Source organism: Curtobacterium sp. MMLR14_002, assembly GCF_001864975.1.
In the GTDB taxonomy this organism is placed as follows: Bacteria; Actinomycetota; Actinomycetes; order Actinomycetales; family Microbacteriaceae; genus Curtobacterium; species Curtobacterium flaccumfaciens.
In genome coordinates this window covers 24,487-120,501 of record NZ_MJGT01000058.1, presented here as the reverse complement: position 1 = coordinate 120,501, position 96,015 = coordinate 24,487, and the positions used below count along the sequence as shown (strand labels likewise).

At 71.6% G+C, this 96,015-nt stretch carries 99 protein-coding genes and 3 tRNA genes; 49 read left to right on the top strand and 53 right to left on the bottom strand.

Translation table 11 applies throughout. The features are described 5' to 3' along the window. The first annotated feature begins 542 nt into the window (after positions 1 to 542). From BIU91_RS10265 to BIU91_RS10235, 7 genes are all read left to right on the top strand, one after another. Positions 543 to 2,159 carry an ABC transporter substrate-binding protein gene (locus BIU91_RS10265; protein ID WP_071405356.1) on the top strand — a complete coding sequence of 539 codons (1,617 nt, stop codon included), beginning with the start codon at positions 543 to 545 and terminating at the stop codon, positions 2,157 to 2,159. 117 nt (positions 2,160 to 2,276) lie between these two features. Beyond that, positions 2,277 to 3,353 carry an ABC transporter permease gene (locus BIU91_RS10260; RefSeq protein ID WP_084741053.1) on the top strand — a complete coding sequence of 359 codons (1,077 nt, stop codon included), beginning with the start codon at positions 2,277 to 2,279 and terminating at the stop codon, positions 3,351 to 3,353. Between the two features lie 2 nt (positions 3,354 to 3,355). Next, the gene (locus tag BIU91_RS10255) at positions 3,356 to 4,417 is read left to right on the top strand and encodes an ABC transporter permease (RefSeq protein WP_071405354.1); all 1,062 of its coding nucleotides are present in this window, start codon (positions 3,356 to 3,358) and stop codon (positions 4,415 to 4,417) included. Then, the gene (locus tag BIU91_RS10250; RefSeq protein ID WP_071405353.1) at positions 4,414 to 6,111 is read left to right on the top strand and encodes an ABC transporter ATP-binding protein; all 1,698 of its coding nucleotides are present in this window, start codon (positions 4,414 to 4,416) and stop codon (positions 6,109 to 6,111) included. Before BIU91_RS10255 ends, BIU91_RS10250 begins: the two co-directional genes overlap by 4 nt. Before the next feature lie 148 nt (positions 6,112 to 6,259). Next, entirely contained in the window at positions 6,260 to 7,189 is a 930-nt protein-coding gene (locus BIU91_RS10245; protein WP_071405352.1) for an ATP-binding cassette domain-containing protein, read from the top strand. Then, positions 7,186 to 8,196: a D-isomer specific 2-hydroxyacid dehydrogenase family protein gene (locus tag BIU91_RS10240; protein WP_084741043.1), complete on the top strand. Its 1,011-nt coding sequence runs from the start codon at positions 7,186 to 7,188 to the stop codon at positions 8,194 to 8,196. The genes BIU91_RS10245 and BIU91_RS10240 overlap by 4 nt, the downstream gene beginning before the upstream one ends. A gap of 115 nt (positions 8,197 to 8,311) precedes the next feature. Next, positions 8,312 to 8,384, top strand: a tRNA-Asn gene (locus tag BIU91_RS10235). Positions 8,385 to 8,604: 220 nt separating this feature from the next. Here BIU91_RS10235 and BIU91_RS10230 read toward each other — a convergent pair. Then, a complete protein-coding gene (locus BIU91_RS10230; protein ID WP_071405351.1) occupies positions 8,605 to 10,116 on the bottom strand; it encodes a phospholipid carrier-dependent glycosyltransferase in 1,512 nt (503 codons plus the stop codon). Positions 10,117 to 10,168: 52 nt separating this feature from the next. On the opposite strand from BIU91_RS10230, the gene BIU91_RS10225 reads away from it, so the two are divergent. Beyond that, positions 10,169 to 10,657 (top strand): hypothetical protein, encoded by a 489-nt coding sequence (locus BIU91_RS10225; protein ID WP_071405350.1) that lies wholly within the window; start codon positions 10,169 to 10,171, stop codon positions 10,655 to 10,657. Positions 10,658 to 10,727: 70 nt separating this feature from the next. Here the strand turns inward: BIU91_RS10225 and def are convergent, their stop codons facing one another. Continuing rightward, positions 10,728 to 11,303 (bottom strand): peptide deformylase, encoded by a 576-nt coding sequence (def, locus tag BIU91_RS10220; RefSeq protein WP_071405349.1) that lies wholly within the window; start codon positions 11,301 to 11,303, stop codon positions 10,728 to 10,730. A 39-nt stretch (positions 11,304 to 11,342) separates the two neighbouring features. Between def and BIU91_RS10215 the strand changes: the two genes are divergently transcribed. From BIU91_RS10215 to BIU91_RS10190, 6 genes are all read left to right on the top strand, one after another. Further along, on the top strand, positions 11,343 to 12,257 hold the full coding sequence (locus tag BIU91_RS10215; RefSeq protein ID WP_171907811.1) for a DMT family transporter: 915 nt from the start codon (positions 11,343 to 11,345) through the stop codon (positions 12,255 to 12,257). A gap of 155 nt (positions 12,258 to 12,412) precedes the next feature. Further along, positions 12,413 to 13,624 carry a glycosyltransferase gene (locus tag BIU91_RS10210; RefSeq protein WP_071405348.1) on the top strand — a complete coding sequence of 404 codons (1,212 nt, stop codon included), beginning with the start codon at positions 12,413 to 12,415 and terminating at the stop codon, positions 13,622 to 13,624. A gap of 13 nt (positions 13,625 to 13,637) precedes the next feature. After that, positions 13,638 to 13,712, top strand: a tRNA-Ile gene (locus BIU91_RS10205). A gap of 7 nt (positions 13,713 to 13,719) precedes the next feature. Beyond that, on the top strand, positions 13,720 to 14,844 hold the full coding sequence (locus BIU91_RS10200) for an AI-2E family transporter (RefSeq protein WP_171907810.1): 1,125 nt from the start codon (positions 13,720 to 13,722) through the stop codon (positions 14,842 to 14,844). Then, entirely contained in the window at positions 14,841 to 15,686 is an 846-nt protein-coding gene (locus BIU91_RS10195) for a DUF1684 domain-containing protein (RefSeq protein WP_071405347.1), read from the top strand. Before BIU91_RS10200 ends, BIU91_RS10195 begins: the two co-directional genes overlap by 4 nt. Before the next feature lie 158 nt (positions 15,687 to 15,844). Then, entirely contained in the window at positions 15,845 to 16,345 is a 501-nt protein-coding gene (locus BIU91_RS10190) for a DUF3145 domain-containing protein (protein ID WP_071405346.1), read from the top strand. 240 nt (positions 16,346 to 16,585) lie between these two features. Here the strand turns inward: BIU91_RS10190 and BIU91_RS10185 are convergent, their stop codons facing one another. The 6 genes from BIU91_RS10185 to aceE form a co-directional block, all read right to left on the bottom strand. After that, on the bottom strand, positions 16,586 to 17,830 hold the full coding sequence (locus BIU91_RS10185; protein WP_027465338.1) for a beta-ketoacyl-ACP synthase II: 1,245 nt from the start codon (positions 17,828 to 17,830) through the stop codon (positions 16,586 to 16,588). Between the two features lie 87 nt (positions 17,831 to 17,917). Beyond that, positions 17,918 to 18,166 (bottom strand): acyl carrier protein, encoded by a 249-nt coding sequence (locus BIU91_RS10180; protein ID WP_017886710.1) that lies wholly within the window; start codon positions 18,164 to 18,166, stop codon positions 17,918 to 17,920. Positions 18,167 to 18,288: 122 nt separating this feature from the next. Further along, positions 18,289 to 19,341, bottom strand: coding sequence for a beta-ketoacyl-ACP synthase III (locus BIU91_RS10175; RefSeq protein ID WP_071405345.1), 1,053 nt, complete (start codon positions 19,339 to 19,341; stop codon positions 18,289 to 18,291). Continuing rightward, on the bottom strand, positions 19,338 to 20,279 hold the full coding sequence (locus BIU91_RS10170) for an ACP S-malonyltransferase (protein ID WP_071405344.1): 942 nt from the start codon (positions 20,277 to 20,279) through the stop codon (positions 19,338 to 19,340). Before BIU91_RS10170 ends, BIU91_RS10175 begins: the two co-directional genes overlap by 4 nt. A gap of 112 nt (positions 20,280 to 20,391) precedes the next feature. Next, on the bottom strand, positions 20,392 to 21,618 hold the full coding sequence (locus BIU91_RS10165; protein ID WP_027465341.1) for a helix-turn-helix domain-containing protein: 1,227 nt from the start codon (positions 21,616 to 21,618) through the stop codon (positions 20,392 to 20,394). Positions 21,619 to 21,625: 7 nt separating this feature from the next. Beyond that, on the bottom strand, positions 21,626 to 24,370 hold the full coding sequence (gene aceE, locus BIU91_RS10160) for a pyruvate dehydrogenase (acetyl-transferring), homodimeric type (protein WP_071405343.1): 2,745 nt from the start codon (positions 24,368 to 24,370) through the stop codon (positions 21,626 to 21,628). A gap of 241 nt (positions 24,371 to 24,611) precedes the next feature. Here aceE and BIU91_RS10155 point away from each other — a divergent pair, with 241 nt between their 5' ends. Both BIU91_RS10155 and BIU91_RS10150 read left to right on the top strand, forming a co-directional pair. Further along, entirely contained in the window at positions 24,612 to 25,100 is a 489-nt protein-coding gene (locus BIU91_RS10155) for a peroxiredoxin (RefSeq protein ID WP_071405342.1), read from the top strand. Positions 25,101 to 25,156: 56 nt separating this feature from the next. Next, the gene (locus BIU91_RS10150) at positions 25,157 to 26,083 is read left to right on the top strand and encodes an alpha/beta hydrolase (protein WP_071405341.1); all 927 of its coding nucleotides are present in this window, start codon (positions 25,157 to 25,159) and stop codon (positions 26,081 to 26,083) included. A gap of 173 nt (positions 26,084 to 26,256) precedes the next feature. Here BIU91_RS10150 and BIU91_RS10145 read toward each other — a convergent pair whose 3' ends face one another. The 5 genes from BIU91_RS10145 to BIU91_RS10125 all read right to left on the bottom strand — a co-directional run bounded on the left by BIU91_RS10145 (position 26,257) and on the right by BIU91_RS10125 (position 30,744). Continuing rightward, positions 26,257 to 27,843 carry an alpha/beta fold hydrolase gene (locus tag BIU91_RS10145; RefSeq protein WP_071405340.1) on the bottom strand — a complete coding sequence of 529 codons (1,587 nt, stop codon included), beginning with the start codon at positions 27,841 to 27,843 and terminating at the stop codon, positions 26,257 to 26,259. Beyond that, positions 27,840 to 28,832, bottom strand: a complete 993-nt coding sequence (locus BIU91_RS10140) for an amino acid--[acyl-carrier-protein] ligase (RefSeq protein ID WP_216099664.1) — start codon at positions 28,830 to 28,832, stop codon at positions 27,840 to 27,842. Before BIU91_RS10140 ends, BIU91_RS10145 begins: the two co-directional genes overlap by 4 nt. Further along, on the bottom strand, positions 28,829 to 30,004 hold the full coding sequence (locus BIU91_RS10135; RefSeq protein WP_071405339.1) for an acyl-CoA dehydrogenase family protein: 1,176 nt from the start codon (positions 30,002 to 30,004) through the stop codon (positions 28,829 to 28,831). The genes BIU91_RS10140 and BIU91_RS10135 overlap by 4 nt, the downstream gene beginning before the upstream one ends. Continuing rightward, positions 30,001 to 30,288 (bottom strand): acyl carrier protein, encoded by a 288-nt coding sequence (locus BIU91_RS10130; RefSeq protein WP_071405338.1) that lies wholly within the window; start codon positions 30,286 to 30,288, stop codon positions 30,001 to 30,003. Before BIU91_RS10130 ends, BIU91_RS10135 begins: the two co-directional genes overlap by 4 nt. 81 nt (positions 30,289 to 30,369) lie before the next feature. Continuing rightward, a complete protein-coding gene (locus BIU91_RS10125; RefSeq protein ID WP_171907809.1) occupies positions 30,370 to 30,744 on the bottom strand; it encodes a holo-ACP synthase in 375 nt (124 codons plus the stop codon). A 106-nt stretch (positions 30,745 to 30,850) separates the two neighbouring features. Between BIU91_RS10125 and BIU91_RS10120 the strand changes: the two genes are divergently transcribed. Further along, entirely contained in the window at positions 30,851 to 31,888 is a 1,038-nt protein-coding gene (locus BIU91_RS10120; RefSeq protein ID WP_071405336.1) for a hypothetical protein, read from the top strand. After that, the gene (locus BIU91_RS10115; RefSeq protein ID WP_253183726.1) at positions 31,885 to 33,459 is read left to right on the top strand and encodes a CoF synthetase; all 1,575 of its coding nucleotides are present in this window, start codon (positions 31,885 to 31,887) and stop codon (positions 33,457 to 33,459) included. Before BIU91_RS10120 ends, BIU91_RS10115 begins: the two co-directional genes overlap by 4 nt. 19 nt (positions 33,460 to 33,478) lie before the next feature. Here BIU91_RS10115 and BIU91_RS10110 read toward each other — a convergent pair whose 3' ends face one another. From BIU91_RS10110 to BIU91_RS10090, 5 genes are read right to left on the bottom strand one after another with little or no spacing between them, the layout of a single operon-like run. After that, entirely contained in the window at positions 33,479 to 34,030 is a 552-nt protein-coding gene (locus tag BIU91_RS10110) for a hypothetical protein (RefSeq protein WP_071405335.1), read from the bottom strand. Beyond that, positions 34,027 to 35,007, bottom strand: coding sequence for an aldo/keto reductase (locus tag BIU91_RS10105; RefSeq protein ID WP_071405334.1), 981 nt, complete (start codon positions 35,005 to 35,007; stop codon positions 34,027 to 34,029). Before BIU91_RS10105 ends, BIU91_RS10110 begins: the two co-directional genes overlap by 4 nt. Positions 35,008 to 35,042: 35 nt before the next feature. Further along, complete coding sequence (locus BIU91_RS10100) at positions 35,043 to 35,576, bottom strand: hypothetical protein (RefSeq protein WP_071405333.1); 534 nt, start codon at positions 35,574 to 35,576, stop codon at positions 35,043 to 35,045. A gap of 42 nt (positions 35,577 to 35,618) precedes the next feature. Further along, on the bottom strand, positions 35,619 to 36,479 hold the full coding sequence (locus BIU91_RS10095; RefSeq protein ID WP_071405332.1) for a hypothetical protein: 861 nt from the start codon (positions 36,477 to 36,479) through the stop codon (positions 35,619 to 35,621). Beyond that, positions 36,479 to 37,123, bottom strand: coding sequence for a SatD family protein (locus tag BIU91_RS10090; protein ID WP_071405331.1), 645 nt, complete (start codon positions 37,121 to 37,123; stop codon positions 36,479 to 36,481). The genes BIU91_RS10095 and BIU91_RS10090 overlap by 1 nt, the downstream gene beginning before the upstream one ends. Positions 37,124 to 37,208: 85 nt before the next feature. On the opposite strand from BIU91_RS10090, the gene BIU91_RS10085 reads away from it, so the two are divergent. The 5 genes from BIU91_RS10085 (at position 37,209) to BIU91_RS10065 (ending at position 39,580) form a co-directional block, all read left to right on the top strand. After that, positions 37,209 to 37,281: transfer RNA gene (locus BIU91_RS10085), tRNA-Val, on the top strand. Positions 37,282 to 37,351: 70 nt separating this feature from the next. Continuing rightward, on the top strand, positions 37,352 to 37,708 hold the full coding sequence (locus tag BIU91_RS19460) for an SDR family NAD(P)-dependent oxidoreductase (RefSeq protein WP_084741038.1): 357 nt from the start codon (positions 37,352 to 37,354) through the stop codon (positions 37,706 to 37,708). A gap of 203 nt (positions 37,709 to 37,911) precedes the next feature. Then, entirely contained in the window at positions 37,912 to 38,154 is a 243-nt protein-coding gene (locus BIU91_RS10075) for a hypothetical protein (protein WP_071405330.1), read from the top strand. A gap of 119 nt (positions 38,155 to 38,273) precedes the next feature. After that, the gene (locus BIU91_RS10070; protein ID WP_071405329.1) at positions 38,274 to 38,813 is read left to right on the top strand and encodes a GNAT family N-acetyltransferase; all 540 of its coding nucleotides are present in this window, start codon (positions 38,274 to 38,276) and stop codon (positions 38,811 to 38,813) included. An 89-nt stretch (positions 38,814 to 38,902) separates the two neighbouring features. After that, entirely contained in the window at positions 38,903 to 39,580 is a 678-nt protein-coding gene (locus BIU91_RS10065; RefSeq protein WP_139196603.1) for a hypothetical protein, read from the top strand. 160 nt (positions 39,581 to 39,740) lie between these two features. Here BIU91_RS10065 and BIU91_RS10060 read toward each other — a convergent pair whose 3' ends face one another. Next, positions 39,741 to 41,912 carry a phosphocholine-specific phospholipase C gene (locus tag BIU91_RS10060; protein WP_071405327.1) on the bottom strand — a complete coding sequence of 724 codons (2,172 nt, stop codon included), beginning with the start codon at positions 41,910 to 41,912 and terminating at the stop codon, positions 39,741 to 39,743. Positions 41,913 to 42,151: 239 nt separating this feature from the next. On the opposite strand from BIU91_RS10060, the gene BIU91_RS10055 reads away from it, so the two are divergent. After that, entirely contained in the window at positions 42,152 to 42,907 is a 756-nt protein-coding gene (locus BIU91_RS10055) for a GntR family transcriptional regulator (RefSeq protein ID WP_071405326.1), read from the top strand. 144 nt (positions 42,908 to 43,051) lie between these two features. Here the strand turns inward: BIU91_RS10055 and BIU91_RS10050 are convergent, their stop codons facing one another. The 4 genes from BIU91_RS10050 to BIU91_RS10035 are packed head-to-tail and all read right to left on the bottom strand — an operon-like array spanning position 43,052 to position 46,132. Continuing rightward, positions 43,052 to 43,804 (bottom strand): ABC transporter permease, encoded by a 753-nt coding sequence (locus tag BIU91_RS10050; RefSeq protein WP_071405325.1) that lies wholly within the window; start codon positions 43,802 to 43,804, stop codon positions 43,052 to 43,054. A gap of 44 nt (positions 43,805 to 43,848) precedes the next feature. Beyond that, entirely contained in the window at positions 43,849 to 44,619 is a 771-nt protein-coding gene (locus BIU91_RS10045; RefSeq protein ID WP_071405324.1) for a hypothetical protein, read from the bottom strand. After that, complete coding sequence (locus tag BIU91_RS10040; RefSeq protein ID WP_071405323.1) at positions 44,616 to 45,281, bottom strand: DedA family protein; 666 nt, start codon at positions 45,279 to 45,281, stop codon at positions 44,616 to 44,618. Before BIU91_RS10040 ends, BIU91_RS10045 begins: the two co-directional genes overlap by 4 nt. A 56-nt stretch (positions 45,282 to 45,337) precedes the next feature. Next, complete coding sequence (locus BIU91_RS10035) at positions 45,338 to 46,132, bottom strand: hypothetical protein (protein WP_071405322.1); 795 nt, start codon at positions 46,130 to 46,132, stop codon at positions 45,338 to 45,340. Between the two features lie 135 nt (positions 46,133 to 46,267). Here BIU91_RS10035 and BIU91_RS18525 point away from each other — a divergent pair, with 135 nt between their 5' ends. From BIU91_RS18525 to BIU91_RS10010, 5 genes are all read left to right on the top strand, one after another. Beyond that, positions 46,268 to 47,350, top strand: a complete 1,083-nt coding sequence (locus tag BIU91_RS18525; RefSeq protein WP_071405321.1) for a HAMP domain-containing sensor histidine kinase — start codon at positions 46,268 to 46,270, stop codon at positions 47,348 to 47,350. Positions 47,351 to 47,355: 5 nt separating this feature from the next. Beyond that, the gene (locus BIU91_RS10025) at positions 47,356 to 48,015 is read left to right on the top strand and encodes a response regulator transcription factor (RefSeq protein ID WP_231495656.1); all 660 of its coding nucleotides are present in this window, start codon (positions 47,356 to 47,358) and stop codon (positions 48,013 to 48,015) included. Between the two features lie 29 nt (positions 48,016 to 48,044). After that, positions 48,045 to 48,287, top strand: a complete 243-nt coding sequence (locus tag BIU91_RS10020; RefSeq protein WP_071405320.1) for a hypothetical protein — start codon at positions 48,045 to 48,047, stop codon at positions 48,285 to 48,287. 179 nt (positions 48,288 to 48,466) lie between these two features. Further along, positions 48,467 to 49,468: an endonuclease/exonuclease/phosphatase family protein gene (locus BIU91_RS10015; protein ID WP_071405319.1), complete on the top strand. Its 1,002-nt coding sequence runs from the start codon at positions 48,467 to 48,469 to the stop codon at positions 49,466 to 49,468. 140 nt (positions 49,469 to 49,608) lie between these two features. Next, positions 49,609 to 50,967 carry a cation:dicarboxylase symporter family transporter gene (locus BIU91_RS10010; RefSeq protein WP_071405318.1) on the top strand — a complete coding sequence of 453 codons (1,359 nt, stop codon included), beginning with the start codon at positions 49,609 to 49,611 and terminating at the stop codon, positions 50,965 to 50,967. Between the two features lie 15 nt (positions 50,968 to 50,982). Here BIU91_RS10010 and BIU91_RS10005 read toward each other — a convergent pair whose 3' ends face one another. Continuing rightward, a complete protein-coding gene (locus tag BIU91_RS10005; protein WP_139196497.1) occupies positions 50,983 to 51,495 on the bottom strand; it encodes a hypothetical protein in 513 nt (170 codons plus the stop codon). Between the two features lie 131 nt (positions 51,496 to 51,626). Here BIU91_RS10005 and BIU91_RS10000 point away from each other — a divergent pair, with 131 nt between their 5' ends. Both BIU91_RS10000 and BIU91_RS09995 read left to right on the top strand, forming a co-directional pair. Then, positions 51,627 to 52,469: a hypothetical protein gene (locus BIU91_RS10000; protein WP_071405316.1), complete on the top strand. Its 843-nt coding sequence runs from the start codon at positions 51,627 to 51,629 to the stop codon at positions 52,467 to 52,469. Between the two features lie 780 nt (positions 52,470 to 53,249). After that, positions 53,250 to 54,248 carry a trypsin-like serine protease gene (locus tag BIU91_RS09995; RefSeq protein ID WP_139196496.1) on the top strand — a complete coding sequence of 333 codons (999 nt, stop codon included), beginning with the start codon at positions 53,250 to 53,252 and terminating at the stop codon, positions 54,246 to 54,248. A 91-nt stretch (positions 54,249 to 54,339) separates the two neighbouring features. Here the strand turns inward: BIU91_RS09995 and BIU91_RS09990 are convergent, their stop codons facing one another. From BIU91_RS09990 to BIU91_RS09975, 4 genes are all read right to left on the bottom strand, one after another. After that, positions 54,340 to 55,494 (bottom strand): glycosyltransferase, encoded by a 1,155-nt coding sequence (locus BIU91_RS09990; RefSeq protein ID WP_253183728.1) that lies wholly within the window; start codon positions 55,492 to 55,494, stop codon positions 54,340 to 54,342. A gap of 174 nt (positions 55,495 to 55,668) precedes the next feature. Then, complete coding sequence (locus BIU91_RS09985; RefSeq protein WP_071405313.1) at positions 55,669 to 57,006, bottom strand: ABC transporter substrate-binding protein; 1,338 nt, start codon at positions 57,004 to 57,006, stop codon at positions 55,669 to 55,671. Between the two features lie 56 nt (positions 57,007 to 57,062). Beyond that, positions 57,063 to 57,893, bottom strand: coding sequence for a carbohydrate ABC transporter permease (locus BIU91_RS09980; protein ID WP_071405312.1), 831 nt, complete (start codon positions 57,891 to 57,893; stop codon positions 57,063 to 57,065). Beyond that, on the bottom strand, positions 57,893 to 58,738 hold the full coding sequence (locus BIU91_RS09975; RefSeq protein ID WP_231495659.1) for a sugar ABC transporter permease: 846 nt from the start codon (positions 58,736 to 58,738) through the stop codon (positions 57,893 to 57,895). Before BIU91_RS09975 ends, BIU91_RS09980 begins: the two co-directional genes overlap by 1 nt. Positions 58,739 to 59,120: 382 nt before the next feature. Here BIU91_RS09975 and BIU91_RS09970 point away from each other — a divergent pair, with 382 nt between their 5' ends. Further along, positions 59,121 to 60,032 (top strand): inositol monophosphatase, encoded by a 912-nt coding sequence (locus BIU91_RS09970; RefSeq protein ID WP_071405310.1) that lies wholly within the window; start codon positions 59,121 to 59,123, stop codon positions 60,030 to 60,032. 119 nt (positions 60,033 to 60,151) lie between these two features. Here the strand turns inward: BIU91_RS09970 and BIU91_RS09965 are convergent, their stop codons facing one another. From BIU91_RS09965 to BIU91_RS09940, 6 genes are all read right to left on the bottom strand, one after another. Then, on the bottom strand, positions 60,152 to 61,171 hold the full coding sequence (locus BIU91_RS09965; RefSeq protein ID WP_071405309.1) for a LacI family DNA-binding transcriptional regulator: 1,020 nt from the start codon (positions 61,169 to 61,171) through the stop codon (positions 60,152 to 60,154). A gap of 2 nt (positions 61,172 to 61,173) precedes the next feature. After that, positions 61,174 to 61,824: a heme utilization protein gene (locus BIU91_RS09960; protein WP_071405308.1), complete on the bottom strand. Its 651-nt coding sequence runs from the start codon at positions 61,822 to 61,824 to the stop codon at positions 61,174 to 61,176. 168 nt (positions 61,825 to 61,992) lie between these two features. Then, positions 61,993 to 63,012 (bottom strand): LacI family DNA-binding transcriptional regulator, encoded by a 1,020-nt coding sequence (locus tag BIU91_RS09955; RefSeq protein WP_071405307.1) that lies wholly within the window; start codon positions 63,010 to 63,012, stop codon positions 61,993 to 61,995. A 138-nt stretch (positions 63,013 to 63,150) separates the two neighbouring features. Next, on the bottom strand, positions 63,151 to 64,257 hold the full coding sequence (locus BIU91_RS09950) for a tyrosine-protein phosphatase (RefSeq protein WP_071405306.1): 1,107 nt from the start codon (positions 64,255 to 64,257) through the stop codon (positions 63,151 to 63,153). 169 nt (positions 64,258 to 64,426) lie between these two features. Further along, a complete protein-coding gene (locus tag BIU91_RS09945; RefSeq protein WP_071405305.1) occupies positions 64,427 to 65,260 on the bottom strand; it encodes a trypsin-like serine protease in 834 nt (277 codons plus the stop codon). 3 nt (positions 65,261 to 65,263) lie between these two features. Then, the gene (locus tag BIU91_RS09940) at positions 65,264 to 65,725 is read right to left on the bottom strand and encodes a hypothetical protein (RefSeq protein WP_071405304.1); all 462 of its coding nucleotides are present in this window, start codon (positions 65,723 to 65,725) and stop codon (positions 65,264 to 65,266) included. 234 nt (positions 65,726 to 65,959) lie between these two features. Between BIU91_RS09940 and BIU91_RS09935 the strand changes: the two genes are divergently transcribed. Further along, positions 65,960 to 66,613 (top strand): TetR family transcriptional regulator, encoded by a 654-nt coding sequence (locus BIU91_RS09935; protein ID WP_071405303.1) that lies wholly within the window; start codon positions 65,960 to 65,962, stop codon positions 66,611 to 66,613. A 46-nt stretch (positions 66,614 to 66,659) separates the two neighbouring features. Here BIU91_RS09935 and BIU91_RS09930 read toward each other — a convergent pair whose 3' ends face one another. Both BIU91_RS09930 and BIU91_RS09925 read right to left on the bottom strand, forming a co-directional pair. Next, on the bottom strand, positions 66,660 to 67,187 hold the full coding sequence (locus BIU91_RS09930) for a hypothetical protein (RefSeq protein ID WP_071405302.1): 528 nt from the start codon (positions 67,185 to 67,187) through the stop codon (positions 66,660 to 66,662). 131 nt (positions 67,188 to 67,318) lie between these two features. Then, on the bottom strand, positions 67,319 to 67,831 hold the full coding sequence (locus BIU91_RS09925) for a hypothetical protein (RefSeq protein WP_071405301.1): 513 nt from the start codon (positions 67,829 to 67,831) through the stop codon (positions 67,319 to 67,321). Positions 67,832 to 67,964: 133 nt separating this feature from the next. Here BIU91_RS09925 and BIU91_RS09920 point away from each other — a divergent pair, with 133 nt between their 5' ends. Both BIU91_RS09920 and BIU91_RS09915 read left to right on the top strand, forming a co-directional pair. Further along, positions 67,965 to 68,336 (top strand): tRNA-dihydrouridine synthase, encoded by a 372-nt coding sequence (locus tag BIU91_RS09920; RefSeq protein ID WP_152377983.1) that lies wholly within the window; start codon positions 67,965 to 67,967, stop codon positions 68,334 to 68,336. Continuing rightward, positions 68,336 to 69,640, top strand: a complete 1,305-nt coding sequence (locus BIU91_RS09915) for a glutathionylspermidine synthase family protein (RefSeq protein ID WP_071405300.1) — start codon at positions 68,336 to 68,338, stop codon at positions 69,638 to 69,640. The genes BIU91_RS09920 and BIU91_RS09915 overlap by 1 nt, the downstream gene beginning before the upstream one ends. 6 nt (positions 69,641 to 69,646) lie before the next feature. Here the strand turns inward: BIU91_RS09915 and arr are convergent, their stop codons facing one another. The 5 genes from arr to BIU91_RS09890 form a co-directional block, all read right to left on the bottom strand. Then, entirely contained in the window at positions 69,647 to 70,069 is a 423-nt protein-coding gene (arr, locus tag BIU91_RS09910) for an NAD(+)--rifampin ADP-ribosyltransferase (protein ID WP_071244431.1), read from the bottom strand. A 20-nt stretch (positions 70,070 to 70,089) separates the two neighbouring features. Next, the gene (locus BIU91_RS09905; RefSeq protein ID WP_084741034.1) at positions 70,090 to 70,482 is read right to left on the bottom strand and encodes a hypothetical protein; all 393 of its coding nucleotides are present in this window, start codon (positions 70,480 to 70,482) and stop codon (positions 70,090 to 70,092) included. Beyond that, a complete protein-coding gene (locus BIU91_RS09900; protein ID WP_071405299.1) occupies positions 70,479 to 71,051 on the bottom strand; it encodes a TetR-like C-terminal domain-containing protein in 573 nt (190 codons plus the stop codon). Before BIU91_RS09900 ends, BIU91_RS09905 begins: the two co-directional genes overlap by 4 nt. Continuing rightward, positions 71,044 to 71,892: an alpha/beta hydrolase gene (locus tag BIU91_RS09895; RefSeq protein WP_071405298.1), complete on the bottom strand. Its 849-nt coding sequence runs from the start codon at positions 71,890 to 71,892 to the stop codon at positions 71,044 to 71,046. Before BIU91_RS09895 ends, BIU91_RS09900 begins: the two co-directional genes overlap by 8 nt. Positions 71,893 to 71,965: 73 nt before the next feature. Continuing rightward, entirely contained in the window at positions 71,966 to 72,808 is an 843-nt protein-coding gene (locus BIU91_RS09890) for an SDR family NAD(P)-dependent oxidoreductase (protein WP_071405371.1), read from the bottom strand. A gap of 124 nt (positions 72,809 to 72,932) precedes the next feature. Between BIU91_RS09890 and BIU91_RS09885 the strand changes: the two genes are divergently transcribed. Together BIU91_RS09885 and BIU91_RS09880 are read left to right on the top strand one after the other, a co-directional pair. Further along, positions 72,933 to 74,132 (top strand): MFS transporter, encoded by a 1,200-nt coding sequence (locus BIU91_RS09885; RefSeq protein ID WP_071405297.1) that lies wholly within the window; start codon positions 72,933 to 72,935, stop codon positions 74,130 to 74,132. Between the two features lie 40 nt (positions 74,133 to 74,172). After that, the gene (locus BIU91_RS09880; protein ID WP_071405296.1) at positions 74,173 to 74,748 is read left to right on the top strand and encodes a GrpB family protein; all 576 of its coding nucleotides are present in this window, start codon (positions 74,173 to 74,175) and stop codon (positions 74,746 to 74,748) included. A gap of 24 nt (positions 74,749 to 74,772) precedes the next feature. On the opposite strand, the gene BIU91_RS09875 is transcribed toward BIU91_RS09880, so the two are convergent. From BIU91_RS09875 to chrA, 3 genes are all read right to left on the bottom strand, one after another. Then, positions 74,773 to 75,723 (bottom strand): nuclear transport factor 2 family protein, encoded by a 951-nt coding sequence (locus BIU91_RS09875; protein WP_071405295.1) that lies wholly within the window; start codon positions 75,721 to 75,723, stop codon positions 74,773 to 74,775. Positions 75,724 to 75,952: 229 nt separating this feature from the next. After that, a complete protein-coding gene (locus BIU91_RS09870) occupies positions 75,953 to 76,348 on the bottom strand; it encodes an arsenate reductase ArsC (protein ID WP_071405294.1) in 396 nt (131 codons plus the stop codon). A gap of 14 nt (positions 76,349 to 76,362) precedes the next feature. Continuing rightward, on the bottom strand, positions 76,363 to 77,583 hold the full coding sequence (gene chrA / locus BIU91_RS09865; RefSeq protein WP_071405293.1) for a chromate efflux transporter: 1,221 nt from the start codon (positions 77,581 to 77,583) through the stop codon (positions 76,363 to 76,365). A gap of 45 nt (positions 77,584 to 77,628) precedes the next feature. Between chrA and BIU91_RS09860 the strand changes: the two genes are divergently transcribed. The 4 genes from BIU91_RS09860 (at position 77,629) to BIU91_RS09845 (ending at position 83,734) form a co-directional block, all read left to right on the top strand. Beyond that, positions 77,629 to 78,297, top strand: a complete 669-nt coding sequence (locus BIU91_RS09860) for an ArsR family transcriptional regulator (RefSeq protein WP_071405292.1) — start codon at positions 77,629 to 77,631, stop codon at positions 78,295 to 78,297. Positions 78,298 to 78,528: 231 nt separating this feature from the next. Beyond that, on the top strand, positions 78,529 to 80,235 hold the full coding sequence (locus BIU91_RS09855) for a TrkA C-terminal domain-containing protein (protein WP_071405291.1): 1,707 nt from the start codon (positions 78,529 to 78,531) through the stop codon (positions 80,233 to 80,235). Between the two features lie 20 nt (positions 80,236 to 80,255). Further along, entirely contained in the window at positions 80,256 to 81,932 is a 1,677-nt protein-coding gene (locus BIU91_RS09850) for a bifunctional aspartate transaminase/aspartate 4-decarboxylase (RefSeq protein ID WP_071405290.1), read from the top strand. Then, on the top strand, positions 81,929 to 83,734 hold the full coding sequence (locus BIU91_RS09845; protein ID WP_071405289.1) for a collagen-binding domain-containing protein: 1,806 nt from the start codon (positions 81,929 to 81,931) through the stop codon (positions 83,732 to 83,734). Before BIU91_RS09850 ends, BIU91_RS09845 begins: the two co-directional genes overlap by 4 nt. Here the strand turns inward: BIU91_RS09845 and BIU91_RS09840 are convergent. Continuing rightward, positions 83,695 to 84,852, bottom strand: coding sequence for a glycosyltransferase family 4 protein (locus BIU91_RS09840; protein WP_139196493.1), 1,158 nt, complete (start codon positions 84,850 to 84,852; stop codon positions 83,695 to 83,697). The genes BIU91_RS09845 and BIU91_RS09840 overlap by 40 nt on opposite strands. A 504-nt stretch (positions 84,853 to 85,356) precedes the next feature. On the opposite strand from BIU91_RS09840, the gene BIU91_RS09835 reads away from it, so the two are divergent. Further along, positions 85,357 to 85,698, top strand: coding sequence for a DUF4333 domain-containing protein (locus BIU91_RS09835; RefSeq protein ID WP_139196492.1), 342 nt, complete (start codon positions 85,357 to 85,359; stop codon positions 85,696 to 85,698). A 25-nt stretch (positions 85,699 to 85,723) separates the two neighbouring features. On the opposite strand, the gene BIU91_RS09830 is transcribed toward BIU91_RS09835, so the two are convergent. Then, on the bottom strand, positions 85,724 to 86,221 hold the full coding sequence (locus BIU91_RS09830) for a hypothetical protein (RefSeq protein ID WP_071405287.1): 498 nt from the start codon (positions 86,219 to 86,221) through the stop codon (positions 85,724 to 85,726). Positions 86,222 to 86,358: 137 nt separating this feature from the next. Next, entirely contained in the window at positions 86,359 to 87,192 is an 834-nt protein-coding gene (locus BIU91_RS09825) for an SDR family oxidoreductase (RefSeq protein WP_071405286.1), read from the bottom strand. Between the two features lie 189 nt (positions 87,193 to 87,381). Here BIU91_RS09825 and BIU91_RS09820 point away from each other — a divergent pair, with 189 nt between their 5' ends. Beyond that, entirely contained in the window at positions 87,382 to 87,696 is a 315-nt protein-coding gene (locus BIU91_RS09820) for a hypothetical protein (RefSeq protein ID WP_071244494.1), read from the top strand. Between the two features lie 24 nt (positions 87,697 to 87,720). Here BIU91_RS09820 and BIU91_RS09815 read toward each other — a convergent pair whose 3' ends face one another. Continuing rightward, the gene (locus tag BIU91_RS09815) at positions 87,721 to 88,050 is read right to left on the bottom strand and encodes a hypothetical protein (protein ID WP_071405284.1); all 330 of its coding nucleotides are present in this window, start codon (positions 88,048 to 88,050) and stop codon (positions 87,721 to 87,723) included. A 106-nt stretch (positions 88,051 to 88,156) separates the two neighbouring features. On the opposite strand from BIU91_RS09815, the gene BIU91_RS09810 reads away from it, so the two are divergent. The 3 genes from BIU91_RS09810 to BIU91_RS09800 all read left to right on the top strand — a co-directional run bounded on the left by BIU91_RS09810 (position 88,157) and on the right by BIU91_RS09800 (position 90,505). Continuing rightward, a complete protein-coding gene (locus BIU91_RS09810) occupies positions 88,157 to 89,113 on the top strand; it encodes an AraC family transcriptional regulator (protein ID WP_071405283.1) in 957 nt (318 codons plus the stop codon). Positions 89,114 to 89,231: 118 nt separating this feature from the next. Next, complete coding sequence (locus tag BIU91_RS09805) at positions 89,232 to 89,846, top strand: DapH/DapD/GlmU-related protein (RefSeq protein WP_084741016.1); 615 nt, start codon at positions 89,232 to 89,234, stop codon at positions 89,844 to 89,846. Between the two features lie 242 nt (positions 89,847 to 90,088). After that, positions 90,089 to 90,505, top strand: a complete 417-nt coding sequence (locus BIU91_RS09800) for a VOC family protein (protein ID WP_027465416.1) — start codon at positions 90,089 to 90,091, stop codon at positions 90,503 to 90,505. Here the strand turns inward: BIU91_RS09800 and BIU91_RS09795 are convergent. From BIU91_RS09795 to BIU91_RS09785, 3 genes are all read right to left on the bottom strand, one after another. After that, entirely contained in the window at positions 90,486 to 91,433 is a 948-nt protein-coding gene (locus tag BIU91_RS09795; protein ID WP_071405282.1) for an isoprenylcysteine carboxylmethyltransferase family protein, read from the bottom strand. The genes BIU91_RS09800 and BIU91_RS09795 overlap by 20 nt on opposite strands. A gap of 64 nt (positions 91,434 to 91,497) precedes the next feature. Beyond that, a complete protein-coding gene (locus BIU91_RS18910; protein ID WP_164941096.1) occupies positions 91,498 to 91,644 on the bottom strand; it encodes a hypothetical protein in 147 nt (48 codons plus the stop codon). Between the two features lie 125 nt (positions 91,645 to 91,769). After that, positions 91,770 to 92,990 (bottom strand): alcohol dehydrogenase catalytic domain-containing protein, encoded by a 1,221-nt coding sequence (locus BIU91_RS09785; protein WP_071405280.1) that lies wholly within the window; start codon positions 92,988 to 92,990, stop codon positions 91,770 to 91,772. A gap of 123 nt (positions 92,991 to 93,113) precedes the next feature. Here BIU91_RS09785 and BIU91_RS09780 point away from each other — a divergent pair, with 123 nt between their 5' ends. Next, complete coding sequence (locus tag BIU91_RS09780; RefSeq protein ID WP_071405279.1) at positions 93,114 to 93,452, top strand: DUF3140 domain-containing protein; 339 nt, start codon at positions 93,114 to 93,116, stop codon at positions 93,450 to 93,452. A gap of 23 nt (positions 93,453 to 93,475) precedes the next feature. Further along, complete coding sequence (locus tag BIU91_RS09775) at positions 93,476 to 93,691, top strand: hypothetical protein (RefSeq protein ID WP_138803199.1); 216 nt, start codon at positions 93,476 to 93,478, stop codon at positions 93,689 to 93,691. A gap of 25 nt (positions 93,692 to 93,716) precedes the next feature. Here BIU91_RS09775 and BIU91_RS09770 read toward each other — a convergent pair whose 3' ends face one another. Together BIU91_RS09770 and BIU91_RS18905 are read right to left on the bottom strand one after the other, a co-directional pair. Continuing rightward, the gene (locus tag BIU91_RS09770; protein ID WP_071405278.1) at positions 93,717 to 94,571 is read right to left on the bottom strand and encodes a glycoside hydrolase family 16 protein; all 855 of its coding nucleotides are present in this window, start codon (positions 94,569 to 94,571) and stop codon (positions 93,717 to 93,719) included. 103 nt (positions 94,572 to 94,674) lie between these two features. Further along, positions 94,675 to 94,935: a hypothetical protein gene (locus tag BIU91_RS18905; RefSeq protein WP_071405277.1), complete on the bottom strand. Its 261-nt coding sequence runs from the start codon at positions 94,933 to 94,935 to the stop codon at positions 94,675 to 94,677. Between the two features lie 75 nt (positions 94,936 to 95,010). On the opposite strand from BIU91_RS18905, the gene BIU91_RS18160 reads away from it, so the two are divergent. After that, positions 95,011 to 95,973, top strand: a complete 963-nt coding sequence (locus BIU91_RS18160) for an SDR family NAD(P)-dependent oxidoreductase (protein ID WP_071405276.1) — start codon at positions 95,011 to 95,013, stop codon at positions 95,971 to 95,973. Positions 95,974 to 96,015: the final 42 nt, after the last annotated feature.

Below are 96,015 nucleotides of genomic sequence, written 5' to 3'. Positions count from 1 at the left end.
GTGCGTGTCGCCGAGGTCGCGCGAACTGTCGTGCGGCGGGGCTGCGAGCGCCAGTTCGTACGTGGGGGTGCGTGGGTGGTCAGGACGTGCCGTCTGTCGGGCCTCGAATGGTCGCGGGTCGTCGGTTGGCAGGGGTTCGGCCGACGGGACGTGACCGCTCGGGGTGGGGCGGGCGGGGAGTCGTGACCGGTCGGCGGGGTGCGTGGGGCGCGGCAGACGCGGGGCGGGCCTCCAGGCCAGGCGGGGGGAGGCGAGGTCGCACGAACCGTTGCGTGGCGTCACCTGGGACGGCAGTTCGGGCGCTCTCGACCGCCGGACCGCCCCGGTTGCACCACGCAACTTTCGTGCGTGACGCGCCGCTCGACTCCGGCGGAATCATGCATCACGCGGCGGGCCCGTGCATTACAGCGGTGTAAACAAATCGCCCCCGGTTCGTTCTGTTCCGTGACAGGGTGATACCAATGAGCGTTCCTGGCCGGGCACACAGACGTTCCACCCTCCGGCTCAGGACTCTTGCAATCATGACCAGAGAGGCAGCGGACATGGCATCCGTGACCAAGTGGGGCAAGCGCGGCATCGCGCTCGGCGCCGGTGCAGCAGCGACGGCGCTGGTGCTGACCGGCTGCGCGAGCAGCAGCGTGAGTGACACCGAACTGAACGGCCTGAGCATCGGGACGACGGACAAGATCACGTCCCTCGACCCGGCCGGTTCCTACGACAACGGCTCCTTCGCCGTGCAGAACCAGGTGTTCCCGTTCCTGATGAACACGCCCGTTGGGAGCCCGGACGTCGAGCCGGACATCGCCACGAAGGCGGAGTTCACGAACCCGACCACCTACGAGGTCACCCTCAAGGACGGGCTCGAGTTCGCGAACGGCAACAAGCTCACGTCGAGCGACGTGAAGTTCTCGTTCGACCGCGAGCTGAAGATCAACAACGAGAACGGTCCGCAGTCGCTGCTGGCCAACCTCAAGAGCATCGACACCCCGGACGACACCACCGTGGTGTTCAACCTCGACCACGCCGACCAGACCTGGCCGCAGGTGCTCTCGAGCCCCGCCGGTCCGATCGTCGACGAGGACGTCTTCAGCGCGACGAAGCTCACCAGCGCCGACGACATCGTCAAGGGCAAGGCCTTCGCCGGGCAGTACCAGATCAGCTCCTACAAGGAGAACGACACGATCCAGTACAAGACGAACCCGAAGTACGACGGCCTGCTCGGCAAGGCGAAGACCGACGAGGTCACCGCCAGCTACTACACCAAGGAGACCGACCTCAAGCTCGCCGTGCAGAAGGGCGACGTCGACGTGGCGTACCGCTCCCTGACGCCGACCGACATCTCGGACCTGCGCAAGGACGACTCCCTCAAGGTCACCGACGGCCCCGGCGGCGAGATCCGCTACGTGGTCTTCAACTTCAAGACGCAGCCGTTCGGCACCGGGCAGGACGACGCCGACGAGGCGAAGGCCCTGGCTGTGCGTCAGGCCGCCGCCGACGTGGTCGACCGTGCCCAGCTCGCGAAGGAGGTCTACAACGACACCTTCACCCCGCTGTACTCGATGGTCCCGGACGGCCTGACCGGCGCGGTCCAGCCGTTCAAGGAGATGTACGGCGACGGCGACGGCGGCGCGGACGTGTCCAAGGCGAAGAAGACGCTGTCGGACGCCGGCGTCAAGGGCAAGGTGCAGCTCGACATCCAGTACGCGCCCGACCACTACGGTTCGGCATCGGACGACGAGTACGCCCTGCTCAAGCAGCAGCTCGAGGACTCCGGTCTGTTCACCGTCAACATCCAGTCGACGGTCTACACGACCTACGCCCAGGAGCGCACCAAGGACGCCTACCCCGTGTACCAGCTCGGCTGGTTCCCGGACTTCTCCGACGCCGACAACTACCTGTCGCCGTTCTTCACCAAGGAGAACTTCGTCCAGAACCACTACGACGACCCGGAGATCCAGGACCTCATCGCGAAGGAGCAGGCCGAGTCCGACCCGGACAAGCGTGCTGACCTGATCGAGCAGGCCCAGGAGCGCGAGGCCACCCAGATCTCGACGCTGCCGCTGCTGCAGGGCAAGTCCGTCGCGGTCGCCGGCAAGGACGTCAAGGGCCTGACCCTCGACGCCTCGTTCAAGTTCCGGTACGCCACCCTGAGCAAGTAGCACCAAGCCCCACGTGCAGGCCGCGGGCGTTCCCACGAGGAGCGCCCGCGTGCCTGTGCAACGGCGACGAAAGGCACACACCCCGTGACCCTCAGCACTCCCGAGGCGACGCAGGACGTGAACGGCACCGATCCCACCAAGCCACAGGCACAACGCAGTGCCAAGAACAGTGGCGGCGGACTCGGCCGGTACATCCTCGTCAGGTTCCTCCTCATCATCCCGACCGTCTTCATCCTGGTGACGCTCGTGTTCTTCCTGATGCGCGTCATCGGGAACCCGATCACCGCGTCGGTCGGCGGTCGACTCACGCCGAGCCAGCTGCAGGAACGCCTGCACGCAGCCGGGTACGACCGGCCGGTGCTCGTGCAGTACTTCGAGTACCTCGGCAACATCCTGCGCGGTGACTTCGGCACCTCGTCGACGGACAACCGTCCGATCACCGACATCATCGTCACGTACGGCGGTGCGACCGCGGAGCTCGTGTTCTACGCGCTCGTCGTCGCGCTGGTGCTCGGCATCCCGCTCGGCATGCTCGCCGCGTACACGCGTGACAAGTGGCCGGACGTGCTGCTCCGCGCGCTGGCGATCCTGACGTACGCCACGCCGGTGTTCTTCGGTGGTCTGCTGCTCAAGCTCGTCTTCTCGGTGTGGCTCGGCTGGCTGCCCCTCGGCGACCGTGCCTCGACCCGGGTGTCGCTCATCCTCGACGGCATCCCCGGCGCGAGCGGCATCTACATCATCGACGCGCTCCGCACCGGCAACGCCCAGGTCATCGGCGACGTGCTCCAGCACGCCGTCCTGCCCGCGCTGACGCTCGGCCTGCTCACCGCCGGCATCTTCCTGCGCCTGGTGCGCGCGAACATGATCGGGTCGCTCGGCTCCGAGTACGTCGACGCCGCCCGGTCCCGCGGTGTGCGCGAGTCGCGCTTGGTGCGTACCCACGCGTTCCGTCCGGCCCTCGTGCCGATCATCACCGTGATGGGGCTGCAGATCGCGATGCTGCTGGGCGGCTCGGTGCTCACCGAGACGACCTTCGGGTGGCGCGGTCTGGGCTTCGAGCTCAACCAGTACCTGTCGGCCCGTGACTTCGTCGCGGTGCAGGGCATCGTCGCGATGCTGGCGGTGATCGTCGCGGTGACCAACTTCATCGTCGACGTCGTCGCCGCCCTGATCGACCCGAGAGTGAGGTTCTGACGATGGCCGACACCACCCTCGTCGACCGCCACGAGCCGCTCTGGAAGCGGCTCCCCGTGGTGGTCCAGCTGCGCCGGAGCACCGGCTGGCAGCGCGCCATGCTCATCGTCGGCGTGGTCATCTGCGCCCTCTACCTGCTCGTCGCGGTGTTCGCCCCGCTCCTCGCCCCGTACGGCTTCGGCCAGCTGCAGGGCGCGGACGGCCAGAGCTTCCCGCGCACCGGCGCCCCGAGTGCCGAGCACATCTGGGGCACCACGGTCGGCGGCTTCGACGTGTTCAGCCGCGTGCTCTACGGCGCCCGCACGGCCGTGCTCGTCGTCATCGTCGCCGTGATCGTCTCGATCATCGTCGGTGTCCTGCTCGGCATGGTCTCCGGGTACCTGGGCGGCTGGCTCGACCGCGTCCTGGTGGTCGTGGCCGACGCCATCTACGCGTTCCCGTCGCTGCTGCTCGCGATCATCGTGTCCATCGTCATCTCCGGCGGCAACTCGAGCTACTCGGGCGGCATCATCGCGGCGGCGATCTCGATCACCGTCGTCTACGTGCCGCAGTACTTCCGCGTGGTGCGTGCCGAGGCCGTCCGGCTGAAGAACGACGCGTTCGTCGAGTCGGCGCGCGTGATGGGCACGAACCCGTGGCGCATCATGACGCGGCACGTCCTGCGGAACTCGACCCGTTCGCTGCCGCTCATCCTGACGCTCAACGCGAGCGACGCGATCCTGACCCTGGCCGGCCTCGGCTTCCTCGGGTTCGGCATCGGCCCGACGTCCGGCGCCGAGTGGGGCTACGACCTGAGCCGCGCGCTCTCGGACGTCGCGAGCGGCGTCTGGTGGACCGGTGTCTACCCGGGTGTCGCGATCGTGGTGCTCGTGCTCGGTGTGACCTTCATCGGCGAGAGCCTGAACGACATCTCCGACCCCCGCCTGCGTGCACGCCGACGCCTGAAGCAGCTCGTGTCCACGCGCGAGACGCGCGAGACGCGCGACGCCGCGGCACCCCGCGACACGCGCGACGCCGAGGCACCGCGCACCGCCGGGAACGACACGGAAGGGACGGGCGCATGACCCCGACCACCCGCCTGCAACCGGGCGACACCACCACCGAGCCGGTCGTCGTCGTCGACGACCTGACCGTCACCTTCGCGACCGACGGCGGCGCCGTCGACGCGGTCAAGGGCGTCAGCCTCGACGTCCGTCCCGGCGAGGTCCTCGCCCTGGTCGGCGAGTCCGGCTCCGGCAAGTCCGTCACGGCCCGCAGCATGCTGCGGCTCATGCCGGAGACGGCGACACTCGGCGGCGCGGTGCTGCTCGACGGCACCGACGTCGTGTCGGTCGGCTCGCAGAAGCTCCGCGAGCTCCGCGGGACGGCCGGCGCGATGGTGTTCCAGGAGCCGTCGACCGCGCTCAACCCGGTCTTCACCGTCGGGTGGCAGATCGCCGAGGGGCTCCGTGCCCACGGCGGCGTGTCCAAGAAGGAAGCACGGGCGAAGGCCATCGACTACCTCGGTCGCGTCGGCATCCCGGACCCCGAGACCCGCGTCGACCACTACCCGCACCAGTTCTCGGGTGGGCAGAAGCAGCGCGTGGTCATCGCGAGCGCACTGGCCCTCGAGCCGAGCGTCATCATCGCGGACGAGCCCACCACGGCACTCGACGTGACGGTGCAGGCCGAGATCCTCGACCTGCTGCGCCGCTGCCGCGACGAGTTCGGCACCGCGATCGTCGTCATCACGCACAACATGGGCGTGGTCGCCGACCTGGCCGACCGCGTCGCCGTGATGTACCAGGGCGAGATCGTCGAAGAGGCCACGGCGACGGCACTGTTCGCGACGCCGCAGGCCGACTACACCAAGCGGCTGCTCGCGGCGGTGCCCCGGCTCGAGGCGTCCACCGGGGTGGCCCGGCGCGCCGCGATCTCCGAGGACGTCACCCCGCTGGTGGAGGCGAAGGGGCTCGAGATCGAGTACCCCGGGCGGCTCGGTTCGCCGGCGTTCAAGGCCGTCAAGGGCGTCGACCTGGCGATCCGTCCGGGCGAGGTCCTCGGCCTGGTGGGGGAGTCCGGCTCGGGCAAGACCACCATCGGCCGGGCCATGGCGGGCCTGACGAAGGTCACCGGCGGCTCGCTCACGGTGCTCGGCGCCGAGATGCTCGGGTACCGCGAACGCGACTTCAAGCACCTGCGCAAGGACATCGGGTTCGTGTTCCAGGACCCGGCGACCTCGTTCAACCCGCTGCTGACGATCGCCGAGTGCGTCGCCGAGCCGCTGGTCGTGCACAAGGAGGTCTCGAGCCCCCGTGCCGCGCGCAAGCGGGTGGACGAGCTGCTCGAGGCCGTGCAGCTGCCGGCCGCGTACGGCGACCGCTACCCGCACGAGCTCTCCGGCGGGCAGCGCCAGCGCGCATCGCTCGCCCGGTCGCTCGCGCTCCGGCCGAAGCTGCTCATCGCCGACGAGCCGACGAGTGCGCTCGACGTCTCCGTGCAGGCCCGTGTGCTCGAGCTCTTCCTCGAGCTCCAGCAGGACCTCGGCTTCGCCTCGCTGTTCATCAGCCACGACCTCGCGGTCGTCGGCGCGCTGTCCGACCGGATCGCGGTGCTGTACCGCGGTGACCTGGTCGAGACGGGCACGACGGCGCAGGTCCTCGGCGCGCCGCAGCACCCCTACACGCAGCGGCTCCTCGCGTCGCTGCCGGTGCCGGACCCAGCCGAGCAGGCGGAGCGACGGCGTACGCTGGAGCGACTGGAGAACGTCGGGTCCTGACCCGACGTGACCCGCTCTGGAGGCCCGGCCAGCGTCGTCGACGCACGCCGGGCCTCCAGGGCGGTCGTCTCCACTGCTGCACGCACGACGGACCTGCCAGGGCGGCCCGTCGCGAACCGCCGCCAGGGGGCGGCGTGGAAGGGGACCCATGATCGCGGTCAACGGACCGGCGGTCGTCGCGGACGACGTGTCGATCGAGTACCGGGGCGGACGCGGGGGTGAGTCCATCCGGGCCGTCGACGGCGTGAGCCTCACGGTCCGGCAGGGGGAGATCCTCGCCCTGCTCGGTGAGTCGGGATCGGGCAAGTCGACCTTCGCCGCCGCCATCGCCGGCCAGCTCGGATCCCACGGTGAGGGCGAGGGCGCCCTCCGTCGGCACATCGTCGGCGGCGAGCTGACCGTGCTCGGCCAGAAGACCCGGGGCCTCCGCCCTTCGTCGCGCAAGCTCGAACGGCTGAGCGGCCGGATCGGGTACCTGCCGCAGGACGGCGCCGACCGGCTCAGCCCGGACCTGACCGTCGGCGAGGCCGTCGCCGAACCGATCTACGCCCGCGACCGCCGTTTCGACCGGCGCGAGGCCGGGCTCATCGTGGCCCGGCTGCTCGACGCGGTGCACCTGCCGCTCGGGGCGATGCGCCTGAACACCTGGGAGCTCTCGAGCGGGCAGCGTCAGCGTGTCGCCCTGGCGAAGGCGCTCGTGCTCGAGCCCCAGCTCCTGGTCGCGGACGAACCGGCGCGTGGCGTCGACGTACTCGTGCGGCAGTCCGTGCTCGAGGCCCTGGCGACCCTGCAGCGCGGCCGGCAGTTCTCCGCCGTCGTCGTGTCCAGCGACCTGCGCGAGGCCCGCGCCCTCGCCGACCGCGTCGCCGTGATGGCCGATGCCCGGCTCGTCGGGCTCGGCACCTTCGACGAGGTCCTCGACAACCCCGTCGACCCCTACGTCAAGACCCTCGCCTCGACCGCGGCCCGCGGCGTGAAGCGTCGTCCGGCACCGACCGCGGCCCGCCGTTCGTCGGCGCCGCGCCGTCCGCTCGCCGCCGGCACCGGCCCGCGCACCGACCGTCAGGAGAACGCGTGAGTGCCACTTCCCAGGGCCCTCGCGGCCACCGCGCCGTCGTCCCCACGTCGGGTGCACCGCTGCCGATCGACGCCCCGCAGCCCGGGCCGGTCGCCGTGCTGCCGGAACCGACGGACCTGCACGTGGACGCCGTGACCGAGGCCGGCGGCACCGTCGCGCCGCTCGACGCCGACACCCGCGGGGTCGTCTGGCTCGACCCCCGCGACCCGGCCGGCCTCGCCGACGCGCTGTCCTCGGCGCCGGGGGTGGGCTGGGTGCAGCTGCCGTTCGCCGGCGTCGACGCCTTCGCGCACCTGATCCAGGAGCACGGCGACCGCGTGCTGTTCACCTCGGCCAAGGGCGCCTACGCGGAGCCGGTCGCCGAGCACGCGCTCGCGTTGACCCTCGGCACGCTCCGGGTCCTGCAGAAGCGCGCTCGTGCGTCGTCGTGGGCGACCGAGCCCGAGGGCGTCTCGCTGTACGGGCGGAACGTCGTCGTGATCGGTGCCGGCGGGATCGCCCTCGAGTACCTCCGGCTGCTCGCGCCGTTCGACGTCGACGTCACGGTCGTGCGCCGCTCGCCCGAGCCCGTGCCCGGAGCCGCGCGCACCGTCACCACCGACGAGCTCGACCGGGTCCTGCCCGACGCCGACGTCGTGATGATCGCGGCGGCGATGACCTCGGGCACCGCGAAGCTCTTCGGCGAGCAGCAGTTCCGCATCATGAAGCCGTCCGCCCGGCTCGTGAACATCGCCCGCGGCGGACTCGTGGACACCGATGCTCTGGTCGCCGCCCTGCGCGCGGGGGAGATCGCCGCGGTCGGCCTCGACGTCACCGACCCCGAGCCGCTGCCCGACGGGCACCCGCTCTGGTCGGAGCCCGGCGCGGTCATCACCCCGCACCAGGCCGACACCCCGGAGATGGTCGCACCGCTGCTCGCCGAGCGCGTCCGGCTCAACGCCGCGGCGTTCCTCGGGGGCGACGGCGAGGGCTTCGTCGGCGTCGTCGACCCGGTCGCCGGGTACTGACACGGGGACCTCGAAGCGCGGCGCGCCCGGGCGGCGTGTCCGATGCGGTGGAGGGCCTCAGCGTCCTGCTATGCTGTTACCCGTTGTTCGCACGTCATTCGCCAGCGGACAGTGATCCTCGATAGCTCAATTGGCAGAGCAGCCGGCTGTTAACCGGCAGGTTGTTGGTTCGAGTCCAACTCGGGGAGCGACAGGTCCTCATCCCCTCGGGGGTGGGGACCGTTTGCGTTGCGGGCGGTTGGGAAGACGCCGGCGTCTTCGATGCACGCCGCCCCGTGCTCGAGACGCCTCCGGATTCGGCGGTGTCTCGCCCGTTCGGGTGCGTCCTAGCGGGACACCGGCGTCTGCGCGAGACACCGGCGTCTGCGCGGGACACCGGCGTCTGCGCGGGACGCCGGCGTGTGCGGGTCAGCGGTCGTCGGGCTCTTCGGGCTCGATGCTGAGGGTGCCGTCCCGGTTGTTGTCGTTGATCACGCCGGTCTTCGTGACGTAGACGTCGAGGTAGTCGAGCCGGAAGTGCTCGAGCTGGTCGTCGTACTCCGCCAGGAACGTGCGGACCTGCTTCGGCATGGGGCGCCGGTCGTCGTGGCCGACCACCACCGCGTCGAACGGTCCGAGCTGCGGCTTCTGCGTGCCACGGTCGCCGAAGTAGATGCGCCAGGTGTTCGCGCTGAACCGGGCGAACAGGACGTTCTCGTCGTCCTTGCCACGGACCTCGAGCGCCTCCGTCAACATCGCGATGCCGCTCGGACGGGTCTGCACGACGGCGACGCCCAGCCGTGCGACGGGGATGAGCAGCGCGGCGACGAGCACTGCCGCCGCAATGCGTCCGACGGGCGGCCGGACGGTCGCCAGTCGCCCGTACCCGATCGCCGCCAACGCGATGATGAACGGCATCCACGCGTCGTAGTAGTACGGCAGCGAGACGTTCGCGACGATGACGTAGAAGACGAGGAAGACACCGAGGGCGATGCCGAGGTACGCGACCAGGCGGTCCGGTCGGACGACGAGCGCGGCGACCACACCGATGGTCAGGACGGTGAGCAGCAACCAGCCCGTGCCGTCGGCGAGGAACGCGAAGTTCGCCCACCACGGTGCCGCCGGGTAGATCGTCCCGAGGATGGTCGTCGGGTGCCCGTGGGCGTTCTGCTGCGCCTGGAACCGGAGCATCTGCCCGATGGCCTCGAAGAGCCCGACCGGCAGGTAGACGACCACGAACACGACCACGAACGCGACGCCGCCGTACAGCGCACCGACCCCCAGGTCGCGCCACCGACGGAACAGCAAGGGGAGTGCTCCCACGGCGAGGACGAGCACTGCCGTCGACACCTTCGAGGTGACGGACAGTGCGAGCAGCGCACCCGCTGCGGCCACCCACCACCGGTTGCCGGTCCGCATCCAGCGCCAGGCCGCGGCGAGCGAGGCGACGGCGAAGAAGACCATGAGGGGTTCGAGCATCGCGAACCGGTCGATACGGACACCGATGACCGACCCGGCTTCCGCCCAGGACGAGCCCGAGCCACGCGGCGTCAGCCACCACATCGCCGCCGCGGTCAGGCCGGTCCAGAAGCCGACCTCGCGTCGCAGCCAGAGGAACAGGACGACACCCGTGCCGAGCATCGCGGTCGCAGCCACCAGCCTCGGTCCGAGCGGCCCCTGTCCCACCAGGAGCTGCGCCACGCCGTACACGTACTTCGCGAGCGGCGGGTGCTCGAGGTTGAGCGAGAAGTTCCCGTGCACGTAGGCCCAGCTCGCGCGGAGGTACACGAACTCGTCGTTCACGATGGTCGGACGGCCGAGGTGCCAGTAGGCGACGAACACAGCAGCCAGGGCGACGACCACGAGGGCCGTCGCACGGACGGGGCGGGAGTGCAGGCGGGGGATGAGGACCTCCAGGACAGGGCGATGCCGGACCATCATCGCAGGAGCCGCCGTGCGGGTCGTCCGCAGCGCTTGCTGTTAGCGTTCACAGGTGCACCGTTCCCGTTCGCCTCGACTCACGCTCCTGGGCGTCGTCGTCGCCGTGACGGCGGTACTCACCGGCTGCAGCAGCGTCGGCCCGGACACCGACGCGTCCGAGGACCCGACGAGCTCGGACACCGGCCTGGGCTCGGGCGCGTCGCCCGTGGTCTTCGCGTTCGTCTGCGCCGCCGACGGATCGGACAGCGAGACCTACACCACCTACTCGGCGGTGTGGGAGGCCGAGCGCGCCGACTGCTCGGCGAAGCGCCTGACCGGGTCGGTGCCGTCGAGCCAGCAGCAGGCCGCGGTGGCGGCGGCGCGCGGCGACGCGACCCTCGTCGAGCTCGCGAGCACGTGCGCGGTCCGCGGCTCGGCGCCGTGGACGTCGGCGGTCGCCGACGCGCGCGGTGCGCACGTGGCCGCCGGGCTCCTGCGGTACTGCCCAGGGCACCCTGAAACCGACCGCCTGCGGGACGCACTGGCTGCCTACCGGGGCTGAGCCGGGCCTCCAGGCCGCCCGCCGGACCAGCGACGGGCTGGACGGCACCGGGTGCCGACGTCGACGGGCGTCAGCCCTCGGGGTGGTCGCGACCCGGCAACCAGGACTGGCCGGGGCCGCCCCAGCTGCTCTTGCGGATCGCCTTGGCGACCTGCTTGCCGTAGGGGTGCACCAGGCGGTCGGCGTAGAGCCAGCCGTCCAGGTGGTCGTACTCGTGCTGGAAGATCCGGGCCAGCCAGCCGTGCGCCTCGACCTCGAACGGGGTGCCGTGCTCGTCGAAGGCCCGCAGCAGGGCGCCCTCGGAGCGGCGGAGCGGGAACCGCTCGCCCGGGATCGACAGGCAGCCCTCGGACTCCTCGTCCTCGTCGAGCTCCTCGACGGACTCGGGGACCGGGGGCGTGATCCACAGGACGGGGTTCACGGCGGCGCCCCGGTGCAGGACGTCGTCGTCGTCGGTGTAGGAGTACACGAACAGGCGCTTGCCGACGCCCACCTGCGGTCCGGCCAGGCCGACGCCCGGTGCCAGGTCCATGGTCTCGAGCATGTCGGCGACGAGGGTGCGGAGGTCGTCATCGAACGCGGTGACCTCGGCTGCACGCTCGTGCAGGACGGGTTCGCCGGTGATGCGGATCGGGAGAACGGCCATTCACCCAGGTTATCCGGCGGGGGACGGTAGCCTCGACGCGTGACGACGGACCTCCAGCTGCCCGACGCCGTGAGCAACCTCACGCCGTTCCAGGCGCTGATGATCCCGGTGGCGCTGATCGGTGCGGTGTTCCTGTCGCTCGGGGCGCAGTTCCAGAGCCGCGGGGTCCAGCGGGTCGAGGCGCGTCTCGGTCGGCAGTCGAAGGGGCTGAGCGTCCGGCACGTCGTCGGGCTCGTCTCGAGCGGCTACTGGGTGCTCGGCACGCTCATGCTCGGCATCGCGGTGGTGCTCCAGCTCATCAGCATCACGTTCGCGCCCCTGATCGTCGTGCAGCCCCTGGGTGCCGTCGCCCTCGTCATCACGACGTGGTTCTCGTCGCGGTCGTCCGGTGTGCCACTCGGTCGCCGTGCCCGGCGGGCCGTGTGGACGTGCATCATCGGTGTCGGCATCTTCGTCGGGATCGCCGCGTTCGTCGGGCACGAGAGCGCGATCACCCGTCAGCAGCTCGTCACCGTGCTGGTGATCCTGGCCGTCGTGCTGGTGCTCGTGCTGGTGTCCTTCCGCCTGGTCGCCAAGCACCGCAGTGCGCTGTACTACATCGTCGGGGCGGGGGTGCTCTACGGGTTCGTGGCGACGCTGGCCAAGGTGGTGCTGAACCGGTTCGTGAACGGCACCTTCGACTGGCTGACCGTGCTCGCCATCGTCGGGGTGGTCGTGGCGGCGTCGCTGGGTGGGTACTTCGTGCAGAACGCGTACTCGAGCGGCTCGGCCGACCTCGTGATCGCGGGGTTGACGGTGATCGACCCGATCGTCGCGGTCGGCATCGGCGTGATCGTGCTCGGCGAGGCCTCGGGGGCGCCGTGGTTCGCGGTCGCGGGGTTCGTGGTGGCCGCGGGCATCGCCATCACCGGGGTGTTCCTGCTCGCCAAGCACCACCCGCAGACCCGGGCCTGACGCCGGCCGGAGCGTGCACCGGCGCGCACGCGGCGGTGCACGCGCCGCGCACCCGGTGGTCGCCGCCCTCATCCGCGCGGCTGACGCGACCGTCGATCCTGGTGCGATAGCGTCACTGCCGACCAGCCATCGCCCACGAGAGGACGAACTCAGCCGTGTCAGGAGACGCCACCACCGCCACCGCCGGACCGACGGAAGCGACGGGCGGTCACCGACCGTTGCGCGTGCTGATCGCAGCGGACACCTTCGCCCCCGACGTCAACGGCGCCGCCACCTTCGCTGAGCAGCTCGCCGTCGGCCTGGCCGAGCGCGGGCACGAGGTGCACGTCGTGGCCCCGGCCTCGAGCCGCCACTACGGCACCTTCGACGAGGAGCACCACGGCGTCACGCTCGTCGTGCACCGCCTGAAGTCGTACAAGTGGCCGCTGCACCCGTGGCTGCGCTTCGTCTGGCCGTGGAGCGTCCGGAAGTGGACCGGCCCGATCCTCGACGCCGTCAAGCCCGACGTGCTCCACATCCAGTCACACGTGGTCATCGGCCGCGGCATCGTGCACGAGGCGAACGACCGCGGCATCCGGGTCATCGCGACGAACCACTTCATGCCGGAGAACCTGCTCGAGTACACACCGTTCGGCAAGTGGACGCTGCCCCTCGCGCTGAAGATCGCGTGGAGCGACGCCGCCAAGACCTACCGGCTGGCCGACACCATCACGACGCCGACGAACCTGGCCGCCGACTACCTGCGGAAGGCCATCGCCGGCCAGCAGGTCCTCGCGATCTCGTGCGGCATCGACGCGTCCCGGTACGTGGCGCGCGAGGGACGCCCGGTCAACAACGACATCGTGTTCGTGGGTCGTGTGGCCCCCGAGAAGAACCTCGACGTGCTCGTCCGCGCGGTGGCGCTGCTGCCCGCCGAGCTGTCCGCGACGCTGACCATCGTCGGCGACGGCGAGATGATCCCGAAGCTCACCGCGTTGGCGAAGGAGCTCGGGCTCGAGGACCGCGTGCGGTTCCTGGGCTTCGTCTCCGACGAGCGCAAGCAGGAGGCCCTGACCAACGCGACGGTGTTCGCGATGCCGTCGACGGCGGAACTGCAGAGCATCTCGTCACTCGAGGGGATGGCCTCGGGGCTGCCCGTCGTCGCCGCCGACTCGATGGCGCTCCCGCACCTGATCGACGGCAACGGGTACCTGTTCACCCCGGGCGACGTGGACGACCTGGCGGCGAAGCTCACGACGGTGCTCACCGCGCCCGAGTCGGAGTACGTCGCGATGCGGGAACGAAGCCTGGCCATGATCGAGGCACACGACATCAACCGCACGCTGTCGACGTTCGAGTCGCTGTATCGTGGTGAGCCGGTGGCCTGAGGGTCTCCGGCGAGGGGCGGTAGCCAAGCTGGTCAAGGCAGTCGGCTCATAACCGAACGATCCGCGGGTTCGAGTCCCGCCCGCCCTACGTGCACATGCCAAGGAAGCGCGACACGTCGCAGGACGACCACGCACCGACACCGAACGTCACCTTCGAGGTGACCCGTGGCGGTACCGGCGTGCGCGTGAACGCCTTCCGCCTCGGGTTCATGGGCGCCATCGGGGTGCTCGTCGCGCTGCTCGCCGGTGCGATCATCAACGAGCTCAGCACGGTGCTGGTCTACATCGGGGTCGCGCTGTTCCTGGCACTCGGCATCGACCCGCTCGTGTCGTTCCTGGAGCGGATCATCCCGCGCTGGTCCGCCATCACGATCGTCGTGGTCGCGGTCCTCGGGGCCTTCGCCGGCATCGTGTTCGCCGTGGTGCCGATCCTGGTGGAGCAGGCGTCCAACCTGATCCAGAACTTCCCCGACATCGTGCAGGACATCTCGCAGCAGCAGTGGGTGCAGGACCTGTCGAAGCAGTTCGCCGGGTCGTTCGACATCGACCACGCCCTGCAGTCGCTGCAGTCCTTCGTCGAGAAGCCGGGCAACCTGCTCAGCGTCGGCGGCGGGATCCTGGCGGTCGGCAGCGGCATCCTGTCCGGCGTCACCGGGGCGCTCATCGTCATCATCCTGATGCTCTACTTCCTCGCGTCGATGCGGGGCATGAAGCGTGCGACCTACCGGTTCGTGCCGGCGTCGCGCCGCCAGAACTTCATCGACGTGAGCGAGCAGATCACGCAGGCCGTCGGCCGCTACGTCGTCGGGCAGGTGTCGCAGGCGCTGATCAACGGCATCCTGAGCTTCATCTTCCTGCTCATCATCGGGGCCCCGCTGCCCGTGCTGCTCGCGTCGTTCGCGTTCCTCGGCTCGCTCATCCCGCTCGTCGGCACGCTCGCCGCCGCGATCGTCATCTCGCTGCTCTGCTTCTTCGCGTCGCCGGCCACCGCCCTCGCCGCCGCCATCTACTACCTCGTCTACATGCAGGTCGAGGCCTACCTGATCTCCCCGCGCATCATGTCGCGTGCGGTCCAGGTGCCCGGCGCGCTCGTGGTCATCGCGGCGGTCGCGGGCGGCACGATCGGCGGCGTGCTCGGCGCACTCGTGGCGCTGCCCGTCGCGGCGTCGGTCATCATCATCGTGCAGAAGGTCATCTACCCCCGCCAGGAGCAGGCGTGACGAGCGGCACCGGCGCACCCGACGACGCGGTAATCGCCGCCTTCGCCGAGCACGTCCACGACCGTGACCGCTGGGCGCGCAGTGCCCGTGGGCCGCTCGCCCTCGTGAACGCCCAGCACGTCGACCACCCGCAGCCGGTCTGGCCGGTCCCCGGGACGTGGGCCCCGGCCGTCGGCGGACTCACCGTGACGGCCGAGGCCTCCGACGGTGTCGTCGTCGACGGCGTCCCGGTCGACGGCACGGTCCTGGTGGCCGGGGACACCGCCGTCGTGCCGTCGACCGTCGCGCTGCCGGACGGCTTCGCCGGCACCGTCAGCGGTGACACCCTGCGCGTCTGGGACCCGTCGTCCGAGGCGATCGCCCGCTTCGCACAGATCGCCCGCTTCGCGTGGTCCGGCGACTGGGTGACGTCCGGCACGTACGTCCCGCTGGTGGGAGACGACCTGGAGGCCCGTGGCAGCGTCCGCGACGCCGCCGGCGACGCCCTGCCGGTCGCCGGACACGTCGAGACCGTCGTGGGTGGTGCCACGGTGCGGTTCGTCGCCGTCCGGTCCGCTGCCCACCGCGGAGCCCCGCGGCTGCAGCTCATCGTGCAGGACGCCACGAGCGCCCTACCGGAGGACGACCCGGGCAGCACCTACTCGATGGGTCGGTTCCTGTACCTCGACGACCCCGGCACGGAGGCCACGGTCGCGCTCGACTGGAACCGGCTGGTCCTGCCGCCGTGCGCGTTCTCGTACCAGTACGCGTGCCCGATCCCACCGGAGGACAACCGCGTCCCGGTGCCGATCACGGCGGGGGAGCGACACCCGGTCGACGCGGACGGTGCCGTCCTGCACTGATCGGGGTCGGTTCCTTGCCGTTCCCAGCCGCAGCGCTGCATAATGGGCGTGTCCCCTCGGGACATCACAATCGCATACCGATGGTTCCGTGGCCCCTCGGGTCAGGATCCTCCGCACCAGGTCGATGGGGAAGTCGCACCTGACGTATCGGAGGAACCGTGAACGGAACGACGACAGGAGTGCTCTACGTGCACTCCTCACCCCGCGCGCTCTGCCCGCACGTCGAATGGGCAGCAGGTCGCGCGATGAAGCGCGCCGTGAACTTCTCGTGGCTCGACCAGCCCGCACAGGACGGTGCGCGCCGGACCGAGTACACGTGGACCGGTGCGGTGGGCGCCGGTGCCGCGATTGCGTCGGCCCTGCGCGGCTGGGAACACCTGCGGTACGAGGTCACCGAGGAGCCGACGAGCGCCTCGGACGGCGGTCGCTGGATGCACACGCCCGACCTCGGGGTGTTCTACGCGCAGACCGACGTCACGGGCAACATGGTCATCCCCGAGGACCGGGTGCGCTACGCGATGGAGGTCGCCGGCAGCAACGCCCTCGAGCTGCACCGTGAGCTCCGACTCGCCCTCGGGCAGGCCTGGGACGACGAGCTGGAGCCCTTCCGCCACGCGGCCGAGGGCAACCCGGTCGTCTGGCTGCACCGCGTCGGCTGACCCAACTCGCAACACGCCGGCGTCTCGGGTGCGCCGGACGCCGACGTCGGGTGCGCAACACGCCGGCGTGCTGTCCTGACGCCGCCGAAGACTCGGGACGCCGCCGAATACGGCGGCGTCTCGTCGTTTCCGGGGCGCCGCAGCGACACGACGGCGTGTTGCCGGGACTCCAACCGGCACCGGAACGACGGAAGCCCGCCCCGACGACGCGGGACGGGCCTCCTGGCAGGGTGGGACGGATCAGACGCTGCGGAACGCGACCACGGCGTTGTGGCCGCCGAAGCCGAACGAGTTGCTGACCGCGAGCAGGTCACCCTCGGGCAGTGCGCGCGGCTCGCGGGCCACGTCCATGACGATCTCCGGGTCCTGGTCGTGCAGGTTGATCGTCGGCGGGGCGACGCGGTTGTGCAGCGCGAGGACGGTGAAGACCGCCTCGATCGCACCGGCACCACCGAGCAGGTGGCCCGTCGAGGCCTTGGTCGCGGACACCACGACGTCGTCCAGGTGGTCGCCGAAGACCCGACGCATCGCGTGGTACTCGGCGACGTCACCGACGGGGGTCGAGGTGGCGTGCGCGTTGACGTGCACGACGTCCTCGATGCTCGCGTCGGCGTGCTCGAGGGCCTGCAGGACCGCACGGGCGGCGGCGCTGCCCTCGGGGTCCGGCGCCGTGATGTGGAAGGCATCCGAGGTGATGCCGGAGCCGGCGACCTCGGCGTAGATCGTCGCGCCGCGGGCCTCCGCGTGCTCCTTCGACTCGAGGATGAGCGCCGCTGCGCCGTCACCGAGCACGAAGCCGTCACGCGTCACGTCGTACGGACGCGACGCGGTCTCGGGGGAGTCGTTCCGGCGCGACAGGGCCTGCATGGCGGCGAACGCGGCCAGCGGGAGCGGGTGCAGCGCGGCCTCGGCGCCACCGGTGATGACGATGTCGGCGTCGCCGTCGGCGATGTGCCGGTACGCCTCGGCCAGCGACTCGGTCGACGACGCGCAGGCGGACAGGTAGGTGCGGGCACCACCACGGGCGCCGAACTCCATCTCGATGGCGGCCGCGGGTCCGTTCGCCATGAGCATCGGGACCGTCATCGGCAGGACGCGACGCGGACCCTTCTCGCGCAGGGTGTCCCAGGCGTCGAGCAGCGTGTTCACGCCGCCGATGCCGGTCGCCCAGTCGACGATGAGGCGCTCGGGCACGACCGATTCGTCGTCGATGCCGGCGTCGGCCCAGGCCTCGCGCGCCGCGACGAGCGACAGCTGCGACGAGGGGTCGAGGCGCTTCGACTCGGGGCGGGTGAGCTGGTCGGTGAGGAACCGGCGCGCCTGGCCGGCGAACTCCACGGGGAGCTCGAGCTCGGCGTAGCGGGGGTCCTCGATGCGGGTGATGCCGGACTTGCCGGCGAGCAGCGCGTCCCAGGTGTCCGGGGCGGTCGCGGCGAGGGGTGAGATCGCACCGATCCCGGTGACGACGACGGTCTTCTTGGTCATGGGACGACGTGTTCTTTCGTTGGGGTGAACAAGATGAGCGCCACGGCCCGCAGGGGTCCGCGGGCCGCGGCGCTCAGGAAGCTCGTGTCAGGCCTGGGCCTTGACGATGTAGTCGACCGCGTTGCCCACGGTCTTGAGGTTCTTGACCTCTTCGTCCGGGATCTTCACGTCGAACTTCTCCTCGGCGTTGACCACGATGGTCATCATCGAGATGGAGTCGATGTCGAGGTCGTCCGTGAAGGACTTGTCGGCGGCGACGGTGTCGGTGGCGATACCGGTCTCGTCGTTGATCAGCTCGGCCAGGCCGGCGAGGACTTCTTCGTTGGACAGGGCCATGAGTGTTCTCCTTGAAGGGGGGTGTCGTTTGACCGTTGACCAGCCTAGGGCACGCGGGGTCCGGGTGCGCGGAGGCTCGTCGGGATGGGGACCGGGCGTGCGGTTGCGCGACCGGACGGGGATCAGGGGAGGACGACCACCTGGGCACCGAACACGAGTCCGGCGCCGAAGCCGATCTGCAGGGCGAGGCCGCCCGACAGGTCCGGGTGCTCCTCGAGCAGGCGGTGCGTGGCGAGCGGGATGCTCGCGGCGGAGGTGTTGCCGGTGGTGGTGATGTCGCGGGCGATCGTCACCGTCTCGGGCAGGCCGAGCTGCTTGGCGAACTCGTCGATGATGCGGATGTTCGCCTGGTGCGGCACGAACGCGGCGAGGTCCTCGGGGCGGACGCCGGCGGTCTCGAGCGCCTGGCGGGCGACCTTGACCATCTCCCAGACGGCCCAGCGGAACACCGTCTGCCCGGCCTGGCGCATGGTCGGACGCGGTGCGCCGGCCTCCCACTCGTTGTAGGTCGCGGTCATGCCGATGGCGTCCCACTTCGAGCCGTCGGAACCCCAGATGGTGGGGGCGATGCCCGGGAAGTCGCTCGGGCCGATCACGGCGGCGCCGGCACCGTCCCCGAGCAGGAACGAGATCGAGCGGTCGGTCGGGTCGACGACGTCGCTGAGCTTCTCGGCCCCGACGACCAGCACGTGGTCGGCGAGTCCGGACTTGATGAACGAGTCGGCCTGGGCGATGCCGTAGGCGTACCCGGCACAGGCGGCGCTGATGTCGTACGCGGCGGCCGGGGTGGCGCCGATGCGCTCGGCGAGCAGCGACGCCATCGACGGGGTCGCCACGGTGTGCGTGACGGTGCTCACGAGCACGACGCCGATCTGGGACGGCTCGATGCCGGCCTTCTCGATTGCCTCGCGTGCGGCGGCCTCGGCGAGGTCGACGGCCTCGACGTCCTTGCCCGCGCGCTTGCGGGTGATGATGCCGGTGCGCTGGCGGATCCACTCGTCGGACGAGTCGATCGGGCCGACGAGGTCGTCGTTCGGCACGACGTTCTCGCCGCGGGCGGCGCCGAACGCCAGGATCCGGGTGAACTCGTGGCCGCGGCGCTGCTGGAGCAGCGGGCGCGCGGATCCGGTCGGGAGGCCCGTGGGGGCGTCCGTCGGGGTGGTCGGGTCGGTCATGCGGTTGCGTCTGCTTCCTGGCCCGCGCGCTGCAGCAGGTCGATCGCTGCAGGCAGGTCGTCGGGGGTCTTGATGGCGACGGTCGGCGTGCCGCGGAGGCCGCGCTTCGCCAGGCCGACGAGGGCACCGGCGGGTGCGAGCTCGATGATGCCGGTCACGCCGGCGGCGGAGAAGGACTCCATGACCGCGTCCCAGTGCACGGGGCTCGCGATCTGCTGGACCATGAGGTCGACGAAGCGGCGCCCGTCGTCGACGCGGGAGCCGTCGGCGTTGGTCCAGATCGGCAGGGTCGGGTCCTGCACGGTGGCGGCGGCCGCGACCGGGGCGACCCGCTCGACGGCGGGGGCCATGTAGCGGGTGTGGAACGCACCGGCCACGGCGAGCGGGATCACCCGGGCCTTGGCGGGCGGGTCGGCGGCGAGGGCCGCGATGGCGTCTGCGGCACCGGCGACGACGGTCTGGCCGCCACCGTTGTGGTTCGCGGGCACGAGGCCGTGCTCGGCGAGGGCTGCGGCGACCGCGTCGGCGTCACCACCGAGGACGGCGGCCATCGAGGTCGGCTCGAGCGCTGCGGCGTCCGCCATGGCTCGGCCGCGCTCGGCGACCAGGGCGACGGCGTCGGTCGGCTCGAGGATCCCGGCAACCGCGGCGGCGGTGAACTCGCCCACCGAGTGTCCGGCGACCCCGCCCACCAGGGCACGACGGCCCTCGGCGAGCAGTGCGTCGGCGGTCACCAGGCCGGCGGCGACGATGAGGGGCTGTGCGAGCGCGGTGTCCTTGATGGTGTCCGCGTCGGAGTTCGTGCCGTGCTCGGCGAGGTCGACGCCGATCGACTCCGACCACTGCCCGACTCGTTCACGAACGGTGGCGTCCTCGAGCCAGGGGGCGAGGAAGCCGGGGGTCTGGGAGCCCTGTCCGGGCGCGACGACGACGATCACCGGACAATCCTCGCGTTCTCGCCCCGCGGGGCCCGTGTGGACTTCCCACACGAATCCCCGCGGGACATTGTCGGTTCTCTACCGTCCGGAGCGCTCTAGCGTCCGGAGCGCTCTAGCGCCGGGGCGTGATGCGGCGGCGGCCGGTCGCGGACTCGGACATCGCGCCGAGGATGAGCGCCGACTGCACGATCAGGGCGTCCCGGGCGTGCGTGGCGTCCCACCCGATGATGTCGGCGACCCGGCGCAGGCGGTAGCGCACGGTGTTCGGGTGCACGAAGAGCTCACGCGCCGTGGCCTCGAGCGAACGCCCGGTGTCCAGGTAGCACCACAGCGTCTGCAGGAGCTCGGTGGACTGGTCCTTGAGCGGGACGTAGATGCGCTGCACCAGGGCCGACCGGGCGAGCGGGTCGCCGGCCAGGGCACGTTCGGGCAGCAGGTCGTCGGCCAGGGCCGGGCGGGGCACGCCGCGCCAGGCACGTGCGACGGCGAACCCGGCGAGGGCGGCCTTCGCGCTGGTCGACGCGTCGACGACCCCGGGGACCTCGTTGCCGAGCACCAGGTGCCCCTCGCCGAACAGCGGTTCGAGGGCCTGCGCGATGGTCGTGAAGGAGACGGGCTCCTCGCCCTCGGGGACGTCGTCGCGCGGGGTGGCGCGGCCGATCACCACGACGAGCCGCGATCCCTGGACCCCGACGAGCACGTCGGCGTCCATGTGCCGTGCGGTGCGCCGGACCTGGTCGACCTCGAGCTGCTTCGGTGCGGTGCCGACGAGCACCGCGACCTCGCCGTGGCCGTGCCACCCGAGGGCGGCGATGCGGGACGGCAGTTCGTCGTCGTACTCGCCGGAGAGGATCGAGTCGACCACGAGCGCTTCGAGCCGGGCATCCCACAGACCGCGGGCCTCGGCCGCGCGAGCGTAGACGTCGGCGGCGGCGAACGCGATGTCGCGGGAGTACTTGAGGATCGCCTCCTGCAGCATCTCGTCGTCGGCGGCGCGTTCCTCGACCACGGTCACCACGACGCGGATGAGCTGCAGGGTCTGCTGCAGGCTCACCGAGCGCAGGAGTTCCCGCGGGGCGGACCCGAAGACGTCGGCCGCAGCGATCCACGGCGTCGACGCGGTGCCCTCGAGCCAGCTGATGAACGAGGTGATGCCGGCCTGGGCGACGAGGCCCACGGCGGAGCGGCGCCCCGGTGGCATCTCGCTGTACCAGGGGAGCGTGTCCTCGAGCCGCTTGATCGTGGCGGTGGAGAGTTCTCCGGACACCTGACGGAGCCAGGAGAGCGCACGCTCGCGCGCGCTCTCCTGGCTCTCGTGGTCCGGGCGGACCGTCGTCACGGGTTGATCAGCTCTCGCCGCCCGCGCTGCCGGTGGTGCCGGCGGTCACGTCGTGCAGGCGGTACTTGTCGATCGCCTGCTGGACGAGCGCGCCGTCGACCTTGCCCTGGCGGGCGAGCTGCTGCAGCGTCCGCACGACGACCGACGGGCCGTCGATGTGGAAGAAGCGGCGAGCGGCCGGACGGGTGTCCGAGAAGCCGAAGCCGTCGGCGCCGAGGGTGGCGTAGTCGGTCGGCACGAACGGGCGGATCTGCTCCTGCACCAGGTGCATGAAGTCGCTCACGGCGACGACCGGGCCCTCGGTGCCGAGCAGACGCTCGGTGACGAACGGCGTGCGGGCCGGCTCGTTCGGGTTGAGGAACGCCTGCTGCTCGGCGGCCACACCGTCGCGGTACAGCTCACCCCAGCTCGTGACGCTCCACACGTCGGCCGACACGCCCCAGTCCTCGGCGAGGAGCTGCTGCGCCTCGAGGATCCACGGCACGGCGACACCGGACGCGAGCAGCTGGGCCTTCGGGCCGTCGTGCTCGCTCGCCTTGAGCAGGTACATCCCCTTGAGGATGCCCTCGACGTCGACGCCCTCGGGCTCGGCCGGCTGCACCAGCGGCTCGTTGTAGACCGTCAGGTAGTACATGACGTTCGGGTCGGCGTGCTTCGGCGAGCCGTCCTCGTTCGTGCCGTACATGCGGTCGAGGCCGGCCTTGACGATGTGGCCGATCTCGTAGCCGTACGCCGGGTCGTACGAGACGACGGCCGGGTTCGTCGTGGCGAGGAGCGGCGAGTGACCGTCCGCGTGCTGCAGGCCTTCGCCCGTCAGCGTGGTGCGGCCGGCGGTCGCGCCGATCATGAAGCCACGGGTCATCTGGTCGCCGGCGGCCCAGATGGCGTCGCCGGTGCGCTGGAACCCGAACATCGAGTAGAAGACGTAGACCGGGATGAGCGGCTCGCCCTGCGTCGAGTACGAGGTGCCGACCGCGGTGAACGCCGCGAGGGCACCCGCCTCGTTGATGCCGACGTGGATGATCTGGCCCTGCGGGCTCTCCTTGTAGGCCAAGAGGAGCTCGCGGTCGACCGACGTGTAGTGCTGGCCGTTCGGGTTGTAGATCTTCGCCGACGGGAAGTAGGCGTCCATGCCGAACGTGCGTGCTTCGTCCGGGATGATCGGGACCACGCGGTCGCCGAAGTCGGGCGAGCGCAGCAGATCCTTCAGCAGGCGTGCGAACGCCATGGTGGTGGCGACCTCCTGCTTGCCGGAACCCTTCTTGACGACCTGGTACTTCGAGTCGTCCGGCAGCGTGAACTGCGTGTACTTCGTGCGACGTTCCGGCACGTAGCCACCGAGCGCGCGACGACGCTCGTGCATGTACTGGATCGCCTCGTCGTCGTTGCCCGGGTGGTAGTACGGCGGTGTGTAGGGGTTCTCTTCCAGCTGCGCGTCGGAGATCGGGATGCGCATCTCGTCGCGGAACTGCTTGAGGTTGTCGAGCGTGAGCTTCTTCATCTGGTGGGTCGCGTTGCGCCCCTCGAAGCTCGGGCCGAGGCCGTAGCCCTTGACCGTCTTCGCCAGGATGACGGTCGGCTGGCCCTTGTGCTCGGTCGCGGCCTTGAACGCGGCGTAGACCTTGCGGTAGTCGTGGCCACCGCGCTTGAGGTTCCAGATCTGGTCGTCGGTGTAGTCCTTGACGAGCTCGAGCGCCTTCGGGTCGCGCCCGAAGAAGTTCTCGCGCACGTAGGCACCGTTCTCGGCCTTGTACGTCTGGTAGTCGCCGTCCGGCGTCTGGTTCATCAGGTTGAGGAGCGCGCCCTCGGTGTCGCGGGCGAGCAGGTCGTCCCACTCGCGGCCCCAGACGACCTTGATGACGTTCCAGCCGGCACCGCGGAAGAACGCCTCGAGCTCCTGGATGATCTTGCCGTTGCCACGGACCGGACCGTCGAGTCGCTGCAGGTTGCAGTTGATGACGAAGTTCAGGTTGTCGAGGCCGTCGTTCGCGGCGACCTGGAGCTGCCCGCGGGACTCGACCTCGTCCATCTCGCCGTCGCCCAGGAACGCCCAGACCTGCTGGTCCATGGCGTCCTTGATGCCGCGGTTCGACAGGTACTTGGCCTGCTGCGCCTGGTAGATCGCGTTGATCGGGCCGATGCCCATCGACACGGTCGGGAACTGCCAGAAGTGCGGCATGAGGCGCGGGTGCGGGTACGACGACAGGCCGCCGCCGGCGTGCGACTTCTCCTGCCGGAACCCGTCGAGCTGGTCCTCGGAGAGGCGACCTTCCATGTACGCGCGGGCGTACATGCCGGGGGAGGCGTGGCCCTGGAAGAAGACCTGGTCGCCACCGGAGGGGTGGTCCTGCGCGCGGAAGAAGTGGTTGTAGCCGACCTCGTACATCGCGGCGCTCGACGCGTACGTCGAGATGTGCCCGCCGACCCCGATGCCGGGACGCTGTGCGCGGTGCACCGTGATGGCCGCGTTCCAGCGGATCCAGCGGCGGTACCGGCGCTCCAGCTCTTCGTCGCCGGGGAACTCCGGCTCGTTCTCCGGCGCGATGGTGTTCACGTAGTCCGTCGTCGGGACCATCGGCACACCGAGGTGCAGTTCCTTGGACCGCTTGAGCAGGCTCAGCATGATCTCGCGACCGCGCTGGTGTCCGTGGGTCTGGACCAGCCCGTCGAGGGACTCACGCCATTCGGCGGTCTCCTGCGGATCCTGGTCGTTCGCCCCGGCGCTGTACGGGTCCTGGTCGTTCACCGTCACCCTTGACCTCGTTCGTTCTCGTGGTGGTGGACATGGTGGCTCCGGTGGTCGGGTCGCGACCGGCTGGGGCCCCGTCCACTCTAGGCCCCAGGACCGACGCTGATGCTGATGGTGACGTGCAGGTGGACGGGTGCTTGCATTCGCGTGTCGTCGGCGTAGCATGGCCGATCGTGCACACGCGATCCGCGGCGCACGGACCCGACGGGCACACCCCACGCCCGAGGAAGAAGCACACGTAGCGATGGCACTGGAGATCGGCTCACTCGCGCCGGACTTCGAGCTCCCGAACCAGTTCGGTGAGCACGTCCGACTCAGCGACTTCCGCGGCAACCGCCCGGTCGCACTCGTCTTCTTCCCGCTGGCGTTCTCGTCCGGGTGCACGAACGAGCTCTGCACCCTGCAGGACAACATCACGATGTTCCAGGACCAGCGCATCGAGCTGCTCGGCGTCTCGGTCGACTCGAAGGCCACGCTCCGCTCGTTCGCCGAGACCAACGGCTACGACTTCGAGCTGCTCGCCGACTTCTGGCCGCACGGCGCGGTCTCGAAGGAGTACGGCGTGTTCCTCGAGAACAAGGGCTTCGCCACCCGCGCGACCTTCGTCATCGACGTGCAGGGCCGCATCAAGGCCTCGATCATCACCGAGCCCGGCCTGCAGCGGGACGTCGCCGAGTACAAGGCGGCCCTCGACCGGCTCGCCGCCTGCTCGGCACCCGTCCCTGTCGGCTAGCGTTCCGAATCCCTCCTGACGGACGCGTCGGCGTCGACGGTCGGACAGGAGGCCCGGTGCACGCGATCGACACCGACCCACGTGGTCGCGGGGTCACCGCTGATGCGTACGCCCCGTACCCGGTGCGCGTCACGCCCGGCGCCTGGGGGCTGACCCGCACGGTCGTGGAGGCCCCGACCGGGCCCGTCGTGGTGCACCACCGCGCCGGCCCGGACCCGCTCCTGCTGCTGCACGGCGTCGCCGGCTCCTGGTCGACGTGGACGCCGTTGCTGCGCGCCGCGGACGGGATCGGGGACCGCGGGCTGGTGCTCGTCGACCTGCCCGGCTGGGGGTCCTCGCCGGCTCCCGACGGTCCGCTCGGGCTCGACGCCGTCACGGGTGCCGTGTCGGCGGTCCTCGTTGCGCTGGGCCTCGGCGCGGTCGACGTGGTCGGGCACTCCATGGGCGCGTTCGTCGGGTTGCACCTGGCGGTGGTGGCGCCCGAGCGGGTGCGGTCGCTCGCCCTGGTGTCCGGCACCACGGTCGCGACCGCCGGTGCGGCTCGGCACCCGGTGCGGGCGCTCGGCACCCTGCCGGCGTTCACCCTGCTGCGTGCGGGCCTCACGGTGACCGGTGGGGTCGCTCGTCCGCTGCTCCGGGGGATCGCCCGGATCGGTCTGTTGCCGCTCGTCGCGGCGCCGGTGTTCACGTACGTGCGACGCCTGGACCGGAGCGTGCTCGAGGCCTTCGTCGAGGAGCTCCGGCCGGAGCAGTTCACCGAGGCGGCACGGTCGGCGGCGGCGTACGACGTCGACCGGTGGCGTGCGATCACCTGCCCGGTGACGGCGATCGCCGGGCGCGACGACGTGTTCGCCCGCGTCTCGGACCTCGAGGCGCTGCGGGCGCTCGTGCCGCAGGTCCGGACGGTGCTGCTCGACGACTGCGGGCACTTCGCCCACGTCGAGCGTCCCGACGCCGTCGCGCGGGAGCTCGGCCTCGTCTGACCCGAAGTGGATGCGCGTGCATCGGGCGACACCCCACGAGTCGTTCGACACGTGGATCGTCGGAACATGCACCCGCATCGGATGCGCGTGCATCGGGCGACACTCCACGAGTCGTTCGACACGTGGATCGTCGGAACATGCACCCGCACGGACTGTCCGCCTGGGCGGGCGCGTCAGGTGTGGACGGGGAACGTCGCCGCGACGCGGGAGCGCACCTCGGCGACGACGGCCTCGCGCATCGTCGGGGAGAACAGCGCGTGGTCGCCGTCCTCGACGCGGACGACGGACACCGAGCCGCGACGGTCGTCACCGGGCCAGCGCCGGACGGCCTTCTGCCCACCGAGCCGGTCGAACAGGGCGGCGTCCTCGGGAGCGACGATCACGACGACGTCGGTGCCGTGCTCGACGAGCGGGCGGACGTGGCCGACGACGCCGCCCATCCGGTCGCGGCGGGCGATGCGGTCGCGGACGGCCTTCGGCACGAAGCGGTTGTACCGCTCGCGTACCCACATCCGCGCGGGCGACGGGGCGTCGATCGCCCGGACCCCGTCGGCGTACGAGCCGGGCTCGGCCGGGACACGCCGGTAGTCGTTCGGGCTGATCTCGACGACCAGGCGCGGGGCCTCCTCGACGGCGCGGCCCGCGACCCAGGCGCCGGCGCACATGCCGACGAGCACGAGCCGGTCCGAGGGTGTGGCGAGTGCGGTGACGACGGCGGACTGGTCCTCCACCCACTCCTGCGCGAACAGGAAGCTCCGCTCGTCCTCGTGCACGCCGGTGCTCTCGCCGGTGGCACGACGGTCGACCCGGACGACCCGGGCGCCGTCGCGGGCGAGGGCGCGGGCGAGTTCGACCTGGTAGTCGGTGGCCCCCACGCGGTGCTCGGCGCCGCCGCTGTGGAGCACGACGACGGGGGCGTCGTGGTGCTGGGCGGACGAGACGGTCTCGATCCCGAACAGGCCCTGATCGCCGAGGTGGACGATCCGCTCCGACACGCGGCCGTCGACGTCGAGGACCTCGTCGAGGACGGGCGTGCGGACGGGCACCGCCGTCTCGGGCGCCCAGGTGTCGAGCCAGGCCACGACGGTGTCGACGGCGGCTCCGGGGATGCGGGCGTGGATGCTCGTGCCGTCGAGGAGCTCGGCGCTGCCGGTGACCTCGGTCACCTCGACGCCACCGAGGGGCTTCGGCGACCGGGCACCCGGACGGACGAGCGCGACGGTGGGCCCGGTGCGCGGGGCGAAGGCGAGGTCCGCGAGTGCGGCGGCCTCGTCGGGCTCGACGTCGAACCCGATCAGGCTCTCGACGCCGTCGACCACGCGGTCGGCGCCGATCGTGATGGTCGCGAGGGCGCGCTGCCGGCGGAGCCAGCCCTTGCCCGATGCCGGGGCGTCCCAGACGACGAGGCCGTCGGTGTCCGCGGCCGCGTTCGCCGCGACGAGGGCCGCCGAGGCCAGCCCGACGAAGGCGACGTGCTGCACCCCCGTCGTGCGGAGCACGGCGGCGGCGTGGCGTGCGGACCGGACCTGCGCGTCGGGCGCGGTGTCGGGTGCGCCGTCACCACGTCCGGACGGGTCGTAGCGCACCGAGGCGATGCCACGGGCCTCCAGGCGGTCGGCCAGCAGACGGAGCGTGCGGTACGCGATGACGCCCTCCTGCCCGAGCGGCGGGCAGATCACGACGCCGGCGCGCGCGGCGGCGGGGAGCTGGACCGCGGCGCGGATCGCCGGCGATCCGGACCAGCCGTGCAGCGTGGTCACAGGGCGAGGGCGGCGCGGGCGGACGCCGGCCAGGCGTCGAGGTCCGTGCCGTGGGCGGCGAACAGGGCGATGGTGATGCGCTCCAGGCCGAACGCGATGCAGGCGCTGTGCGCGACCTGTCCGTCGTCGGTGCGGAGGCCGAACGAGGTGCCGAAGTGGTCCTCGTGCAGGTTCGCGGAGCTGATCGCGGTGGCGTCGTGGTCGGGGCCGTAGACCTTCGTCACGAACTCGAACTTGAGCGCCTGCTCGACCTGGTTGCGGGCGAGCATCTGCCCGACGCGGCCGAAGAAGGGGTCGTTGGCGGGGACGACGTCGATCTCGAGCCCGAACGACTCGAGCAGCGCGCGCATCACTGGGATGCTGCCGTCCCGGTGGGCCGCTGCGGACGCGGGGGTGCCGACGTGCACGAACTCGTGCATGTGGAAGGCCTGCAGACGCATCGGGTCGAGCGAGGGCTCGCGGCGGAAGGAGTCGCCGAGGACGTCGAAGAACCGGCCCTGCTGTGGCACGGTGTCGCCGATCAGGCCGTAGACCGGGTGGCAGACCGCGGGGGTGAGCATGAGGTCGGCCGGCTCGAGGAACCCCTCCCAGCGCTCACCGCGCTCGCGGGCGGCGAGCAGTGCGCGGTGGGTGCGGTCGTCGCCGGTGAACCCGGAGATCGACGCGGCGAGGTCCGGGAACGACGCGATGTAGTCGGTGCGCTCGAAGGACGCGAGCGGCTCGACCGGCGGGAAGCGCAGGACCTCGGCGCCGAGGTGCTGCTGGCTGCGGACCGCTGCGGCGTCGACTGCGGCGTACACGCGCTCGAAGACCCCGGTGCGGCCGTAGAGCCCGGGCGTGCCGAGGTCGAGGAGGACGCCGTCGGTGAGCAGGCGGGCGCGGAGGGCTGCGCGGGCGGCGTCGAGCGCGGCGGCGTCGGCGGCGGTGTCCGCGGTGGTGGTGTCGGTGGTGTGCGTGGTGGTGTGCGTGGTGGTGTCCGTGATCGTCACAGGATCACTCCCGTCATGATGGCCAGGTCGGCGTCGTTCTTGAGGAGACGGTCGTTGCTCACCATGACGGCGGCCCCGTGGGCGTCTCGGAGGTGTCGGGCGATGCTCATCGGACCCGAGGCGGCGTAGCCCGCGATCCCGACGATGCGCAGCGCCTTCGTGACGATGTCGGTGACGCGTTCGGACGCACCGATCTTCAGGGCGTTCGCGGCGAGGGCGTACGCGCTCGAGGCCAGCACGTCCGGGTCGTCGGCGGCGGCGTCGAACCGTTCGGCGGCGTGGCGCACCGAGTCGGCGAGGGCCTGCAGGTCGACCAGGAGCTCGGCGAGCCGGAGGGCACCGGGCGGGGTCGTCCCGACGGCGGCGCGGGCCTGCTTCCGGACGGCGCTGCGGGCACGTTCGGCGGACGAGACCGCGATGCCGAGCCAGACCGAGGCCCAGAGCACGTGCGACACCGGCAGGACGGTCTGGGCGGAGATCGCGGCGTAGTCGTCGCGGAACACCCGGTCGGTCGTCGTCTCGGTGTCGAGGATCCACCCGTTGCTGCACGTCCCGCGGAGCCCCATGGTGTCCCAGGTGGACGTCTGCGACAGGACCATCGTGTCGGTGCGGCAGATGAGCAGCCGCTGGTCCGACGCGGGGGCGTCGGGGTCGCGGCGTGCGGTGACGAACACCGCGTCGGCCTCGGTGGCGTACGAGATCACCGGCGCGTCCTTGCGCAGGCGGATCCGGCCGTCGTCGGTCGGCTCGATGGAGCAGGTGGACCGCCGGGCGTCGCCGCCGACGCCACGCTCGGTGGTGGCCGACGCGACGAGTGCCCCGCCCCGGACGGCCTCGATCGTCTCGAGCACGCCGGCACCGTCGCCGCCGTGCCGCCAGAGCGCCATGACCTGGCCCTGGTGCATCGCGAACACCATGCCGGTCGCGGCACAGGCCCGGCCGAGTTCGGTCGCGATCGCGGAGAGCTCCGCCACGGAGGCACCCTCGCCACCGTGCTCGGTCGGCACCGCTGCCGCGAGCAGGCCGTACTCCCGCATCGCGGCGATGGCCTCGCGCGGGGGTCGGGCGTCGCGGTCGACCTCGTCGGCGAACTGTGCGGCGACCTCGGCCACCGCGCTCGCACGCTCGGCGAAGCGGTCGACGACCGACGGTGCCGGCAGGACCAGGGTCACGAGGCGAGCTCCGCCGCGGCGACGATCGACTCGACGCTCGCGAAGGTGGACCGGTTCAGCACCGAGTCGGGGAACTCGACGTCGAGGTCCGACTCCACCGCGAGCATCACGTTGACGGTGGCGTGCGAGGTCAGGCCGAGAGCGTAGAGGTCGGCGATCGACGCGACGTCCCACGCGTCGACCGTCAGCCGGCCGTGCTCGGCGAGGGCGCGACGGACGGCCCGGTCGGTGGCCGGGTCGGCGATCGTCGCGGTGGTGCTGGAGGGGTTCGGGTCCTGTTCCATGACTGCAACCGTAAAGAGGAACGGCCCTCGGGAAACCGCCGTGCGGGTGCGGGAAACCGCACCCCTGTCCGGAGCGCCGGGTCAGCGCTCAGAGAGGGCCACCGCCGTCGCCACCGCGAGCCCCCGTTCGTGTGCCAACGAGACCGCGATCGGACCGCACCCGATCGACTCCGCCAGGGCCGCGGCCGCCCCGGACAGCTCGACCGTGGGGGCGCCGCCGGCGTCGAGCACGACGGCGACGTCACGCAGCGGGATCGCCTGGTCCGGAGCCGGCCGGAGCAGTTTCACCACGGCCTCCTTGCCCGCGAACCGGGCAGCGAGGCGCTCCGGGTCGTCGCCGGTGTCGGTGCGCTCCCGCAGGGTGAACACCCGGTCCAGGTACCGCTCGCCGTGCGCCGTCACGGCGTCGACGACGTCCTCGACCGCTGCGAGGTCGGTGCCGGTGCGGATGGTCATCACGAGGAGCAGGCTACGCACCGGTTGTCCACAGTGCATGCCCTGACCGGCATGGGGCACGCCGGGGGTTCGTATGATCGTCGCCAGGGACCACCGAGGGGGAACGATGGCATCACCGTGGACGGGCATGATCGAGGACGCGCGGCACTACCCGTCGCCGCACAACTCGCAACCGATCGTCGTGCGCGTCGAGGACGACCGCACCGCGACCGTGTTCTACGACCTGCGACGGGGGTTGCCGGCGGAGTCGTTCGGCATCCCGTTCGGGCACGTCTGCGCCGGGGTGTTCCTGGCCGGGCTCGACGTGGTGGCACGAGCGCACGGGTTCACCGTGCAGGAACGGCTCGACCACGCCGAGATGGACTTCGGTCGGCTCGACGCTGGTGCGGACGACCGCCTGCACCGGCTGGGCACGGTGACGTTGCGTCCGCACGTGGTCACCGCGGACGACCGGGAGGCCCTGGCCGGCTTCCTCGCACGGCGCACCTCACGCAGGCCCTACGACGCAACGCTCGTCGACGCCTCCGCGATCGAGGCCGCGTCCACCATCGCGTCGGCGGCCGGGCAGCGCTTCCGCACCACCGACGACCGGGCCACGGTCGACGAGATCGTGCGCGTCAACCAGGAGACCCTGTTCGACGACCTGCAGCACGACGCCGTGCACGACGAGATCCTGCACTGGCTGCGGTTCTCGAAGCGACAGGCAGCGGCCACCGGCGACGGGCTGTCCGCGGAGACGATGCTCATGCCCGGCCCGGTGCTCCGGTTCGCCATGGAGCACCGCGGACTCTGGCAGGCCCCGGGCATCGGCGGGGTCTTCCGCAAGGTGTACCTGTCCACCATGCGGGGCGTCCGACAGCTCGCCTGGCTCGAGGGACCGTTCAGCACCCCTGCCGAGTACGGCGAGGCCGGACGGGTCTTCATGCGCATCTGGCTCGAGTTCTCCGCACGCGGCATCGCCATGCACCCCTTCGGCACCGTGATCACCAACCCGCGGTCACACGCCGCGTTCGTGGAACGTGCGGGCGTCGACGAGTCCGACGGGCGGATGGCCTGGATGCTGTTCCGCTTCGGACACAGCGACCCACCACCCCTGGCACACCGCCGACCCGCAGCAGCGATGACCGTCGGCGGTGCCCGGTGAAGCGCGCAGCGGTGTTCTCGGTGGTGTGGGTGGTCGAGACCTTCGTCGCACTGTTCATGCCCCGCGTCGGCACCCACAAGCTCCTGCTCACGCCCGGCATCGAGCCGCTCCGCTGGACCCTCGGACGCTGGCGCGCCTGGCGGACCGCGGAACGGGCTGCGAAGCGGGTCCCCGCGTACCGGGCGTTCCTGGCGGAGTCGGGACAGGCCTCCAGGCTCGACACCCGTGGTGGGATCGCCGCAGCGATCTCGGGACTGCCCGAGATGGACAAGGACTCCTACGTCAAGCGCTGGAGCATCCCCGAGCGCTGCATCGACGGACGCCTGCCCCGACGCGGCGTCGTCGTCGACGAGTCCAGCGGATCGAGCGGCACCCCGACCAGCTGGGTGCGCGGCCCCGACGAACGCCAGGCCACCCGACAGCTGCTGCAGCTCGGGTTCTCCCGCACCGCGAAGGACCTGTCGAAGCAGCCCTTCGTGCTCAACGCCTTCTCGCTCGGGGCCTGGGCCACCGGGATGAACGTGACCGCCTCGCTCACCGAGTCGTCCATGATCAAGTCGATCGGCCCGGACCGCGACAAGATCGTGCAGACGATGCGCGAGTTCGGCACCGACTTCACCTACATCATCTGCAGCTACCCACCGTTTCTGAAGGCCCTGTTCGAGGACGACCGGCTCGACTGGAGCCAGTACACGATCGTCGCCGCGTTCGGGGGCGAGGGCATCAGCGAGAACATGCGCGCCCACATCGAGCAGTACGCGCAGGCCGTGCTCGGCTCCTACGGGGCGAGCGACCTCGAGATCAACCTCGGCATCGAGACCCCGTTCAGCGTGCAGCTCCGCCGGGCGATCGCCGCCTCACCGGAACTCTCCGCCGCCCTCACCAAGCAGGGCGAGTACGGGGTGCTGCCGATGGTGTTCCAGTTCAACCCGTTCGGCTACCTGATCGAGACGAACGACCTCGGCGAACTCGTCGTGACCATCGCCCGCTCCGAGAACATCAGCCCCCGCATCCGGTACAACATCCACGACCGCGGACACGTGGTGCGGATGAAGGAACTCCGCTCCGTACTGCGGGCGACGGGGCACGCGGCGCTCGCCGCGGAGGCCGAGCTCGACCTGCCCCTGCTGTTCCACTACGGCCGGTCCGACCTGTCCGTCGACTACAACGGGGCGGTCGTCGCACCGGACGTGGTGCGGGACGTCGTGTACGGCGACCCGGAGCTGCTCGAGGCCGTCGAGAACCACCGGCTGATCAGCTACGAGGACGACCAGGGTGACCGGCAGCTGCACATCGCGTTCCAGCTCGCCTCGGGTGCCGGCGGGTTCGACGCGGACGCCGCCCGGGGCGACGTGATCGCCGAGCTGCGGCGGTTGAACAAGGACTTCTCGAACGCGATCCGTACGGCGCCGCCGGGCACGCTGCCGACGGTCGCGTTCTACCCGTACCGGACGGGGCCGTTCCGCGAGGACGGCAAGAAGCTCAAGAACGAGTACGTGTGGCAGCTGCCGGCCGGGTCGGTCGAGCAGTGGGACCTCGACCTGTCGTGGGTCGCGGCGAAGGAGGCCTGAGCGCGAGCCGATTCCGGCGCTAGTCGTACTGCGGCGGCCAGTCGAAGGGCGCCGGCAGGTGCGGGACCTCGCCGACGGTCGTGACGACGAGGACGATCTGGCGCAGGTCCGTGAGCTCGATCGAGCGCGGGTTCCCGATCCGCCGGTGCCCGTCGACCCACACCGTCAGTTCCCCGCGCAGGCCGCCGACGTGCTCCGGACCGAGCGAGACGCCCCACTCGTCGAAGAACTGCCCGAGCGTGAACGTCTGCTTCGTCGGCGACTCGACGTGCACGATGCCCGACGTGTCGTGCGTGTGGATCTCCGCGGCGAACTTCCGCTCGTCGGAGTGCCCGATGTTCGCCGGGACGGTCACCGGCTCGTCGCCGTCCAGGATCGTCAGGTGCGTGTGCACGTGCTCGGCCAGCCGTTCGCCCCAGACGTTCCGGAGCCCGGCGGACTCGGCGCGGGCCGTCAGGTCCGTCGGCCGTGGCCAGGGCGGAGCGTCGCGGGCGGTGGCCGGTCCGGATGCGGCGCACCCGGACAGCAGCAGGAGTGCGGCCACCGCGACCGCGACGCTCCGCAGGTTCACCAGCGGTCGTGGACGCTCGCGCGGAACCACGTGTCGTACAGGTCGTGCACGGTGGCGTCGAGGCCCTCGATCGGCGGCAGGTCGCCGGCCGCGGCGTTCGAGCGCGCCTGCTCCGGGTTGCGCGCGCCCGGGATCGCCGCGGTGACGCCGTCCTGCGCGAGGATCCACGCGAGCGCCGCCTGCGGGACCGAGACGGCGTCCGGCAGGGACGCCGCGAAGGTCTGCGCGGCACGCACGCCGTCGTCGTAGTCGACGCCGCTGAAGGTCTCGCCCTGGTCGAAGGCCTCGCCGTGGCGGTTGTAGTTGCGGTGGTCGCCCTCGGCGAACGACGTGTCGGTCGTGTACTTGCCCGAGAGCAGCCCCGAGGCCAACGGGACGCGCGCCAGGATGCCGACCCCTGCCTCCCGGGCCGCCGGCAGCACGCGGTCGAGCGGCTTGAGACGGAACGCGTTGAGGATGATCTGGACGCTCGCGACGCCGGGCCGGGCGATCGCGGTGAGGGCCTGGTCGGCGGTCTCGACGCTGACGCCGTAGGCGGCGATCGAGCCGTCGGCGACCAGCGCGTCGAGGGCGTCGTAGACGGCGTCGTCCTCGTAGACCGGGGTCGGCGGGCAGTGCAGCTGCACGAGGTCGAGGGTGTCCTGCCCGAGGTTCTTCCGCGAGCGGTCCACCCACTCGCGGAAGTTCGCGGCGACGTAGTTCTCGGGGACCTGGTCGGCGCGACGGCCCATCTTCGTGGTGATCGTCAGCGGCACGTCGGGGTTCGCGGCACGCCACGCGCCGATGAGCTGCTCGCTCCGGCCGTCGCCGTAGACGTCGGCGGTGTCGAACAGGGTGACACCCGACTCGACGGAGGCGTCCATGACGGCGTTGGCGTCGGCTTCGGAGACGGGGCCCCAGTCACCGCCGAACTGCCAGGTGCCGAGGCCGATGGGGGAGACGGAGCGGCCGGTGCGGCCGAGGGTGCGACTCTGCATGGGTCCGAGCGTAGTCAGACGTGCGCGGGCGGGGTTCAGCCGATCGTCGAGACGCCGCGGCGCAGGAGCGCTCGCGCTGCCCGCGCGCGGGGGATGACCCAGACGGCTGCCCACAGGGCCATCGCGCTCCAGAGCAGGATGAGCATCGTCGTGATGAGCGTGCCGTGCTGGTCGCGCATCGACCACGTCATCGCGATCCACAGCACGCCCAGGACGACCTTGCCCCAGCCGGCGCCCTCGCGGTCGGCCTGCGCCTGGACGAGCGGGATCCACTGGTCCGCCGGCACACCCGCGGGCACCTGACCGTCGGCGATCCACTCGCGCACGACGATCGACCGCTCGTAGCCGCCCTCGGCGCGCCAGGCGCGGCGCTGCAGGACGACGGCGATCGCGGCACCAGCCACCGCGGTCGGGATGCCGGCCGAGACCAAGACGGTGGTGGTCGCCTCGGTCCACGACGACAGGACCAGCATGACTAGGACGACGGCGAAGGCCGCACCCGTCACACCCGCACCGAGCAGGCGGAGCCGCCCGGCTTCGTCGAGGACACCGACTCCGACACCGTTCACGGGGGAGAGCGTACCTGCGGTGATCGGGGGCGGGGCTGTTCGTCAGCCCAGTGCCAGCAACCAGCACATGCCGGCGGCGGCGAAGGCCATCGCCCAGCTCACCAGGCTGCCGATCAGGAAGTACTCGGCCTGGTACCCGGTCGTCTCGCGGCGGATCTCGGGGAACCGGACGATCCCCTTCGCGGCGATCAGTGCGGCGACGACGGGGAAGGCGCCGGCCAACGAGAACCCGGCCAGCAGGAGGCGCTCGATCGGGCCGATCATGCGGCCGCCCTTGAGGGTGACCGTGCGGTCTCCGGGTTTGTCGTCGTCTTCGTCCGACGCCCTGCCGGTGCGTCGTCGGCCGAAGCGTTTCGGTCGGCCGGCTGCTGCCGCCGCCGTTGTGCGCTGGGCATCCGGGGAGAGTTCTGCTGGCAGCGCCTGGGCGACGACCACGTTGGCCGAGTCGACCAGGAACAGTGCCGATCCGATCCCGGCGACGATCGCGGCGAGCGGCACCGCGCCGACGAAGGACGGGCCGACGTCCCGGTGCCAGTCCACCACGAAGCCGGAGGCGTCGGCAGCCGGTACCCAGAGCAGCAGCACGGCGACGGCGACCGCGAGCAGGACGGCCGGCCAGGACCCGGAGCGTCGGAGCCAGGGGAGTGCCCGATCGCGACCGCCTGGCGCGCCACCGGACCGCACCGGCATCGTCGTCGCGACCCACAGGGCTGCGAGGACGACCGCGACCAGCACCGACCAGACGGCGAGGCCGAGGCCGAGCACCGCCACAGCCGTCACGGCGGCCCACAGCAGGGCGATCACCGTGGTGGTCAGCACGCGCCGAGGTGCCACGGCGGTCCCGGTCCGTGCGCGGACGACGTCGGCGAGCCCGACGAGGGTCAGGAGGACTCCGGCGAGCATCAGCGGCCCCCGTCCCCGAGGACACGCAGGCCCTCGACCAGGGCGGCGACGCCCGACTTCTGCACGGACTGGGACACCGCCGACGGGGTGATCCCCTCGTCCGCGGCGATCTGCGCCTGCGTCCGGCCCTGCACCAGACCGAGTGCGATCCGGCGGGCGCGGGGTGCGAGTCGCGAGACGACGTGGTCGCGGCTGAGGAAGTAGGCGTTCACGAGTCGCTCCGTCGTTCCGTGGCGGTCGTCGGCGTCGTGGTACCAGGACCGCAGGAACGCGGTCCGGCCGTCCTCGCGCCGGTGGGTCTCGTTGATGGCGTCCCGCGCCGACCACCAGCCCGGGCCGTCCTGCAGCGGGCCGGCGCCGCCGGTGCCGATCGTCCGGACCTGCCCGCGGCCGATGCCGAGGCGGATCTGCACGGTCGGGGGGAGTGCGAGGGTGGCGGCCGTCGTGGCCAGCAGCGCGTCGGTGAGCGTGGCGTAGATGACCTGGAACTCGTCGCCGACGGTGCCGCGGAGGGGGTCGAGTGCGCTGACGTCCGGGGTACTGTCGAAGGCGTGCTCGACGTTCTGCTGGGCTGCGGAGCGGTCCTCGAGCGTGCGGGAGTCGACCAGGTCGACGATCACGGCGATCACGGGCTCGGACTGCATGGGTTAAGCGTAGAGCTTCATATCGTAGAAAGTAAGTCTGGGGCTAAACTTCACCGGCTGCCGTGACGCTCTAGGATCGTCGTGAGGGCCTTTAGCTCAGCTGGTAGAGCGCCACGTTTACACCGTGGATGTCGTCGGTTCGATCCCGGCAGGGCCCACCGAGCCACCGCTGGCCGGTCTCCCACCGGGACCGGCCAGCGATCCGTCAGTCGCCGAGGGGCCACAGCCATTCGGCTTCGAGGTCGCCTTCGACGAGTTCCGCGAGCTTGCCGAAGTAGTTGCGCCTACGACGTCTCGCCCACGGCGGCCGTCTACTGCGGCACGAAGTTCGCAGCACGGGCGATCACCGAGGGGCTTCGCCAGGAGTCACCGCGCGGGATCCGTGTCACCACCGTGTCGCCTGGAGTCACCGAGTCCGAGCTCGCCCCAACGATCACCGACGCCTCCGCCGCCGCCGCGATGGTCATCTACCGTGCCGAGTCGGTCTCTGCCGACGCGATCGCCCGCGCCGTTTCCTACGCGGTGGCCGAGCGACCCGACGTCGACGTGAACGAGATCGTCGTGCGGCCTGCGGCCCAGCGTTGAGTTGCTCCGCAGTGTCGCAGCGAGCCGCCGGGCGAGGCGTAGCGGGTGGCCGTCACCCCGGATGGGCTACGCCACAGGTCACGAGCGCAACAGCGCTCCGGGCGATGAGGGCGATCGCCCACCGGCGTGAGGCTGTTCGACGTCTCACCGGATCACGGTGGCGGTCCTCGGCGATCATCCTGGCGTCCGGTAGCGTCAGCGCCATGACCGACATGCAGCGACGCAGTCTGCTCGAACGGCTGATCGGCAAGCCCCTGCCGTGGCTCGTCTGGGTGTGGGCGGTCATCGCGCTGGTCTGGCTCGTCCTGGCCGTCGTCGAACCGTCCCGGTTCCACACGCAGATGGCGGTCCTCTGGATCATCCTCACCGCCGTGCAGATCGGCTCGGTGTCCTACGCCCGTGCGCAGGCGCGGAAGCGTGCTCGGAACGCCGGCGACGACTCGTAACCGGCCCGACGCAGGCGCCCAGAGCGCGCCCGCGCCCGGAGCCCGCCCACGCCCGCCCAGTGCATGAGCGTGCGCAGAGCTCGGCGAGATGCCTGTGCGCTGCGTGAGAGCATGCGGTCGTGACAGACGAACCCCTGCTCGAGATCCGGTCGGCGTCCGAGACGGACGCGGCGTCCGTTGCTGCGGTCGTCGTCCGTGCGTACGCCAACCAACAGGGCTGGGTGAGCGACGCCGAGCTGGTGACCGGGGAGCGGACGAGCCCGGACCAGGTGCGTGCGATGATCCGTGCCCCGCGGTCGGTGGTGCTCGTCGCGGCCCACGACGCCACCATCGTCGCGACCTGTCACCTGCGGGCCTCCGACCGGGCGACGGCGCACCTCGGCATGCTCGCTGTGGACCCGGCGTGGCAGTCCCGAGGTGTCTCCCGGCGGCTCCGGACCGCGGCGATCGCGTACGCCGAGGAAGCCTTGGCGTGCGATTCCGTCGAGCTCGAGGTGCTCAGCGTGCACGAGGGACTGCGACGCGTGTACGAGCGAAGCGGGTTCATCGCGACGGGGGAGACCCGACCGTTCCCGGCACACGTCGCTCGCGTCGCGGGGCTGCACTTCGTCGTGCTCCGGAGATCGCTCGGCGGGTCTGGACAGACCGCGGACGTGTGACCCGAGCGGCGCGCCGCCGCCGGGACCCGTAGGCTCCAGGCGGACCCACCGGTGCACGGGGCGCACGGCGGGATCCGAGGGGGAACCACATGTCCATCACATCCAGGATCACCACCGCGGGGACGGCAACCGTGATCGTCGTGCTCGCACTCTCCGGCTGCGCCGGGACCGGCACAACGGCACCGGGAGTGGAGCGGGCCACACCGCGGTCGTCGGCACCGACACAAGCGCCGACCCTGGCACCGACGGAGACGCCGACGGAGACGCCGACGGCGCCGGCCACCGCCGACTCGGCCACGAAGGACCTCACGTTCGAGGACGGCGACGCGCTCTCGGCGAGCACGCTGCCCGCGTTCGGGCTCCAGGTCTCGGCGCTCGACGGCTGGGAGCAGACCGGCGAGGACCCGACGACCGGGTCGCGGGAGTACACGAACGCCGACGGCTCCGTGGCGACGATCACGCAGCAGCGGCTCACCGACCTCGACCCGACGATCGGGGACCGTGCCGCCACCGAGCAGCTGTTCACGGCCGCGGGGCTGCCGGCCGACCGGCTCGAGGAGCAGCTGCTGCCGACGATCACCGGCGGCACCGCACAGTTCCTGTCGATCGCCGGGCACAACACCGACGGGTCGTGGTCGGCGACCGTGGCGCGGGCATTCGCGAAGCCGGGAGCGGCACTCATCGTGAAGGTCCGGACGACCTCGCAGGATGCGCTCCGTCCCGACCTGCACGACATCCTGGTCAACGCGCAGGTGGTCGTCGCCTAGCGCGACCAGCGCGACCAGCGCGACCAGCGCGACCAGCGCGACCCGCGCGGGCGACGGGACGCGAGACCGACGGGAGGCCCGGTGCCAGCTGGCACCGGGCCTCCCGTCCGTCGTGGACGCGGCCTGACCGCCCCTGCCGACCCACGCGGATCGGCCCGCGTCAGCGCTCCGCGCGCCCGGCGAAGCGGTACCGGAACCCGGGCACACCGTCCGCGGTGACGACCACGTCGTAGTACCCCCACTCGTCGAGCGGCCAGTGCATCGTCTTGCGCCCGGAGCCGCGGACGTGCGCGGTCTCGCGGTGCTCCACGAAGTCGTTGGCCACGAGCACGAAGCGCACCTCGGCCCGGCCGGTGTTCTCGAGCAGGAGCTGCAGGGTGCGCCGACCGCGGGTGTCCCGGACGACCGAGACGTGCGGGACGCCGCCGGTCGCCGGACCACCGACGGCGACGGTGCCGGCGAAGCGCCGGAGGAACCGGTCGGGTCCGTAGACGCTCACGTCGTAGGCGCCGTCGGTCGTCGTGGTGTCCCATGCCCAGTCGGCGGTGGCGCCCACCGGGACGGTCTTCGGGTGGGCGGCGAACGGCATCGCGGTGTTCGGGTAGACCAGGAAGTTGACCCCCTGGCGACCGTCGTTCGCGAGGGTCACGGTGACGCGACCGGTCCGGTGGTCGACGCTCGCGTCCGCGTGCTGCCGGTAGGGCAGGCTCCGGCGGCGGACGGTGCCGGGCTCCTGGACGGGCACGGTCTGCGCGCCGATCGCGGGTTCCTCGATGGGCGGCTTCGCCTGGTCGGCGTCGGCGGCCGCGACCAGCGCGCGGGTCTGCTCGATGCCGGGGACGACGTCGGCGCCGGGGATGCTCGCGTCGGGGGCGCTGAAGTCGAAGCAGCTCGTCAGGTCTCCGGAGACGGTCCGTCGCCAGTCGGAGATGTTCGGCTCGCGGACGCCCGTGACGTGCTCGAGGAACTGGATCACGGACGTGTGGTCCGCCACCTGCGAGTTGACCCACCCGCCACGGCTCCACGGGGACACCACGGTCATCGGCACGCGGGCGCCCATGCCGATGGGCAGACCGTCGACGTACTCGTCGGGCGTGCCGGGCTCGGCGAACGGGGGGACGACGTGGTCGAAGTACCCGTCGTTCTCGTCGTAGTTGACGAGCAGGACGGTCGAGGCAAAGGTGTCCGGGTTGCTGAAGAGCGCCTGCACGACGGCGTTCGTGTAGTGGGCGCCGTAGTCCGGGCTGGCCGCCGGGTGCTCGCTCCAGCCGTAGGGGGCGACGACGTACGACACGGTCGGCAGGTTGTTGGTCGCGCAGTCCTGCCCGAACTGGCTGAGCAGGTGGGTGACGTCGAGGCCCTTGCCCGAGTTCGGCTTCCACCCGTCGTGCAGCCCGGCACGCGCGGCGAGCTCCTGCTGGGCGGGGTCGGAGGACGCGAGCGCGCGGTGGTACTGCTCGAACAGCCAGAGCGGGTTGTCGCCGTAGTCGCCGACGTACGGGTCGGCGGAGCTGTCGCCGACCTCGTCGTTGGCGTAGGTCTTCCAGGTGACGCCGGCCGCCTGCAGTCGTTCCGCGTAGGTGGTCCAGGCGAACACCGGCTCGTAGTCCGCCGGGTTGTCGGTCGCCGGTCCGCCCTGGGTGCCGCGGGGGTCGATGGTGCCGGACCACTGGTACAGGCGGTTCGGCGTCGTCGGACCGTTGAGCGAGCAGTGGTAGTCGTCACAGACCGTGAAGGCCCCGGCGAGTGCGCGCTGGTAGGGGATGTCCTCGCTGGTGAAGTAGCCCATCGTCTGGGCGCTCTTCGCGTCGACCCACCGGTTCCAGGCCCCGCCGTTCCACGCGGTGTGCCCACCGCCCCAGGAGTGGTCGAGGCCGTCGGCGTTCTGCGCGTTGAACCGGGTGGTGTCGAGCCGGAACGGCAGCATGGCGCCACCGTCGGTGCGGGCCGCCGCCGGCTGGTGGAAGACGTCGTGTCCGGTCGGCAGCTCGAGCGCCTGCTTGTCCGAGAACCCGCGGACCCCGGGCATCGTGCCGTAGTAGTGGTCGAACGACCGGTTCTCCTGCATGAGCACGACGACGTGCTTGACATCGGCGATCGTGCCGGTGGGGACGGCACGGGCGGTCGCGGCGCTGGCGCGGTCGGCCGCGCCCGGTCCGAACGCAGACCCTGCCGCGACGCCGGCCATGATCGCTGCTGCGCCGCCGACCAGGACCGTCCGGCGGCTCAGGCCGGGGCGGACCGCTGCGGTGTACGCCGCGTCCGGGGTCAGCGGTGGTGCGGCGTCCAGGCTGACGTCGGGTGCGCCGTGTTCGGGCTTCCTCGTGCTCATCGCGGGCCTTCCAGGTCGTGGGAGTGCGGGCGCTGCGGGGGAGGCGCGCCCGTCAGCATGACAACGAGGTGCGCTGAACCGTGCCTTGCCCGACCGTGGCGGCGGGGTGAACGCGTCCGGTGGAGTCGGGATCGACCTGTCCAGGTGCGCCGCGTCTCAGCGCTGTGGTTCTGTGGTCGCTGCTCCGTGGACTCCGACGCATCTGGACAGCTCGTACCGCGGCGGGGGAGGATCGCCGGGTGCGACCACTGTTCCGGGACATCGCCGAGGATCTCGCCGACCGGCTGCTCCGCGGTGAGTTCGACGCCACGGGTGTCCTGCCAGCCGAGCACGACCTGGCGGCCGACTACGCCGTCGCGCGCGGCACCGTGCGGAACGCCCTCGAGCTCCTCCGCCACCGGCAGGTCCTGACGGCACGTGCCGGCTCCCGCTGGCGCGTCCGCACCACGACGCTCGGCCACGACGCCGGCGCGCTCGAGTCCTTCGGCCAACTGGCCAGGGCCCGGGGGCACGAGCCCGGCGGGCGGGTCGTGGCGGTCGAGGAACGGCCGGCCACCGTGCGTGAGCGGCGGCTTTTCCGCGCTGCGCACGACGAGCCCGTCCTGCACGTCGTGCGGGTCCGCTCCCTCGACGGTGTGGACGTCATGCTCGAGCGCACCGCCTACGCGCCGTGGGTCGCCGCCGTCATCCGGACGATCCCGGGCGGGCAGACGTCGGTGTCGGCGACCCTGGAGGACCGGTTCGGCATCCGGGTCGGTGCCGCCGTCACCACCGTGGACGCGCTGCTGGCGGACGACGCCGACGCCGCGCTCCTCGGGGTCCGGCCCGGTGCGGCCCTCCTGCAGGTGCGCCGGTCCAGCACCGCCGAGGACGGACGCCCGCTCGAGGCGGGCGACGACCGGTACGTCGCCGGGACCGTGCCGCTCCGGATCCGGACGGCGTCCGCAACGGCACCGGCACCGCGGACCGGCACCGGGCACGACGACGCGGGATGAGCCGGACGGGAGGCCCGGTGCCAGCTGGCACCGGGCCTCCCGTCCGTCTCCACGCGACCCCACGACGTGGGCCGGCAGGCGGGATCAGCGTCGCTGTGCGCCGTCCGCGGCGACGGCCGCCGCCAACCCGGACTCGCGAGGCGGTCAGCGGGTCATCTCGACGGCCGGCCTGGTCCGTACCGGGGCGAGCCAACGGGTCAGGAGCACGGCGGTGATGCTGCCGGTCGCCATGATCGCGGCGAGCACCACGATCTGGAAGCGCCCGGCCTCGAGCGGGGACACGCCACCGAACACGGCCCCCACGAATGCGCCGGGCAGGGTGACGAGCCCGGTCGTCCTCGTCTGGTCGACCGTCGGCACCAGGGCGGCACTCACGGCGCGTCGGACCAGGTCCGCGGTGGCGCGGCCGGGTGTCGCTCCGAGCGCGAGCCACCCCTCGACCTCGTCCCACCGATCGTCGACGAGTTCGCGGAAGCGACGACCGGCGATGGTCGCGATCGACATCGCGTTGCCGATGACGATGCCGCCGAGCGCGAGTGCGTAGCGGGGCGAGAGCGCGATGGCTCCGCTCCCGAAGACGACGACCGCGCTGACCAGGATGCCGGACGCCATCGCTCCGGCGACCGGCAGCACCATCGTCCGGAGGTCCCCGAGCCGACGGGCCGACGTGCACGTCGCCACGATGAACATCACCCCGAGCGCAAGGCCGATCAGGACGGGCGATCGGATGACACCGGTGAGCACGAGGCTGACGGCAGCGAGCTGCAGGACACCTCGCGCGATCGCCGCTGCCGGAGCCCAGGGTGCCGACGCGCGAGCAGCGAGCAGGACGACGGTCGCCGTCGCGACGAGCGCAAGGACGCCGAGCACCGTGCGCACCAGGACGTCTTCGGTCATGTCAGCTGCTCGGTCATCTGGTGCACTGTACGGCCGGAACGGTGTCAGCCGTCAGTTGCCGTGCGTGGGCCGGAGCGTCGGCGGTCGCTCGTGATCGCGATGAGGACGAGGATCGCGAGCATCGCGATCACGCTGACCATGCCGGTGCCGTAGCCGAGTCCACCTCGGAGCGGGGAGACGGCCAGCCAGTCCGCGACCGATGCGCCGAGCGGTCTGGTCAGGACGTACGCGGTCCAGAACGCCGCGACCGGGCCGAGGGTCCTCGTCCGCCGCAGCGCGACGACCACCGCCATCCCGCCCAGGAAGACGCCGGCACCGAGCAGGTACCCGAGGTGCAGCGTCGAGGCGATGAGGTCACCCGCCGCCGTGCCCATGGCGAACGTCACGATCACGGTCGCCCAGTAGAACCCCTGACGTCGGGTGGTGGTGACGGTGTGCACGTCGAGGGTCCCCTCGGTACGTCGCCACGCGGCGAACACGATGACGAGGACTGCGAGGAACACCGGTGTGGAGACGAGGTAGGGAATCCCTGCCACCACGTGCGCGACATCGGCGACCATGGTGCCGAAGACTGCGACCATCGCCACCGCCGACCAGTACTTCCACGGCGAGAACCGGCGAGACCGGAACTGGACAGCGAGCACCACGACGAACACGACCCCGGTGATCAGGACCGTGGGGGCCGGGGCGAAGCGGGTCACGAGCCGATCCGACAGCGCCTCACCCATCCCCGTGGTGAGGATCTTGATCACCCAGAACGACCCGGACGGTTCGGCGACCCGGTTCGGGAGTGTCCGGGTGCCGGTCACGCTCATCGGTCGCTCGCCACGGGCTGCTCGTCCGGGCGGCTCCGGTCGGTCCGGCTGCTCGCTCGCTTCCTGACCACCCCGATCAGGATGGGCAGGATCGAGACGATGACGACGACGATCATGAGGACGTCGATGTTGTGCGCCACGAACGGGATCCCGCCGAGCAGCACCCCGACCACCGTGAGTCCGCAGGCCCAGCCCACCGCACCGACGACGTTCCACAGGATGAACCTGCGGTAGTGCATGTCCGCTGTTCCCGCCGCGAGCGGGACGTAGGTCCGGACCACCGGAACGAACCGACCGAGGACCAGGGAGAGCCCGCCCCACCTGGTGAAGAACGCTTCGGCCTCGTCCAACCGAGCGGTCGTGAGTACCCGTGCACCCGCACGGAAGAGCCGGCGGCCGAAGCGTCGACCGATCCAGTAGCCGACCTGGTCCCCGGCGACGGCAGCGATCGACGCGACGACCGTGACCTGCCATGGTGCGATGCCCAGTGCAGCGCTCGTGATCGCTGCGGTGACCAGGAGCGAATCACCGGGCAGGAACGGGAACAGCACCCCGGACTCGATGAAGATGAGGACTGCGATCCCCGCAAGGACGGAGGGGCCGAACGCGTGCAGGACGGATCCGGCGTCGAACAGGTGGACGGCGAGCGGGACGGTGAGCATTGTTGCCTTTCTGGCTCGGTGCGGGCGAAGTGGCCTCGGTCAGCGGGACCGGGCGATCACGACGACAGCTGCCCGGGGGTGCCGGTCCGCACGCGTTCGTGGCGGCCGACGGAGATCCATGCGATGAGCGCTGCGATGACGGCGAGGAAGACGATGCTCGTGGTGATGGTCCCGATGCCGAGCCCGCCGTCGTGTGTCGGCTGGGAGAGCAGGTCCCCGGTCGACGCACCGAGCGGACGGGTGAGGATGTACGCGATCCAGAAGCAGGTGACGGCACCGCGACGGCCGATGAACCAGACGGCAGTGACCGCGGCGATCCCTGCGGCGAACAACAGCAGGGACGGCAGGTAGCCGAGGCCGGTCTGCTCGGCGATGAGGTCACCGGCCGCGGTGCCGAGCGCGAAGGTGAACAGGATCGCCAGCCAGTAGAACGCTTCCCGCCTGGTGGTGTCGATCTCGTGGATCGAGAGGGTGCGCTCGGTCCGGTACCAGGCGATGAACACCACGGCGAGAGCGACCGCGAACACGGTCGTGCTCACACCCAGCGGAACGCCGAGCCCGTCGGTGAGGTTGTCGGTGATGCAGGTCCCGACGATGCTGATCAGCACGACCGTGACCCAGTAGGTGACCGGCCGGTAGGCCCGCGTCCGGAACTGCAGCACCAGGAACACGACGAGCACTGCGGCCATCACGGCCGTCGTCAGCGGGAGACCGAACCCGAGGGTGTCGCTGAGCAGATCGGCTGCGGTTTCTCCGACGGTCGTGGCGAGGACCTTGATGATCCAGAACGACGGGGTCGGGTCGGGGACCTTGTTGCCCAGCGGGCGGGGCCTGGCGGTCAGATGGGTCATGGCGTGCTCCTCGTCGTGCCGTGGGCCTGCTGCCCGGTTCGGTTTGACGACGGTACGAAGGGGCCTGCAAGACTTCACCAAGAAATCCCGGTGGACCGATCTGGTCGGCTTCGCGGGAAGGGATGGAGCGACCGCATGATCAGCACCACATGGCATCGACTCGTCGATGCCGCTGCACGTTGGTCGCTCCGTCGCGAGCCGGACCAGGACGCGGATCGCCTCGCCTCTCGACGCTCGGTCATCGGGATCGCCGTGCGCGTCGCGGCAGTGTCAGCCGCGTTGGTCGTCGGGATCATCGCCCTGGTCGTCGCGTACGTGGTCTGGCAGCTCACCCCCGGCCAGCAGCGGGAGCAGGCCGGTCCGTTCGACGTGCACATCACCCTGGACACCGTCGATCTCACGGTCGCGATCGCGGGGGTCGGCGGGCTCGCGATCGTCTTCGCGGGAGTCGCGTCCTGGTTGATCGCGCGCCGCGCGGTCCGCCCGCTGACCGAGGCGCTGCGTGTGCAGCGGACCTTCGTCGCGGACGCCAGTCACGAACTGCGCACACCGCTCGCCGTCCTCCACGCCCGCGTGCAACGACTCCGCATGCAGACACCCGCCGACGATCCGCGCCGCGGCATCGTGGACGAGGTCACCAGCGACACGCGGATCCTGATCGACATCGTCGACGACCTCCTCGGAGCCGCGGCCGGGACGCCCACCGAACCGGGCGTCACACGTCTGGAGGACGGGTTGGCGGTACTCCGCCGCGACATGAGCGTGCTGGCCGCCGAACGGCAGGTGCGCCTCCGCGTGGCCGACCACAGCGCCACCGTGGCCCTGACGCCGACACAGCTGCACCGGTGTCTCGTCGCCCTCACCGACAACGCCATCGGCCACACCCCACCGGGCGGCAGCGTCACCGTGACCACCACATCGGAGCCCGACCGAGTGTGCGTCCGCGTGCAGGACGACGGCGCGGGCATCACCGGGATCGCCCCGGCGCGGGTGTTCGAACGTTTCGCGCACGGCACCGGGCCCGGCCCGGAACTCGCCGCGACGCGCACGGGGTACGGCATCGGGCTCGCGCTGGTCCGGGAGATCGCGGTCCGCGCCGGAGGAGCCGTCACCGTCGAGTCCACCGGCGATCAGGGAACCGTCTTCGCCCTCCGGATCCCGACACGCCACGCACCGACGGACATCCCGACCACGACACGGACGATCGGGGAAGGATGAACGCCATGGGACAGCGGCTGCTCCTCGTCGAGGACGACCCCAGGCTCGGGCCGCTCGTCGCCGAGGTGCTCCGCGACGACTGGGACGTGGTCCTCGCGCCGGACGGTGAGCAGGCGCTCGTCGCGGCGGTGGAGCAGTACTTCGACGTCATGGTCGTCGATCGCCGGCTCCCCGGCATGGACGGCACCGAGTTCGTCGGCGCGATCCGGAGCCGACGGATCAGTACCCCGGTCCTCATGCTCACCGCACTCGGCGAACTCCGCGACCGCGTTTCCGGTCTGGACGCCGGAGCGAACGACTACCTCGTGAAGCCGTTCGAGTTCGACGAACTCGCTGCCAGACTCCGAGCCCTCACCCGGGACTACACCGGCACCGGGACCGGGGTGGAGATCGGAGGCTGGACCTTCTACCCCGACGACCACAGCATCCACTCGCCGTACTCCGGGCGGATCCTGCTCACCGAGAAGGAGAGCGCCCTCCTCCGGTTCCTCGCGGCGGAGCCAGCGCGCGCGTTCTCGCGGAAGCACCTGCTCTCCGCCGTGTTCGAGAACGGCGAGCAGGAGAACACGGTCGACACGTACGTGCACTACATCCGGCGGAAGACCGACCGGGACCTCATCACGACGATCCGCGGCACCGGCTACCAGCTCGGCACTCCGACCTGATCCTCCTGCCTCCGCTCCTGGCGTGGGGCATGAGCGAGTCGACGAACGATCGGCTCGCGGCGGGTCCTCGAGCGAACCGGCTCGGGATCGCCCTGCTCGCGGTGGTCGCGATCGTGCGGCCCGGTCGCGGACGCCGGCTCGGCGTCGTCGCGGCGATCGTCTCGGTGCTCGGCACCCTCGTGACGGTCGGCGTGCTCGTGTGGCGCGTGGTCGCGGCGAACGGCAGCGAGCTGCCCGCGGTCGCGCGTGCGGCCCGCGACGTGGGCGGGTGACGGACTGGAGGCCCGGTGCCAGCTGGCACCGGGCCTCCAGTCCGGTGTCGTGACGCCCCACGGCATGGGCTGGTGCCCCGCGCCGCTGCGGTGCGGCGGGTGCTGGGATCCAGCAGGATCCTCAGCGCGAGGTCGTCGTTCACCGGCGGCTGCAGGCTGCCGTCCACGATGATCCGAGGGTGCCTCGTCGTCGCGCTGCCGTCCGGACCGCCGTGGTGGTGGTGATCGTGCTGCTGGTCGGTGCCGTCCTCGGTGCCGTCTTCGTCGCCGCTCCGTGGCTCGGTGTCGGGCGGGCTCCGGTGCTCGCCGCCGTGTTGCCGGCCCGGTCCCTCGTGACCGCGGGACTGGTCGCTGCCGGTCTCGCCCTGGTGCTCGTCGCCGTCGTCCTGCGACGCACGCGAGCCGTGCGGCTGGTCGCTGCGTCGCTCGGTGCGCTCCTGCTCGTCGTCGCCGTGGCGAACACGGCGGTGCTCGGCGTGCGGGGATGGGACGTGCGGCCGGTCGACGATGCCCGGGGCGCGCTCCGGGTGTTCGAGTGGAACACCAACGGCGGACTCGTCAGTCCGCAGGGAATCGCCCGCGCGGCGCTGACCGCACGGGCGGACGTCGTCGTGCTCCCCGACGCGGGCGACCGCCGGGCCGCTACCGCGGTGGCGCGGGCGATGGGGCAGCACGGTGGGCCGGTGCGGCTCTTCATGGGTGGTGCCGGCACGCAGGTGGCGGTGCTCGTCGGGGCCGATCGCGCGTCCGGCGCCTCGATGTCGCCCGGCGTCGATCCGGTGAAGACGATGGCGGTGTCCGGGCCGTCGATCCCGACGATCGTCGCCGTGCACGCTGCGCAACCGATCGGGCGGGGCCTGGCGGGCTGGCGGACCGATCTGCGGTGGGTCGGCGAACAGTGCGGCCGCGGCGCTGACGTGGTCGTGTCGGGGGACTTCAACGGATCGGTCGACAGCTTCGACGGCGGGAGTCTCGGTTCGTGCCGGGACGCCGCGTCGACCGTGCACGCCGCGGCGCTCGGCACGTGGCCGACGTGGCTCGATCCGCGGCTGGCGATGCCGATCGACCACACCCTGGTCGGTCGGTCGGCCGGTGTCGTCCGGTCGTGGAGTGTGCTGACGAGCCAGGACGACTCCGGCGCTCGGCACCGGCCGACCCTGACGGTGGTCGGCGGCAGCTGACCTGGACGGCGGCCCCTGTTTCCGGTGGGCGAGCGGCCCAGTTTCGGTGGGCGTGCGGCGCTGTTTCGGTGGGCGTGCGGTGCGGGAGGTGGGAACAGACTCGCAACGTCGACGAAACACGCGCCCTGTGGGGTGGATGCATGGACGTCACCACCACGGATCGTGCTCCCGCTCGCTGGTACCACTCGCTGTTCGTGCAGATCGCGATCGGGGTGGCCCTCGGCATCGCCGTCGGGGTCTGCTTCCCCGCGGCGGCGCCGGTGCTCAACGTGGTGGGGCAGGGGTTCATCCGGCTGATCGAGATGGTCATCGCGCCGCTGGTGTTCATCGTCGTGGTGACGGGCATCGTGCACGTCGGCGACCTGCGGTCCGTGGGACGGATCGCCGGCAAGGCGATGATCTACTTCCTGCTCGCGTCGTCGTGCGCGCTCGTGTTCGGGCTGCTGGTGGGCAACCTCGTGCGCCCCGGGGCAGGCCTGCGGATCGACCCGTCGTCGCTCGACGCCTCGGCCGTGGCGGCGAAGACCGCCGGCGGCACGGCTCCGGACGCGGGGACGTTCATCCTCGACCTCATCCCGTCGAGCGTCGTGAACGCGTTCGCGACCAACGACATCCTGCAGGTGCTCGTCTTCGCGGTGTTCGTCGGCGCGGCGATCGCCGCCATCGGCAGTGACCGTACGCGGCCGCTCGTGCGGGGCCTCGACCTGTGCCTCGAGGTCGTCTACCGGATCCTGGGCTGGGTGATGCGTCTGTCGCCGCTCGGTGCGTTCGGGGCGATGGCGTACGTCGTGGGGCAGTACGGCATCGACACCCTGGGTTCGTATGGGCTGCTGATCGCCGCCTGCTACGGCGCGGCGGCGGTGTTCATCGTGGCGCTGCTCGTGGGCGGACGGCTGCTGTCCGGGGTGCCGATCTGGCGGTTCGTCTGGCACACCCGCGCCGAGTTCGGGCTTGCCCTGGGCACCGCGTCGACCGAGGCCGTGCTGCCGCGGATGATCACCCGGCTCACCGAGGTCGGCGTCTCACGGAGCGTCGCCGGGCTCGTCGTGCCGACGGGGTACTCGTTCAACCTGGACGGGGCGGCGATCTACCTGTCGATCTCGCTGCTGTTCCTGACCCAGGCGTTCGGGGTGCCGCTGACGCTCGAGCAGCAGGTGGCCGCACTCGGGGTGCTGCTGCTGACGTCGAAGGGCATGGCCGGGGTGCCGGGCTCGTCGTTCCTGGCGCTGTCCGCGACGGCGACGAGCCTCGGGCTGTTCCCGGTCGCGGGCGTCGCGCTGCTGCTCGGTGCCGACCGGATCATGGACGCGATGCGGGTGAGCGTCAACCTGCTCGGCAACTGCGTCGCGACGCTCGTGGTGGCGCGGTGGCAGGGCGAGCTCGACCGTGAGCGGGTGGACGCGGTGCTGTGGCCCGGGCGCGGGGTGCGGCCGTCGTCGGAGCCGGAACCTGCTGCGGGTGCTGCGGGTGCAGCCGCGGTGTCGGCACCGGTTCGGTGAGGGCTCTCGGCGCGGTCAGTGTTCGAGGACGGCGCGCTGCTGGTCGTACTGCTGGCGGGTCCGGTGTCCGCCCATCTTGCGGACTACTGCGCCCGAGGGGTCACGGGTGATGCGCCACCAGATCGCGGTGCAGAGCGCGTCGACCGGCAGGGCCGTGCCGAGTCCGACCAGGAGCTGCCTGCCGAGGTCCGTCCGCCACGGCAGACCCGAGACCTCGAGCGCGGTGAAGACGAGCAGACAAACCACGATGGTGATCGGGCTGAGCCAGAGCTTGCGCACGGTGCGTTGACGTGCCACGTCGATCTCCGCCAGCTGCGCCAACGGCAGCGTCGAACCGACGTGCTCGCGCGGCTCGCCACCGACGATGACGGCGGCAGGGCCGGGGGCGGTCGCTGTGTCGTCCGCGTCCGTGGCGAGTCGCCACACCACGTCGTCCAGGTGCTCCAGGTCGTCGTCGATGCGGAACCAGCCGCCTTCGAAGCCGTCGGCAGCGGCGTCGGGATCGGCGCGAGGCGTGGTCGTGGTCACGTCGGTCATCTTCGCAGCAACAGGCGCCGCTGGGGCACCACCGCTTCGGGGGTGGGGCGGAGGCGTCGCTCGCGGCCCGGGGCGCGTTCTGCTGACAGGATGGTCCGGACACCACGGGGGCGGGGGCCGGCATGGGCACGGAACAGCAGGACTGGCGAGACCAGCGGACGGGCCCGACGACGGGGCGGGGCAACGCGATCGCCATCGCGCTCGTGCTGCCGGTGCTGCTCGTCGTGAGCTGGGCGGTCCAGATCGGGGCGTACCTGGCGCGCGACTTCGGGTCGATGGACGACCGGCTCGGAGCAGGGGGCGTGCTGACGCGGCTGGTCATCGGCGCCGTGCTCGCCGTGGGGATCCCCGTGGTCGTGCTCGTCGTGCAGGTCCGGGCTCGTCGGCGCGAACCGCGGCACTCGCTGGCCGCCGTGGTCGCGGCGATCGTCGTGCTGGTCATCGCCGTGCCGTGGAACGGCCTGGTCCTGACGTCGCAGGTGCGGAGCATGGCCGCCGACGCCCGGCAGTGGGCGCAGCCGGCGACCGCCGCCGAGCGGCACTTCGCCGACGGCGACGCACGGGCCACACTCGAGCGGATCGGGGACCGCACCGTGCGGATCCTCGGCGGCGACCGGAAGTCCGCCTACCGCGATGGTGAGCGAGCCGGTGGCGCGTACAGCGAGGAGTGCCAGCTGTCGAACGCCCACCAGGGGGTGCGGTGGATGTACTGGTACGACCCGGGGGAGTACACCGACGAGCAGGGCAACGAGTTGCTGCCCGAGGACCACACCGTGATCGAGGGTGCGAACCGCGACGTGGACGGAGTCCGGGAGTACTGGGCGTCGGAGGGCATCGACGCGCGGTCGGAAGGGGACATGGTGCCCGACCAGATCGCGCCGACCGCCGACTGGCTCGAGAGCGGCTCGTCGTACACACGGCCCGGTCCGGACGTCGACTTCCGCACGATCTGCCTGGTGCGCTGACAGCACGAGCCATGGTCGGGCCGCCTGGCAGGTGGGCGGTTGGGTCCGTTGCCTGCGCCCGTCGGCGACGATGGCCGACCAGGCGCTCGACGGCGGCGAGGATGACGCCCGGGGGCTCTCGCCGCGATCTCGGTCCTGAACCGGCTCGCTCCGACGCGGAACGACGACCCTTTCGGACCAACTCGCGATACACGGTCCGCGCGTGCGAACCCGTGGGAGCGGCGCAGCTCGTCGAGCCTCCGGCAGCGATCGGTTGTCAAGACACTGCACCACGCTCTCCGAATGCGCCCGGAGAGAGCGGTGGCGGGAACCCGGTTCCTCGGACTCTCGCCAGGTCGAGGTCGACCGCGGCGTCGGCTGCGTGCGGGAGCGGAGCTCGCAGGGGCGCCCGCCGACACTGACACCCGTTCTGGCTCGGCTCGGCCGGGCCACACGCGGGTTCGGCAGCTTCCCCGCCAGCCCTTTCCGTTGCTGTGACTAGTTTCACTAGACGGTCGTATAGGAACCTGCCTAGCCTTGCATGACCAGTCACCAGGCCGTTGCGCGTGCAGGCCCCTGACTCTGGACCGCGAACAAGATCGCCGGCAGCCGCAGTCGGTCTCAGCACCCACCGCTCGGAATTCGAGCTGAGGGTCGTCAACACGAAGAGCCTGCACCGAGTCGGTTGCTGCGAGCTCGGCGGCGCCGAGGCGGCCTGAGTCAGCTGGTCGTGATTTCTCCGACGGTCACCGTGTTGATGATCGTCGCCAGGCCCACACCCACAAGAGGACGTAATCGTTGATGGAACCGCACAAGAGCCCCACGCCGTCGGACGTGAAGCGTTCTTCCGGGTCGAAAGCACTGACCGAGGATCGCGAGCGGACCAGCTCGCAGCGGTCGAGACGCCGGCGCCGCGTTCTCCCGGTTGCCGTCGTGGTCCTGGCCGCGCTGCTACCCCCGTTGCTCGGCAGTGAGGTCGCTTCAGCGGTCGTCCCACCCCGGAACCCAGATCGCGCGTCGTTGCCGATCATCTCGGGGACGAAGGTCAGCGTTCCGGGAGGGTCGTGCACGGCGGGTGCCGTCCTCACCCCGAAGAGTCTCTTCTCGCGCCTCACCGCCTATCAGAGGGCGACGAGGTGGGTGGTCCTGGCGAAGCACTGCGCTCCTCTGTACGCGTCCATCCACATGGGCACCAGATCTGTAGGGAACGTCGTCTGGCAGTCCGCCACGTCCGACATCGAGCTGGTGCGCGTTTCACCGCAACCGGACAACATGACGTTGATCTGCGCAGCTCATCACAGCCAGCCCGCCTTCTGCAGCCCCTTCCAGACCTACACTCCGCTGGCCAACAACCGGGTGTTCTTCCTCGCGAACGGTCGTGAGGCGCGGGTGCCTGTGAGTGGTTGGGCCGATGCGCCTGATGACCAGTTCTGCACAAGCGGGTGGGCTTCTGGTGTCAAGTGCGTCTGGCACGGGTTCGACCTCGTTCCCGGAATCTCCCGGCCCCCGTACGAGCACATCAGCGCGGCGGACGGCTCGGAGCTCGAGAGCATCGCCAACGGGGACTCGGGCGGGCCGGTGGTGAGCTACGACCGACACCTCCTCGGGATCATCTCGTCGGGCGAGGCGGTCGGACGTACCGGGGGGCGATCGGTCGTGTACTACACGCCGATGAGGCAGGTCCTGCATGAGCTGTTCAGCTATGAGCTCGGCCCGGCGGACATACCGACGGCCGCGGGGGAGGACAATGCGCTGCCGGACAGCGGTGGCGATGCAGGCTGGGAACTCGCGCCGAACTAGTCCACCGCCGCAGGCACCGACAGACCCTCGCTGACCAACGAGCTGACCGTCGGACAGCCGCGCCGCCGTGGTGTGGCGGGATCTGCGCTCCTCACCGCGGGGCGGGCGTCCAGCCGACCAAACGTTCGACGGCTGCGAGGACGACGGCCGGGGGCTCGCCCGTCGCGATCTCGGTCCGGATCCGTCCGGCCGCGACGCGGAACGACGGCTCGGTCAGGAGTCGCGACGCAGTGGTGCGGATGTCCGCCGGGGTCGCCGTCGCGGCGTCGAGGACGAGTCCGGCGCCCAGGTCCTCGACGCAGCCGCCGTTCGGCAACTGGTCCGCACCGAGCGGCAGGACCAGCAGGGGCACCCCGTGCGCGAGTGCCCCGGTCACCGATCCCGACCCGCCGTGGTTCACCACGAGGTCCACGAGCCCGAGCACCGAGTCCTGCGGGACGTACTGCTCGATCCGGATCGCTCCCGGCCCCGCCGGCACCGGGAAGGTCGTCGGGTCGACCCAGGGTCCGGTCGTCACGAGGATCCGTGCCGGCAGGGCGGCGAGGGCGTCGATGAGCCGAGCGAACAGGTCGCCTGACTTCGTGTTGAACTCGGTGCCGAGCGTGACGTAGACGCGCGGTCCGTTGCCGGCGGCCAACCACGCGGCGGCGTCCGACGGTGATGACGACCAGGTGTCCGGTCGCATCCGGATGACCGGACCATGCAGCTCCTGCCCGGATCGCATCGACGCCGGGAACGGGATGACGGTGAGCGCGCCGCCGAGCATGTGTTGCTGCGGGTCGGGTCCGAGTCCCGCGCGTCGGCGGAGCGCCTCGAGCGGCGCTCGCACCGCGTCGCGCCAGGTCCCACCGGCCGAGGCGAAGGCCAGGACCACCACGCACGGCACCCCGGCTCGTTCGGCGGCGGTCATCGCGCCGAAGTCGAACTCCCCGCAGACCACGAGGTCGGCCGTCCACCGAGTGACCAGCCGCCCGACGTCGACGACGGCCCCGGCGGCCGCGTCCCCCAGGAACACCTGGGGAACGCGGGTGAGCACCGTGCTCGGGTCGATCGGGGTCAGGGTCCCGGTGCCCGGCCTGCTCGCCGGCAGCTCCACGTCCCGCGGCTGCCGGTGCGAGAACCCGGTCTGTTCGAGGACGGCCTCGCGCGCGCCGCTCAGTGCGGTCCGGTGTCCGGCAGCACTGGCCGCGCGGGCGAGCGGCAGCATCGGCGCGAGGTGTCCCCGCCCCCGTGGGAACGAGAACACGATGCGCAAGGGTTCCGAATCCCCGTAGCCGGGCCGGCCGTTCGCAGCAGACACCACAGGGCTCCGATCGTCGCGCGGGCTGCCCGCCCGCTTCGTCAGACAACCGTATGGCGAACGACGGTCGTGCTCAATGAACCCTTGGTCAGCCTCGACGGGGCGTGCACCCGGAGTGGGTCACTTGCCAGCGGCCTCGTTGTAGGACTCGATCTGCTTGCCGGCCTGCTGCTCCGCATCCGTCATGGTCGACTCGACGTCGGCACCCTCGACGATCCGGTTGAAGGCGCCGATGACGGTGGCGCGCACCGTCGGGAACGCGCCGGTGATGCAGCCAGCAGCGGCGACGCTCGTGGGGTCGTCGGCGAGCTGCTGGTACATCGTGGCGATGTTCGGGTCGGACAGGGAGCGCTTGCCCACGGTGGTGTCCTGGGCGTCGGTGTTCATCGCGACGTAGCCGGTCGCCTTCGCCCACTCGGCCTGCACGTCCGGCGTCTGGAGCCACTTGGCGAACGTGTACGACGCCTGCTGCTCGGCGGACGAGTGGCCCTTGCCGGAGATCCACAGCGCGTTGCCGCCGATGACCTGCCCGGCGTCGTCGGAGGTCGACGTGGTGGGGAACCGGGCGACGACGGACTTCGAGCCGTCCGGGTCGACCGTCGTGTAGGCACCGGACGAGGTCAGCAGCATCCCGACCTTGTTGCTCGAGAACGCCGAGTTCTGCACGGTCGAGTCGGTGCCGGGGTTCAGGGCGGCGCCGTCCTGGTAGAGCTTCTGCAGCGTGGTCATGAACTGCACCTGGGTGTCCGAGGTGAGCGAGACACCGGTGACCGGCTTGCCCTTCCGCCCGTTGTCCGGGGTGCAGAAGGGCTGGCCGCCCGAGGCGCTGAGCTCCTCGAGCATCCACGAGTCGCCCATGTTCATGCTCATGCCGTAGCCACCGGTCGCGGCGTGGATCTTCTCGGCCCAGGTCGCGACCTGCGCCAGCGTCTTCGGCGGCTTGGCGGCGTCGAGGCCGGCCTTCGCGACGAGTGCCTTGTTCAGGTAGAGCACGGGCATCGAGACCGAGAACGGCATCGCCGCGAGTGACTTGCCGTCGCTGTAGTACGTGGCGGCGGCCGGGGCGATCGTGTCGGTGCCCGACGTCGATCCACTGATCTTCGCGGGGGACACCGTCTGGCCGGAGTCGATCATGAAACCGGTCGACACGTCGTTCATCATGAGCAAGTCTGGTGTCGAGCCGGACTGCACCGCCGCCGTGTACTTCGTCTGGACGGCCGCGTAGTCGCCCTGGAACGACGACTTCACGGTGATGTGCTGGTCGTTCTCCTTGTTGAAGCGGGCGACGAGCGCGTCGAGCTCGGTCGCGGGCGGCCCGGACATGGCGTGCCAGAAGTCGACGGTGACGGGGCCGGAGCTGTCCGATGCGGAGCTCGACGTGGAGCACCCGGTCAGGGCGAGGACCGCGACGGCCCCGGTGGCGAGTGCGGTGAGGGCGGTGGAACGACGTGCGGGCATGGTGCGTCCTTCGGGTGTGGGGCGGGCGGGGGTCGGGGAGGGGATCGAACGTGTCGTCACTTGAGCGCCCCGGCGGTGAGGCCGCCGGCGAGGAACCGCTGGGCGACGAGGACGAGGACCAGGACGGGGAGGGTCACCATGGCGGCGCCGGCGAGGACCACGCCGATGTCGGCGGCCTCGGCGTCGGACAGCTGGGCGATGCCGACCTGCACGGTGCGGTGTTCCGGCGAGTTGGTGACGAGGAGCGGCCAGAAGAACCCGTTCCAGGCGGCCGTCGCGCTCACCAGGGTGACCGAGACGAGCGTCGGGCGGGTGAGCGGCAGGAGCATGGACCGGATGAACCGGAAGTGTCCGGCGCCGTCGAGCACCGCGGCTTCGCGCAGCTCGTCCGGGAAGCTCAGGAACGCCTGGCGGAACAGGAAGATCGTCAGCGCCGAGGCCACGAACGGCAGGAAGACGACCAGGAGCGTGTCGATGAGGTGCCACGACGAGACGGTCAGGTAGTTCGCGATCAAGGTCGTCTCGCCGGGGATCATCATGCTGGCGAGCAGGACGAGGAACAGGGCACGGGTGCCCCGGAGCCGACAGAACACCAAGGCGTAGGCGGTGATGATGCCGATGACGACCTGCAGCACCGTCTGGGCGAGGGTGACGACGACGCTGTTCAGGAACTGCTGCCCGAGCGGGACGACCTGCGTGGCTCGGACGATGTTGTCGAGTGTCAGGTGGATCGGCACGAGACCGGCGAGGCCCTGGTCCAGGTACCGGGTCGGGGTGAGCGCGCCCTCGAACACGTAGTAGAGCGGGAAGCAGACGACGACGACCGCGATGACGAGCCAGGCGTGGACGAAGACGCTCCGGAGCCGGCGTGCGGTGACGGGGCGCATCAGTAGTTCACCCGCTTCTCGAGCACGCCGAACTGCACGAGCGACAGCCCGAGGACCAGCAGGAACAGCACGACCCCGAGCGCGGCCGCGAGGCCGAAGTTCGCGCTGCCGGACCCGAAGGCCTGCTGGTAGATCGCGTAGACGAGGGTCTTCGAGGAGTCGGCCGGACCGCCGCCCGTGAGGATCTGGATCTGCCCGAAGGTCGTGAGTGCCTCGACGGTTCCGGTCACGACGACGAAGAAGAGCGTCGGCGTGACGAGTGGCAACGAGATCGACCAGAGCGTCCGCACGGGCCCGGCACCGTCGAGGTGCGCCGCCTCGATGACGTCCTGGTCGATGGCGCCGAACGCTCCGAGCAGGAGCAGCACGGTGAACCCGAGCGACCCCCAGATCGTCACGACGATGACGCTCGCCAGGGCCCACTGTGTACTCGTCAGGAACGGCACGGGCGCGCCGCCGAACTGGGTGATCACCGTGTTCAGCAGCCCGTTGCCGGGTGCGAGCATCGCCGCGAACGCGACGGACCCCGCTGACACGGACACGACCATGGGCGCCGTCAGGAGTGCGCGGAAGACCGGCAGGCCGCGGAGCTTCACGGTCAGGGGGATCACGACGAGCAGACCGAACACGATGCGGCCGACGACCACGCCGACGCAGAAGACCGCGGTGGTCAGCATCGTTCGTCCGAACGCGGGGTCGGTGAACGTGCGGACGTAGTTCTGCAGCCCCACCGAGCCCGCCGGCTGACCGAAGATGTCGGTGCCCTGGGTGCTGAGGACCAGGACGCGGCCGAGCGGGTAGAAGACGAAGACCGCGAACGCGAGCAGCGCCGGTGCGAGGAGCACCAGACCGAGCCGGCGGTCCGAGCGCAACGAGGACCGCGTCGTCCGGGTCGCCCGGGGTGGACGCGGCGACTGCGGGGACCGCGGCGACCCTGCGGTACGCGGGGGACCGGCGACCAGGCCGGACCTGACGGGGACCGTCATGGGGCGGACTCCTCCGAGTAGGGAACGTTCCCTAACCGGGAACGACTCCACTGTGCGGCGGGGGTCGGAGACCGGTCAAGGCACGTCGACCACCCGCCGTCACCCGTTCACGCCGCGTTCAACCCCTCCGCCGATCGGGTGCCGACGTTCACCGCCGCACGCCGCGCGTTCACCTCGGGTTCGGCCCGTCGACCGGCGTGGTTCGCCGTCCAGGGGCCTCGACGTCGTAGAACCGGGGACCATGCGAACCGTTCCTGCTCCCCAGACACTCCGGGCGATCGCCGAGGAGGCCGCGCGCACCGTCGCGCCCGACCTGCTCGCCGTGTTCCGCGCCCCGATGACGATCAGCACGAAGCGCGATGCGCACGACGTGGTGACCCTGCACGACCGCGCGGCGGAGGAGGCGATCACGACGGTGCTCACCGCGGCCGTGCCGGGCTCGGTCGTGCTCGGCGAAGAAGGCGGCACCACCGGCGGCACCGGCACCGGCACCGGCACCACCGGCACCACCGGCGGCACCGACACCACCGGCACCGCCGGGGGCGTCGGCAGCACCGATGGCCCCGTGGTCCGGTGGATCGTGGACCCGATCGACGGCACCGCGAACTTCGCCCGCGGACTCGCGTACTGGTGCATCTCGATCGCGGCCGAGGTCGACGGCGAGGTCGTCGCCGGGGTGGTCTTCGACCCGGTCGCCGACCACGTGTTCGCGGCGGACGACGTCGGCGCCTGGCTCGACGGTGCGCCGATGCACTCGTCGTCGGGGCCCGCCGACGCCGCGACGGTGCTGACGAGCTTCCCCGTGCAGCAGGACCTCGACCTGCTCGGCGAAGCAGCCGCGTTCGATCTACTCCGGGACCTGACGCTCCGGTACCGCCACCACCACAGCCTCGGCAGCGGTGCCCTCAACCTGGTGCACGTCGCCGCCGGGTGGTCGGACGTCACGATGGGCTTCGCCACGCACCCGTGGGACGTCGCCGCCGGGGCACTGGTGCTCGAGCGCGCCGGCGGGTGGTTCCGGGGCTTCCGTCGAGGCGAAGCCGTCGACCGCGCCCACCTGGCCGACGACTACGTCGCCGCCGGCGCCGGGGGATCGCACGCCGAGCTGGTGCGCCGGGTGCAGGAGCTGTCGGCCACGACCGCCACCGACTGAGCCGCCGACCGGGCCGCCAGCCGGCCCGCCGACTGAGGCACAGGCCGGGCCCCCAGCCGGCCCGCCGACTGAGGCACGGACCGGGCCGCCGACCGGTTCGACGCGGGCGTCGCGAGCGGTCAGCCGAGCGCGTGCCGGGCGACCGCCCTGGCGGTGGACCCACGCGGCAGCAGGTGCGTCGGGAGCACCTCGTGCCGGTCGCCGCGGCGACCCCTGAGCCGCTCGACCACGAGTTCGACCGCCCGCGCGCCCATCCGGACGCGCGGCTGGTCGACACTCGTCAGGTCGAGCCGATCGCCGAGACCGGTGCCGTCGAACCCGGTCACCGCCGCCATCCGGGGGAGCGCGAGCCCCGCGCCGTCGGCGATCGCCACGAGCCGAGCCGCGGTCGCGTCGTTCGTCGCGACGAACGCCGTCACCCCGTCACCCAGGTGCCGGGCGATCCGCGCCGGGTCCGCCTCCAGGGCCTCGACGTCGTCGACGCGGTGGTCGCCGGGCTTGCCGAGCTGCGCAGCGACCGCGGCGTGCGCGACCGCACGACGGGTCGTCGAGGGGTGGTCGGACTCCGCCACGAAGCACGTGCGCCGGTGCCCGAGTGCAGCGAGGTGGAGCACCAGCGCGCGCATGCCCGCCTCCTCGTCGGCGCGCACGGTGTCGAGTCCGAGGCCGGCGAGCGCCGACCCGCTCGACCCGAGGACCGCGACCGGCAGGTCGCGCGCGACCGCAGCGAGCCGTGCGGGGGCGAGCCGACTGCTCAGGACCGCGACCCCGAGGACACCGTTGGCCGATCCGTGGGAGGCGTGCAGGGCCTCCAGGCCGTCGGCCAGCCGGGCAGGGTCACGGAACCCGTCCACGACCCGGAGCGCGAACCCCAGGGTCTGCGCGGTCGCGCGTGCGCTCCGGAGCGCTTCGTCGTGGAACGGGTTCGCGGCTTCGGTGACGACCACCCCGAGTACGAGCGGCGCGCCCTGCGCGCGTCGCCTGGCGAGCGAACCGACCGGGAGGCCCAGCTCGTCCGCCGTCCGCACCGCGAGTTCCCGACGTGGCCGGGACACACCGTCGTCGCCCCGCAGGGCGAGTGACACGAGCGATCGCGAGATGGCGCACCGCTCGGCGACGTCGCGGAGGGTCGCGGCCACGGTCAGGCGAGCTTCCAGGTGTGGACGTGCTCCCACGTCATCGTCTGCCACCAGCGACCGGACCAGTCCGGGCTCGCGGTCCGGTAGAGCACGACGGTGTCGCCGCGGAACCCGGTCGGCACGTCGACGTCGAGCTCGCGGATGAACGCACCGACCTCGTCGTGCAGGTCCGGCCGGCCGTACAGGTCGTGCGAGGCGAGGGAGAGGTGCGCGCGGTACTGCTCCGGGTCGTAGTCGTTCGCCAACGGGACCTGCATCGGCTGCCGGAACGGTGCGACCACGGCCTCGATGTCGGCGGCGAGCCGGACGAAGTCGTCGTTGTGCGAGCCGTCCGGTCGGGTCGCGACGTCGTAGACGAACCCGATGCCCTGTTCACGGACGCCGGCGTTGTGGACGTCGAACGCCGGTCGGCCGTCGAGCAGCACCGTGACGGCCGCGACGACCTGGTCCTCGTGGCTGCCGAACGGCTGGCTGCCGACGAGCGTGGCGTGCGGCGGGAAGGCGCCGGCCGACAGCAGGCCGTACTGCGCCCGGAGCTGGTCGGTGACGACCGTGACGGCCCGGCAGGTGCGGGCGTCCGGGCGCAGGTAGATGCCGTGGCGGTACGGGTCGCTCGGGTCGCGCGGCAGCTTGGCGGTGACGTTCTGGGGCATGGGTCCGTCCGTGGTCGGTCGATGGGGAACGTTCCCGATGGTCGGGAACGTTCCCCATGATCGACCGGACGGGTCCGGATCTCACCCGTCGGTCCGTGACGGAACGGTGAACGATGGGTGTCGGCGGCGCGGGGCCGGCCGTTCTCGTCCGTCCGTGCCGCCCGGCGCTCAGACGCGGGCGGCGGTCCGGCCCGGTACCAGGATGCCGTCGACCGCGTTGTGGGTCACGCCTGTCGAGCGGCCGTCGATCTGGTCGACCACGTCGTCGACGGACAGACGACCGATCAGGCTGAGCGGCTGTCGCCACGAGGTGATGCCGAGCAGCTCGGTGGCGAGTGGGGCGACCCCGTCGTAGCCCGTGACCGACAGGTCGTCCGGTGCACGGAGGCCGCGGCGGCGCATCGACTCGAGCACACCGACGGCCCAGCGGTCGCTCGGTGCCATGATCGCCGTCACGCCGCCGGCCCGCAGGACCTGCTCGAGGAACGAGTCGAGGTCCTCGGGGTCTGCTCCGTGGTCCTCGGAGCGGATACGGAGCACGTCGGCGCCGCGCGCACGGAGCCGACGCACCATCGCGTCGGTGCGTGCCGACTGCGTCAGTGACCCGGACGGTGTGACCGTCAGCACGGCGACGCGTCGGTGTCCGAGGTCGGCGACGTGGTCGGCGAGCCCGCGTCCGCCGCCGCGCTCGTCGCAGTACGCGCTGCTCACCGCATCGTTCGTCTCGGGGCGCCCGGAGACCACGGTCGGGATGCGTCGGGCGAACGGCAGGACGTCGGCGATCGGCAGGGCGCCGCTGCAGACGATGAGCCCCTCGACGCGCAGGGAGACCAGGGTCTCCAACGCCCGGCGTTCCTCGCTGACCGGGAACGACCCTGCACCGGTGGCGGTGACGACGCGGTACCCGCGCGCCGCGGCCTGCAGCTGGAACGCGGTCAGCAGGTGCCCGTAGAACGGGGTGGAGGCATCGCGGACGAACACCCCGAGCGTGTGCGTGCGGTGTGCCGACATGCCCCGGGCGTTCGCGTTCGCGACGTAGCCGAGGTCGAGCGCCGCCCGCTTGACCCGCTCGGTCGTCGACGGAGCCACGCCGTACGCGCCGGCGAGGGCGCGGGAGACGACCGACTTCGACACACCGGCCAGGGCGGCGACGTCGTGGATGGTCGGGACGGCGGGGTGTCCGGTCACCGCGGGCGCCGTTGTCTGGAGGACTGCACGACTGTCACGGTAGCCGGAGGGACGCCAGGGCCGGGCGACGGCGGTGGTGAACAGTTGGTCACGCCGACCGCCCGGCGCGGTGCGCGGGCGGTCGGTGTGGGGGCCGGCTCAGCGCTTCGTCGCCGGGCGCCGCACCGTCAGGCGGTACTCCTTCTTCGTGGTGCCGTCCTGGGCGGTGACCGTGATGCGTGCCGTCCGGCCGGACACGTGCACTGCGGCGACCGCGTTCGGGTTCGTGGTGTGCACGCGGACGTCGGCGGCCCGCAGGGTCCGGACCGGAGCGGTCACGGTCGCACCGTGCGACGAGGCAGCGGCGGGCAGGTGGACACGCACGCCGGCGACCGTGATCGAGGACACGGTGGGGTCGTTCGACACCAGGAAACGCTCCCGCAGGGCGGCAGCCTCGTGCTTGGTCACGCCGATCGTGTCGGTCAGGTACGAGCCCATGCCGCCGTACTCGGTCGCGATGTCCTGCTCGAAGGTGCCCTGCAGCAGCTGCGGGGTCGCCCAGGTCACCCCGAGCTGCGTGTTCGAGAGCAGGTAGTCGTGCAGGATGTCCGCGCTGTCGACGCCGAGGACCCGGTCGAGCAGGTCCACGACGGTGCCGGTGCGGTCCATGCCGTGCGAGCAGTGGATCAGGACCGTGCCGCTGGTGTGCGTGGCGAGGATCCGGAGCACCCGGCGGTACGCGGTGATCATCGACCCGGGTGTCGCCTGGTCGACCCGGCCCTTGTCGACCAGGTCGTGGTACATCGCGGTGTCGTCGCTGTAGTCGCCGTCCGCGCCGAACATGGAGATGTCGACGTGGCGCGCACCCGGGATCGCGACGTCCGGCTTCGCGGCGATCTGGGACGGGGTGCGCAGGTCGACGACGAGGTCGACGTGGTACTCGTCGGCCAGGGTCGTGGCCCCGGCGGCGGTGATCTTGTCGAGAGACTCGGAGCGGATCAGGCGCGGGGCGTTCACGGTCTGCCCCGACCGTCCGTGGACCGCGGCGAGTTCACGGCCGTTGACCACCCCGGGGACGTCGGTGATCGGGTGGTCGGCGGCGGTGAGCGCCGGTTGCAGGGCGTCGTCGGCGTGGGCTGCGGTGACGGAGAACGCGGCGGAGGCGACGACGGCCAGGCCGGCGAGGGCGGTCGCTGCGACGCGGGTGGTGCGCGGGGAGCGGGTGAGTGGGGAGTGGGTGAGTGGGGAGCGGCGGAGCGGGGACACGGGGCAACCTCGATCTGATCAGGACCCGGGGGTCGTGGGGAGCCGGACGTGGTGGCGTCCGGCTCCCCGAAGGATCGCGGCGCGGGTCGTCGGCGGTGTGGCGCCGAGGTGGCCGGGGCGTGTCCGGGTCATGAGGCAGCGCTCAGTCGCCCACCCAGCGGCCAGCGGCTCAGGACGCCGGGGCCAGCCGGTACCGGAACAGCTCGCTGAGGACCTGCCGGGCGGGCGTGTAGAGCAGCACCGTCGTGCGTATTCTGCCCGCCGCGCCCGTCGCCGCCCTCGTCGTGCTGCTCGAGATGATCCCGTACAGCCGGTTCCCGGAGCTGACCACCGGTCCGCCCGAGTCGCCTGCTGCGATGGGCACGTCCGAGTCGGTGCTGGCAGCCGCGAGGTGGCGGGGACCGGACGGCGTCGCGGCCGGGACGCCGGTGGGTGTCCACGCGCACAGCACGCCGCTCACCGCGCCGCTGGTGCAGAAGGAGTCCGCGTCCGGCCGACCCGTGCCGCGGACGGCGGCGCGTGCCACGACCCCGTCGACCCGGTTGAACACACGACCCGATGCCCGGGGCGTCCACGTTGCGACGGACGGGTCGCACGACCCGGTCGCCGCCCGGGCCCGGGTGCACGCCAGGGGCGGGACGACGGCGAGTTCGAGGTCCGACTCCGCGGACTGCCAGACCACGTTGCCGACGGTCGCGCCGGCGAGCTGCACGGGTGCCTGCAGCGGCGCGCAGTGCTTCGCGAGCACCACCCACCGGGTCGCTCGCTGGTACTGCTTCAGCTGACTCCGGAACCCTTTGGCGGCCAGCACGGCACCGACCGTGCAGGTGCCGCCGGGGACCCCGACCTCGGTGCCGGCGATGATCGGCGCTGCGACCCGGTCGGGGTCGCTCGTGGCGGCCGAGGCCGACGGAGCCCAGGTGAGGGTGGCCCCGACGACGGCAGCCAGGGACACGGCGACGGCCAGGGTGCGGACGAGCGCCGGTTGCGCGTGGCGGGTCACGGGTCAGCCGAGCGTGCGGGTGCCGTTGACGCGTCCGATCACCGACAGGGTGTCCGGGTCGCCGAGACGGGCGTGCCAGTGCAGCGTCGTGGTGCCGCGCGGCAGGTCCGGGAACGCGGCGGTGAAGCGGTAGTGGCCGCTGGCGCTGACGACGTCGTCCCCCGAGGTGACCTCGGCGATGTGCTTGTTGAACAGGCCGCGCGGCTTGCCCGGTGCGTCGTAGTAGACGATGACCAGGGCGCCGGGCTTCCCGGTCCCGGCGAAGGTGATGCCGGTGAAGCTCTTCCGGTCGGGCCCGCCGTGGGTCTTCGCGGTGAACGCCACGGCCGTAGCCCGGGTCGAGGTGTGTGTGGCGTGCGCCGTGTGGGAGATCGTGGCGGCTCCGGCCTGCGCGGGGACCAGGACGCCGGCGGCGAGCGCACCGCCGAGGGTGACGCAGGTCGCGAGCACGGTCAGTCGGCGCACCGATGGGGAGCGGCGGGTGGACGGGGTCGAACGCAGGGGGACTCCTCGGTTCGTGGGGGTACGGGCCGGTACGGGCCGGGGTGGCCCGGTGTGCGTGAACGCTAACAATGCCCCAGACGATCGTCTAGCGAAATGCTGAAGCTGAGGAGATCAGAGGCATTGCGCCCGGCGTGACCGCTGACGACTCTTGGTCAGACGTTCGTATGATGAACCAAGACCAGACCGAGGAGTGCGATGAACCAGCGGCAGCAGGCGAAGACCCGGACCCGCGAGCAGATCATCGAGGCTGCGGCGGCGGAGTTCGCGAGCCACGGCTACGCGGGGACCTCGTTCGCGCGGGTCGCCGCCGCGATGGACCGGCCGAAGTCGGCGATCGGCTACCACGTGTTCTCGTCCAAGCACGAGCTCGCCTTTGCAGTCATCGAACGGCAGCAGGTGCGCTGGGCGGCGATCGACTCGCGCATCAGCCAGCCCGCGGGGCTCGAGCACCTGCTCGTCATGCTGACGTCCGCCTGTTCGGACGCGATGCGGTGCTCGGTGGCGGCCGGGGCCATCCGGCTGAGTCACGAGCTCCGTGGTGCGGGGGAAGTGATTCCACGGGTCTTCACGTGGGACGACTACGTCCGTCGGCACCTGTCGGCTTCGAGCGGTGGCACCGGACCGGCCACCGACCCCGAGTGGGCACGTGCGGCGGACCTCGTGCTGACGTCGACCTTCGGGGTGATGTGGGCCCGGACGAGCGCCCGGCTGACGCGGGACACCGAGGGGCAGCTCCGGGACCTGTGGGCGGCGCTGTTCACCGGGCTCGGTCTGCCGGGTGTGCACGCGCTGCTCGAGCAGGTGGAGCCCGTGCGCGTGGGCGGTCATCCGGCCGAGGCCGAGGGCTGACCCCGGCGGGCGTGACATCCCTGCCGTCCCGCCGGGGTGCCGTGCCCTACTTCTTCTGCTCGGAGCCGTCCGGGTTCACGACGTACCAGACACCCTTGTCGCCCTGACCCGTCACGTCACCGGCCTTCTTGTCCCCGATGAAGGTGTAGATCGGTCGGCCGTCGATCGTGATCTGCCGTCCGCCGTCCACGCCCGTGATGGTGCCGACCTTGCCGGTGATGCCGGACACCTTCGGTGTCGCCGTCGTGGCCTCGATCGCGGGCCACGCGGTCGCGCAGCCACCGGTGCAGGTGCTCTTGCCGGAGTCCTTGACGTCGGTGTCGAAGTAGTAGGCGGTCATGCCCTTGCCGTCGACGACGACCTTGCCGAGTGTCGTCGCGGCGACGGTCACGTCGACCGACGGTGACGAGTCGGTCGTCGCGGGAGCGTCGCCCTGCGCGGCCGGGGACGGCGAGGGTGAGGGTGCTGCGGATCCGGCCGTGGAGCAGCCGGCGAGGCCGAGGGTCAGGAGCAGCGCGGCCCCGAGTGCGATGGACGCGGGTCGGGATGACGGGGTGCGGTGGGGTGTCGACACGGGGGCTCCTCGAGGTCAGGTCTCGCCGCTGACTGCTGGCCAGACGTTCGTCTAGCGAACGTAACCGCAGGACGGGACGGGAGCCAGCACCCTGCGCGCCCTCTCATCGAGCGGGGCCACGGAGCTGGGTGTCAGGGGGCCGTCTGCTCGACGAGGTGGACGCCCTCGACGCGGCCGATGACGTCGAGTGACTCCGGGTCGATCAGGCGGGCGCTCCAGGACGCTCCGTCGGCGTCGCTGGGCAGATCGGGCAGCGCCGCCGTGAAGGCGAACCGGCCGGTCGAGCCGACGGTGCTGCTGCCCGGTTCGACCTCCGCGACGCGCTCGTTCCCGGAGTCGCCCCCGGGGCTGCCGTAGTGGACGACGACGACGGCACCGGGGGTTCCCAGTCCGGCGAACCGCACCCTGACGACTCCGCTGGTGCCGACCGTCCGTGGTGGGCGGACTGCGAACCGGTGCGCGCCGCTCGTCACTGGCGGTGCCCCGAGTGCGGCGCCGAGTGCGCCGGATGCGCCGAGGCCGATCGTCTCGGGACCCGGCGTGGTCGGTGACGGCGCGGGCAGGGCGAGGGCGACGGCGAGCGCGGCGATCCCCACGGCGAGGATGATCGGAGACGCCCGGACCCGATCGGTGCTCCGCGGCATGGTCGGCCCCTTCGTGGACGGTGTGCGGCAGGCGCCGCCACCGCACACGCTACCGGTTCGCCAGACGATCGTCTGCGCTGGCCGAGGTGCCGACGCGGACACTGGTCCCCGGTGAGCGGTACTGTTCCCCTTCGTGAGTGTTCGTCGCCGTGCTTCCCGTGTCGTCTCCATCGGGGTGGTCGCAGCCCTGGCAGCGTCGTTGACCGGGTGTGGCGAGGGGGCCGGCGTCGACAGCGACTACGCGAAGATCTGCCGCGACAACGCGACCGAGAAGCGGTTGCCGGACGACGACTGCAACAACCACGGCGGGCACGCCGGCTGGTACTTCCTGCCGCTCTTCGCCAACCGTGCCACGAGGGTCCCCGGCGTGGGGGACGCGGTCTCCGGCGGCACGAGCGCCCTGCCCGCCGGGAAGACCGCGAAGGCCGGCGTCTCGTCCCGTGGGAGCTCCGTCACCAAGGGCGGCTTCGGCGGAGCCGGCGGTCACGGTGGGTTCGGCGGCTGATGGAGCGCACCGAGTTCCCCGAGCGTCCGGACTGGCGGCGCCGGATCCAGCAGACCGGGTTGATCTACTCGCGGTCCGTCCGCGACGACGGCACGCCCGTCGAGTACTGGAACGACACCGCCGCGTACGTCTTCACGCTGCCGGAGGTCGAGGCGCTCGAGCGGCAGACCGAGGAACTGCACCGGATGTGCCTCGAAGCCGCCCGGTACCTCGCCACCGGTGCCCTCGGCACGCTGGGCCTGACGCGAGCCGGGTTCGACCTCGCCTCGTGGTCGCTCGAGCACGATGAGCCCGACCTGTACGCGCGGTTCGACCTGGCCTACGCCGGAGACGGTTCACCCGCCAAGATGCTCGAGTACAACGGGGACACCCCGACCGGGTTGATCGAGGCATCGGTCACGCAGTGGCACTGGATGCAGGACCGGCTCACCACCGGCGAACTGTCCGCCGAGACTGACCAGTGGAACGGCATCCACGAGGCGATGGTGGCGCGCTGGCGGACACTGCTGCACGAGTCCCTGCGCGCCGAGGACGGTGGGCGACTGTTCGTGGCGCACTCCGACCTCGACACGGCGGGCGAGGACTGGGACACGGTGGCCTACATGCGCGACCTGGCGGGGGAGGCCGGGTGGGAGCACACCGGCATCGAGATGAAGGACATCGGCTGGCACGCGACGGCCCGCCAGTTCGTCGGCGACCAGGAGCCGGTCGGTTCGTCGCGCAGCGTGTTCACGCTGCCCGGGGACGATCCAGGGACCCAGTACCCGGTGATCCGCAACCTCTTCAAGCTGTACCCGTGGGAGGACCTCGTCTCCGGGGACGACCGGGCGCAGGGCGACGAGGAGTTCGGCGCCTTCCTGGTCAGCGACCGCGGGAGGCTCGGCCGCTGGTACGAGCCGGCGTGGAAGATGTTCCTGTCGAACAAGCTGCTGCTCGTCGCGCTCTGGCGCTTGTTCCCGGGCCACCCGAACCTGCTGCCGGCCTTCGCGGACGGTCCGGACGGCATGCGCGACTTCGTCGTGAAGCCCGTGTTCGGGCGCGAGGGCGACGGCATCGCGGTGCACCGAGCCGACGGTTCGGTCACGACGAACGGTCGCGAGTACCGGCGCCCCGGTACCGGGGCCGAACGGGTGTGGCAGCACTACCACGAGCTCCCGGACTTCCCGGGGTCGAACGGGCACAACCACCCGGTCCTCGGGTCGTGGGTCGTGGGCGGCGAGTCCTTCGGGGTCGGCATCCGCGAGTCCGACGGGCCGATCACGGACTACTGGTGCCGGTTCGCCCCGAACATCATCGCGGCCTGACGTCGGTCAGTTGACGATCTCGCCGCGTTCCTCGGGCGGGAGCGCGACGAGCCGTTCCCGCCACTGGCGCAACGCCTCCGGGGTGAGCCGTGTCCACCCGGTCTCCTCGCCGACCACGCGGAGCGGGAGGGCACTGCGGTACGACCGGGTCGGGTTGCCGGGGAACTTCTTGTCGGTCACGTTCGGGTCGTCCTCGAAGGGACCGGTCGGCTCGACGCGGTACACACGCGGCTCGCGGTCGCCGGGCACGAGCTCGGCCGCGAGTTCGGCCGCGAGCCCTGCTCCGTCGCGGGTCGCCGTGAAGTAGACGTGGTTCATCACGACGTCGGGGCGGTAGTTCGAGCGGAAGCCGGGGGAGAGGAACTCGCCGGGCCGCAGGGCTGCCACTGTGCCGTGCCAGAACGGACCGGTCTCGTCTGCTGCTGCCATGGCGTCAGCCTACGAACGGCTCAGCGCCCGCGTCCGACCAGCGCGCGCCACCGCGGCTGTTCCGAGACGACGACGGCGACGCACAGGGCGGTGACGACGATCGCGACCGCCGTCGGCCACAGGACCCAGGCTGCAGCGACCGCCCCCACGAGGTGCGCGAGGACCGACGCGATGGTGACCGCTCCCGGTGCCGCGACCGGCGGGTCACCGCCGGGGCGGTCACCAGGGGTCCCGAACACCGCCGGCGGCACGACGAGGACCAGGACGGCGGCGATCGCGAGCACCGGCGAGTGGGGCCAGAGCGCCCAGGGAACGGCCACCCACGCGACGAGCTCCGCCAGGAACCGTAGGCCGCCACGGAGCGGGTCGTGACCGACGGGCCTCGACGGACGCGCCGCCGTGGACACGGTCACCGTGTCGTTGCGGCACGGAAGCCGCGATCCAGGAAGTCGACCATCCACGCGGCACTCGCATCGACGTCCGTGTCCATCTGGAACCCGCCGGACGCCTCGATCGTGGCGAACCCGTGCAGGACGCTGCGGAGCACCCGGAGCGCGTGGACCTCGTCGGCCGGGTCGAGCGGGTAGTCGCGGAGCGCCGCGGCGAAGGACGCCAGGGTGCGACCGAGTGCGACCGCCAGGGGGTCATCGGCACCGGTCGGCCGGACGCCGACGGCTGCCTGGTACCGCGCCGGGTGTTCCCGGACGCTCCGGCGCACGGTCTGCACCGCCGCCTCGAGCGCACTCCGACCGCTGCGGCCCTGCATGGCGTCGCGGAGTGCGTCACCGAGCTCGTTCGCGCCGAGGATCGCGATCCTGCGGGTGAGGTCGCCGAGTCCGTCGACGTGCTTGTACAGCGACGGTGCCTTCACCCCGAGGCGGTCGGCGACGACGCTCATGCTCAGCTGGGCGAGGCCGATCTCGTCGGCCAGCGTCGCCGCGGTCTCGGTGACGGTCGCCGGGTCGAGCCCCGCCCTAGGCAACGGGACCTGCTGCGGGCAGCGTGCGGGCGAGGAACGGCAGCAGCAGGGCGAGGAGCGCCGCCGGCGTCTCGGTGTGGGGGTAGTGACCGGCGCCGTCGATCACGGCGAGTTCGCCGAGGCCGTCCGGCAGGTCGGCGAGGATCCGCTCGCCCTCGGCGCGGGGCACGGCCCAGTCCGGATCGGCGCTGCCCTCGACGACCAGCACGGGGCACCGGACGGCACCCAGCTGCTCGCCGGCGTCGGCGGGCGACGTGCGGGTCATGGCGCGGAGGGCCGCCATCCGCTCCGGTCGCCGCAGGGTCGTCTCGATGCGGTTGCGTTCCGTCGCCCAGTCGGCGGGCTTGGCGGGGACCGCGATGTCGAGGTACGCGAGCCAGCCGGGCAGGCTGCCGCTCGTCATGACCCGCGCGAGCTGGACGGTGCCGGCGCGGTGTCGGCGGTTGCGCAGGAGTCCGCCCAGGTCGACGGACTGTTTGCGCGTGAACGGCGCCAGTTCGACGATGCCCGCGACCAGGTCCGGTGCGGTGGCTGCGGCGATGGTCGCCGCGCCCCCGCTGATGGACTGCCCGACGACCACGGCCGGGCCACCGAGGTGGCGGGCCACGGCGACGAGGTCACGTGCGATGTCGGTGCGCTGGTAGCCGGCCCACCCGGTGCTCGAGTCGCCGCAGCCGCGGAGGTCGACGTTCGCCACCCGGTAGCCGGCCGCGACGAGCTCCGGTACGACGAAACGGTAGGCGTGCCGGCTGTCGCCCATGCCGTGGGCGAGGACCACGAGCGGGCCTGTTCCGGAGAGGTCGTAGGCGATCGTGCCGCCCTCGGTGTCCAGGTGTTCGAGCATGACGTGGCTCCTTCGGCTACGGGTAGTAACTCAGAGGCTAATACCCATAGCCAGAGTTGGCAAGGGGCAGTCGTCACGCATCCAGGTCGAGCGTCGTCGACAGCTCGGGGAACGCCTGCGCCTGGTCGACGAGCTGCTGTCCCTTCTGCACGATCCCCGCCACGCTGTCCGCGCCGGCGGCGAACCGCAGCGGCGGCTCGGGCATCGCGATCAGCGTCAGCAGCACCTGCGCGAGCTTCGCGGGGTCGCCGGACTGGTTGCCCCGCATGCCGCGGAAGAACTCCTTCGACCCGGCCGAGAGCGGGGCGTAGTCGTCGATCGCGACGTCGCCCCAGAAGGTCGAGTCGCCCTCGGCCAGCAGGTCGGTGCGGAAGAAGCCGGGCTCGACCACGGTGGTGTGGATGCCGAAGGGCGCCACCTCGTCGTGCAGGGCCTCCATCCAGCCCTCGAGCGCGAACTTCGACGCCGAGTAGGCGCTCCCACCGGCGCCGGCGACGATGCCAGCGGTGGAGCTGATGCTGATGACGTGCCCGGAGCGCTGCCGTCGCATGACCGGGAGCACGGCACGCGTCACCGCGAGCGCGCCGAAGAAGTTCGTCTCCATCTGCGCGCGGAACTGCTCGGCCGAGATCTCCTCGAAGTACCCGGCCTGGAAGCTCCCGGCGTTGTTCACCAGGACGTCGACGCCGCCGAAGTGGTCGGTCGCGGCGTCGACTGCGGCTCGGACCGACTCGGGGTCGGTCACGTCGAGCGCGACGGTGAGCAGGCGCTCGTGGTCGCCGAGGACGGCGCGGACCCGCTCGGGGTCGCGTCCGGTCGCCACGACCCGGTGCCCGGCGTCGAGGGCGGCCCGGGCGAAGTCGGTGCCCATCCCGCGGCTCGTGCCGGTGATGAGGAAGGTGCTGGTTCCGGTCATGGTGTTCCCTTCGTTCGTGGACACCACCATCGAAGCCTCACCGCCATCCGCCCAGTGAGGCTCCGGCGAAACGGGGTCCAGCCGAACCTCCCTGTCCGCCGGACCATGCCCCTACCGTCGGTCCGTGACCACGACGACCTCCGACCTCCCCACGACCGACCGGGCGACCGACGGCCGACTGCCCTGGTTCCCGCTCGCCCTGCTCGCCGCGATCGGGTTCCTCCTCGTCGCCATGGAGACGATGCCGGCCGGGCTGCTGCCCGCGATCGCCGACGGGATGGACACGAGCGAGGGCACGGTCGGCCTGTTCGTCAGCGCGTACGCGATGGGCACGGTCATCGCCACGGTCCCGGCGATCGCCCTGACCCGCGGGTTCCGCCGCAAGCCGCTCATCGTGGCCGCCATCGCCGTGCTCCTCGTCGCGAACACCCTGACCGCGTTCGCGCCGAACGTCGCGGTCGCGCTGGTCACCCGGTTCGTCGCCGGCGCGATGTCGGGGACGATCTGGGGCATGTTCGCCACCTACGCCCGGCGGATCAGCCCGGCCCGCTCCGCCGGGGTGTCGCTCGCGATCGTCTCGACGGGCGCGCCGGTGGGGTTCGCGCTGGGCACCCCGCTCGGGTCCTTCATCGGCAACGCCCTGGGCTGGCGGTCGTCGTTCATCGGGCTGAGCCTGATCGGCGTGGTGGTCCTGGCGCTGATCGCGCTGTTCGTGCCGGACGCCCCGGGGCAGACGAGCGCCGCGAAGCTGTCCGTCGTGCAGGTGTTCCGGATCCGCGGCATCGCGGTCATCCTCGCGGTGATCGCGACGTGGATGGTGGCGCACAACACGATCTACACGTACATCTCGCCGTACCTGCGGGCGACCGGTACCGACCTGAGCGCCGGGCTGGTGCTGCTGGTCTACGGGATCGCCGCGATCCTCGGCGTCGTCGTGACGGGCGCGCTGCTCGACCGGCACCCCCGACCCCTGCTGCACGGCAGCGTCGGCCTGTTCGTCCTGGCGGGCGTGGTGCTGCTCGTCGGGCACGCGTCGCCGGTCGCGGTCCTGGTGGCCGCGGGCCTGTGGGGCATCGGCTTCGGCGGGTCCTCCACGCAGCTGCAGGCCGCCCTGACGACCGCCGGCGGCGAGGACGCCGACGTCGCGAGCGCGTTCCTGCCGGTCGCGTTCAACATCGCGATCTTCGCGGCCGGCCTGTTCGGTGCCGCCCTGCTGACGGCCTTCAACGGGCTGGTGCTCGCCGTGGTGATGATCGTGTTCGGGGCGGTCGCGGCGCTCCTCACCGTCATCGGCCGCGGATCGGCGTTCCCCGCGAAGCTCTGACGCGACCGCGACCACGACCACGGGCTGCGATCATGTCCGGGTGCAGCACGACGAGGACCACCCCCGCCCGGACGTCACGACCGTCGAGATCATCGGCGGCCCGGAACCGGTCACAGTGACCCTGCACCCCGCCGACAGCGCGTGGGCTGCGGTCTTCGCCGACCACCGGCGACACATCCTGGAGGCCCTCCCCGGCTCCGGCACGGACGCTCCGGTCGTCGAGCACATCGGCTCCACGGCCGTCCCCGGCCTGGCAGCGAAACCCATCGTCGACATCGTGGTCGTCGTCGCCGACATCACCGCCGAGGCCACGTACCTCGACCAGCTCCTCGCCGCCGGGTACGAGCTGCGTGTCCGCGAACCGGGCCACCGCCTGGTCCGGACGCCGGCCCGTGACGTCCACGTGCACGTGTACGAGCGGGGCGCGCCAGCGGTCGACGAGTACCTGCTCCTCCGCGACCACCTGCGTGCCGACGCCGACGACCGCGCGCTGTACGAACGGACGAAGCGGGAGCTGCTCGACCGGAGCTGGGACGACATGAACGCCTACGCCGAGGCGAAGACAGCTGTCATCAGCGCGATCAAGGAGCGGGCGCGACAGAGCCGCGCGTCCTGAGACGTGCGGCTCCGGGGTCGAGCCTCAGCTCGTCGGGACGACGTCCCAGTGCTCGCGGATCAGGTTGTGGTCGACCCGGAACAGGTCGGCCGCGCCGAACGGTGCGTCGGCCTTCGCCCCGACCGGCTTCGAGAACGTCCACACCAGGTCACCGTCGGCGAGCGAGATGACGGACTCCTGCTTCGGCAGGCTCTGCGCGGCGCTGCCGGCGAAGAACTGCTTGAGCGCGGCCGTGCCGTTCGCGGCGACCGAGTTGTGCTGCAGGTACGCCGGGTCGAACTTCTCGTCGAGGACGGACACGTCGTGGTCGCGGAACAGCCGGTCGTACGCGGTCACGGCGAGCACCCGGTTGTGCTCCTCCTGCCGCTCGGTCAGGTGACGGTCACGCTTCGCGGCGGGGTACAGGTCGCTGAACATGCTGTTCGTGTTGCCGCTGGCCGGGGTCCCCGTCGGGACCGTCTGGCGGAGTGCCCACCACTCGCTGATGCGCCCGTCGCGCATGCGGAACAGGTCGACGGCGGCGTCACCGGTGCGTTCGTCCTTCGGCTTCGCGGTGATCTGCCAGTGCACGGCCACCAGGTCCGCGTCACCGGCGATGTGCTTGATCACGGCGTGGGCGCCGGGCACCCGGGACCGGTCGGCGGTGAACTCGGCGAGCAAGGCGGACGGACCCGAGGCGCTCGTCGCACCGTGCGCGACGGCACCGGTCGCGACGGCGGTCCGTGCAGCCGCACGGGCCTTCGCGGAAGCGGGGGACCGGAACGCGCACCGGAACAGGTGCCGGACCGTGGCATCGTTGCGCTGCTCGGCGCGACGGTCGAGCCGCGAGACCGCCGTGCCGCCCGAGGTCGTCCGCGCCGCACGGTCCACCGTGTGGTGCGAGGAGGTGGTGGTGTCGGAGGTGGAGGTGTGGAGGGGAGCCGCCACGGCCGGACCGGCCACGAGCGACACGGCGATGGCGACCGGAGCTGCCACCGCACACGCCTTGGCGATGATGGGGAGAAGTGATGTCGTCTGCACGGCAGAACGATGGAACCGGACCCTGGGGGCCCACGCGCGCCCTGGAGCCGCCACGCGCTGCGACCGTGACCGGCTTCTCAGTCCCGGTGCGCGCCTCCAGGGTGGCCTGTGCACGCGCTGCCAGGGTGACCCGCTCCCGCTGGTGATCGACGGCCCGGACCTGTGGGACGGCTCACGTCGCCGCTCAGGCGATCGCAAGCCCGGCGAGCAGGTCCTGCACCCGCGCGCGCACGTCGTCGCGGATCGGCCGGACGGCGTCCAGGTCGAGCCCGGCGGGGTCGGTGAGCTCCCAGTCCTCGTAGCGCTTGCCCGGGAACACCGGGCAGGCGTCCCCGCACCCCATCGTGATGACGACGTCCGCGGCGCGGACGGCATCGGTGCTGAGCAGCGCGGGCTGCTCGCTCCGGATGTCGATGCCCTCCTCGAGCATCGCCGCGACGACCACGGGGTTGAGCTGGTCGGCCGGTTCGGAGCCGGCACTCCGGACGTCGACGCGGCCACCCGCCAGGTGCTGCAGGAAGCCGGCGGCCATCTGGGAGCGGCCGGCGTTGTGGACGCAGACGAACAGGACGGTGGGCATGCAGAGTGCTCCGATCAGAGGACGACGGCGCCGAGCAGGCCGGCTCCGATGACGACGGCCCACGGGGGAGCGGACCAGCGGGTGAGGGCGGTGAAGGCGGCCACGGCGAGCGCCAGTGCGGGTGCCGAGCGGATGCCCTCGGTGAGGACCGGGTCCCAGAGCGCCGCGGCGAGGAGCCCGACGACCCCCGCGTTCACGCCGGCGAGCACGCGTCGGGCCCACGGCAGGTTGCGGAGCACGTGCCAGAACGGCAGCGCGCCGATGACCAGGAGCGCCGCCGGCAGGAAGATCGCGACGAGTGCCACCGCCGCGCCGAGGAGCCCGCTCGGACTGCCGTCGGCGACGGCGCCGAGGTAGGCGGCGAAGGTGAAGAGCGGCCCGGGCACGGCCTGTGCGGCGCCGTACCCGGCCAGGAAGTCCGCGTGGCCCACCAGGTGCGTGGCCACGGTCTGTGACTCGAGCAGCGGCAGGACGACGTGGCCGCCGCCGAAGACGAGCGAGCCCGCCTGCGCGAAGACCCCGAACAGGCGAACGGCCCCGGTGCCGCTCGCTGCGACGGGTGCCGCGACGAGCAGGGCGGCGAACGCGACGAGCGCCGACACGGCGACCCAGCGGGGGAGGCGCACGGCGATCTGGGAGCCGGCGTCCTCGGTGTCTCCGACGTCCTCGACCGGGCCGACCACCCGACCGAGCCACAGCACGCCGACCACACCGCACACCGCGATGACCGCGACCTGCGCCGCCGGGCCGGGGACGAGCAGCACCACGATCGCGGCGGCGGCCGCGATGGTCGCCCGACCGCGGTCCGGTGTGAGCGAGCGCGCCATGCCGAGCACCGCCTGCGCCACCACCCCGGCGGCGGCGGCCTGCAGCCCGAGCAGCCACCCGGCGCCGGCCAGGTCGGGCGTGCCGGAGACCAGCAGGGCGAACGCGACGAGCAGCACCGCGGACGGCAGGGTGAACCCGCACCACGCCGCGAGGAGCCCGAGCAGTCCGGCGCGCTGCAGCCCGAGGGCCATCCCGACCTGGCTCGACGCCGGTCCGGGCAGGAACTGGCACAGCGCGACGAGGTCGGCGTAGGCGTCGTCCCGCAGCCAGCGGCGACGCACCACGAAGGCTTCACGGAAGTACCCGAGGTGCGCGACCGGCCCGCCGAACGAGGTCAGCCCGAGCCGCAGGAACACCAGGAACACCGATCCCGCGGACGACCGCAGGGGCTCGGGGCTCGTCGTCACCCGCTCATCTTGACGACGGCAGATGGTTCAGTCAACATTGAACCGATGAACACCAGGCGGCAGGACCTCGAGCGGCGTGCGGCGCAGCACGCGGCCCTCGGCGACGTCGCCCGCCTGGCGATCGTCGACCTGCTCGCCGCGTCCGACGCCAGCCCGAGCGAGGTGCGGGCCGCCCTCGGGATCTCCGGGCCGCTCCTGGCGCACCACCTGCGCGTCCTCGAGCAGGCCGGTCTGGTCACGCGACGCCGCTCCGACGGCGACGGGCGCCGCAGCTACCTGCACCTCGAGCCGAGCGGCGTCCCGCACGGTTCGGCAGCGGTGCCGGGACCGGTGTCCCGCGTGCTGTTCGTCTGCACCGGCAACTCCGCGCGCTCCCCGCTGGCCGCGGGCGTCTGGGCGCAGGTCAGCGAGATCGGCTCGCTGTCCGGCGGCACGCGTCCCGCGGCCGCCATCGCCCCCGGGGCGGTCGCCGTCGGGGAACGCCACGGCCTGGACCTCGGCCGCCACGTCCCGCGAGCCTTCCGCGACCTCGTCGCCGACGGCGACCTGGTCGTCACGGTCTGCGACCGTGCGCACGAGTCGATCGACGACGGCGACAGCCTGCACTGGTCGCTGCCGAACCCCTCGCGCGTCGGCACGCCGGACGCGTACGAGGCCACCTACGCGGACCTCCGGTCCCGCGCCACCGCGCTCGCTGCGCGCCTCGCCGCCTGACGCGGCCCCACGAACGGAACGCCCCGATGAGATCCCCCCTCCTCATCGGGGCGTTCTCCTTTGCTCGACCGCCTGCGGACTGGAGGCCCGGGGCGGGCCCGCACCGTGCCTCCCGTCCGTCCCGTGGTGCGCCCAGGGCGGCGCGCGCGTTCCTGGGAACGCCGGATGTGCGGCCCGTTTACGTTTTCGGCCAACGGGGCAGGCAGGGGCCCCGAGGGCGAGGGCGGCCGCATGACCTGGGTCAGGGACACCATCATCGAGCACCCCGAGATCGCCGTGTTCCTGGCGCTCGGGGTCGGGTTCTTCGTGGGGCGCTTCAGCTACCGCGGCATCGGTCTCGGGGCCGTGACGGGCACCCTGCTCGCCGGCGTCGTCATCGGCGCGGTGCTCGGGGACGACCTGCAGGTCGACCCGATCGTCAAGCAGATCTTCTTCCTGATCTTCCTGTTCTCGCTCGGCTACAAGCTCGGCCCGCAGTTCGTCGCGGGGCTGAAGGGCTCCGGGCTGCCGCAGGCGGTGTTCGCCGTCGTGCTGGCCGTGGTCGGGTTCGGCACGACGATCGTGATCAGCAGCATCCTCGGCTACAACCCGGGTCTGGCCGCCGGTCTGGCGGGCGGCGGGCTGACGCAGTCGTCGATCATCGGCGTCGCGCAGGACTCCATCGCCGGACTCCCGGTGAGCGACGCGACGGCGAAGGCGTGGAGCGACCTGGTGCCGGTGGCGTACGCGGTGACCTACATCTTCGGCACGGTCGGTGCGGCGCTCTACATCTCCCTGCTCGCCCCGCGGTTCCTCGGCATCCGCGACCTGCCCGCCGCGGCGCACGACCTGGAGCAGCGCCTCGGGGTGCACGACGACAACCCCGACGTGACGTCGGCGTACCAGCAGGTCGTCCGGCGCGCGTACCGGCTGACGACGGCCTTCACGCCGCAGACCGTCGGCGAGTTCGAGCAGGCCTCGGACGCCCGCATCGGTTCGCGGGCCTTCATCGCCCGGGTCCGGCACGGGGACACGATCGTGGAGCCGCACCTGGACCAGACGCTCGCCCCCGGCGACGTCGTGGTCGTCGCCGGCCACCACGCGGCGATCATCGAGGACGACCTGGCCGCGTTCGCGGTCGAGATCGACGACCCGGCGCTGCTCGACGTGCCGATCGAGGAACTGTCCGTCGTCGTGACCAACAAGGCGGTCGTCGGCCGGACCGTCGAGGAACTCCGGCACACCGAACGGGCCCGGCAGATCTTCCTGAAGGGCATCAGCCGGGGTGGGCACGCGATCCCGTTCGGCCCAGACACGGCGCTGCACGCCGGTGACGAGCTGCGGGTCCAGGGGCCGTTGCCGTTGCTGGAGCAGGGGATCCGGTACGTCGGGTTCCCCGAGCGGACCGACCCGAAGACCGACATGGTCACCGTCGCCCTGGGCATCACCGTCGGTGCCGTCATCGGTGTGCCGTCGATCACGGTGGGCGCCGTGCCGTTGTCGCTCACCACCAGCGTCGGTGCGCTCATCGTCGGGCTGATCCTCGGCTGGCGACGCTCGAAGAGCCCCACGTTCGGGCACGTCCCGCCCGGCGCGCAGTGGTTCTTCGAGACCGTCGGGCTCACGCTCTTCGTGGCCGTCGTCGGCATCAACGCCGGGCCGGGCTTCATCGACGGGCTCGCGCAGTACGGCGTCCAGCTGCTCGTCGCCGGGGTGGTCGTCACCCTGGTGCCCCTGGTCGTCATGACCTTCGTCGGGCGGTTCTTCTTCCGGAAGACCGACCCCGTCCTGGTCCTCGGCATGCTCACGGGTGCCCAGACCACCACGGCGGCGGTCGGCTCCTTGCAGGAGACGGCGAAGAGCAGTGTGCCGCTGCTCGGCTTCACCGTCCCCTACGCCATCGGCAACATCGTCCTCAGCATCGGCGGCGCCGTCGTCGTCGCGATCACCGCACACTGACCCCGCACAAGGAGCACCACATGCCCGTCGCCAGCGTCTCCCGCGAGCAGATCGCGCGCCTGCAGCACCTGTCCCCGTTCGAACTCAAGGCCGAACTCCAGCGCATCGCCGGCGAGCACGAAGCACGCACCGCGTTCCAGATGCTCAACGCCGGCCGCGGCAACCCCAACTTCATCGCGCCCACCCCACGCGAGGCGTTCTTCGCCCTCGGGCAGTTCGCGCTCACGGTCTCGCGCGAGAACCGGGAGTGGGACCCCGAACTCGTCGGCGTCCCGCAGAAGGACGGCATCGCCGAACGCTTCGGGTCGTGGCTGACCGAGCACGACGGCGAACCCGGGGTCGACCTGTTGCGCCGGGTGCTCCGGCACGGGGTGGACGACCTCGGCTTCGCACCCGACTCCTTCGTCTGGGAACTCGCGGACTCCGTGATCGGCGACCACTACCCGGAGCCGGACCGGATGCTGCACCACGCCGAGCAGATCGTGCACGAGTACCTCGTCCAGGAGATGTGCGCCGGGGAACCGCCGGCGCAGCCGTACGACCTGTTCGCCGTCGAGGGCGGCACCGCGGCGATGTGCTACGTGTTCGACTCGCTGCTCGAGAACCGGCTGATGCACCGCGGCGACCGGATCGCGCTGATGACGCCGATCTTCACCCCGTACCTCGAGATCCCCGCGCTGGCCGACTACGACCTCGAGCAGGTGCACCTGCACGCCAGCACCGTGGACCAGGACGGCGTGCACACCTGGCAGTACCCGCCGGAGGAGATCGACCGACTGCGCGACCCGTCCGTCAAGGCCCTGTTCGTCGTCAACCCGACGAACCCGCCCTCGGTCCGCATCGCCCAGGAGACGCTCGACGCGATCGCCGACGTCGTCGCCACCGACAACCCCGAGCTGACGATCATCACCGACGACGTCTACGGCACCTTCATCGACGGCTTCCGCTCCCTGATGGCCGAGGTCCCGCGGAACACGATCGGCGTCTACTCGTTCTCGAAGTACTTCGGCGCGACCGGCTGGCGGCTCGGCGTCGTGGCCGTCAACCGGGACAACGTGTTCGACGAGCGGCTCGCCGCACTGCCCGAAGCGGACCAGGCCGCCCTCGACGCCCGGTACGGCACCCTCTCCCTGCACCCGCGCGACATCCGGTTCGTCGACCGGCTCGTCGCCGACAGCCGCTCGGTGGCGCTCAACCACACCGCCGGACTGTCGCTCCCGCAGCAGTGCCAGATGCTGCTCTTCGCGGCGTACGCCGTGCTCGACGACACCGACCACTACAAGCACCAGGCGCAGGGGCTCATCCGGCACCGCCTGGAGCTGCTGCTCGACGGCATGCAGGTCACCCTGCCCGAGGACGTCAACCGGGTCGGCTACTACGTGGAGCTCGACGTGCTGGCCTACGCCGAACGGCTGCGTGGGCCGGGGATCGGCGCGTTCCTCCGCGAGCACTACGAACCGACCGACATCCTGTTCCGGCTCGCCGACCAGACCGGCATCATCCTGCTGAACGGGGGCGGGTTCGACGGCCCCGAGTGGTCGGTCCGGGTGTCGCTGGCGAACCTGCGCGACGAGGACTACACGCAGATCGGCCGGAGCCTGCGGGCGATCGGCAAGCAGTACTTCGACGAGTGGCGCGACGAGCAGGGCGCGGACGCCGACGCCGACGCCGAGGCCGACCGGGCGGCCCGGCCGTGACGGGGCGGGTCCGCAGCCGGACGGCACTGCTCGGCGTCGCCGCGCTGCTCGTTCCGGTGGCGCTGGTCACGCCGGCGGCGCTGTTCGCCACGGCGCCGGCAGCGGCGGCCGACGTCCCGCCCGTCAACCCCGTCACCCTGCCGGTGGACGGGCACCCGGCGAACCAGGGGTTCCTGGTCTTCGTCGAGGGCGACGTCGAGCTCGCCGCCGACGAGGCCGAGGGCACGCTCGCCGCCGGCGGTGACCTGGCCTTCGAGACCAGCTACAACATCGGCGCGGGCAACCCGCCCGCGAACGCCCTGACGCTGCCGGGGGAGAGCCGTCCCACGTTCCTGTACGTCGACGGCGGCATCCGGTTCCCCTCGGAGCAGTCGGCCGTGCTCCGCGTGCTGAACGGTGGGTACGCCCACGTCGGCGACACGGCGACCTACGACGCCTTCGACACCGACCAGAACGGCGCGACGATCGACTACCGGCTCGCTCCGGAGGGCACCACCGCCGAGACGTTCCCCCGCATCGAGGGGACCACCCGGCAGCCTGCGAGCTCCGTCCCGACGACGGCCGACCCGTCGGTGCTGGACTTCGCCGCGTCCTTCGCCCGCTACCGGTCCCTGTCCGCCGACCTCGGGACGTGCCCGGTGACGACCGTGCTCCACGATGCCGCTGGCGCGCCCCTGCCGACGCCGATCGCGCCGGGGACGGCCGCGTACGCGGATGTCCAGCCCGGCGTCACGAACGTGCTGACGGTGGCCGCCGCGGACCTCGACGCACTCGACCTGCTGACCTTCGACGGCCTGCCCGGCCCCGGATCGCCCCTCGTCGTGAACGTCACCGGGACGACCTTCGACGGTTCCGTGCCGAACCTCGCGAACCTGACGAACGCGCACGCGCCGTTCGTGCTCTGGAACTTCCCGGACGCGACCACCGTGCACGTCACCGGCGCCGACGTCCTCGAGGGCACGATCTACGCTCCCCGGGCCGACCTGCGGTGGGACGTGACGCAGAACGTCGAGGGCAACGTCGTCGCGGCGTCGTTCACGCACGGGGTCGCGATCGCCGCCGGCCCGGTGCCACGCGAGATCCACGGGTTCCCGTTCTCGACGACGGTGTCGTGCCTGTCGACCGACGCGGTCGAGGGGGACCTCACCCTGGTCAAGCGGGTCGTCGGTGGCGACGCGGACCCGGGTGACTGGACCCTGACCGCGACCGGACCGAGCACGGTCTCCGGCACGTCGGGCAGCGACGCGGTGACGGGTCGACCGGTGCAGCCGGGGGACTACACGCTGACCGAGTCGGGCGGCCCCGACGGCTACGAGGCGGGGGACTGGACCTGCACCGGCGCGCCGGTGACGGACGGGGTGGTCACCGTCGCGGACGGCGACGACGTCGTCTGCACCATCGTGAACACGGCGGTGCCGGACGACGGCAACGGCGGGGGCGACGGAGGCGGCGACGGCGGTGGCGATGGGGGCGGCGCTGGCGGTGGCGGAGGCGACGGCGAGCCCGGTGGTGGCGGTGGCGGGTCCGGCACACCGACCCCCGGCCCGGGCGGGACCGGTACGGGCAACCAGGGCGGGGTCGGCGGACCCGGCACGGGCGGTGGCGTCGACACGGCCCCGGTCGCCGGCGTGGAGCCCGGCGGCGGGACCGGGAGCCTGGCCGCCACCGGAGCCGATCCGCTGCCCCTCGCGCTGCTCGCGCTCGGGCTGCTCGCCACCGGCGGCACGACGGCCCTCGTGCGTCACCGCCTCCGGGCCGTCACTCAGCAGGAACGCTGTCCGGCGACCAGCCGGAGGACCTGATCCGTGTGCCGTTCCGCCGTCGCGAGCCGCGCGTGCTCGATCGCGGCGGCGGTGTGCGGCCGCAGCAGGGTCCGGTCCGAGGCGAGTTCGATGATCGTCGTGGCGAGCCCGAACGCGGTCTCGTCCTCGGTCAGGACGGCGGCGGAGCCGAACTCGCTCGCCAGGCGGATGTCGGACACGATGACCGGACGGTGGTCCCGGAACGCCTCGAGCGCGGTCATCGGCTGGCCGTCGTGCTCGAGTGAGCAGACCACCGCCGCGTGCCCGCACAGCAGCAGGTCGTGGACGGCCTGCGACGACAGGCGGCCGTGGACACGGACCGACACCGGCGTGCGGGTCGGGGGGACGGTCCCGCCGGCGACGTCGACCCGCACGGCGTGTGCGCCGAGTCGGATCTCCACCAGCCGGATCGCGTTGAGGAGGACGTCGAGGCGCTTGTCCGGGGTGAACCGGGACGCCCAGACGAGCCGGAGCGGGCCGAGTTCCGGCGCCGGCGGCGGTTCGACCGGCCGGCGGCCGAGGGCGTTGGGCACGACGTGGACCGGGCCGACGCCGGCCTCGCGCAGGACGCGGGCCTGCCGCGTCGTCGGGGTGACGACGACGTCGGCCGCCCCGGAGACGGCCACTGCCATGTTGCGGCGCGCGTCGTCCATGGGGTGCCCCGTGAAGCGGTGCCGCGTGGGCCGGATCCCGGTCACCACACGGTGCGCGTGCCGTGCGAGGGGCGCCATCGCCGCTGCGGTCCGGCCCCGGACCGGCGCCGAGCCGTGCACGGTGTGGATCGTCGGCAGCTCGAGGGAGCGCGCCGTGGTCAGCGCCGCCGCGGCGAGGCCGAAGTCCGAGTGGGTGACGACGAGGCCGATCCGTTCCTCGAGCATCAGCGTGCCGAGGCACCGGCGGACACGGACCGAGTTGCGGACCACCGGCAGGTCGCTCTCCGGCGCGCTGATCGACGGTTCGACCTCGAACAGGCGGACGCCGTGCTTCCGCAGCTCCGCGGTCTCGCTCGAGCGCGGAGTCGCCACCCAGACGACGTGACCGGACTCCGCGAAGGCCTTCGCCTGCTCGACCAGCGCGGCGCGTTCACCCCGCATCGCCGACAGCGGGAAGTCGCTCACGAGCAGGACCGTCGCCTTCGCCGCCGCCACGTCAGCGGCCGGTCTCGAGCACGGTGGTCTGGCGGGGGCTGCGCATGCGGTCTCTCACGGTTCGGGAGCGGAACGGGGTGCTGGGAACCGTAGGCGTTCAGAAGACGATCGTCTAGTGAGCCGTTGTGCTGCTGAGGGGGCCCTCACGACTCCCGGGGCGGACGCTCAGGCCGGGGTGCGCGGCGGACGGTCAGGAATTGTCCGGTTCCGGCGGATTCTGTACACGTCTGAGCCGTGGTCGTCGTACAGTCTCCGGAAGCTACCCCGCCGGGCCCTACCGGCGGGTGCCCGACCCCCCGTTCCCGGGCTGGCCTCGTCATGACCACCGCGTCGAACCCGACGGCGTCGTAGCGCGAGGACGTCTGCTCCTGACCCGAACTCGTGCAGACGTCCTCGCACCTTCCCGCTATCGTCGAGGAACCGCCGGTCCCCGATCTCGGGGCGAGCAGCGGCCAGGGGACCACGGGGGACACCATGCAGCACCAGCGCGCCATCACCGCACTCACGACGCTCACCGCGACGATCGCCCTGGCGGTGACGCTCAGCGGGTGCACGGTGTCGACGTCGTCGTCACGGACCGTCACACCGGACGCCTTCGAACGCGTCGTCGTCGACGCGTTGGCGGACGTCTCTGACGCGACGCCCGAGGTCGACTGCGGTGCGGACGACATCGCGATCGAGGACGGCGCCGAGGTGCACTGCGACGTGAACACGGCGGGCTCCGACGTGGTCTACGACTCGGTGTCCACGATCAGCACCGACGGCGGCGACGACTACCACGTGGACGTGGAAGTGGCCGACCAGCCCAAGGACTGATCGGCCACTGCGGGGTGTCCGACGACTAGCGGTCGGACGCCTCGACGACGCAGCTCTCGACCTGCTGGGCGGCCTTCGAGTCGTCGGCGAACGGCGTCGGCGCGTCCGAGGTGGTGGTCGTCTCGTCGGCGACGGCCTGCTTGGCGACGTCGTTCACGGCGTACAGCGGGCCGTCGAAGTCGTCGGCCGTGGGGTCGGCGGTGGTCGCCCAGATGGTGACCTCGTCGTCGTTCGAGTCGTTGCTGTCCGCGGGGACGATCGCGGCACCGAGGTACCAGCCGCCGTCCCCCTTCTGGATGTTCGCGAACTCGGTGGTGTCGTGCGACCCGACCGCCGTGTCGATCATGTCGACGGCGGCGCTGGCGGCCACGTCGCACTGGGCCGACTGGGACTTCTCCTCGGAGCCGGGGACCTTGCCGACGGGGTTGATGTTCTGGGCTCCGCCGGGGTCGCAGGCGGTGAGCAGGAGGGCTACGGTGGCGGCGCCGAACAGCGCCGTGACGGTCTTCGCTCGCGTGGACATGGCCCTGAACGTAGGCCGGCCCCGGTGGGCGGCGATTCAGCCAGGAGCGTCCCCCGACGACGGACGGGAGGCCCGGCGCACGTCGTGCCCCGGGCCTCCCGTCCGTCACCTGGTCCCGTTGCCGGACCGGCGTCCCGTCACAGGATCGGGGTGCCGCCGGTGACGGCGACCCGCGCGCCGGAGACGTAGCTGCCGTCGTCACTGGCGAGCAGCACGTAGACGGGTGCGAGCTCGGCCGGCTGGCCGGGACGGCCGAGCGGCGACTGCTTGCCGAACTGCTCGACCTGCTCCGGTGGCATCGTCGACGGGATCAGCGGCGTCCAGATCGGACCGGGGGCGACGCTGTTCACGCGGATGCCGCGTTCCCCGAGCAGCTGCGCCAGCGCGGCCGACAGGTTCGCGACGCCGGCCTTGGTGACGTCGTAGGGCGCCAGGTTCGGCTTCGGGTTGTCGGAGTTGACCGAGCTCGAGCCGATGATCGACGACCCCGGGCCGAGGTGCGGCAGGGCCGCCTTGACGAGGTGGAAGTAGGCGCTGAGGTTCGTCGCGAGGGTGTGGTCCCACTCCTCGTCGCTGATCTCCTCGATCGTCTCGTGGGTCATCTGGTAGGCGGCGTTGTTCACGAGGACGTCGAGCCCGCCGAGTTCCGAGACCGCCTGGTCGATGACGGATCGGCAGTACGCGGGATCGCTCACGTCGCCCGGGAACAGCACGGCCTTCCGACCGGCTTCCTCGATCCAGCGCTTCGTGTCCTGCGCGTCGTCCTCCTCTTCCGGCAGGTAGCTGATCAGGACGTCAGCACCCTCGCGCGCGAACGCGATCGCGACGGCCTTCCCGATGCCGCTGTCCCCGCCGGTGATGACGGCGCGCTTGCCGGTGAGCTTGCCGGAGCCGCGGTACGACTCCTCGCCGTGGTCGGCCTTCGGGGTGAGTTCCTGGTCGCTCCCCGGGGGCTGCTGCTGCTCGGTCATGTCTCTCCCTGTGGTCGGTTTCCCTGGACGTCCCCGATGCTGGGCGGGCGCCACTGAACGCCTGTCCAGGGTCACGGCGTACCCCGTTCGGTGCCCGAAGATGTGTACCCGGCACGACGGCGGCCTACCGTGGCACCGGATCAGGGAACCGTCACCGCGACGGAAGCTCCTCTTCACCAGGGAGCAACGTTGAAGTACGTGAACTACGCGGGCACGGTCCGTGTCCTGACGAGCGACACGATCGCCGACGCGGTGATCCGGTACGCCGCCGCACTGCACCAGAGCCGGCTGAGCGACGTCGTGTCGATCCCGACGGCCGACGACTTCGGGGTGGCGAGCACGATCGAGGTGCTCCTGGCCCCGGCGATCCCGGTCGCCCTCGAGCCCGCTCCGGACGACGACCTCGAACCCGAGGGCGAGGCGTTCCTGCTCGAACTCGGTCGGCGCACCGAGGCCGTGCTCGCCGTCGACACCAACGCGTCGCCGCCGGACTTCGGGCGCTGAGCGGTCGCTCCGCGGGGGCGCTGCCTACGCCACCGGCCCCTCGGTCAGGTCCGTCCGGGTGTCCGCGTGGATCACCTCGTCGTGCTCGAACGTCAGTGCTGCGGCCCGCAGCCGTGCCACGAACACCGTGTCCTCGCGCTCGAGCTCGTCCTCCTCGGCGTCCTCGACCACGAGCTGACTCGACGGACCGATGAGGACCTTGGTGGTCGTCATGGTGCCGTCCGTCGCCACCGAGGGGATCGCGACGGTGTCCGCCCGGTTGCCACCGGCCAGGGCCGCGGCGTACTCGATCACGGCGTCGGCCACGTCGTCGCTCGTCAAGATCGTCGAACGGTCGTACTGGATCTGCTTCATGTCCGGGCCTCCATCTGCACAGCCAACAGCGCCGTTGCTGGCCGCCGTACAGGAACACGGCGCGTCGCTCGTTGCGCCGACGCCGACTTGTCGTCAGGATCATCACGTGCCCGAGACCATGCACCGCCTGCTGCGGGAGATCCAGACCGCCGAGCCGTCGGTGGCGGCCGAGGCGATGGCCCGGACGCACATCACCCACGGACTGTCGGTCGAACCGACGGACGCCGAGTTCGTGTTCGAGGAGCGCGTGCGCGGAACGGCGCTGCTGTCGCTCGAGTCGACCCGCTGCACCGGGGTCCTGAGCGGCACGATCGAGCCCGGCGACGCGATGATGATCTTCTGGATGAAGTCCGGCGTCGCGCAGCTCGACGAGAACACCGTGAAGATCGGCCGGCCGACGCTCTTCCGCCAGGGCCCCCAGCGCTTCCGCTGGATCGCCTGCAACAAGGACGTCCTGCGCATCGACCGCTCGATCGTCGAACAGGTCGCGGCCGAGCGCGGCGACTGGGCCCCCGGTCCCATCGAGTTCCGTCCGCGGCACGTCCCCGAGGGCGCGCCGCTCGCTGCCTGGTGGCTCATGGTGCGGTCCGTCGCACAAGAGGTGCTGGCCGGACCGGACGCCGTCCCGGTCGAACGCGAGCGGGAGCTCGCGCGCTTCGCCGCCGGTGGGCTGCTCACCGCGATCCCGCACTGGCCCGTCGGGCAGCACGAGCCGGCGATGGCCGCCACCGCCCGCTTCGCCCGTGCCGAGACCTTCCTGCTCGAGCACGCCACCGAGCAGATCACCGTCGACGACGTCGCCGAGGCCGCCGGCCTGAGCGTGCGCGGCGTGCAGGCGGCGTTCCAGCGACACCACGGCATCACCCCGACCATGTACCTGCGTCGCATCCGGCTGCTGCTCGCCCGCGAACAGCTCGAGTCGGGCGACGGTCGGAGCATCGCCGAGATCGCCCGGGCCACCGGGTTCGCCCACCTCGGCCGGTTCGCGGGGAGCTACCGCGAGGAGTTCGGCGAGCTGCCCCGGCAGACGGCGTCCACCGCGCGGGACGGCGCCCGCGCCTAGCGAGCAGCCGCGCGGGCCCGCAAGAATCCCGCAACCGCCCGCCGTTCGGCCGATCGCCGACGATCGTCGCCCTACGTTTGCGCTGCACGGACACGCAGCCACGACGACTGGAGACCCCATGGCCGGCTCAGCAGCACCACCCGTCCCGACCGCGGCCGTCCCGCCGACGACCGATCCGTCGACGTTCGGCCGTCGGCTCGTCGAGGACGCCTCCTACGCCCGTGAGCACTTCGTCTTCACCGCACTGCTCGGATCCCCGCTGCTGCCCCGGATCGTCCGGCGGCTGCTGCTCCGTGCCGCGGGGGCACGCGCCGAGTCCGGTGTGGGGACCGGGTTCTCGCTGACGGGCGACCCGAAGCACCTCACCATCGGCCGGGGCGTCTTCTGCAACCGCAACGTGACCGTCGAGGCCGTCGCCCCCGTGACGATCGGTGCGAACACCGCGATCGGGATGCAGGTGCTCATCATGACGAGCCACCACGAGATCGACGCCGAGGGCCGGTGGAGCGACGTCGCGACCGGCCGCCCGGTGGTCGTCGAGGAACACGTCTGGATCGGCGGCCGCGCCACGATCCTGCCGGGCGCCCACATCGAGCACGACGTCGTGGTCGCCGCCGGCGCCGTGGTCGTCGGCCGCCTGGCGGCGCACGGCGTCTACGCCGGCGTCCCCGCGAAGCGGATCCGTGAGCTCGCCCCGTCCGCGCGACCGCCGGTGGTGGACCCCGCCGCGTGACGGCCTGGAGGCCCGTGGCGGCGTCGCCACGCGCCTCCCGTCCGGCGTTGGTGCTGCTTCGAACACGCCGGTGTGTTGCTGCGACGCCGTGCCGTCGTCGAGACGCCGCCGAATGCGGAGGCGTCTCGACGACCTGGCGGCGCCGAACGAAGACGACGGCGTCTCCTTCCGCGGGGACGCGCACTCTGCCAGCATGATCACGACGCGGGCGACGGCGCCCGCGCAGGACGAGGGAGACCGTCATGACCGTTCGCCTCAACCCCTACCTCGGGTTCCGGAGCGGCGCCCGCGAAGCGCTCGAGTTCTACCACTCGGTCTTCGGCGGCACGCTCACCATCGGCACGTTCGGTGAGGCCGGCATGAGCCAGGACCCCGCCGACGCCGACAAGGTGATGCACGGGCAGCTCGACGGCGACCAGGGCCTGCTCCTGATGGCCTCGGACGCGCCGTCCGGCATGCCGACGCCGGCCGAGAGCAGCATCTCGCTCTCGCTCAGCGGCGACGACCACGAACTGCTGACCCGGTGGTGGAACGGCCTCGCCCAGGGCGCGACGATCGTCGAACCACTCACGACCGCCCCCTGGGGCGACACCTTCGGCATGCTGACCGACCGCCACGGGGTGTCGTGGCTCGTCAACATCAGCGGCGCGACGAGCTGAGCGGCACCGAACCCACGCGTGCCGGCACCGGCCACCGCGGCACCCAGCACCGGACCTGCTCGGCGTAGCGGCGGAAGTCGTCGCCGAACCGTTCCTCCAGGTCGGATTCCTCCAGCGGGCGGACGATGCAGTTCCAGACCACCGAACCGGCGATCGCGTAGACGACGACCAGCCACGACGACAGCAGCAGGCCGACGGCGACGCCCTGGGTGATGCCGGCCAGTGCCATCGGGTTCCGCACCGACCGGTACGGCCCGGCGACCACCAGGCGGTTCGCGGTGGCCGATGGCAGCGGCGTGCCCTCGCCCTTCGTCGACATCGCCGCCGCCGAGGCGATGCCGAGCGCGCTGGCCAGCAGGAGCACGACCACACCGACGACGGTGAGGGCGGTGACGAAGGGTGCCGGCAGCTGCGGGTGGAGGCCCCAGCGGTGCTCGGCGAACGCGATGAGCAGGGGGAACACCCCGAGGAACAGGCCCCAGAAGACGACGATCTGCAGCACAGTCGCGGTGACGTGCCGGGAGCGCGGGGCCGCGGCGTCAGCGGTCCGGATCCGCAGCGGACCGCTCGTCACCCACTCTGTCGGGACCCGTCCGAGCAGCACCAGGGCGAGGGCGAGGGCCGAGCCGATCGTGGCGGCGAGCATGACGAGCACGCCCCAACCGGCCTCGCCGGTCACGGTTGCCCAGACGCTCAGGGCGACGAGCACCAGGGCGGTCCACACCGTCGTGCCCGCCGCGGCGGCCCGGACACCGGCGGCGGCGAGCGCCGAGGCGACGACGAACAGCGGGACGTCGAACACGGCGACGAGCACCGGGTCGAGCGAGCCGAGCGTCGCCGTGCGGATCCACGGCAGCGTCGCGACGGCGATCCACCAGGCCGCTCCACCGACGGCTTGCAGCGCGTAGTACCGCCGGCCCCAGGACATGGGTGCACGGTAGCAGTGCGCGGCGAGGTGCCGGGCCGTCGGCGCACTCGCTCCCGCTGGTGGGTCAGTCGGTGTGGTTGATCTGTCCGAGCCAGCGACCGAAGGACGGGGTGCGCTCGTCGTGCAGGGTGGGTAGGACGGGCTTCGGCAGGCAGGCGCGCTCGTCGGTGACGGTTCCGGCGCCGGTGCTCTTGTGGAGGTCGAGGCTCATGGTGGGCTCCTTCGTGGTCGGTGGAGTGTTCGACACCGGGCGGGGCCGTTCCATTCCCACCCGGTGTCGTCGCGGTCCGGTGCAGCGCGTTCCGGTGCGTCGCGTTCCGGCGCGTCGCGTTCGGTTCAGGAGGTGCCGAGCTCGACCTTGATCCAGCCGGGTTCGCGTCGGTCGAACGCCTGGTAGGCAGCGATCGCGTCGGTGATCGGCTCGTGCTCGGTGATCAGGGCCGTCGGGTCGAATTGTCCGGCTGCCACCATGTCGATCAGCGGCGGGGTGACGGAGTGGTGGTCGCAGTTCCCCATCCGCACCGTGAGGTTCTTGAGCATCGCCTCACCGATCGGGTAGTGCTCGGCCGTCGGTCCGTACACGCCGATGATCCCGATGCGGCCGTACTTCGCCACGCTCGCCACCGCCCAGCGAGCCACCTGCGAGGGGCCGTCACCGGGCTTCCACTGCTGCTGCGCACCGAAGCCGTCGGGAGCGGCATCGGGTGCGACCGCCGCGACCTCGGCGTCGAACGCCGCCGCCTGGTCCTGGTCGACCGCCGCCGGGCCGCGCTTCGGGCGTTCGGCGTCCACGCCGACCGCGTCGATCACGCAGTCCGCGCCGATGCCGTCGGTCAGCGACATGATCGTCTCGACGGGGTCCTCGGCGTTGTAGTCGACGACCTCGCAGTGCTGGGCGAGCGCGGCGGCGAGCCGGGTCTCCTCGCCGTCGACGACGATGACGCGGGCCGCACCCTGCTTGTACGCCGAGGCCGCCGCGAACTGTCCGACGATCCCGGCACCGAACACCACCACGACGTCACCGCGCGTGACGCCCGCGAGCTCCGCGCCGAACCAGCCCGTGGGGAAGATGTCGGACAGCAGGATCGCCTGCTCGTCGGAGACGGTGTCCGGGAGCGGGTGCATGGTGTTGCGGGCCCAGGGGACGCGGACGTACTCCGCCTGCATGCCGTCGACCGGTCCGGTCGAGGCCGGGCCGCCGAAGAACGCGGTGCCCGCCTGCGGTCCGTTGCTGTTGGAGCGGTCGCACTGGGCGGTCTTGCCCATCCGGCAGTACCGGCAGGCACCGCAGGACACCGTGGAGTTGATGACGACGCGGTCGCCGGGGCTGAAGCCGCGCACCGCGTCCCCGACCTCGGTGACGACGCCGACGGCCTCGTGACCGAGGATCGTGCCCTCGACCATCGGTGCCATCGTGCCGCGGACGAAGTGCAGGTCGGTGCCGCAGATCGCACTGCGGGTGATCCGGACGATCGCGTCCTCCGGGTCCTGGATCGTCGGCTGCGGGACCTCGTCGAGCCGGATGTCGCCGATGCCGTGCCACACGACTGCGCGCATGTGATGCCTCTTCCTGTTCGGGTGCGGGGTTCGCTCGGTCAGGAAACGCGCGAGGGGCTGGGCACGGTCGGAGGCGCATCCGCCCTGCGCAGTCGTCCAGCACCGCCGGGTTGTCTCGAGGGCATGAGCGAGCACGACGACGAGCAGACCCGGGCCGACTTCGACGACGCGGTGAACATGACCGCCACCGAGTTGCGGAAGTGGCTCGACACCGACGAGTCGAAGTCCGTCGGGCAGAAGCCCTCGGGTGGCGGCGAGTCGACCGGGCACGAGAGCGGCCGACACATCATCCGCATCCTCGAGAAGCACAAGGCCGACCGCACCGACGACGACCTGGCGCACATGCGGAAGGTCGTCGGCTACCTCGCCCGGCACTCGGAGCAGCGGCCCGACGGCGACGTGCACGACACCCCGTGGCGGTACTCGCTCATGAACTGGGGCCACGACCCGGAGAAGCACTGACGGCATCGGGCAGAATGGGTGGCGTGAACGAGACGGGCATGCCGCGCTTCCGACGGATCTGGTCGACCGTGCAGGTCGGTGTCCTCGCGATCGCCGTCGCGTTCTGCGTCGTGATGCTCGTGATCGGGCAGGGCAAGCTCGACCGGGTCTACGCGGTCGCCGCGGTGTTCTTCGGACTCGCCCTGGTCGGGCACAGCACCTACCTGTGGCTCGTCGCCCGGGCGAACCGCCGTCCCTGACGCGCTTTCGCTTCGGCGATCCCGGCTAGCCGTTCTGGTGGACTCGCAGCCAGTCGATGGTCATCTGCTGCGGGAACCGTGTCGAGGCGTCGGGCGAACCCGGCCAGTTCCCGCCGACCGCGACGTTGAGGATCACGAAGAACGGCTTGTCGAACACCCACGGGGCCGAGCCGACGTCGGCCCGGGTGACCGTCCGGTAGGCGACACCGTCGACCGTCCAGGTGATCGAGCCGGGGCGCCAGTCGACCCCGTACACGTGGAAGTCGTCGGCGAACGCTGCTCCGGACGGGTTCGTGTACGCCGCCGAGATGCCCTGCGCCCCGGAGTACCCGGGTCCGTGCACCGTGCCGTGCACGATCCCCGGCTCGTACCCGACGTTCTCCATGACGTCGATCTCCCCGCACGCCGGCCAGCCGACCTGCCCGATGTCCGCGCCGAGCATCCAGAACGCCGGCCAGATGCCCTGGCCGCGGGGGATGCGGATCCGCGCCTCGATGCGCCCGTACTGCGCGGTGTAGGTGCTCTCGGACTTCAGCCGGGCCGACGAGTACGAGCCGTCGGCCTCGCGGTGTGCGGTGATCACGAGGTTGCCGGCACCGTCGAGCGCCGCGTTCCGCCGCGAGTCCGTGTAGGTCTGCAGCTCCGCGTTGCCCCAGCCGCCGGCACCCAGGTCGTACCGCCAGATCCCGGGGTTCGGCGCGCTGCCGGCCGGGCCGTCGAACTCGTCGGCGGCGAGCAGCACGGGCGCAGCGGTCGGCGCCGCAGCTCCGGTCACGGCCTGTGCCGAGCCATCCGGGACCGCCGTCGCGCCGAGGGCGGTCGTCGCGGCTCCGGCGAGTCCGAGCGTCATGAAGCGCCGTCGATCGATGTGCTGGTCCATGTCGTGCTCCCTGCAGCGCGATGGTGGTGTGGTCGTCGGATCATGCACCATCCGGCTGCGCCTGAACAGGCCCGGATCCCGCTTCGTCCGCGGGACGCACCGGTCAGCCGAAGCGCATCGCCAGCGGCACGAGCAGCCCCGCGACCCACACGAGCACCATCACGAGGGCGCCGACCGCGATGAGCCGTCGGCGACGCCGCAGCTTCGGGCTCCGCTCCTCGCCCCACATCTGTGCACGGACCAGCACCCGGTTCGCCTGCTCGACGACCTTCCGCACCTCGGGGTCGTCGACGTCGAGGACACCGGCGCGGGCGTGCTCGGCGATGACCGCGGCTTCGTCGACGGTCAGGTCGTCCTTGCGCATGCTCCATCTTTGCACCGCGTGCAGGGGTACGACCCGGCTGTGCGGGAACGGACCACGGCCGGGTACCAAGGACACATGGGACATCGGTACCGCGGGAAGATCGTCGTCATCACCGGAGCATCGAGCGGCATCGGGAGGGCCGCCGCACACGAGTTCGCCCGGCAGGGCGCCACGCTCGTGCTCGCCGCACGCGGGCACGACTCGCTCGAGGCCGCAGCCGCCGAGTGCCGGAAGCTCGGCGCCGAGGCGATCGCGATCCCGACCGACGTCGCCGACGAGCACCAGGTCAAGGACCTCATCGGCACCGTGACGACCCGCTTCGGTCGCATCGACGTCTTCGTCGGCAACGCGGCCCTGTTCGTCTACGGCCTGTTCGAGCAGACGCCCACCGAGGCGTTCAAGCGCGTCGTCGACACGAACCTGTACGGGCACCTCAACGCGATCACGCACCTGCTGCCGCACTGGAAGCAGCGCGGGAAGGGCACCTACGTGCTCGTCGGCTCGATCCAGTCGCTGCTCTCGGCGCCGTACCAGTCGGCGTACGTGACGAGCAAGCACGCTGCGCTCGGCCTGGTCGACGTGCTCGGTGACGAGTTCGCGGGCACCGGCATCAAGTTCACCGCGCTGCTGCCGTCCACGATCGACACCCCGATCTACCAGAACGGTGCCAACTACACCGGCAAGACCTCGCACCCGCTGCCGCCCACCGTCTCGGTCGAGCGAGCCGGCCGTGCCGTCGTGCAGGCCGCCACGCACCCCAAGCGCTACCGCTTCGTCGGACGCATCCAGGCGTCGCTCGTGCCGCTGCAGTACGTGTTCCCGGGCCTGTTCCACAAGATCACGAAGCCGATGGTGGAGACGTTCGCGCTCCGTGGCAAGGGCGCCCCGACCGACGGCAACCTCTACGCCCCCGCCGACGCCGCGAACGCGACGGACGGCGGCTGGGTCGCGAAGCGACGGCGCGTCACGCGCCCCCTCGTCTGGCTCGGCGTCGCGGCTGCGGGCGCGGCCGTCGTGCTCGGCCGCTCGCGTCGGTAGACGCGTCCGCTGACGGCCTGGAGGCCCGGTGCCAGCTGGCAC

Bases quoted from the DNA above. Each gene is read 5' to 3' on its own strand.
- BIU91_RS09870 (WP_071405294.1), bottom strand. From the start codon at position 76,348: ATGCCCACCGTCCTGTTCGTCTGCGTCCACAACGCCGGCCGCTCCCAG.
- BIU91_RS09850 (WP_071405290.1), top strand. From the start codon at position 80,256: ATGCCCGTCGCCAGCGTCTCCCGCGAGCAGATCGCGCGCCTGCAGCAC.
- BIU91_RS09935 (WP_071405303.1), top strand. From the start codon at position 65,960: ATGAACCAGCGGCAGCAGGCGAAGACCCGGACCCGCGAGCAGATCATC.
- BIU91_RS09795 (WP_071405282.1), bottom strand. From the start codon at position 91,433: ATGTCCTGGGGCCGGCGGTACTACGCGCTGCAAGCCGTCGGTGGAGCG.
- BIU91_RS10255 (WP_071405354.1), top strand. From the start codon at position 3,356: ATGGCCGACACCACCCTCGTCGACCGCCACGAGCCGCTCTGGAAGCGG.
- BIU91_RS10090 (WP_071405331.1), bottom strand. From the start codon at position 37,123: ATGCAGTCCGAGCCCGTGATCGCCGTGATCGTCGACCTGGTCGACTCC.
- BIU91_RS10155 (WP_071405342.1), top strand. From the start codon at position 24,612: ATGGCACTGGAGATCGGCTCACTCGCGCCGGACTTCGAGCTCCCGAAC.
- BIU91_RS09915 (WP_071405300.1), top strand. From the start codon at position 68,336: ATGGAGCGCACCGAGTTCCCCGAGCGTCCGGACTGGCGGCGCCGGATC.
- BIU91_RS09805 (WP_084741016.1), top strand. From the start codon at position 89,232: ATGGCCGGCTCAGCAGCACCACCCGTCCCGACCGCGGCCGTCCCGCCG.
- BIU91_RS10025 (WP_231495656.1), top strand. From the start codon at position 47,356: ATGGGACAGCGGCTGCTCCTCGTCGAGGACGACCCCAGGCTCGGGCCG.
- BIU91_RS09890 (WP_071405371.1), bottom strand. From the start codon at position 72,808: ATGACCGGAACCAGCACCTTCCTCATCACCGGCACGAGCCGCGGGATG.
- BIU91_RS09785 (WP_071405280.1), bottom strand. From the start codon at position 92,990: ATGCGCGCAGTCGTGTGGCACGGCATCGGCGACATCCGGCTCGACGAG.
- BIU91_RS10045 (WP_071405324.1), bottom strand. From the start codon at position 44,619: ATGAGCGTGACCGGCACCCGGACACTCCCGAACCGGGTCGCCGAACCG.
- BIU91_RS10095 (WP_071405332.1), bottom strand. From the start codon at position 36,479: ATGCTCGCCGGAGTCCTCCTGACCCTCGTCGGGCTCGCCGACGTCGTC.
- BIU91_RS09925 (WP_071405301.1), bottom strand. From the start codon at position 67,831: ATGCCGCGGAGCACCGATCGGGTCCGGGCGTCTCCGATCATCCTCGCC.
- BIU91_RS10130 (WP_071405338.1), bottom strand. From the start codon at position 30,288: ATGGAACAGGACCCGAACCCCTCCAGCACCACCGCGACGATCGCCGAC.
- BIU91_RS10120 (WP_071405336.1), top strand. From the start codon at position 30,851: ATGGCATCACCGTGGACGGGCATGATCGAGGACGCGCGGCACTACCCG.
- BIU91_RS10245 (WP_071405352.1), top strand. From the start codon at position 6,260: ATGATCGCGGTCAACGGACCGGCGGTCGTCGCGGACGACGTGTCGATC.
- BIU91_RS09835 (WP_139196492.1), top strand. From the start codon at position 85,357: ATGCAGCACCAGCGCGCCATCACCGCACTCACGACGCTCACCGCGACG.
- BIU91_RS09895 (WP_071405298.1), bottom strand. From the start codon at position 71,892: ATGCTCGAACACCTGGACACCGAGGGCGGCACGATCGCCTACGACCTC.
- BIU91_RS10265 (WP_071405356.1), top strand. From the start codon at position 543: ATGGCATCCGTGACCAAGTGGGGCAAGCGCGGCATCGCGCTCGGCGCC.
- BIU91_RS09780 (WP_071405279.1), top strand. From the start codon at position 93,114: ATGAGCGAGCACGACGACGAGCAGACCCGGGCCGACTTCGACGACGCG.
- BIU91_RS10230 (WP_071405351.1), bottom strand. From the start codon at position 10,116: ATGATGGTCCGGCATCGCCCTGTCCTGGAGGTCCTCATCCCCCGCCTG.
- BIU91_RS09815 (WP_071405284.1), bottom strand. From the start codon at position 88,050: ATGAAGCAGATCCAGTACGACCGTTCGACGATCTTGACGAGCGACGAC.
- BIU91_RS10000 (WP_071405316.1), top strand. From the start codon at position 51,627: ATGGGCACGGAACAGCAGGACTGGCGAGACCAGCGGACGGGCCCGACG.
- BIU91_RS10040 (WP_071405323.1), bottom strand. From the start codon at position 45,281: ATGCTCACCGTCCCGCTCGCCGTCCACCTGTTCGACGCCGGATCCGTC.
- arr (WP_071244431.1), bottom strand. From the start codon at position 70,069: ATGGCAGCAGCAGACGAGACCGGTCCGTTCTGGCACGGCACAGTGGCA.
- BIU91_RS18905 (WP_071405277.1), bottom strand. From the start codon at position 94,935: ATGCGCAAGGACGACCTGACCGTCGACGAAGCCGCGGTCATCGCCGAG.
- BIU91_RS09770 (WP_071405278.1), bottom strand. From the start codon at position 94,571: ATGGACCAGCACATCGATCGACGGCGCTTCATGACGCTCGGACTCGCC.
- BIU91_RS10050 (WP_071405325.1), bottom strand. From the start codon at position 43,804: ATGACCGAAGACGTCCTGGTGCGCACGGTGCTCGGCGTCCTTGCGCTC.
- BIU91_RS10020 (WP_071405320.1), top strand. From the start codon at position 48,045: ATGAGCGAGTCGACGAACGATCGGCTCGCGGCGGGTCCTCGAGCGAAC.
- BIU91_RS10075 (WP_071405330.1), top strand. From the start codon at position 37,912: ATGACCGACATGCAGCGACGCAGTCTGCTCGAACGGCTGATCGGCAAG.
- BIU91_RS09825 (WP_071405286.1), bottom strand. From the start codon at position 87,192: ATGACCGAGCAGCAGCAGCCCCCGGGGAGCGACCAGGAACTCACCCCG.
- BIU91_RS10250 (WP_071405353.1), top strand. From the start codon at position 4,414: ATGACCCCGACCACCCGCCTGCAACCGGGCGACACCACCACCGAGCCG.
- BIU91_RS09855 (WP_071405291.1), top strand. From the start codon at position 78,529: ATGACCTGGGTCAGGGACACCATCATCGAGCACCCCGAGATCGCCGTG.
- BIU91_RS09800 (WP_027465416.1), top strand. From the start codon at position 90,089: ATGACCGTTCGCCTCAACCCCTACCTCGGGTTCCGGAGCGGCGCCCGC.
- BIU91_RS09970 (WP_071405310.1), top strand. From the start codon at position 59,121: ATGCGAACCGTTCCTGCTCCCCAGACACTCCGGGCGATCGCCGAGGAG.
- def (WP_071405349.1), bottom strand. From the start codon at position 11,303: ATGGCCGTTCTCCCGATCCGCATCACCGGCGAACCCGTCCTGCACGAG.
- BIU91_RS10035 (WP_071405322.1), bottom strand. From the start codon at position 46,132: ATGACCCATCTGACCGCCAGGCCCCGCCCGCTGGGCAACAAGGTCCCC.
- BIU91_RS09980 (WP_071405312.1), bottom strand. From the start codon at position 57,893: ATGCGCCCCGTCACCGCACGCCGGCTCCGGAGCGTCTTCGTCCACGCC.
- BIU91_RS18910 (WP_164941096.1), bottom strand. From the start codon at position 91,644: ATGAGCCTCGACCTCCACAAGAGCACCGGCGCCGGAACCGTCACCGAC.
- BIU91_RS10175 (WP_071405345.1), bottom strand. From the start codon at position 19,341: ATGACCGACCCGACCACCCCGACGGACGCCCCCACGGGCCTCCCGACC.
- BIU91_RS10060 (WP_071405327.1), bottom strand. From the start codon at position 41,912: ATGAGCACGAGGAAGCCCGAACACGGCGCACCCGACGTCAGCCTGGAC.
- BIU91_RS18160 (WP_071405276.1), top strand. From the start codon at position 95,011: ATGGGACATCGGTACCGCGGGAAGATCGTCGTCATCACCGGAGCATCG.
- BIU91_RS10010 (WP_071405318.1), top strand. From the start codon at position 49,609: ATGGACGTCACCACCACGGATCGTGCTCCCGCTCGCTGGTACCACTCG.
- BIU91_RS10185 (WP_027465338.1), bottom strand. From the start codon at position 17,830: ATGACCAAGAAGACCGTCGTCGTCACCGGGATCGGTGCGATCTCACCC.
- BIU91_RS09830 (WP_071405287.1), bottom strand. From the start codon at position 86,221: ATGTCCACGCGAGCGAAGACCGTCACGGCGCTGTTCGGCGCCGCCACC.
- BIU91_RS18525 (WP_071405321.1), top strand. From the start codon at position 46,268: ATGATCAGCACCACATGGCATCGACTCGTCGATGCCGCTGCACGTTGG.
- BIU91_RS09995 (WP_139196496.1), top strand. From the start codon at position 53,250: ATGGAACCGCACAAGAGCCCCACGCCGTCGGACGTGAAGCGTTCTTCC.
- BIU91_RS10200 (WP_171907810.1), top strand. From the start codon at position 13,720: ATGCCAAGGAAGCGCGACACGTCGCAGGACGACCACGCACCGACACCG.
- BIU91_RS09860 (WP_071405292.1), top strand. From the start codon at position 77,629: ATGAACACCAGGCGGCAGGACCTCGAGCGGCGTGCGGCGCAGCACGCG.
- BIU91_RS09985 (WP_071405313.1), bottom strand. From the start codon at position 57,006: ATGCCCGCACGTCGTTCCACCGCCCTCACCGCACTCGCCACCGGGGCC.
- BIU91_RS10125 (WP_171907809.1), bottom strand. From the start codon at position 30,744: ATGACCATCCGCACCGGCACCGACCTCGCAGCGGTCGAGGACGTCGTC.
- BIU91_RS09960 (WP_071405308.1), bottom strand. From the start codon at position 61,824: ATGCCCCAGAACGTCACCGCCAAGCTGCCGCGCGACCCGAGCGACCCG.
- BIU91_RS10180 (WP_017886710.1), bottom strand. From the start codon at position 18,166: ATGGCCCTGTCCAACGAAGAAGTCCTCGCCGGCCTGGCCGAGCTGATC.
- BIU91_RS10105 (WP_071405334.1), bottom strand. From the start codon at position 35,007: ATGCAGAGTCGCACCCTCGGCCGCACCGGCCGCTCCGTCTCCCCCATC.
- BIU91_RS10065 (WP_139196603.1), top strand. From the start codon at position 38,903: ATGTCCATCACATCCAGGATCACCACCGCGGGGACGGCAACCGTGATC.